Source organism: Rickettsia montanensis str. OSU 85-930, assembly GCF_000284175.1.
GTDB lineage: Bacteria > Pseudomonadota > Alphaproteobacteria > Rickettsiales > Rickettsiaceae > Rickettsia > Rickettsia rickettsii.
This window is the reverse complement of the sequence record NC_017043.1, coordinates 230,082-345,424: the sequence shown is the minus strand read 5'-3', so window position 1 is coordinate 345,424 and position 115,343 is coordinate 230,082. Positions and strand designations below refer to the sequence as shown.

Here is a 115,343-nt window from a genome sequence, read left to right as displayed (position 1 = left end):
GGATCGGCGTAGTTATTAAGACGCTTTGAAAGTTTTTGACCTGTAGCGTCTAAAATTACGCCGTGGCATATACAATTTAAAAACGGTGGGCGATCAAATAAAGCGGTAGATAGCACCATTAAAGTATAAAACCATCCGCGTGTTTGAGCTGAATACTCAACTATAAAATCAGCCGGGAAATGATCCTCAAACCACTTTTTATTTTCAAAAGGGTAATGGGCTTGCCCATATGGCATTGAACCGCTTTCAAACCAGCAATCAAACACGTCTTCTATTCTACGCATTGTTGATTTACCGGTTGGATCGTCGGGATTTGGTCTTGTCAGTTCATCGATAAACGGACGATGTAAATCAGTAACTTTAACACCAAAATCTTTCTCTAATTCCTCTATAGAGCCGTAAACGTCTATGCGTGGATATTTTGGATCATCGGACTTCCATACAGGCAGCGGCGTTCCCCAGAATCTATTACGGCTTATCGACCAATCACGAGCATTTTCAAGCCACTTACCAAATAAATTATCTTTAATATGGAAAGGTATCCAGTTAATTTGCTGATTTAACTCTACCATTCTATCTTTAAACTGCGTAACCTTTACGTACCATGACGGAACAGCCTTATATATAAGAGGCGTATCTGTTCGCCAGCAATGAGGATAATTATGAATATACTGCTCGGTTTTTAGCCAATTTCCTTGCTCTTTCAGTTTGATTATTATTTTGTCATTTGCATCAAATACTTGTAAGCCCTCTAAATCAGGAATTTCTTTAGTGAATTTACCGCTATTATCAACAGGACAAACAAGCTCAATACCTTTCGATTCACAAAGTATTTGGTCATCTTCACCAAAGCCTGGAGCCATATGTATGACTCCCGTGCCGTCACCCTCAACCACGAAATCGCCTGCAAATATCTTGAAGCTGTTTGGATGATTCTCGAAATAGTCGAATAAAGATTTATAGCTCAATCCTTGAAGTTCTGAGCCTTTAATTATCTCAAAATTTTCTTCACCACTAAGTCCTAATTCTTTAGCATATTTAAAGACGGAAGAAGCAGCTATTATATAACAAACATCATTTTTAGGGACTAATGCATAATCTATATCACTACCGACTGCTAAGGCTAAATTTGACGGCAATGTCCAAGGTGTCGTCGTCCAAGCGAGTATACGGTATTCTTTAAAAGATCCTGTGGTCGTAGCCACGGGATGACATAGTACAAAACTCACCGTTACAGCTTTATCGGCTCGCTCACGATAAGAATTATCAAGTCTTGTTTCAAAATTAGAAAGCGGTGTTTCGCATGCCCAAGAATAAGGCATTACCCGCATAGATTCATACAATAACCCCTTATTATATAACTCCTTAAATGCCCAAAGTACGGATTCCATAAAATTCTTATCCATAGTTTTATAAGAATTTTTAAAATCCACCCATCTTGCTTGACGAGTTACATATTCTTCCCAATCATTAGCATATTTCATTACCGAAGCTCTGCAATGTGCATTAAACTTCTCTATACCAAAATTAGCTATTGCAAGACGTCCTGAAATGCCAAGTTCTTTCTCTGATTGCATTTCAGCAGGAAGACCGTGACAGTCCCAGCCAAAGTGACGCTCGACTTTCTTACCTTTTACGGTTTGGTATCTAGCATATACGTCTTTAATAAAGCCGGTAAGCAAATGACCGTAATGCGGCAAACCGTTTGCAAAAGGCGGGCCGTCATAAAAAATAAATTCTGACTCTCCGTTCCTATCATCAATAGATTTTTGGAATATATTATTGTCTTGCCAAAATTTTAGTATCTCTCGCTCTAAGCCTGCAAAATCAGTATTCGAGCTAACTTCAGGATAATATTTAGTATTTGTCATTATTTTAGAAATTATTTTTAAAAATATCTTAATTATATGCAAGAGAGGTCATAATACAAGAATTTTTAAGGTATTTAAGAAAGTAATAAGGTGTATTACAGATTAAAAGATGATATAGAAATTTTGTCTAACTCAATTCATTTCACTATTAGTTACTACCTATCGTTTCAGCTCCATAAGCCGATAATATTTGTGCTTCGTATTCTAAATATTTCCACTCTTCATTTAAATATTTAAACATTACTTCAGCTCCAGTATATTTTGTTAAATCGCTAAGGTACTGTGCTTTAGCATCACTTTCTACTTTATTACTTAAATTCTTGAATCTCTTTATACTCAGGTACATTCTTATATTTAGTAACAGTACGGCTCTTTATCGTCTCTTTCTCTATCCGTGCTTTTTTATAAATTGGCTCATAGCCCTTAATTTGCCTTATACATACGTTATAATTTAGTAGTTGGATATATAAATTGGTTTTGCTAAAGAAATATCATCATAAGTTTTTAATTTTTTCTTAGGTGGATAAGTATATATTGGCTTCGGCTCTATTTGTTTAGTTTCTTCTATAAGCTCTTTTTCTAAATATTGTTGTTCTTCGGTATAGGCGATTTCTTTTAAACTTACATATTTCTTTTCTGTTTTATAAGAATAATATTTGTCATCATTTATCTTCTCTTGAAGATCTAAATTATTTTTATACGCTTTAGCAAGTTCAGAGAAAAGTATCTTCAATGTTTTTGAATTTTCACCGAAATAACTTATAGGGATAACTTGATTATTAACTAATGTTCTATCATGTTCTTTATTAGAACATTCTTTTTTAAATTGAGTTTTCATATTATGTGAATTAGCGAATCAAAACAATATTGCAACTTAATTGTAAGCTAGCCCAAGCTTTGTCTGCTGTATATATCGGATAATTTTTTCCTGTCCTTTTTCTTCCGCAAGTAAAGCCATCAAGGAAGCAGAATCAAGAATTATTGTTATGAGAAGACATTATTGGGTTACAAGTTAAAATTTAGAATTTTCTTTATTTGCTTCTTGATATTTCTGCTTTAAAAATTCATCAACAAATGATTCTGATTTAGAACCATGTTGTTTAAACAATGCTTGAGCTTCTTTTACAGCCTTATGACAAGTGATTAAATGTAATTCATTATTAACTTTATTTATTTTGATATGGAGTTAATATTACCCATTAAGCATATCTACGTAAACATTCTAACTATGGGGATATTTGAAGGGGCGAGTAATTTTTTCATCTGTGAGAAAGTTTTTACTATATTTTCTACGACAGTCTCAATAAATTTATCGGTTTCAATATAATTTTCCGATTCGTCTTGGATATAAAAAAGAATAGATGAAACATAAACCGAGAGCAATAAGCTTCTTTTGGTATAATAGTTAAAATTAAGAGATTTATCACCGGCATAACGCCAAATAGCATCACAACTACGGAATGCAACTTCAGTTCCTTGTATTGGGTTTAATGCAAAATAAGCGGCATTCTTACTATGAATAATAGGAAGTACGGTTTTGACCCTAATCTTTACGGCTAAAGATATTTTTTCTCTTATTTTTGATGGTTCTGCTATTATCTTTAAGCTTTCTAGCATAATATTATCTAAATACTCTTCCAAAAATCCTACTATTTCGGATAAACCTTCTGGAAAAACTATTAAGCTATAGCCTTTTGCAAAACCGCATTTTTCTTCTGCTGCTTCGAGTAGTTTATTATTCCATTCATTAAACGGTAATAATTCTAATAAAGATTGCACGAAGTTTATTTTTTTGATATGGTGTTCTTCTTGAATGCTCATATTTTTAACCTTGACATACAACTTAATTATAGGGTACAGTTCAATAAACCACAATATCTTTTAAGGAGAGTAATTTTAGTGATACTAGTAAATGTTCACGCCGGTAATTGTGATAATACGCTTAAGAATTTTAAGAAAAAGCTACAAAGAGAGCTTTATTTTCGTAAGATGAAAGAACAGCGTTATTATGAAACACCTTCAGCGAAGCGTGTTCGTAAAGCACAAGAAGCAGCGAGAAGACAGAGAAAATTTGCTCGTAAAAAAATGTTTGATGAATAAAATTTCAAACAATTTTCATACTAAATATAAAGCTAGAAATATTAATATTTCTAGCTTTTTTTATCGTCATCTAGTTGCTTGACCATGTGTTGTACGAACGTTCAAGATGTCATTCCTGCGAAAGCAGGAATTCAAAAAAATAGCCATACAAAATTACGTATTTGATGAAATCAATATAATAAAAAAACAAGTTTTTATATGTTTGACTGGATTCCCGCTTCCACGGGAATGACATAAAAACAATCAATGCAACAACACCCCGCTTTTGCAGAAATGACAATAAGGTACTTAAAACTTGAATATTTCCAATTAGCTTTTTTTTATGTTATAAAGAACTGTTATAGTCATATAAACAGTATCTATGCTTAGTTATCTTAAACAAAATTTACGTTCTTATTTTTCTAGTAGAGTACTAATTTTTACTTTAGCAACAGCAGCTATTATTTTTGCTTGTGCTACTTTTTATGTGATATCTTTAGAATCAAAGAATTTTAGTACGATTATTGGATTTTTATTAGTTGATTTAGCAATTTTTTTAATTTTAGGTATTTTACTAACTCAAAAATTTTTTACTAAAAATAATAATAACGATAGTTCTAAATTACAAAATCGTATTGTAATTGCCTTTAGTTTAGTTGCAGCTATTCCAACTATAATTGTTTCGGTATTTTCTGTTTATTTTTTTAATCTTAGTGTTCAAGCTTGGTTTGATAAGAAGATTTCTACGGTTCTTGATCAATCCGTGATAGTTGCAGAATCTTATATCGCCGAGCATAAATTACAGCTAAAAGAAACGGCTTTAGCCGTTGCTGAAGATTTAAGCGATATGTATTACGATTTAATTCACAATCCCGCTTTATTTACTAAAACACTTAATACTGAAGCAGAGATGCGTTCGCTTGATGAGGCTATAGTTTTAAACAAATCTACTAATACTATAGTAGCTAATAGTTATTTAAGTTTTTTATTATCATTTGCAACTATCCCTGCACATTTAATTAAAAAAGCGGATTTAGGTGAACCGGTGGAAGTAAAATCCGATCCAACCAAAATAAGGATGCTGATTAAATTAAAAGAGTATCATGATGTGTATTTATTAGTCGGTAGATTAGTAGATAATAAAATTATCGACCATGTAGATGCAACTAACGGAGCAGCTGCCGAGTATAATAGCCTTAAAAATGAAATAGATAATATACAGATTAAGTTCTCTATAATGTTTATCTTTATTGCCTTATTACTTCTTTTTGTAGCTATAAGTTTCGGGGTTATATTTACTGCTAAAATAGTAAAACCTATTAAAAAATTAGTTACTGCAACCGACAAAGTTAAAGGTGGCGATTTAACGGTACAAGTGCCTGAAAATGAAGTAGATAAAGACGAAATAGGCACGCTTTATGTGGCATTTAATAGAATGATTAAGCAGCTTTCTCGCCAGCAGCGTGATTTAGTTATAGCACAGAGGGCTATGGCTTGGTCGGATGTTGCAAAAAAAGTAGCCCATGAAATCAAGAATCCGTTAACTCCTATTTTACTTGCTTCTGAAAGATTGTTGAAGAAATTTAGCCCTGAAATTAAGGAAAGGGTAGAATTTGAAAATTATTTAAAAATGATTATTCGCCATACTAACGATATTAAAAATATAGTATCCGAATTTGTTCTTTTTGCACGTCTTCCTGCTCCTAAATTTACGAAGAGTGAATTAGTTTATTTAGTTAAACATATTGTTGAAGCACGTAAATTACTTAATGATAATATTTTGTATAAATTTGAGTCTAACGTAGAACAATTTGATTTTATGTGTGATGCTACCCAAATAAATCAAGTTATGATCAATTTGTTGAAAAACGCAGAAGAGTCAATAGAAGGGCGAGAATCCGGAAAAATAGAAGTTACTATAGATGCTAAAGACGATTTTATTAGCGTTGTTGTAACGGATAACGGTAAAGGATTCCCGCCTGAGCTAATAGGCAAAGCTACCGAAAGCTATGTTACGACCAGCAGTAAAGGTATGGGAGTAGGGCTTGCTATAGTTAAAAGAATAGTCGAAGAACATTGCGGCATTCTAGATATAGCAAACAGAGAAGAAGAGGGAGCAATAATCGATATAAAATTTGATTTAAAAGAATTGGATTTAAAGGCTAAGCGTTTGGAAATGTAGTATTTTACTAGAGGATGAAGGAAAATTTAGAATCAATTATTTATCACCTAATATGAACACAAATCATAAACAAAAAGCAAAGTTATGAATGTAGAAGTCACGGAGTTTTTAGCAAAAGAGCTTATTGCAGAACAATTCCCTAAATGGTTTCATTTACCTATCAAACCGGTTGAATTTAGTGGTCATGATAATAGAACCTTTCATTTAGGCGATGAAATGTTAATTAGATGACCAAGTGCAGCAAAATAATATAGGTGCGGTTTCAAAAGAACACAAATGGTTACCAATATTAGCACCTAACTTGTCATGTCATATCCCTAAGCCTTGAGCTTTAGGTAAACCTTCAAAAAATTATCCTTGGAATTGGTCAATATATAAATGGATTGAAGGAAAAAGTGCAAATAGCTTTGATACTAGTAGCTTAAATTTATCTCTAATTGCTTCTGATCTAGAAAAATTTCTAAATGAATTACATAAGATTGATATAATTGATGGACCTGTTCCAGGTACTCATAACTTTTGGCGTGGAGGTGATCTTGCAGTTTATGACCTTGAGACAAAAGTAGCAATTAAAAATTTAAAAGATTTGATTGATGCAGATAAAGTTCTATCTGTTTGGGAAAAAGCATTAAATTCTCAGTGGAATAAAAAACCTATATGGATTCATGGTGATTTTGTAAGTGGTAATATTATTATAATTATAAAAAATGGTAAGCTTAATGCAGTAATCGATTTGGAGGTATGGGTATTGGTGATCCTGCTTGTGATTTGGTAATAATTTGGACTTTTCTGCAAAATGAAGCAAGAGAAATTTTTAAAGAACAGCTAGCATTAGATGATGATACTTGGGCAAGAGCACGAGGTTGGGCTTTGTGGAAAGCTTTAATTGCTCCACTAGATGGTCTTGATGCTGTTAAGAATTTACAAATTATTCATGATATTTTATATAAGCATGAAAAATTATGATTGAGATAGCTATTTATAAATACTATATCAATGAGTAATAGACATTTGCGAAGTATATAATGAGCATGCCCGGCGACTAGATTTTAACTAAGTTTTGTAATGATTATAAACCGTTAAAGAAGGATCTAAACTAGATATATAGAACAAAAATAAAAAAAATAAAATAATTTCAAAATTGTAGTTGACATAGCTGATTATATTGCATATAACTACACCTATCCAAAGCGATAAATGAAAAAAAGTCGCAGCTGTTTTTAAAAGTCAATAATTAGATATAGATAGTGACAGTAAGCATGTACATATCACAAAAGTGATAATTAAACCTGTCAATTTTTAAAGTAAAACTGACAGAATTAAACTTGAGAGTTTGATCCTGGCTCAGAACGAACGCTATCGGTATGCTTAACACATGCAAGTCGAACGGACTAATTGGAGCTTGCTCCAATTAGTTAGTGGCAGACGGGTGAGTAACGCGTGGGAATCTACCCATCAGTACGGAATAACTTTTAGAAATAAAAGCTAATACCGTATATTCTCTACGGAGGAAAGGTTTATCGCTGATGGATGAGCCCGCGTCAGATTAGGTAGTTGGTGAGGTAATGGCTCACCAAGCCGACGATCTGTAGCTGGTCTGAGAGGATGATCAGCCACACTGGGACTGAGACACGGCCCAGACTCCTACGGGAGGCAGCAGTGGGGAATATTGGACAATGGGCGAAAGCCTGATCCAGCAATACCGAGTGAGTGATGAAGGCCTTAGGGTTGTAAAGCTCTTTTAGCAGGGAAGATAATGACGTTACTTGCAGAAAAAGCCCCGGCTAACTCCGTGCCAGCAGCCGCGGTAAGACGGAGGGGGCTAGCGTTGTTCGGAATTACTGGGCGTAAAGAGTGCGTAGGCGGTTTAGTAAGTTGGAAGTGAAAGCCCGGGGCTTAACCTCGGAATTGCTTTCAAAACTACTAATCTAGAGTGTAGTAGGGGATGATGGAATTCCTAGTGTAGAGGTGAAATTCTTAGATATTAGGAGGAACACCGGTGGCGAAGGCGGTCATCTGGGCTGCAACTGACGCTGATGCACGAAAGCGTGGGGAGCAAACAGGATTAGATACCCTGGTAGTCCACGCCGTAAACGATGAGTGCTAGATATCGGAAGATTCTCTTTCGGTTTCGCAGCTAACGCATTAAGCACTCCGCCTGGGGAGTACGGTCGCAAGATTAAAACTCAAAGGAATTGACGGGGGCTCGCACAAGCGGTGGAGCATGCGGTTTAATTCGATGTTACGCGAAAAACCTTACCAACCCTTGACATGGTGGTCGTGAATCGCAGAGATGCTTTTCTTCAGCTCGGCTGGACCACACACAGGTGTTGCATGGCTGTCGTCAGCTCGTGTCGTGAGATGTTGGGTTAAGTCCCGCAACGAGCGCAACCCTCATTCTTATTTGCCAGCGGGTAATGCCGGGAACTATAAGAAAACTGCCGGTGATAAGCCGGAGGAAGGTGGGGACGACGTCAAGTCATCATGGCCCTTACGGGTTGGGCTACACGCGTGCTACAATGGTGTTTACAGAGGGAAGCAAGACGGCGACGTGGAGCAAATCCCTAAAAGACATCTCAGTTCGGATTGTTCTCTGCAACTCGAGAGCATGAAGTTGGAATCGCTAGTAATCGCGGATCAGCATGCCGCGGTGAATACGTTCTCGGGCCTTGTACACACTGCCCGTCACGCCATGGGAGTTGGTTTTACCTGAAGGTGGTGAGCTAACGCAAGAGGCAGCCAACCACGGTAAAATTAGCGACTGGGGTGAAGTCGTAACAAGGTAGCCGTAGGGGAACCTGCGGCTGGATTACCTCCTTAAAGACTAAATTAGTATATTACTTGTACAAGTATAAGTAATTACTCAGTCCAAATATTTACTGTCACTATCTTTAACTAATTGTTTGCTTTTAAGACTATAATTTCTTTTCTTTTTTCAATTTCCTATATCTCTTCTCAAAAACAATACTGTTTTGTCTAAAGAATAAGTAATAAAACTTATTTGCTTATATACTCATTAGACTTATTGCATATACTCCTTTTAAAGGTAGTTTGTCCACAGAATCTAGTAATGCTTGACATATTTTATATTAACAATATCTTTTTATTAAAATTTTGGAGATATTTAGATTAACTTATGAAAATTGCTAAATTACAGGCAAAGATACTTTTTTCAGCATTAAATGAATGGAATAACGCCGGTTTACTTGATGATAATACGACTATATTACTTAAACACGATATAGAAATATTAAATTTTGGTTGGAAGAAATTAGCTAGATATTCTTTTGGGGTTTCTTTAATATGTATAGTTAATGCTATTTTGTCTGATCGTTATCTACGCGAATTATTAGAATATATTTTTAATGCCCCGCATCTGCTGAAATTTATTACCTTATCAACTTTATCGGGAATAATTTATTTTGTTGATTTTAAAAGGCAGCAACAAAAACCAGAGAAAATTTTTAGTAATGGGGCAGTATTATTTTGAGGGGTCTTAACCACTGTTTGTGCTATTTATCAACTAGAAAAAGCATTTGATTCAGGGAGTGGACATTTTTCCATTTTATTGCTTTTATCTTTATATTGTTTATACCATATTAGGATATTTCTCTAAATCAAATTTAATTTGGTGCGTTGCTTTAATTTCACTAGGTAGTTGGATGAGAGCAGAAACCGGGTATATGTCAGGATGGGGAGTATATTACTTAGGTATGAATTATCCATACTTACTGTAGTAGAAGGTGGAAGGCTTGCTTACATGAATATCCAAGCCGTCATTGCGAGCGACTAAAGGCTTTGTTGCATGGCTCGAAAAACCTACTCGATGTCATTCCCGCTTTCGCGGGAATGACATAAAACAAGCCATGCAACAAAGCAGCGACTGCAAGGAGCGTGGCAATCTATAAAAAATAGTAAAAAATCTGTAAATCAGAATTTTTTACTGGATTGCTTCGTCAATTGCTATGCAATTTCCTCGCAATGACGGCAAAACCAATCCACGCGAGTAATGCTAAGTCATTCAATAGACCTCTTCGGAAACTCTACTTCTAGAGGTAATTTGTACGTCGATCCGGTACTCGAATCCTCACGTACTCTTTTGTACGCTGCGGTTCTGCGTTCCGTGTCTCCTTCAAATTCCTCTCTATAAGCGAGTTTCCGAAGAGGTCTATTGAAATCTAAATATTTCTTAGAATTACTTTACTTAATTCATAATTCAAGTGTGAGAAGTTTATCTCTTCAAATCCTTTTCTCGGAATAATAATCATTGCAAATTTTATAACCTTAAAGTTAGAATCACTAACAATAATTCTAATGAGATGTCGTATACGCCTTTTAATTTTGTTGCGAACTACAGCTTTTTTATTTAGCTTTCTGCTAACTTTGATTCCTAAAAAGGTGTTATATTTTGATTCAAGGAAGATTTTTGGAAGTTTTTTGGCGATTACCAAAATAAAATATCTCTCATGGAGCTTCTTTCCAAGCTTATTTATAAGCTCAAATTCTTTTTGATTTTTTAAAGATGTAATAGACAATTTGATAAGTCAGATTATTTTAAGCAGATAATTTATGTCTACCTTTAGCACGACGTTTTCTTAAGATTGCTCTTCCAGTTGGAGTAGCCATTCTAGATCTAAAACCATGTCTTCTTTTTCTAACTAAATTACTAGGTTGAAATGTACGTTTCATAATATTTATACCGAACGAAAATAAAAATTAATTATTACAAATATGTCATCCCGTGGTCAAGCCACGGGATGACATTAAATACTTAAATATGTGCTTTTGCTTTTTCTACGATACTTACGAATCCGTCACTATTATTGACGGCAAGTTCTGCAAGTACTTTACGATCCATATCGATTTCTGCTTTTTTAAGAGCTCCCATAAATTGAGAGTAAACAAGCCCATGTTCTCTTACTGCTGCATTTATTCTTTGAATCCATAAGCCTCTAAAATCACGTTTACGATTTCTACGATCTCTATAAGCATATTGGAGGGCTTTTTCTACTTTTTCAATAGCTACTCTAAAACAGCTATTTGCTCTACCTCTATAGCCTTTGGCTAATTTAAGGATTTTTTTATGTCGATTTTTGGAAATTTTTCCTGATTTTGCACGTGTCATTGCTTTAGCTCCTAGTTAATTAATTTATACCGTACGGTAAAAAATATTTTTTAATATTATATCCGTCTTGAGGACAAAGTATTGTAGTTCCTCTAAGGTTACGAATTTGAGCTTTAGTACGACGACGCATAAAATGTTTTTTACCTGCTTGAGATGCAATGACCTTGCCGCTAGCAGTAAGTTTAAAACGTTTTTTTACGGCAGATTTTGTTTTTAACTTAGGCATATTGTTCCTTATAATTGGTATTTCTAGGTTTAAACGGTAAAACATTAGGCATACCAAAGCCATATTACCGATGAAACCTAGATAGTAGTTTTTTTTATTAGTTATTGCAAGATTTTTTTATAAAAATATATTATAATGTTTTTAATCAATCGATAATAATTTAAAAATGTTTGGACAAAATCCTAAAAGAAGCATATTAAACGGTGACGGTACTAAGTTAGAGGTACAGTCTATTTTTAAGACTATACAAGGGGAGGGCATTTTTGTAGGTTGTCCTGCGATCTTTATTAGGCTTGGAGGATGTAATCTTGCTTGTAATTTTTGTGATACAGAGTTTGAAGATTTTGATTTAGTAGATATAGATAAGATTTTGAATAAAGTAGAAAGCCTGGCATTAAATTCTAAAAATGAAAAATCGATTAATTTAGTAGTAATAACCGGCGGTGAGCCGATGCGTCAACCTATAGAGTTATTATGTCATAAGTTATTAGACCGAGATGTTAAAGTTCAAATAGAGACTAACGGTACGTTATATCGTTCTTTGCCGAAAGAAGTGTCTATAATTTGTTCGCCGAAGGCAGGTAAAACCGGTTATAGTAAAATAAGAGAAGATTTATTGCCTAAAATTAGTGCGGTGAAATTTATCGTTGCTAAAAATATTTTAGAATATAGTCTCATACCGGAAGTAGGGCAAACCTCTTATAATATACCGGTTTTTATTCAACCTATGGATCAAAACGACCAAAGACTTAATGGCGAAAATAAGGAGTTAGCAGTAAAATTAGCATTAGAAAGCGGTGCTAGATTATCTCTGCAAACTCATAAATTTTTAAATATCCCATAGATTTAGGTCGCCGTATGACCCCTTTTCATCACCTAATAATATTACTATTCCAACGTTACCATTGTCAGAATTAGAAGGGTAAAGCTCTTTAAAAATTTTAATTATATTTTCACCAGCTCCATCACTTTCAGAACGATATAATTTCCCTAAGGTAAGATAATTTTGTCAGCATCTATGTTGCTTTTTGATGTTGATGTTATCATAGATTCAATTGAACTTTCGGTACAGGATTGTTGGAGTTGTGCTACATAGTAATTACCTGCTTTTCATTGTCTAAATTAGAAACCTCCGCATTTTCTGCTTGTTCTCTAACATTTGCTTGGTAGCACATACGTAATATACTACTAAATCTAAGTGAATGTTGCATTCCGGTTCTTTAATTTTTAACAAGAGTATTGATGCATAAGAATCGTCATCTTCACTATCTTCACTCTCGCTGTCACTCCCAATATAGTCAGCGTCAGAAGAGTACATAATAGATTCAAGGAGAAAATCCTTATTATATCCTTGGCAGCAATTTCTTCTCCACAGTTTGAGGGATTTGCAATACGCTTAGGTTGTATCTGTTTCATAATTTCCTTACAAAATAATTTCGGTTAGAACTAAATTTCTTTATCCAATAATCCAATAAATTAAAGAATTTTAACTAAGGTAATGTATTACTCCTATATTCTAGTCAAAAATTAATTTACTTGAATTTTAATTGTACTTAAGTATGATAATGAAGATTTATAATAAGTTAATATGGAGTAATAATGAGTGAAATATTAGAACTTGAAGCAGAATCCCGCACGGAATTCGGTACGGGAGCAGCAAGAGCATTAAGAAGAGCAGGGCGTGTTCCGGCTATTATTTATGGAGCGGGTAAAACACCTGTTAGTATTTCTTTGGAAGAAAAGGAAATAACTAAATATTATAGAAAGCCGGCTTTTATCTCTCAGTTAATTCATTTAACAATTGATAAGAAAAAATATAAAGTATTGCCGAAGGCTGTAGAATTACATCCTGTTACGGATATAGTACGCCATGTTGATTTTGTCTTTTTAGAAGAGAAAACCCAAAAAATGGAAGTACCTGTAGTATATGAAGGAAAAGAAAGAGCTTTAGGCGTTAAAAGAGGTGGGTACTTTAATATAGTAAAAAGAAGAGTTACTTTATTATGTGATGTTAATAATATCCCAAGAAACGTAACTATAGATGTTACTAATATGCCTATTGCTACTTCGCTAAAATCGTCAAAGATAGAATTACCGAAAGGATGTAGTTTTGTTACAAAAAAAGAATTTGTCCTTGCAACTATTATAGGACGTAGAGGAGCAAAAAATTGAAGCTGAAGGGGAACAACAAACCGCTGAAGCAGGGAAGTAAGATAATTCTCACGATAAGGACTTGCTTAGATACTTAAATCGTTATTGCGATGATTCGTAGGCGTTGTTGTATGGCTCGTTTTATGCCATTCCTAGCTAGAAGCGGGAATTCGGTAATCTTTAATTGTTATAATGTGAGCTTGTAGCGGTATCCAGTCTTTGTTAATTTTTTTTCTGGATACCGTGGTCAAGCCACGGTATGACATCGAGTAGGTTTTTCGAGCCATGCAATAATGCTGAGCTAAGAATGACATTATTCTGTACTTCTTGCAAATCAATATTTCTTCAAAAATTTTCCATTACTATTTATTAGATAAATTATTATGATTCTTGTCATTGGTCTTGGTAATCCAGGAAAAGAGTATCAATATACGAGGCATAATGTCGGCTTTATTGTTATAGAGAAAATAGCAAACCAATATAATTCATCATTTAGTACAAAGAAAAAATTCAATTGTGAAATTGCTGAAACTATTAGTGATGGACAAAAGATAATTTTTATAAAGCCCACCACCTATATGAACTTGTCTGGTAAGTCAGTGATATCGGTGAAAACATATTATAATATCCACCCCGCAAAAATCTTTGTTATTCATGATGATATTGATTTAGAAACAGGTAGAATAAAATTTAAAACCGGTGACGGTAATGGCGGGCATAATGGTTTAAAGTCGATTGATGGGGTTATAGGTAATAATTATAACCGGATTAGGATTGGAGTCGGTAGACCGCAAAATAATCAGGATGTAGCAGATTACGTACTTAATAATTTCTCTAAACTGGAGTATGAAACAGTAATGCAAGCTATAGATAGAATCACTAGTAACTTTGGTTTAATATTAGAGAATAAGTTAGAAGAATTTAAGAATAAGATAGCTTGATATATTCAATGTTATTCCTACGACTTGATCGGCGTTGCTGCGTGGATACCAACTCGTCATTGCGAGGAAAAACTGTAAGTTTTGACGAAGCAATCTCAGGAATTCTATACTACTTCACGAGATTGTCACGTCGATGCTACGCATCTCCTCGCAATGACGGGAAAACGATATTAAAACTAAACAGCAAAGATTTATGATACAAAATTTTGAAATTGTTTATGCTGATGAAATGGATAGAACTCATAGCACTATAATTATTGAGGCTTTGAACAAAGATGCTAGAGAACAAAAGGGGTTAGTAGGAGATATTGAATCTTTTTCATTTTCCTGTTTAGATCAGGATAAAAATTTTGTTGTAGGAATTAGCGGTATGAGTTCTTGGGGGGATTTTATATTGATTCACTCTTTGTTAATGAAAATATAAGAAACTAAAATTATGGTACTGTACTAATGCAAAAGGCTGAGGATTTAGCACGTGAACGAGGCTGTAATTTTATTCATCTTGTTACTATGGGCTTCCAAGCAAAATCGTTTTATGAGAAACTGGGGTATAAAATTGAATTTGCTATGCACAGTTACGAAAAAGATTCTATAATGTATTATTTACGGAAAAATTTATGACACTAAAACTCGGAATTGTTGGGTTGCCGAATGTCGGTAAGTCGACGTTATTTAATGCCTTAACGGCAAGTCAGGCTGCAGATGCCGCTAATTATCCGTTTTGTACTATTGAGCCTAATAGCAGCAAAGTTTTAGTGCCTGATGAGCGTTTGCATAAACTAGCAAGCTTAGCTGGAAGCGGTAAAATTATTCCGTCTTATATTGAGTTTGTCGATATTGCAGGGCTTGTTAAAGGAGCAAGCAAAGGGGAAGGGCTAGGTAATAAGTTCTTATCTCATATCAGGGAAGTCGATGCAATACTGCACGTACTGCGTTGTTTTGAAGATGAGGATATAACGCACGTACATAACAAAGTCGATCCGCTGCATGACCTCGAGATTATTGAAACGGAATTAATACTTGCCGATATAGAATCGGTTGAAAAGCGTTTAGCTACAAGTGAAAAACGCTTGAAGTCAGGCGATAAAGCAATGGCAGAGCAGATAGAGCTGTTAAAAGAGGTTTATAAGGTATTAGGTGAGGATAAACCTGCAAGAGTGCTAAATGAAGCTTTAGGAGTTGATAATTTAAAACAATTGCAGTTAATTACCTCTAAGCCCGTTTTATATATATGTAACGTACTTGAAAAAGATGCAGCTATAGGTAATGAATTTACAAAATTAGTAGCGGAAAGAGCAAAGAAAGAAAATGCTAAAAGTGTCGTAATTTCTTCAAAAATAGAAGCTGAAATTGCTTTACTTGAAAGCATGAAAGAAAAGGAAGAGTTTTTAAAATTTATAGGTTTAGACGAAACAGGACTTAGTAAAGTCATTAAAGAGGGGTATAATCTTTTAAACCTTAAAAGCTTTTTTACTATAGGACCAAAGGAAGCCCATAGCTGGACTTTTAAAGACGGCACACTTGCACCAGTTGCTGCCGGTATTATTCATACCGATTTTGAAAAAGGTTTTATCAGAGCGGAAGTTATCGGCTATAAAGATTACATAAATCTCGGTAGTGAAGCAAAAGCCAAGGCAGTAGGTAAAATGCGTTTAGAGGGTAAAGAATATAAAATGCAGGATGGGGATATAGTACATTTTAGATTTAACGTTTAAATACGGTCTCTTGAAGTTCAAGATAGGCTTGATTATATAGTGCAGCAAATTTTGGCTGTTGCCAAGGATAAAATTGCCCTGATTATCTTGTATGGCTCGTATGCTAGAGGTGATTGGGTTAAAGATATGTATACGGAAGATCATATTACTTATAGTTATACAAGTGATTTTGACTTTTTAGTAGAAAAAAAGGTAAATTTAAGGAGCATGCTACTTTAAGGGTAGAATCTAAGATAGCAAAAAGGTTAGAACAAACAGGCTTAAGAAAAGCCGAGGTTTTTTCGCTAAAGCCTTGGATATCTATAATATGCGAATCTATAAGTGAGGTAAATGACAAGCTTGAAAAAGGGCGTTATTTTTATACCGATATTAAGAATGAAGGTATTCTCTTATATGATAGTGGCAAGTTGCAGCTTTCTCGAGCTAAAAATTTGCCTTGGAGTAAAGTACAAGAAATGGCTAAAGAAGATTATGAATACTGGTTTGGTAGAGGCAAGAGTTTTTTTATTAATTGTAAATACCCATTAGAAAGAGGTGATTTTAGTAAAAGTGCTTTTGAGCTGCATCGAGCCACTGAAAGTGTTTACAGTAGCATTTTATTAGTTTTTTCCCGTTACAAACCAAGTTACACGATATAAGAAAGTTAGGTGGATATTGTGCAAATTATAATGTTGAACTACTTAAAGTATTTCCGCAATCGTCTCCCGAACAAAAAGAATGTTTTGAATTACTAGAAAAAGCTTACGTTGATGTAAGATATGATAAAAATTATAGAATTAGCAGAGAGCAGTTACTTTACTTGATTGAGAGAGTAGAAAGATTAAAAATGATAACAGAAAAAATTTATTTGGAGCGGATTAATCGATAAAACTCGATGTAAAAAAATCATTTATGAAAATTATTGCGAAGATTCCGGCATGGATGCTTCTATGCTTATTTATTTTATCACCGACTACGGAAACAATTTATACTTCAGGATTACCGAGTTTAACCAAATATTTCGGCATTGACGGCGGTATCACTCAAATTACGTCTACATTATATTTTCTAGGGTTTGCTCTTGGTATATTATCACTCGGCAGATTATCGGATATTTACGGCAGGAGACCTATAGCTTTATTAGGGCTTTTTATTTATGTTGTATCTTCAATTATTAGCATTTTTGCAGTTAATATAGAAATGTTGATGATAGCTCGTTTTGTGCAAGCTTTCGGTGTAAGTGTAGGTTCTGTTATTGGGCAGGCTATGGCTAGAGACTCCTATCAAGGCTCAGAGTTATCATATGTCTATGCTAGCTTATCTCCGTGGCTGTTATTTATCCCTGCTCTAGGTTCATCTATAGGGGGCTATATTATAGAATATTCAAGCTGGCATTATGTTTTTGTATTTTTTAGCCTTACCGGTACTATATTATTAGCTTTATATTATAAAGTTTTACCTGAAACAAATTCTTATATAGCTTTTTCCCAAAGTAGTAAATATTTTGAGGTTTTGCAGGTAATTATTAAAGATAAAATTCTTTGGTTATATGCTTTTATCATCGGTGCATTTAATGGCATATATTACGGTTTTTTCATAGAAGCTCCTTTTATTTTTATTGATAAAATGAAAGTTTTGCCATCTTTTTACGGTAAATTAGCATTTTTATTATCTTTTGCCTCTATCTTTGGAGGCTTTTTAGGGGGGTATTTAATAAAAAAACGCCATGTACACGATAAAAAAGTTATGGGTTTAGGATTTATTTTTAGTTTGTGCGGTTGTATATTATTTGCGGTAAATGCTTTTATATTAAAAGTTATTTCAACGAGTCATAATCTTGCAATCGCTATGATATTTGCACCGATGATGATTCATATGGTTGGGCATAATCTACTTATCCCTATGATGCTTCGTTATGCACTGGAGGATTATGCTAAAGTAACAGGTACAGCAGGATCTATATTTGGTGCAATATACTACGTAGTTACCGCTGCTGTAACTTATTTGGTTTCTAAAATACACGGCGCAACGATAAGCAATTTTGCTTTATTATGCTTCGTTTTAAGTATTAGCTCTGCTATTTCGTTTTACTGTATTTGGATTTTATATAAGAAAAAGTCAAATATTCCTAACTAAAAACAGGTGTCGTCATTGTGAGCAGCTGTGGGCGTTGTTGTATGGCTCGAAGAAAGCGTTCGATGGAATCCAGGGTAAAGAGAGATAAATCGGGCGTTTAGTTTTAAAAGTCTAGCATATTTATACTTTTTTTTGACTGGATTCCCGCCTACGCGGGAATGACATTAAGAAAGTTAGAGATAACCTGGTACATCATCTGTATGCTCTTCACCCTCAAGAGTCATATCCTCTTTTAAGGCTTCCATACTACAGCTACTAAATACATCAAGGTTATTTTGCTCGGCTTGCCATTTTAAGCTCGCTTCTTTAAAACTAATAATACCGTCTTCAATTTCTGCTAATGTCAAATTTTTTATTTCGTGTAAAAAATTCTCTATATCTGCTTTTGCTTCTGGATTTTTTTCAATGAATGGATTAAGAAACTCCTTGATACCTGCTAATAATTCTTCTTTTCCAGGTTCCATATCTTTAGAATCTAGAGCTTGAGCTATCGGTGTATTAACTGCATCCTCGTTGTTTGCTATATCCTCTTCCTTTTCAAAACTTTTATCAAGTGCGTTATTAGAAGTATTAATATGGAATAACTCTTTATAAAAATCATTCATAACAATTTGGTCGTTAGGGTTATTTGCATTATAATTATTTATTATTTTATCAATAGCTTCTTTAAATTTTTCATTATATGGTGCATCTCTCAAGGTGGAGCTTTCATATATAGATTTTTTAGCAAATTCTTTTAGTGCTTGCAGATTTTCAGTACTAGAATTACTCATCTCAGCATGTTTTTCCGGAATATCAGTAGCTATTTCTATTAATTTATCACCCAAAATGCTTTGAGCGGTTATTTCACCAGCTTGTTGTGTTGCTGCTAATATTTTACTGGGCATATTATTTCTTAATAGTTCTATTATTCCTCCGCCGCAACAAACAGTTTGGTAATCATCATTATTTTCTTCTTTTAATGATAAGTACACAGCGTTGTCTATGTGATAGTTATTTTCTTTTAATAACTTCCATGTTTGTAAGGTTGGGTCATTAGCATATACTCCACCATCAATAATTTTATGTAATTTAGTATTGGTTATATTACTGAAACTGTGGCTGGGGAAATATCCAGGTGCTGCAGTGATGCCTTGTATTATATCTGAAAGGTAATAATCATTCTCTTCACTTTGTCTAGCCTCTATAGTAGAGAAGGTCATAAGAGGATTTTGTTTATTATTTAGATCATAACCTGTAACTACAACATCACCGATTAAATCCTTGAGGGTATAATCCTTACAATATTCTTTCAATAATTTTACTAATGGTTCAGGAGAAAATTTATGGCTGAATAAGCCATTAAAACTCCAAAATTTTCTAAAAGTTAATCCCGCCGGAAAAATATCGTGTGCCATTCCTTCAAACAGTTCTTGAGCTTGCTCTGCACTGAATAAAGGTTTTCCGGGATTATTAGGATCCGGTAAATTAAGCAAAATAGGAATAAGTCCTCCAACACTGGTCCCTCCAGTAAAATCGAATATCTCACAAGTAGGCTTACCGGTTATTTGCTCCATTATTTTTAATTTTTCTAAATGGATATTTCCTTTTACTCCACCGCCTTCAAATAGTGCTAAGCTAATCTTATTATTGTTCATATCTACCATAACTACCTTTCAAAAATACTGAGAGGGCAAAATACAATAAAAATTGACTTTTGTCAATAAATTTATCTATATAAACTGAACAAAATTTAACTTATAAAATACATTGTAGCTATTTCTACTATAAATAATAATGCTAAAATACGAAAACTTTGATAGTTTCTCTGATGAAGAGTTAAAAGAAAATTATACTTTACCTAAGTATCTTAATTTTTTACTTAAAAATATACTAGATATTAACTATATACATAACTCTGAAGATTTTAAACTTAAACTAGGTTTAGTATTACATAATTTAGCTGATAGATTTTTTAAATATTCTACTATTAGAAATATTTATAAAAAAATTAAATCTGAAATATTAGCTGTAGATAATGATTATTACGAAGAAAATTTTAATATTATCAAAACTGCTTTTAATAAACATAATTATTTAAAGATTATAACAAAGAAAATATAAGTGATAAGGATTATCAAAAGCTATTGCACTGTGTATTTAATCCAAATCACTCTATCCCTAAGATATTTGCTTTAGCAGACGGTATTACTGCTCAGCATGCAAAGAAAGTATTATTACAAGAATTGCAAAACAGTAATATCAACTTAAAAAAGTATAAGTAATAACCCATTAAATTTTACAATACATAATTCTAAAGGACTTTTAGCTTTTGCTGAAATGATTGGCAGGAATAATAAAAATCAGCTAAAGCACCGGATTTTAGAAGAAATAAATAGTGATTTATCTACTATATGTAAGATCTCAAATACTAAAGAAGAAACTTTTACAATTAATCATATAGTACATTATAAAACCGGTAATGTACAAACAGATGTATCTGGCTTAGGAAAGTATGATGAAATTTTATCTAAATTTGAGCCAGAACATGAATATAAAAATGCTATTATAAAACGTATATTTGAAGTTGTGCATGCTAAAGCATCGACACAAAATATAGAAGAATTACCGCGAAAACTAAATTACTTTGCAGAAAAGTTAACACATTTGTTATTTATGCTTGCAACGCATAGAAATAATGCAACCTTATTTACGGCTCCTATGTTTTTAGAACTTATTGATAAAAATAGTATATTTTTATCATATAAGAAGTTTTTTCCTATGTCTGCTGAGCATGCCGTTGCTCAAACAAGAGGTATACTGAAAAACTATAAATATGTGTTACCAAATTCCTGTCCAATAGATTATGACACTACAAATGTACAAAATGGTAATCTATTACTTATTAAAGAAGGTAATATATTAATAGAATGGCTTAGTAAAAAATTAAATAATTATAAACTAGCAAATTTTGACATCTTAGCTTCAATGTAATTTTACAAAAATATGGATAATGTAAAAAGTAATGATATAAAATCTTTTTTAGAAAAAGTTCATAAAATTTATTAGACCAAAATTTCGCTGCTTTAATTCTTAAAGTAAAAAATATAGGAGAACGCAATTTAAAGCTTACAAAAACTAAATTGCTTGAAAAAAAGGATTTTTCTCAAGATTTAAAGGATTTAATTGAAATAACCTACTTGGAATTTACTGAAAGCTTAAAAAATATTGAAGGATTTTTAGCTCAAAAACAAGCATCTCTCAAGAAAGAAATTAAAAAAATCCTACCTGAAATTCTACAAATTTTATGTGCTAAAACCAAATTTAATCAAACTATTTCTCCTACCTCGTCTCAAAAGAGATTAAAACTTTCCTTTTCTAAAAGAAAAGATATATATGATACAAATGATGATAATAATAATCAAACTTTGGAAACAACTGATATAGACAATATTATGGTCTTTTTGAGGTCCTAGAACTTGGTAGCTAAGAGTAAATGAATCAGGATTTAAAAATACATAAGGTAGCATTATATTGATCTTTACTACATAGATGACTGCCTGTAGCTTGTATACTCAAATGATTTGAAGAATTGTTTCTGCAAAACTTCGGAGGACTCGCATGCTCACCTATTAAGTATAGGCTGTGCGTACTCGCTCCGCGTTTTACATTCCAATTCTTCAAATCATTTGAGTACACCCTGTCTGCATCAACAAATTTTAATTGATAAAATAAGCTCTTTTCAGGAGCAATAAAATATTTTGTAATATTACTATTCTTAAAAATATATCTATATTCTTGATTAGCGTGGATTTGATAATCATAGTCGTGATAGTGAATTTGTAATTCCTCTTTATAGATTAATTCATTTAAACTTTTAAGTAAGAAATATGCTACCCCCTCACCGTAACCATAATTATCTATAATTCTGTTAATTCGGTATTTTCCGGAGAATCTTGAAAAAATTTCTTTTACTGAATCGTTTTTTGAGAGCATTTGATATATATCTATGTCATTCCCACGAAAGCGGGAATCCAGTAATTTAAAGGTTATACATAATAAGTTTGTACAATTAAAAGCTCGATTTATTTTGCTTTACCCTGGGTTCCCGCTTTCGCGGGAATGACATAGAGTCGGTTTTTTGGACCATGCAACAAAGTCAGCTTGACCACGGTATGACATTTAGTTCTGCAATATTTTCATTAGCAAATTAATCTCTTCGCGTAATTCTATATCGTGTTCCAGTAATTCTTCTACTTTCTTAATAGCATGCATAACCGTCGTGTGGTCTTTTTTACCGAATTTTTTACCGATATCTGCAAGACTTTTTGGCGTTAATGCTTTACTAAGATACATGGCTATTTGACGCGGTCTTGCAACTTCTCGTAATCTCCGTGATGAAGACATATCGGATAACTTAATATTATAACGGCTAGCTACCTTTTTCTGAATATCTTCAACGGTAATTATTCTTTCATTAGAACGCAGTAAATCCCGCAAAATATTTTGTGTGTTTTCGAGTGTAATTTCTTTTAAAGTAAAATTAGAATGAGCAATCACCTTATTTAAAGCTCCTTCAAGTTCTCTAACGTTTGAAACGATTTTAGATGCTAAAAAATCAATTACGTCTTTTGGTATTTTAACGTTCATCTGCTCAATCTTAGATTCTAGAATACCGAGTCGTAGCTCATAAGTAGTACTATGAACGTCGGCAACTAAGCCCCATCCAAGACGAGATTTTATCCGATCTTCAATATTATCTAAATCTGAAGGCGACCTATCACAAGAAATAACCATTTGACGGTTATTATCAATCAATGTATTAAAAGTATGGAAAAATTCTTCCTGCGTACTATCTTTACCGCAAATAAATTGAATATCATCAATCATTAACACGTCAACCGAACGAAATTTCTCTTTAAACGAGATTACTTCTTTGTTACGCAGAGCTTTAACAAACTGATACATAAATTTTTCTGCCGACATGTATATCACTTTGCGGCTTGGGTTATTCTGCTTGATATACCAACCGATTGCATGCATTAAATGAGTTTTACCAAGCCCTACGCCGCCATATAGAAAAAGCGGATTAGACTCAGAAACCGCACCTGATGATTCCGCAACCGCTCTTGCTGCTGCATAAGCTAGCTCATTTGGGGCTCCAACCACAAAATTATCGAAAGTAAAACGTACGTCAAGGGTTGAAAAGATATTTTCCGAATTAAGCTCACTGCTGCCGATATCGGCAAAAGTCTTAGTAGGTAATTCTATAACTGTTTGGGTTGTTCCAGGTAACTCTTTAGTAATTATTTCAATTGACTTAATGGTATTATTATAATGTTGAAATAGTTGCAATATGACCATGGAGTACTTGGATTTTATCCAATCTCTAACAAAGTTAGTAGGGGCACAAAGAATAACGGTATTTAATGAAGACTCTATAAAATTGACTTTACTAAACCAGCGATTATATAGAGTTTCACCGTAATGATTGTAAAGATCTTGAGCTACGTGACTCCAGACATTTACATAATTATCACCTTGATCCGTTAAAATTATTTGATTAGTACTCACTTAAAACTGCCACGGTAAGTTATTTTGTTTCCAGCCTTTATCTTGATTATTTCCTTCAAAGCCGTCACTAATATTATAACAATTTTTATAACCTATATTAGTTATAAAATTTGCTGCGATAAATGACCTATATCCTGAACGGCACAGAAAAAATATTATTGCATGAATTTTATCGTTGACGATAGATAAAAAATTATCTTCAAAATCTTTATTCAATTGCCAACTTAGAAAGATCACCTTATTTTTATTATCTAAATGAGGTATTCCCACTTGCTGCCACTCTTCTCTAGTTCTAACATCTACAAGAAAAGCATTATCATTTGAAATGAGCATATCATAAGCTTTTGTAGAACAGATATTTTGAACCGACATATTTACGCTTTCTTGCTGTTATTGATAATAAAAGTTAATAGAATTTTACCCATGTAGAATGGATTTATTAGAGTGCTGAATTATTAAAGCATTTTAAAATGATCTTGGTATCTGATAATCTTAATAATATTATTATAAAAAAATTTTGCAAGATGTTATAGATGAATAAATTAAATAAAAACTCTTTACAAAAGAAACTTTTTTACCGTAGTAAAAATCGCGGTTGCAGAGAAATGGATTATATACTCGGTAGCTTTGCCGAAAAGTACCTATCCTTAATGGACGAAAAAAAACTTGGAAGCTATTCTTTAATACTTGATCAAAATGATAATGATCTTTATAATTGGATTAATAATAAATCTTCTGCTCCTTCTTATCTAGATGCCAAAATAATTGATAAATTACGCAAAATAGCAAAAATATAAACTCCTGTAAAATGTTACAACAAAAATTTCCGGCGGCTGCCAAATCTTTCTTTGCAATTGATAATTTTACTAAGAATCTTAAGCAAGATTTCATCTTAAGTGCGAGTAATGAAGAGGAGGCGTTGCAATTATACAAGCAAGCTTTATTTTTTTCTTCTAATGAAAATATTTATTACTTTCCAAGCTATGATACCATCCCTTATGACCATACGTCACCAAATGCAAATATCTTATCTAGACGTGCAGAAACATTAACCAAGCTAACAACAAATAATGGTAATAGCAAGTTACTCATCACTCATACAGCGAACTTATTAAACAAATTACCACCGAAAGATTTTTTTTCTAAATATTTTTTGAAATTATCTCCTAAAATGAAATTTACTACGGATGAGCTTGTTATGTTTCTAGTAGAAAATAGTTTTACAAGAAATGCGAATAGCATCGATGCCGGGGAATTTGCGGTTAGAGGCGAAATCATTGATATAATATTGCCAGGTCCTAAAGCCTATAGAATTCATTTTAGCTGGGGTTATATTGAATCAATAAAAGAATTTGATATTGATACACAAATTTCGACTAAATTCTGCAGGGAGCTTATTATTAGTCCTGCAAATGAGATAGTTTTAAATAGTGAAACTATAGGTAATTTTAAGAATAATTACTTACGAAATTTTGGAGTTAATCATACTGATAATCCTTTATATGAGGCGGTAATATCTGGAAGAAAATTCACAGGATATGAACAATTACTCCCGTTATTTTACGATTCCTGCTCTAACTTAATAGATTATTTAAACGATCCTATTTTCATATTCGATAATTTGTCAAAACAAGCCATTTTAGAATTTGAACATAGTTATAACGATTTTTATTCGGTAAGGTCAGAGGTAAATAAACTTAAATTTAATAGTTTCTATCCCACCCTTTCACCGACTAGCTTATATTTTACCGCTTCTGAAATAACAGAATTACTAGAACGAAAAAATAATATACTACTTACTTTTGAAAACTCAGAGCAAGCTAGCTTAATTGAAAATATAGCTGCTACAAGTTTTATAGAAAAGAAAACGGTTTTCGATAAATTATTTGAGGTTATTAAAGCAAATTCTCATAAGAAAATTATTATAGGCTCAAGCGTTTTAAGTAGTTTTGAGCGAATCAAAAGCATAATTCAAAATTATGAATATAAATATAATGAGATAAATAAATTAGATGAGGCTAAGGCTTCAATAATAAATGTCGGGATAATTCCTTTAAATCAAAGCTTTTATACGAAAGAATATTTATTTATTACCGCTAGCGAATTATTAGAAGAAAGACCTAGCTCTACAAACACTAACAAAAGACTTAAAAATATCTTGCTGGAGCTTGATAATTTAGCTGAAGGTGAATTTGTTGTTCACAAAGATCATGGAATAGGGCAGTTTTTAAGGCTAGAAGCTTTAGAAATCAAAGGCAAACCACATGATTTTTTAAAGATTTTATATGCCGGCAATGATAAATTATATATACCAGTTGAAAGTATAGAGGTAATAAAAAAATACGGCAATGATAATGCGGAGCTTGATAAGCTTGGTAGCGTTTCATGGCAAAGAAGTAAGGCAAAGCTTAAAAAGCGTATAAAAGAGATAGCACTGCATTTAATACAAATAGCAGCTAAAAGGAAACTTAGTAGTAGTGCTCCCGTTGAATTTGACCTTGAAGAATATGATAAATTTTGTGCTAATTTTCCTTTCAGCGAAACGGAAGATCAATTAACCGCTATAAACGATATTAAAGAAGATCTAAGAAACGGTATGTTAATGGATAGGTTAATATGTGGTGATGTCGGGTTTGGTAAAACAGAGGTAGCAATGCGTGCCGTCTTTATGGTAGCAAAATCTCTAAATGAACATTTACCTCAAGTAGCCATAGTTGTACCGACAACTATTTTATGTAGTCAACATTTTTCAAGGTTCATAGAAAGGTTCAAAGGTTTTGGTTTAAATATCAAGCAATTATCTAGCGTTATTAGTTCTAAAGAAGCAAAAATTATAAGATCGGAGCTTGAAAGCGGTAAAATAAATATAATAATAGGCACTCATTCTTTATTACATAAAAATATAAAATTTTTTAATTTGAAATTGTTAATAATCGATGAAGAACAGCATTTCGGTGTCGGTCAAAAAGAATTTCTTAAATCGCTAAAATCCTCTTCCCATGTACTTGCAATGTCGGCAACACCGATTCCTCGAACGCTGCAAATGTCAATGACCGGTTTAAAAGAACTTAGCATTATTGCAACGCCGCCTCTAAACAGGCTGGAAGTTCGTACCTCGGTTATGCCGTTTGATCCCGTTATTATCAGAGATGCATTATTACGCGAACATTTTAGAGGCGGAAGAAGCTTTTATGTAGTTCCAAGAATTAAAGATATAGAGGATATCGAAAAACAATTAAAACAAATCGTGCCGGAATTAAGCTATAAAATAGCTCACGGAAAAATGGCTCCTAGTAAAATTGATGAGGTTATGAGCGAGTTTTATGCCGGCAAATTCGATATACTAGTCTCAACTACTATTATAGAATCAGGAATTGATATAGCCGAGGCAAATACCATGATCATACATAAGGCTGATATGCTGGGTCTTAGTCAGCTATATCAATTGCGTGGTCGAATAGGTCGAGGTAAAATGCGGGGTTATGCCTATCTAATGGTAGCAAGTCATAAAAAGATGACATCGCACTCCTTAAGACGCTTAGAGATAATACAAAATAGTTGTGCTTTGGGCTCAGGTTTTACTATTGCAAGCCATGATATGGATTTACGAGGTTTCGGTAATTTGATAGGTGAAGAACAATCAGGACAAATTAAAGAAGTAGGTACAGAACTCTATCAAGAAATGCTGGAAGAACAAATAGCTATTTTTAAAGATGAACCGATTGTTTCAGAACAACCCTTTATCCCGACTATTAATTTGGGATTATCCGTCTTTATTCCAGATAATTATGTAGCTGATGCAGCTCTTAAACTTGGACTATATAGAAGAATAGGTAATTTAAGTAATGAGATAGAAGTAGAGATATTTAAAGATGAGATGATTGATAGATTCGGTTTACTACCGATTGAATTTAATAATTTACTTGATATTGTAAAAATAAAACTATTATGCTTTAAGTTAAATATTGAAAATTTAGATTCAGGAGATAACGGATTTGTGATTAAATTTTATAAAAATGCCGATATGACTGATAAAATTTTAAAATTCGTTAGTACTTACTCTAATCAAGCAAAAATTAAACCAGATAATAAATTAGTATATATCAAGAAATTAGTAGATAAAAATATAATTGTTGAGGCAAATCAACTACTTTGGAATTTATCGGAGGTGTAGACTCGATGTCATTCCTGCTCCGTCATTGCAAGCAACCGTAGGCTGCGTGGCAATCTCATGAAGTAATAACAAATAACAAACTCCTGAGATTGCTTCGTCAATTGCTATGCAATTTCCTCGCAATGACGGTAACACGTTTTTAACATAATAAATATGTCCCATAACCTAAAGCAATTATTTCAACAACATAAAGTAAAAGGTTTGTCGATTAATTCTAAAACCGTTAAGGATAAAGACGTATTTTTTGCGATTAAAGGACGGAATACTGATGGAAATGCTTTTATTAAGGATGCTTTAAGCAAAGGTGCAGTATTAGTAATTACGGACAATAAAAAAAATATTGTTATAGATAAAGTAATTTACGTAAAAGATGTGCAGGCAGCTTTACATGAAGCCATAGAAATATTCTATCCTAAAAAACCAAAGAATCTAATAGCCGTAACCGGTACTAACGGTAAAAGCTCGGTAGTATCCTATATAGCTCAAACACATTCATTACTTGGGAAAAAAGCAGCATCTATAGGTACAATAGGGGTAGAAATATTTGGCTGCGATAATCTTATAAATGATGTACCGGAATTAACAACTTTAGACTATTTAAGCTTTAGAAAAATTGCTCATAATTTAGCTGAAAATGGTATAGAATATTTAGTTTTTGAAGCTTCTAGTCATGGTCTTGATCAAGCAAGACTTAGGGAAATAAAAGTAAATATCGCATGTTTTACTAGCTTTAGTCAGGATCATCTAGATTACCACCATACAAAAGAAAATTATTTATTAGCCAAACTGAAATTATTTATAAATCATTTATTACCGAACGGCATCGCAATATTAAATTCTGATATAGAAGAAATAGAGTTTGTTAAAGATTATCTACATAATCATAATATTAAATTTATAACCGTTGGGAAAAAAGGTGATTTAGAAATAACTAGAATTAACTGTTCTTTAAAAGGACAAAATATTAATTTTACATTTAATAATAGAGAATATAATTTTAATACCCCGATAATTGGTAGCTTTCAGGCTAGTAATTTATTAATTGCTGTTCTTAGCATGCATTATACTGGTTTTGCTTTTGATGATGTTATAGATTCTTTAGTAGAAGTTAAAGCAGTAAAAGGCAGAATGGAGAGAATAGATAACACTAATATCTTCGTTGATTATGCCCACACTCCGGATGCTCTTGAAAAAGCTTTAACGGAACTGAAAAATATTAAATTACATGATAGTAAGCTAAGCGTAGTTTTTGGCTGCGGCGGTAATCGTGATAAGGCAAAGAGAAGTCTTATGGGGCAAATGGCCGCAAAACGTGCCGATACCATCATAATTACAGATGATAATCCACGCAATGAAGACCCAAAGCTTATTAGAGCTGAAATCATAAGCGGTATAGAGAAAGCAGATTATACAGAAATAGCAAATAGAGAAGAGGCTATTAAATACGGTATAAATAATTTAAAACAAGATGATATCTTATTAGTTGCTGGCAAAGGTCATGAAAATTACCAAATTATAGGCGATAAGAAATTACCTTTTGATGATGCTGAAGTTGTGAGGAAGTGTGTAAAAGTTTGTCATCCCGTGGCTTGACCTATAGTACCGGACAGTTTAAAAAAAAAACCTTGATGTCATCCCCGCGGAAGCGGGGGTCCAGAAAAATAACTTCAATATTAATACAGAAGTTACATATTTGATAAAATAAACATATAAAAAGCTTGCTTTTTATATGTTTACTGGCTTCTCGCCTACGCGGGAATGACATCAAAAAGCCATACAACAACACATAAATAACAAAAACATATGATCTGGAACTCTAAAACTTTAAGTGCTGCTCTCGGTATAACAATTTCTAATTCTATAAATTGTAATGAAGTGCAATTTAATTCCAAAGACGTTAAAAAAGGTGATTTATTTATAGCACTTCAAGGTAATAGAGATGGTCACGATTATGTTCTAGATGCAATAGATAAAGGAGCAGCAGCCGTAATTATTAGTAAGCAAGTAGAGATCAATGATAAAGATAAAATTATCTTAGTCGATGATTGTTTTGAAGCTCTACAAAAAATGGCTTTATATAAACGAGAGAATTCAAAAGCTAAATTTATAGTTATAACAGGCAGCGTCGGTAAAACTTCTACCAAAGAAGCACTGAAAGTATTATTACAACATGATTTTCTAGTTTTTGCTAGCCGAGGTAACTTCAATAACAAACTCGGTATGCTTATTAATCTTGCTTCAATGGCTGATGATACGGAATATGCTATTTTTGAGCTTGGCATGAACCATAAAGGTGAAATAAGAGAGCTGGTTCAAATATTAAAGCCGAATATTGCCATGATTACTAATATTTCGGAGGCTCATTTAGAATTTTTTAACTCGCTTGAAGAGATAGCTGAAGCTAAATGTGAGATTTTTGCAAATTTTAGCAAAAATGATATTGCCGTTATTAATGCCGATACTAATTGCTATAACAAAATATTATCGATATTAAAAAACCTTTCTATCACCGATATACATAGCTTCGGTAGATCATCTAAAACTTCGGCAGAGTTAATTTTATATGAGAACCTAGGAGAGCAAGTCTACTTAAAGTATAAGATAAATAATAAAGTCTTAGATGTAACAATACCGTTTATTCCTCGGCATTTTACCGAAAATTATACCGGTGTACTTTTAATTATCGATATATTAGGTAAAGATATAGAGATAGCTGCAAATCACTTAGCAAATATTTCTCCTACTAAAGGAAGAGGGGAAATTATCAATATACAAAATTGTCGTGTAATTTGTGATTACTATAACGCAAGTCCGCAGTCAATGAAAGCTGCATTAGAATACTTAAAACAAGTACCTGCCGAGAATAAAACTGCTATAATAGGCGATATGCTAGAGCTAGGGGAAAATTCTAAACGATTACATGAGAAACTAGTGCAGTACATATTAGATGCCGCTTGCTCTAAGGTCTATTTAGTAGGAGTAAATACTAAATATATTGATGATTTACTACCTTCCAAAATAGCTAAAAAATACTTTAAAAATGTTGATGAATTAATGACGCATATTACAGATTTATTTGAAGGTAATGAGCTTATTCTAATAAAAGGGTCAAGAGGCGTAAAACTTGATAAGATTGTTGATTATTATAAATAAATACACTAGGATATTCTTAGTATTGTGTGGTTTGGTTGCCCGTCATTGCGCGGAAATCACGTAGTAATTGACGAAGCGATCTCACAGGATGTTTGACGAGATTGCTGCGCAGTCTATGACTGCTCGCAATGACGATTTGGTATCCATGCACAATGAATAACATCAAAATATACTTTTAAATTTAAATCTACAAATGTTATACAATCTTTTACTTCCTCATGTCCATAATTCACATATAGCTAATTTATTTCACTATATTACTTTTCGTAGCGGTCTTGCTATTATTATAACTCTAAGCCTTAGCTTTATCACGGGTCCGATATTAATAAAATTTCTGCGATCTCTTCAAAAAAACGGTCAGCCTATACGCTCAGACGGACCTGAATCGCATCAAACAAAAGTAGGTACTCCGACAATGGGGGGCATTATGATTATTTTGTCTAGTTGTCTTTCTACTTTATTACTTGCTGATTTAACTAATAAATATATTTGGATTACGTTATTTGGTTTTATTAGTTTCGGTATTATAGGATTTATGGATGATTATGCTAAGGTAACTAAAAATAATCATTACGGAGTAAGAGGAAAAAGTAAGCTTTTACTTCAAGGAATTATTAGCTTCATTATATGTGTTTTACTAGAATATCTAGATAAAAGTCCAAGTCATTTACTTAATGTACCGTTTTTTAAAAATTTAAGTTTGGATCTTGGTTATTTTTATATAGTTTTTGCTATGTTTGTTATAGTCGGCTCTTCTAATGCCGTGAATCTAACGGATGGGCTTGATGGTCTTGCTACCGTTCCTATTGCCTTTACTGCCGGTTCTTTTGCTTTAATAAGTTATTTAGTAGGAAATCTAATTTACTCGAACTACTTACAGCTAACCTATATACCGAATACTGGAGAGTTAACGGTGTTATGTGCGGGATTAGTCGGTAGCTGCCTTGGATTTTTATGGTTTAATGCACAACCGGCAGAAGTTTTTATGGGTGACACCGGTAGTCTAAGTCTTGGCGGTGTGCTTGGTATTATTAGCGTTATTACTAAGCATGAAATAGTTTTAGCTATAGTCGGCGGCTTGTTTGTTATTGAAACGACATCCGTAATTTTACAGGTATATTACTTCAAAGCTACTAAAGGAAAAAGAATATTTAAAATGGCACCGCTCCATCATCATTTTGAAAAACACGGCTGGGCAGAATCAAAAGTCGTAATAAGATTTTGGATTATTTCAGTTATATTTGCTCTTATAGGCTTATCATCCTTAAAATTACGTTAACTATATTCGTTCATCTATCTTTTTTTTATTTATCAAAAATACATTTGCTTTTGTACAAGAAATTTACTACAATGCTGACATTAATTTATAGTAGGTGTATGGCGTGACTAAAGAAATAGATATAAATAAATTATTAGCACAAGAAAATAATGCTTTAAATACTATATTAAGCCAAGTAAATGAATTATGTGAACAAAATAAGCAGTTGCAAGGTTTAATCGAAATACAAAATGAAACTAAAGCACTAGAAAAAGAATATAATAGATCGCTGCCTTGGTTTAAAAGATTTGTAAACACAGTTTCTAATGTAAAGTATATTTTTATAAAAAGTGAAGAACAGTTAACAAATGAAGCAATAAAGTATAATAATAAAATATTAAAAGATATTGATAATAAGATATATAATATAGCGGAAAAATCTGTATCTTTAAAGCAAGAATTACAAGAAGAAATCGAAAAAAATTTTAAGGATTTAACAAAGAAAGATTTATCTAAAGATCAAAGAGAAAGATTATCGGAAGTATTTTTTAGTTATAAGAGTAAACCTGAAAGATTCTCAGCTCTACATATGACAAATCCCTTACAATTCATTAATGCTGAAGAACTAGAGAAACAATATAATTCTTTAAATGCTACAAAACAAAACATTCAAAATTTAATATCCGAAAATTCTAATGTCAAAGAACTTAAAGAAATACAAAAACAGGTTGCTGAAATTAGGGAAGAAGTACCTTATACATTTTTTGAAAAATTAAATAATATTTGGCAAAATGTTAAAAATGTTTTTGTAAATAATAGTGAGCAGGTTTTAGCAAAAAACAAAGAGAGTAATACTAGAACAATTAGGAAGATTGATGAACAATTATATAAAACGAAGCATAAATTTGAGGAATTAATTGAAAATAAAGAAAGAAATATTAATGATATAATTGCAAAATTACCTGACAATGAGGAGTTACAAAAGATAGTAAGTAACCTTACAAATCACATGGCTTCAACAAAAGAACCAATATTAACAAATTCGTCCCTAGCTAAACCTTTGGAAAATAATATAACACCGCCTCCTCCTTTACCTGGAAATAACATTCCATCACCACCACCGCCGCCTCCTCCTTTACCTGGAAATAACATTCCATCACCACCACCGCCGCCTCCTCCTTTACCTGGAAATAACATTCCATCACCACCACCGCCGCCTCCTCCTTTACCTGGAAATAACATTCCATCACCACCACCGCCGCCTCCTCCTTTATCGGGAAATAACATTCCATCACCACCGCCGCCGCCTCCTCCTTTACCTGGAAATAACATTCCATCACCACCGCCGCCGCCTCCTCCTTTATCACAAAATAACATCCCACCTCCGCCACCCCCACCTATGGCTCCGGTTTCGGCTCAGACTGAGAAATTATCTAAGCCTGTGGAAGCTACTACGGTTAAAAAACCGGAAAATCAACCACGTCCTTCTATAGATACTTCTGATTTAATGAGAGAAATAGCAGGGCCAAAAAAACTAAGAAAAGTTGAAGAAACGGATGTTAAGGTACAAGATTCTAGAGATTTATTGCTGCAGTCCATAAGAGGTGAACACAAACTAAAAAAAGTTGAATTTGATCCTAATACAGGAAAACCGGTTGCACATTCTCATAGTAAGCCTGTTCAGAATGTTAACAAACTTAGTGGAGTTGCATCAATTTTAGCACGAAGAGTTGTTATGGAGATGAGTGATAGTAGTGGCAGTGAAAGCGATAGTGGTAACTGGAGTGATGTTGGTGTTAATAGGAATACAAAAACTCTAAAAACTAAAAGAGAACGACGAAAAATTCTAAATAATAGGAACTCACAAAAACCATCATTTGTTAAATAATAAATGTCATTCCCGCGGAAGCGGGAAGCCAGTAAAACCTATAAAAAACTTGTTTTTTTAGGTTTATTTTATCAATTAATGGTAATTTTATAGCAGTATTAAAGTTATTTTTTGGATTCCCGCTTCCGCGGGAATGACATAAAACACCATATAAATCTACCCTTTAAACTTCTTAGTTATTTCAACTATTCTTTTACCAAAGAAATTAGCAGTTTTTAAATCGCCTTGAGTAGGAGTAATATCAGGAGAAGATTTGTGGTTAGATTGAGTCATACGTCCTGACCAGCTATCTAAGCGGTTAATTTTATCGGGATCAGGCATCTCATGATCAGAAAAATTCGGAGCAGCTTCAGCTTGCCCGACCCAAATCATACAATGCTGCATAGCGAAGTGAAATAGCTGCTGAATACTGCATAAACTTATCACCTGAATAAGAAGCAGAATTAGTAAAAGCTGCAGCTATTTTATCTTTCCATTTTTGTTGTGCCCATCTAGTTGAGGTAGCTTCCATAAATATTTTAAACGATCCGGCTAAACTACCCATATAGGTTAGGACTCCAAAAATGATAGCATCTGCATTGTCTAATAAATCCCAATCGAGATTATCAGGTTTATCTTTATTTATTTGTATAATAGAAACATTTGCTCCTGCTTCTTTTACGCTCTTATTTAGTTCTTCAGCTACTTTTGCAGTATGACCGTATCCACTATAATATACGATAGCTACTTTAACTGTTTTATTCTCCATATTATAAATTAACTATAAACTCGGCTTCAGTTTTAGACCTTATTTCTTCAATAGTAACATCGTCAGCTTGTCTAACTAATATCATTTCATCTTTATCAATATCAAAAATTCCAAGATCGGTAATTACTCTGTTAACTACTTTTTTACCTGTTAACGGAAAGCTGCATTCTTTTAATAATTTAGCACTGCCATTTTTTGCGTTATGTTCCATTATAATAACTACTCTTTTGGTGTTAGCGACCAAATCCATAGCTCCTCCCATACCTTTAACCATTTTACCCGGAATAGTCCAGTTGGCAAGATCGCCTGTTTGTGAGACTTGCATAGCACCTAAAATAGTTAAATCGACATGCGAACCTCTAATCATACCAAATGAAAAGCTACTGTCGAAATAGCTGCTTTCAGGAATAGCAGTAATAGTTTGCTTACCGGCGTTAATTAAATCAGGATCTTCCTCTCCTGCGTAAGGAAATGGTCCCATACCAAGCATACCGTTCTCGCTTTGAAATATTACATTCACTCCTTGAGGTATATAATTTGCTACATGCGTAGGCATACCTATACCAAGATTGACATATAATCCGTCTTTAAGTTCCTCTGCGGTTATTTGATAAATTTCTTCTTTGCTCCAAGGCATCTCTTATTTTTCCCTGACAGTTAATTGCTCAATACGTTTCTCATATTTTTCACCTACTATTAATCGCTGTATGAAAATATTAGGTGTGTGAATATTGTTAGGGTCAAGCTCTCCCACCTCAACTATTTCCTCTACTTCACAAACTGTAACTTTAGCGGCACCTGCCATGACTGCATTAAAATTTCGTGCAGTTTTATTGTAAATCACGTTGCCGCTTTTATCGGCTTTAAAGCCTTTAATAATAGCAAGTTCAGCTTGAAGGGCAGTTTCCATTATATATTTTTTGCCGTTAAACTCCTTTGTTTCTTTACCTTCCTCTACAATTGTACCTATACCTGTTTTAGTATAAAAAGCCGGAATTCCCATACAAGCAGCCCTAATTCGTTCAGCTAAAGTTCCTTGTGGGTTGAGCTCAAGCTCTAAAACCTTATCAAGATATTGTTGCTCAAAAATCTTATTTTCTCCGACATACGAAGAAATCATTTTTTTTATTTGTTTAGTTTGAAGAAGAAGCCCAAGTCCGAAATTGTCAACACCGCAATTATTGCTTATAACTGTTAAATTTTGAACATTGCTTTTAAGAAGTGCATTTATTAAATTTTCAGGAATACCGCATAGACCGAATCCGCCCGACATTATAGTCATGCCGTCATAAAGAAGTCCTTCAAGAGCAGCTTCAGCCGAAGGATAGATTTTATTCATAAATTTTAAATTATTTAATATCTATTATTTAAGAAATTAGGAGGATTTTCAAAAGAAGTCAAGGACATACACAAGTTTGGTATATTAAAAAAATACTTTACAAGAAATTAAATTTAACCATTGCTGCTTGTTTTTTGTATTCATCAACAGTATTAGTAACTGCATCAAATATTGATGACTATATAACAATTCAAGAAAATTCTAAAAAAAATTATAGTTATGCAGTGACTTATGATAAAGATATGTCCTCAAAAGCGAGTAGCGATGCTGCTATGTCATTAATTGAAGGTTACCGTCAATTAGATGATGCTATGTTTGCCGATTCAGATAATATAGCTATGAAGATCTTAAGTTATATTACAAGATTTACTGCTACATCTTGGATTATGGTAGGTAATCATGAAATAGGAGGTCATGGAACAAGAGCAAAGAATTTGATTTAAAAGTAACAAAATATGAAGTAGATCCCTTTGAGGGTACAACATATTTTAAAACTAAAGATTTTAATTCCTTGCAAGTTCATAAGCAAATTGCTATAGATACAGGGGGAATGCAAGCAAGTTATTTGTTATCTGAAAATATTAAAGATAGATACATGGCAAGTAACAAAATTAATCCTACTTATGGTATAGGTTATTTATGGACAAGACTAGATCAAGCAAGTTATATTTTTAGTACTAAGTTTGATGGTAAAGATAAAAGCGGTAATGATATAAATGCATGTGTAAAAGCGATTAACTCCATATACGGTAAAAATTATATTACTAAAAATAAAATTCGTTCATATGCTTATTTGGATTTATTTTATCCGTTTTTATTCTATTCAGGATATTCATTTATAATGAATACTAACTTAAATGATATTCCGATGATTGAATTAGGACCGGTTAAATATTTACCGGCTACTAGAGCGATACTTGCTCCATACGGTTTAGAGCGTGGTTTAGTTAACCGTGTTGTTGTTGATAACAAATATATTCAAGTTAATATTAATATTAATTACGGCAAAAATCAAAAATTTAAGTCTTACGGTGTCGGAGTTAAAGCTAATAACTTAGTCAAAGTTGAATTTATTGGTTTAGGTTTAGAAGCGACATTTTGGAATCAGCCTAAAATGTTCACCGCTACCCCTTTAAAAGAAAGTTGTAAGCAAGGTGGACTTGGGGAGCCGTTAATTTTGAGCTTAGCTTAAATGAAACATTTAAGATAGTCGGCTCAGGCGGTTACAAAACAGCGGGATTTATAGAAGGTATGCCTTTAAAATCCTCAGCTATAGTTAGAGCAGGGTTAAAATTAGATTTATAAGAGAAGGCTTTGTTGCATGATTAATATGTCATTCCTGCGAAAGCAGAAATCCAGAAAAAAGCGCGATACATCGAACTTTTAATTTTAAAAACTTACTGTGTATGCACCGTTTAATTACTGGGTTCCTGCTTTTGCAAGAATGACATATTAATCATAATTTGTATATTTTGTTATTCTTCTTTTATTATAAAGTATATATATTTGTATATAAGATAATTATGACTATATATGCTAACTATTTTAGAAAAATTCTTATTCTCTTCTGTAAAAACGTTCATCAATATACGTGAAGATACCGTATCTGCTCTTAAAAGGCTTGGTATTAACAATATTCGTGATTTATTATTTTATCTACCTGTTTCATATCAAAATAAAATATTATCGCCTAATTTAACTGAAGTTAGAGACGGTGACATAATCCAAACAGAAATTGTAGTTGAGAGCATTAATTTACCAAAGAAAAGTAGTCAGCCTTTAAAAATTACAGCTAGCAATGATACTGGTTCTTTGTTATTAGTGTTTTTTCATAAACCCCCACCGTTTATTTTTAATAAGCTGCAAGTTGGTACTTCTCATATTATCAGTGGAAAGGTACAATTTTTTGATCATTACTTACAAATTTCGCATCCTGAATTTATTGTAAATCCTAAACTCGTAAAAGAAATAGAGCCGATTTATTCCCTGACATATTTACTTAGTAACAAGCAGTTGTATTCATATATCATAAAAGCAATAGAGATATTTGAAGAGAAGTGTAAGAGTATAGAAGATAAAGAAGTAAAAGATTATTTAGATATTATATTGCAGAATTTGCAAATGTTGCATGTTTTCCGTCATTGCGAGGAGGCATGCATGCCGCCGAAGCAATCCAGTAATGTAAAATTAATAAATTCTAGATTGCCGCAGCCCCTAAAGGGGCTTCGCAATGACGATTTATATACTAACGCCAAAAAACAACTAGCAGCTAAGGAGCTTATCGCTAATCAAATATCTCTTTTAAATGTACGTACGCAAATAAGTAAAAGACAAGGTAATATTTACCCTAAAGCTGTATCTATTCAAGCAAATATATTAAATGAACTAGGATTTGAGTTAACTTCTTATCAAAAGCAAGTCATAGAAGAAATAGAGTGTGATCAAAGCGATAAAATAGAAATGATGAGATTGTTGCAAGGCGATGTTGGCTCCGGTAAAACTTTGGTAGCTCTGCTGACGATGGTAAATGTGGTAGCCACTGGATTTCAAGCAACGCTTATGGTTCCAACTGATTTGCTTGCCAATCAGCATTATGAGTTTTTTGTTAAAGCTTTAAAAAATACTAATATAAGAGTCGGATTACTTACAGGTAAGATACTGGGGGCAGCTCGTAAAAATATTATGATACAACTTGACAACGATGAGATTGATATATTAGTCGGCACTCATGCTTTATTTCAAGAAAAAGTAAGTTTTAAGAAACTAGGTTATATAGTTATTGATGAGCAGCATAGATTTGGGGTGCAACAGCGTTTGAATTTAATAAATAAAGGAGTAAATCCCGATGTGTTAGTTATGACTGCAACGCCGATTCCTCGCAGTCTTGCACTTACTATGTTTGGTGATATGACTATCTCAAAGCTAATGGGTAAGCCGAAAAGTCGCTTACCTATCGCTACAAATACCATGTCCGTTAATAAGATAGAGCATATTATAGCAGCGATAAATAAGAAGCTTATTGCAGGTGAGCGGGTATATTGGATTTGTCCACTGATAGAGCAGGGAGAGAAAGAAACGCCGGAAGAGGATAGTTTATTGATGGATGTGATGAATCGTTTTAACTCTATCGACAATATCTATCAAGGTTATACCGGTATTATTCACGGTAAGATGAAGAACGAGCAGAAAGACCAAATAATGAAGCAATTTAAGGAAGGTGAAATTAAGATATTAGTTGCAACAACCGTTATTGAAGTCGGAATAGACATACCTGAAGCCACTTTGATCATTATTGAAAATGCTGAGCAATTTGGTCTCGCTCAACTTCATCAGCTTAGAGGTAGAGTAGGGCGGGGTAGCTTGCAGTCATATTGTATATTGTTATACAATCCTAAAAGGCTTAGAAAAGTTGCACGAGGTAGGTTTGAGATAATGAAACAAACTAATGATGGATTTTATATAGCTGAGCAGGATTTACAACTTCGAGGTAGTGGTGAGATTTTAGGAGTAAAACAAAGCGGCGAAATCGAATTTTTCTTCGCCGATTTAGCGGACGATTATGACCTACTTCTTAAAGCGCATAAATTTGCGGGAATAGGCTCAAAAGGTAATGTAAATTTTGTTAACTTTCAGATAAAGCTCTTCGCCAAATCTCAAGTAAGCGAGTTGGTTTAGTTTGAATATGCTATTTCCGCTTGGCATTGGCGTTGTTGCGTGGTTCGATTTTTACCGTCATTGCGAGAAGAATTACGCAGTAATTCGACGAAGCAATCTCGTGCCAAAGTCCTGAGATTGCCGTGCTCCTTTCAGTCGCTTGCAATGACGAAAAACCGCACCGTGCAAACAAGCTTTTTTATAAAATGAAAATCTAGAATACTATAAGTTAAAGCTAATCCTGTGTGATTTCAGCAAGTCTAGTAAACAGAGTGTCAATCATATCCCAGCCTTTTTTTTGAATAGTGAGTAAAGAAGAATCATTAATGTTTATTTGTTTTAATAAATCTATTCCTATTTGTTCATGTTCAGGATCAAGATGCATATGTGTTTTGAAATGTTTTGCTGCTTTATGATTAAAAAATATTGATCCTAGTTTTTCATAAAATATAGTAGCACAAGACTCTATTACTAAATGGACAAGGACGGCTCTTTCACTATCTCCAAGAGTCATCATTTTTAGCGTAAACCAAGAACCTAAGGCCTCAAAAATATAATCTGTAGTTTCTTCATTATTTTCTAGATTTTGGAATAATTCTATATTATGTCCAAATTCGTCGGTAAGATGCTCCCATGCAAGTTGTTGAAATTCTTTTGTTTCAGAAAACACTACTCTTGCTAATACCATTTTTTGAAATTCGTTTGACCAAACCCGAAAATGTTTAAGAAATTTATTTTTTCGTAGCGTACTATCTAACTTAATTTTAAATAGTTTGTGTTTTTTAAATTGCTCTTTATATTGTTCATTATCCAAAATTAAACGATCTATTATATTCATATATTTAATTATCAATTTATTTAAATATATTAATATTAACTAAATTACGCTGTCACTAATTATTAATGTTTATTTACCAATTTTTAAAACCATATGTGTATTTATAGATGAATATGAATTGTAAGATCATAATTTGTATGCAGTAAATATATAAAACATTGCGACTTATCCATTTTAGATTTATAGCTATTTTTTGTGAATAATCGCTTAGGATCATTAATATATAGGTAATTGTTAAGAAAGTGAGGTTTAAAATTAAGTCAGTATTTGAAAAATTAAACTCATTAAAGGAAATCGCAAGAGTAAAAAGAGTTGAATGCACGAAAGAAGCAAAAATTGCTATAAAACAGCAAAGTTTTAAGTTTGCCTGCTCATGTTTTGAAATAAATCCAAGTATCATTGTAGTAATTACAAGAGTCCCGTAATCAATCAAAGTCCAGCTAATATACCACAATAGTACCATTATAATTGCATGACAATAACCGCTATAGAAAAAGCGAGTTAAAGAATTACGAAAATAATAAATATACCACTGCCCTAAATAGATAGAGATTAGAATATTTGTAGTAAGAGACTGTTTAAATAGTACAATGGTATATATTTGTAATAAAACACCGAATATTATTATATGGGTTTTTGGTTTATCATGAAAATTATAACCGGCAAAAAAGCAAAATACTGGCATAGCTGTACGACCTATGATCCGCATAATCGTTAATTCAGGATATATACATAAACCTACATGATCAATGGTCATGGTTATAATAGCTAAGGTTTTTAGCAAATCCTGATAATTTGATTGGTGCTTATTTCTTGTTATTATCATAATTAACCGCTTTTAATAAATATGCCGTGCCGAAAAATGCTCCCATTCCAACTGCAATTGTACTACCTAGCATACAGACTTTAATCAGTAAATATTCCGAATAAAAATATTCTAAATAATAATGCTTTATTAAAGCAATTATAATAGACATTAATGTACAGCATAACAAAATTTTACCGCAGAAAAGTTTTATACCGGCTTCTATATGAAGCTTATTTTGTTTTGTAGTATAGCTATATAATAAACCTAGATTATACCAAGCTGCAATAGATGTACCGACTGCAATACCGATATGTTTCAAAGAATCCATTAATAATAGGTTCATGCCGGTATTAATTATCATTGAAAATAAGGTTATTTTGAGCGGTGTTTTAGTATCTCCGTTAGCATAAAAAATAGGGGTTAAAATTTTTGCCAAAATAAAAGCAGGAAGCCCAAGTGCAAACGCAGAAATAGCCTCAGCTGTATTTGTAGTATCTTGGCTCGTGAATACTCCTCTTTCATAAATTATATTAATAATCGGATGAGATAGAATTATAATACCGAATGTAGCAGGCAACGATAATAATAATCCCATTCTAATAGCATTATTCTGTATTTTTTTTGCAGCTACTATATCATTTGATTTATAGATTTTTGACAGCTCAGGTAGCAATATAGTAGAGAAGCTAGTACCTATTATTGATAGAGGAAATTGATATATCCGGTCGGCATAAGATAATATAGAAATAGCACCTTCAATAAAGCTAGCAATAGATTGGGATATGAAAAGGTTTAATTGCTGTACGCCGGAGCTAATGGTTGCCGGTCCCATATTAATCAAAAGCTTTTTTACATCGGGATCGCTTGGGTTAAAAATTATCGGAAAGTTTAAATCCGCTCTTTTCACACAGACAAACATAAAAGAAACTTGTAATATTCCGGCCATTATTAAAGATAAGCTAATTGAGATAGTAGATTCTATATAATGATCAAATGTTAAAGTAAAAATTATTACGCATATACTTAAAATAACCGGTGAAAAAGCAAATGCAGCGAATTTTTTTACAGAGTTTAATATTCCGCCAAGTAGAGCCGTTAATGAAACAAATATTAAATAAGGTATTGTAATTCGGCATAAAAATACCGTAAGCTCAAACTTTTCTTTTTTACCGTGAAATCCAGGAGCAATAAACAGCATTAATTGTGGCATGAAGATTTGCATTAATGCTATTATTACTATTAATGTCAGAAGTAAAAGGGTAAAAACCTCACCTGAAAAATTATTAGCGGCTTTCTTAGAAATAAGCATTTTTTCATTATAAATAGGAATGAATACGCTTGATAATGCTCCTTCTGCAAAAATTCTTCTAAATAGATTCGGTAGTTTAAAAGCAACATTAATGCTATCACCCATAGGCGTAGAGCCGAATAATGATGCGATAAACTGTTCACGCACTAAGCCAAATATGCGAGAAATTAATGTGAAAAAAGCTACTATGACTCCTGAACGAAATAATCGACTTCTTGCATAACTTGCTTCTAAAGGTAATTTGTGCATCAATCCGGTACTCGCATCCTCACGTACTAAAGTGTACGCTGTGGTGCTGCGTTCCGTGTTTCCTTCAAATTCCTCTTTATTAGCTACGTTATGCAAGAAGTCGGTCACTGTTTGTTTTTTATCTTATTTTTCTGAGATGTCATTCCCGCGGAGGCGGGAATCCAGTAAAACCTATAAAAACTTGTTTTTATAGGTTTATTTTGTTAATTAATATGTAATTGTTGAGATCGGGATTAAGGCTGCTTTTTCTGGAGTCTCGCCTCCGCGGGAATGACATCAAGCACCATGTAAGCAACGTCATGAATTCTTATCCCGAGCTGACCCTATCTATTCCTTCATTGATTAAAGCGTCTGCTTTTGATTTATTTTCCCATCCAGTCACTTTAACCCATTTACCTTTTTCTAAATCTTTATAATGCTCAAAGAAATGCACGATACGTTTCTTGAGCATGTCACATAAATCATCTAGCTCTTTAATGTGATCGAAAGTAATATCGAGCTTAGAAGTCGGTACTGCGATTATTTTCTCATCAAGCCCTGATTCGTCTTCCATCATCAATACGCCGACTGCTCGGCATTTTATAACCGACCCAGGCACTACCGGATGATGAGCTACGACAAGTACGTCTACCGGATCGCCGTCATTTGAAAGAGTATGAGGAATAAAACCGTAATTGCATGGATAGCTCATGGTAGTTTGCATAAAGCGATCAACAAACACTGCTCCTGATTCTTTGTCAAATTCGTATTTGATTGGACCGCTATTCATCGGAATTTCGATAATTACGTTTATTTCGTAATTATTTGCTTTTGCTTTGATTTTATCTATAAACATGTTTTTATTTATTTGGTTTAGTTATTTTTCGTCATTGCTAGGAGAATTACAACGTAATTCGACGAAGCAATCTCAGGCCTATTTTACTAGATTGCTACGTCGCTTCGCTCCTCGCAATGACGTTGTTATTTCGGAGGTCTGTAATTCTCATCATGCTTTGCAAGTAATTGTCTTGCTATAAATTTCCCGCTCGATAACTGCCCGATGGCAATAATGCCTTGTCCTTTACGAAATAGAGCCGGAAGGGCTCCTTGATATAATATCTCTAAATCCTTAATATTATCGGTAATAACAAAACTTATCTTATCATCAGCAATTTTATTTATTGAGTCTGTTTTAACAAGCCCACCGACTCTTAACTCTTTGCCTTGTTCTATTTCATTAATTTTTGACGGTGGCAAAAAAAATACTATATTTTTCTCTAAATTGTAAAGTATTATACTAATTCCTAAAAATGCTGAGCAGAAACAAATAATTATTGTTATTAATCTATTTCTTACTCTCTTTTGCATTAAAGTTCTGTTTATTTTTCAATGACTTGTAATTTAAAAAACTTACAATTAACAATATCGCTAAGGTTAAAAAGGTAAATAAATACGCTACCGGTATATAATTATTCATTTCTTAAAAATTCCATAATTTCCTTAGGTGAAGAATCTAAATAGAAATGTTTCAGATATTTTCCGTTTGCATCGATTAAATATGTAAAAGATGAATGATCAAGCATATAGTTCGGGTCGTCATCATCACCATGCACACGAGCATAGAAAACCTTGAATTTATCAGTTACATCTTTTATTTGCTGCTCGTTACCGGTAAGACCTATAAATTTCGGATGAAAATGTTTTAGATATTCTCTAATTGCTATAGGAGTATCACGTTTTGGGTCAATAGTAATAAAAACAGGCAGAATATCTATTTTATGTTTATTTAAAATTTCTACAATCTCCGTTATTTTATTTAGAGAGGTTGGGCATATATCAGGACAACTAGTAAATCCAAAGTAAATGAGGCTTAAGCTGCCTTTCAACTTATCACTATTAAATATCTCTCCATTTTGGTCTATTAGTTCAAAATCACCGCCGATTTTTACGTTATCTTCATAGATATTAACTTGACCGGCAAGCGGTTTTTCAGGCGTTCTTAAAGATAACAACAAATATAATGCTCCTACTCCTATTAATAAGCTAATGACGATAATTATTTTTATAACATTTGACTGTATTTTCATAAGATATTATCCATTTTTGCGTTATCATCCTAGCTGGTCCTGCTATATGGCTCTTATGTCATTCCTGCGAAAGCAGGAATCCAGAGAAAAGTGAAAATGTCATACCGTGGTTTGACTACGGTATCTTGTATCACAGGCCGTGTCCTGAGATCCCGCAATCAAGTTGTGGGATAACATTAGAGGTTACTGGATTCCCGCTTTCGTGGGAATGACATAAAAAGACCATACAACAAAGTCTACTCTTTTACACAAGCCCTAATTTTTTAGGTTTAAAATATTTTACCCAAATATCTATTAACAATTTAGTAATGATAATTGCCGAAAACATTGAAGATATAATCCCGATCGTTAATGCAACGGCAAAACCTTTTATTGCACCTACTCCAAATATATAAAGTAAAAAAGCAACGATTAAAGTAGTTAGGTTAGCATCAAGGATAGTGGCAAACGCAGATTCAAAACCGGTTCTAATAGCATAAAGATTAGAAACTCCTTTATGCAGTTCCTCTTTAATTCTTTCGTAAATCAATACATTAGCATCAACAGCCATACCCATAGTGAGTATTATTCCTGCAATTCCCGGCAGAGTTAAAGTAGCTTGGAAAAGTGAAAGTAAAGCTAAAATATATAACAATGCAAGGCTTAAGGCTATATTGGCAAATAAACCAAGCACACCGTAAGACCAAACCATAAATATACACACTGCTATAAATACTATAAGTCCTGCCTTTTTGCCCGACTCTATAGAATCAGCACCCAAATTTGGACCTATACTTCTCTCTTCAATAATTTTAAGTGGGGCAGGAAGCGAACCGGCTCGCAATAATAGTGCAAGCTCATTTGCCGACTCAACGGTAAAATTTCCTGTTATTATACCGTTTCCGCCCATAATCGCTCCGTTTATCGTTGGAGCACTTAGTAATTTATTGTCTAAAACTATAGCAAGGCGTTTACCGGTATTATTTTTGGTTATTTCACCAAATATTTTACTACCTAAATTGTTGAAAGAAAAAGCAACTACCGCTTGCGAATTTTGGTCAAAAGAAGCTGAAGCGGTTGTAAGCTGATCCCCACCCAAAACAACTTTTTTCTTTATAACGACATAATACTCCCCATGACTTTCGCTATCTCCCTTAACTAGCATTGAACCTACTGGAACATGTCCTTTTACCGCTTCTTCGATATTGGCATTTTCATCAACTAAATGAAAAGTTAGCTTTGCAGTTTTCCCTAATATATTCTTCAGGTAAGAGGGATTTTCTTCACCGGGAACTTGCAGTAATATATGCTTATCGCCTTGTTTCTGTATGGTCGGCTCTTTAGTGCCGGTACTATCAACTCTCATGCGAACGATCTCAATAGATTGGTCTACTACCTTATTAAGTAAGTCATTTAATCTAGATTCGCTGTAGCTAAGCTTTATTTTATTTTCATTTACTTCAGCGATAATTTCTGGATCGATTTTATTAATTATTTTCTTTAACGGCTTTAATTTCTCAGGCGATCTTACTTCTAATTGAATGCTATTTTGTCTAACTAACAGATTTTTATAGCCGATTTTATCCTCACGAAAATTTTTGCGTAAAGTGTCGGCAAGATGTTCCATTGAATCATTTAAGTAGGTGTCAAAATCAACATCGAGTAACAAATGGGCTCCTCCTCTAAGGTCAAGTCCTAGATTTACTGAATCATGAGGCAGAAACTTAGAGTTTATCTGCATGAAATTAGGTAAGGCACAAATAACCGCAAAAACCGTACATATAATTGAAAGAAAAATTTTCCACTTAGGAAGATTTTGCACCGCTTACCTTCTTATCTTTTTTGTTGTTTTCTTTTTTTACTGCTACTTCTTTTGTACGACTAGTTATATCGATAATAGCACTTTTTAAAGCTTTAATACGTACGTCTTTAGCTATTTCGATTTCAATATTATTGTCATTTTCACTTACTTTAGTCACAATACCGTAAATGCCGCTATTTGTTAGAACTTCTTCGCCTTTTTTAACTTCACTTACTAACTTCTCTCTTTCTTTGCGTCGTGTTTCTTGTGGACGTAATAATAAGAAGTAAAATACAGCAAAAATTAAAACCATCGGTATTAAGCTTGTTAACCCCGATTGTAAAGAATTTGTTTCTACAGGTACTACCTCAGTTTCCTGTATTTCTATAGTGTCGTTATTATTTGCCTGATTATCTTGCGTATTTGCTGACATATGTAATTTCCTAATTGTTGCAATAGTCTTTCTGTATAACCTCTTTCTAAAAGTAATTTGTATACCTTTGATACTTCAAGACTTGATACGTCAAATGTTGGGCTTTGCCTTTGCTCACGTAGTTTTTTACGCTCCGCAGGCTCACCACTTATTGGGCTTCCAACTTTTGAAGTATCTGCGGTATACATCAATCCGGTACTCGCATCTCACGTACCTTTTTGTACGCTGTGGTGCTGCGTGCCGTGTTTCCTTAAAATTTCTCTTTATAAGATAGATGGGTTATGCACTAAGTCTAAATAAAATAAAAATAGCTACCTAATAGCTTTAATGCAAGGGTAAAATAATAATATAAAATATATTTAAATGTATTTTATACTAATATAAGTTATCACAAAACCAATAAATGGCTATTTTTATGACAGCTATAACTACTAGAATTTCTAATGAACTAGATATTATAGTTTCTAATGTTGCTAAGGAAATCGATAGACCAAAAGGATATATTATACGTAAAGCAATAGAAAGTTATTTATATAGAAGAAAAAGCAGACTTATTAGTTGCTTTGTCTCGTATAGAAAAAGGAGAAGAAGTAATTTCATTAGAAGATATTAAGAAAAAATATGGTTTGGAAGATTGAATTTATGATAAACTTACTGATGTCATTTGCAAAAGGGCGTTGTTGCTTAGCTCGAAAAACACGCTCTATGTCATTCCCGCCTACGCGGGAATGACATAAAACGGAAAAAATCACTGGAGCGGGTGAAGGGATTCGAACCCTCGACTTCGACCTTGGCAAGGTAGCGCTCTACCCCTGAGCTACACCCGCTTAAATAAAATAACGGCGTTTTAATGTAAAAAGTTTAAGGGGATCAAAATTAATTACATATAAAACGCCTTAGTGCTTTTTAATCTAAGCGAATCTGAATATAAGTAATTATAAGATAAATTGCAAGTATTAAATTAGAAATTTATTGGCATTGCTAAATAAAGATAGATTATTTAATAAATTAACGCCATTGCAAGGAAATTACAAAGTATATTGACTAAGCAATCTAGTTAAAAATTCTGTAAACTAGAATTTTTTATTATTATTTTTTTAGATTGATACGCTCCTTTCAGTCGCTCAGCTCATTACGACACCTGTCTTGAGTTAGCAATGCTATAAAATCTAATTTTGTTAAATTGACTTTTATTTTTATATAAAACAGTATAGTTCTTTATTAATTTTAACTAATCTGTAAAAAAGTATGTAAAGTTACGCAAAAGAGCAAAAAAGTTTAGCTCGTAATCAAAAAGAAGCAATAGGGCTACTATCGATAGGTACGTTTCTTGAATATTTTGATCTCATGCTCTATGTACACATGGCGGTACTACTTAACGAGCTATTTTTTCCTGAAGCCGATGCACGAGCTGCTTCTCTATATTCTGCCATTGCATATTGTGCAACATATGTATTTAGACCTATCGGTGCTTTAATATTCGGTTGGATAGGAGATACTATAGGTTGTAAGGCAACGGTCATTATTACAACTTTTTTAATATCGCTTTGTTGTCTTATAATGGCTAATTATAAAAACTTATGCCGAAATTGGTATTACGGCGACTTTTGTAGTAACTGCGTGTCGTATCGCCCAGGGGATGTCGTCCTCTATAGGGGAGGTAGTAGGTGCCAAGCTTTATCTAACCGAAATGACAAAAATTCCTCAACGTTATTGGGTGGTGGCTTCGCTTGTTGTTTTTGTAACTTTAGGTGTAACAGTAGCATTAGTGGTAGGAACACTTGTTACTTCTTTTGGACTTGATTGGCGTATTGCATTTTGGTTTGGAGCAGCTATTGCTACAGTTGGTGCTGTTGTAAGGACAAATCTTAGGAAGACTCCAGATTTCATTGATGCAAAAAGACGAATAAAGAAAACTGTAGCACAAGCGGGGATAGATAATAATCTGCTAAAATCAAGCCCTATTTGGAGTGAAAAAATTAATAAACCAACAGCAATAGCTTTCTTTTTTATACATTGTGGAGCCCCGTTATGGTTTTATATTGTTTATATTTATTGCGGTAATATGCTAAAAACTCATTTAATTACAGTGCTGCTCAAGTAATTCATCAAAATTTTATTGTTTGTGGTACAGAATTAATAAGTACAATAATTGTTACTTATTTGGTTTGTAAAATACATCCTTTAAAAGTCCTTAAAGTAAGATTAATAATATTTTCTATTGTAGCCATTATGTCTCCTATCTTACTAAATAATATTTCAAATACTATAGAATTACTTTTATTCCAATTATTTATTGTAGTAGTATTTGCCCCTACTACTTTTCCGGCAGGTGCAGTGTTTTATGCAAGATTTCCAGTATTAAAACGTTTTACATGCGGCAGTTTTATATTTGCTTTATCACGAACTTTAATGTTTGCAGTTTCTTCTTTTGGAACAATTTACTTGATAGATTATTTTAATCACTGGGGATTATTATTCTTGATTATTCCAATTCTAATTGGTTATACATTTGGAGTAAATCATTTTATAAAGTTAGAGGAGGAAGCAGAGAGTTATTATTAGAAAAAGCTTTTTGTCTTTCAAGTTTAATATTAAAAACTTTTAGGCATAACTCAGCAAATTCTTGTTCTAGTTTATAATTTATATTAGCAGCGACCAAAAGAAAATTTATTAAAGTCGCATCAATAATTTTTCTAGCTTTCTCAGGTGATTTAACTCCCAAAGTTTACACATTATGAATTCAGTCAAATAATTTTATTAATGTCGTATTGTATCTTTTCTCTTTAATTAATAAGTTTAGACTTTTTCCGCTACTTATCTTCCCGTAAGATTTAATTCTAGTTAGACCTTCTACGTGTTTTGCTACTTCCGGTCCAAAAATTTCGGTAATTGCTTCTTCAGTTAATTCAGTGTCTTCAATAGTATCATGAAGTAAAGCGGCTTGCAGCCTAATAATGTTATAAAGCTTAGGTGCTTATTCAGCTACAAATTCAGCAAGCATAATTGTTACCTCAATCTGGTGCGAATAATAAGGATCGCCTGATTGACGCATTTGAGAACCGTGTTACGTGCATAGTAGATTCGAGGATATCTATAGGATTTTCTACTTTGGTATTTAAATATTCGAGTTTATCAAGTAATTTTTTACTATAAACACAAATTTCAAACTTTTCTTTCCAAGAGCTTATATCTTCTATAGAAGTTATTTCTTATTGCATTATAATTTGTGGGCTATTAATTAAAAAATTAGGCATTGCCTAGAAAAAGTTGATAATTTGAAAAGTTTACGTCATTGCCACGCTCTTTGCAATCGCTTAGCTCATGACGATATCAACCGTTTCGAGGAAATGCCAAAAATTGCAGTAATAAATAGCTGCAGATTAGGTTCTGTGAAGGAAAATTAAATTAATCTATTTTTGCTATTTTTTGCTGTAAATCATAAGATTTTTTTGAAATAGGAACAACTATTATTGCAAAAATCTTATTAATTTTCGCTAAAAAATATCTGAAAATATAAATAATTTAATTTTCCTTCACAGAACCTAAAGATTATTGTTATATTATTTTAAATATTAACCATAAAGTCAAAATATAACTATGTCAAACCGTAATAGTTTAGAAGTACAAGAGTACGCACAAGCTAGCTCCTTAAATAATACTAATCTAACTGCATCACAGGGTGAATTAATACTAACTGTTGCAAATTTATTGTTCAAAGAGTCAAATATTAATAATAATCAGAATATACAAAGAGATAATAATATATCTTATGAGAATAATATTACCGACTTTGAAAATCAGGATACAAGTTGTGGTATATGTAAATGTCTTGGAGCTATAGCTACTGTTTGCTGCAATGTGTATGTATTTTTATTTGAATAAACACCAAATTTTACACTAAAAAAATATGAGCAAGGCTTAAGAAAGTTAGGAAACCTAGAGCATCGGTTATGGTTGTTAGAAATACACCGGAGCCTGTAGCGGGGTCTATATCAAAATAATGCAGTATTATAGGAATAGCAGAGCCGAATAATCCGGCTACTAAAACATTTAAAATAACTGCAATAGCAAAAATAACGCTAAGATTTAAGTCAAGCAACATCACAAAGCTAAGTCCTGCTCCGATAATTGCAAGTACAAAACCGTTAAAAGCCGATACGGCTATTTCTTTTAATATAACTTTATTGACATTATTATAATGAATATCTTTATTAGCAAGGGCTCTAACCGTAACGGTCATGGCTTGTGTTCCGGCATTTCCGCCCATTGAAGCTACAATAGGCATAGTGGCTGCAAGCGTTACAAGTTTTGCAATAGTATCGTTAAAATGGTTAATAATAAGTGAGGTCATGCAGGCAGTGATTAGATTAACAAAGAGCCAAGGAAAACGATGTTTAACGGTATAAAATACGTTGAAGAAAGTATCTTGAGTGTGTACCCCGCTTAATGATAATATATCTTTTTCGGCTTGTTCTTCGATAATATAAATTATATTATCGATTGATACGCTACCTACTAACTTACCGCTTTTATTTACTACCGGTACAATAGTTAAAGCATATTGTCTAAAAATGAAGCTTAGTTCATTTAAGTCGGTAAAAGCATCTGCAAGCTTAAAATCTTTGCTCATCAAATCTTTTATCAATTCATTTTTTTTGCCTTTAATTAGCGTGCTAAGAGAAATAATACCGATAGGGCGTAATTTATTATCCGTAACGATTGCCGCATAAAAGTCATTCTTTACGTTCTTGATAAAATTTAATGATTCCTCGACCGTCCATCCTTCTTGAAGATTAATAAAATCTCGCTCAATTACCCTACCTACCGTATTTTCGGGATATGTACAACCTACGGTAATTTGGTGTTTTTTTTCTTTAGTGAGATTACTTAGGATAAGGTCTTTTATATCATTGTCTAGATCGATTACTACTTCAATAGCATCTTCTATAACTAGCTTATTGATTAATTCTGCAGATTTTTTTATGCCTAAAGTTTCTATTATTAAAGGTTTACTATAAGCATTTAATGATACTAACGTTTCAGGCTTAATTTCATCCTGTAATAAAGGAATAATTATTTTATATGTTTTATTGTTAAGATTATCTAAGAAATCTGCTAAATCGGCATAATGAAGCTTGGCCAGCCTGCTTGCAGCAGCATCATAATTGTGATCTTCGATCAGATCGTTAATTTGATCAAAAATTTCAGCAAATTGATCGTGATGATCTGGTACGATGCTTTTAAATATATTGAAATTAGGCATAGCCTATTGACCTAATAGTTTATTATAGACTTATTATAATTATTTAAAGCTGGTTAGCTAGGCTTGGCACAGAATTGTGTACAATTTGCTAATCAATATAAATCACAGAGTACAAATAAGCAATAGTTTTTATTTCAACTCCTTTTCATTTATCAGGAGTATACAATTAGCACAAACATTTGCTAACAAGAAGAACTTAGGAGTAAATATAAAACCTGAAGTGTCGAAACAGACAAAAATTTGACTTTGTGAAAAACCGGCGAATGGTGCGGTCGAGAAGACTTGAACTTCCAATCTTTTTACAGAACAGCACCCTCAATGCTGCGCGTCTACCAATTTCGCCACGACCGCTTAAGTTTTACTCTATAGCAGATTATGAGTAAAATATCAATAGAGTTCTTTTGATGTCATTTCCGCCTTTTTATGTCATTCCCGCGGAAGCGGGAATGACATAAAATAGCCATGCGACAACACCTTTAGTCATTCGCAATGACGGCAAAACTATTCAAGATAAATCAACAACAAAACTAGGTGTAATCGACTGCTTAACAGCAGCTTTCATTAAACTATCTAGTTTTTCATCAATATTATCAAAATCAATATGATATTCTCTAGAATTTCCGGTTAACACTAGAGCAGAGTCTATACCAAGGCGATTTGCTGCAAGTATATCGGTATAAACAGTGTCCCCAATCATTAACATGCGATTCTTAGGGGTATTATTACATTCTTTTAAAATTTTGCTATATATTTCTTCATATGGCTTACCGCTATAAATTACTTTTCCGCCAAGCTGCTTTATTTTTTCGGCATAATAGCCGCTACAATATCTATAAACGCCGTGCTGATTTATTCCGAGGTCAGGATTAGCACAAATATTGACCATTTTACGTTGTACAACAATTTTAAATAATTCATCGAATTCGTTTAAATCTAAATTTTCGTTTTCGTCTCTGTAAATAGTCATTAAGCAAATATTAGCTTTGTTAATATCATCAGTGATAGGACATTGAATTCTGTTTATTATATCATTTTCTAAATGTCCTAAATGATATATTACTGGTTTTTCTATACCGAACCGCTCTTTACTTTCTAGTATCATTTCTACTGCTATTTCGCCTGAGCTAATGATCATTTCCGGTTCTGCATTTAATCCCCAAGATTTAATTGTTTGATGCAGTGAAAAAATATTTCGTGGAGCATTAGTGACAAAATACACTTTTTTTCGTTCAATAATCTTATTGATATTTTGTACGACGCCTGGATAGGTACGTCCCCCTTCAATTATTACCCCCCAAAGATCGAATAAAAACACGTCATAATCATTAATTACGTCGAAAATATTTTTTAACTTTAATATATTCATTGTTATCTCGCTAATTTTAAATCAAGAAACTTTACTATTTTAATAAGTTACGTTATAGTCATTTTTATTGTTTCCAGCAACAAGTAATAGAGCCAAATAATATTATATGTATAATATGTCGGAAATTGAAGAAAAATTTAACGAATCATCATACGGTGCTGATTCCATAAAGGTCTTAAAAGGTCTTGAAGCCGTAAGAAAAAGACCGGGAATGTATATCGGGGATGTTGGAGACGGGTCGGGTCTACATCATATGATTTATGAAGTAGTCGACAACGCTATCGACGAGTCGCTTGCCGGTTATTGTGATCTAGTACAAGTAACATTAAATAAAAACGGTTCAGTAACCGTATCCGATAACGGGCGAGGTATACCCGTTGAAATTCATGAAGAAGAAGGAATATCGGCAGCTGAAGTTATTATGACGCAACTTCACGCCGGTGGTAAGTTTGACCAGAACGCTTATAAGGTTGCAGGCGGTCTACACGGTGTTGGTGTATCAGTTGTAAATGCTCTTTCTGAATGGCTTGAGCTGCGTATTTGGCGTAATAATAAGGAATATTTGATTAGATTTAATAACGGTATAACGGAAGCTCCGCTTGCGGTTGTCAAAGAAAATATTGATAAAAAAGGTACGGAAGTTACTTTTTTTCCGTCTGTAGAAACGTTTACTAATATAGAATTTGATTTCGGCACTATAGAGCATCGTCTTCGTGAGCTTGCTTTTTTAAATTCAGGCGTAAAGATTTTACTCGTCGATAATCGCTTTGAAGAAGTTAAAGAAGTAGAGTTTTATTATACGGGTGGTATAGAAGCTTATGTAAAATATATAGACAGAGCGAAGCACGCTATCCATCCATGTATAGTAGTTAATACGGAGAATGCTGAGTCCGGTATGAGCCTTGAGCTTGCGATGCATTGGAACGATTCTTATCATGAAAATATTTTATGCTTTACTAATAATATTAGGCAGCGTGATGGCGGAACTCATCTTAGTGCCTTCAAATCAGCGATAACACGTGTTATTACCTCGTATCTTGATACTACGGGTCTTAATAAAAAAGCTAAAAATGACTTTAGCGGTGAAGATACTAGGGAAGGGCTATGTTGTGTGCTTTCCGTTAAAGTTCCTGATCCTAAATTTTCTTCTCAAACAAAAGATAAGCTAGTAAGCTCCGAAGTACGACCGGTTGTTGAGAATGCTGTTTATACAAAGGTTCTTGAGTGGTTTGAAGAGCATCCAGCAGAAGCTAAGGCAATTATAGCTAAGATTATGGAAGCTGCGAATGCTCGTGAAGCTGCTAGAAAAGCCAGGGAACTCACTCGAAGAAAATCAGCTTTAGAAGTCTCGAATTTACCAGGTAAACTTGCAGATTGCCATGCAAAAGATCCTGCTATTTCAGAATTGTTTATTGTTGAGGGGGACTCTGCGGGCGGTACTGCAAAGCAGGGTAGGGATAGCAAAATTCAGGCTATATTGCCTTTGCGTGGTAAAATTTTGAACGTTGAACGTGCAAGATTTGATAAAATGCTCGGTTCGGACCAAATCGGTACGTTAATTACAGCTCTTGGAATTAGTGTTGAACGAGAATTTTCCTTAGAAAAGCTTAGATACCATAAAGTTATTATTATGACCGATGCTGATGTTGACGGCTCGCACATTAGAACTTTATTACTCACGTTTTTCTACCGTCATATGCCTGAGCTAATAAATAAAGGCTATCTATATATAGCTCAGCCACCGCTTTATAAAGTAAAGAAAGGAGCAGCCGAGTTTTATTTAAAGAATGAGCAAGTGCTGCAAGATTATTTGATCAAATCAACTATTAATGATGCAACCTTAATTCTAGACGGTAAAGAGCAGTTAGTGGGTGATAATTTAGAAGAGCTAATTAATAAAGTAGTTAAGTTTAACGGCTTGCTTGACCATGCTAGCAAAAAATTTAATCGCTCAATTACCGAAATTCTTGCGATTAATGACTTACTTAATAACAAAATATTTGAGCCTGAAAGTGATTTAAGACTTAAAAAAGCTTTAGATGTTTTAAATAGCTTAGAAGATTCGCCTGATAAGACTAATTTGGAAGTTTTAAAACATGCAAATAAAATAGAGTTCTTCCGCTTTAGTAGGGGGTTAAAAGAAAGTAAAATATTATTGAAAGAGCAGTTAGAATCATTTGAGTTTGTACAAATATCAAAGCTTGCTTTAACGATTTTTGATATATTTAGTAAGCAATTAAAGCTTATAGTGAAAAGTCAGGAATTCGATATTTTAACACCGAGTCAGTTGTTAAATACCATTATAGAATGCGGAAAAAGAGGTATAAATATTCAGCGTTTTAAGGGTCTTGGTGAGATGAATTCCGACCAGCTATGGGAAACTACTCTTGACCCTACAAAAAGAACTTTGCTTCAGGTAAGAGTTGCAGAAATTGATGAAGCAGAAGGCATTTTCTCTACTTTAATGGGTGACGTTGTTGAACCTCGCAGGTTATTTATCCAAGCAAATGCGTTGAATGTCGTGAATTTGGATGTGTAGTATAATTGGTGTCATACCGTGGCTTGACCACGGTATCCAGAAAATAACTAAAAATACTAATAATATTAGTATTTTTAACTGGACCCCGCGATCAAGTCGCGGAATGACAATTTAATCAGCTTCTCCTCGCAATGACGTTACAATTTTATCAAAATAATTTATGCACAAATTAATTATTCACGGTGGTAAATCTCTTAAAGGTAGTATTAATATTAGCGGTGCTAAAAATGCCGTGCTACCTATTATGGCAGCGTCTATTCTTACCGATAAACTGCATATTACTAATGTTCCAAAGTTAACGGATGTTAGTACTATGAAAGATTTGCTCCGAAGTCACGGGGCAGATATTGAAATAATAGAACATCAAGATGAATTTGAGCTTATAATTAATACCAAAAATATAAATAACTTTACTGCAGATTATGAAATAGTCCGTAAAATGAGAGCATCGATTTGGGTGCTTGGTCCTTTGCTTACCAAATATGGTAAAGCAAAAGTATCGCTTCCGGGTGGTTGTGCTATTGGAGCAAGGCAAGTAGATTTGCATATTGCTGTATTAAAAGCTATGGGCGCTACGATTGAAATAGCAGACGGTTATATTAACGCTTCAAGTAAAGGACGCTTAAAAGGTACTCATTTTGTTTTTGATAAAGTTTCCGTAGGTGCTACGATTAATGCAATACTTGCAGCTGTTTTAGCAGAGGGGGAAACTGTGCTTTTTAATTGCGGTCGAGAGCCGGAAATAGTTGATTTATGTAATTGTCTTATCACAATGGGAGCCGATATTGCAGGTATCGGCACTAGCGAAATAACAATTAAAGGCAAGGATTCTTTAAATAAAGCGAGCTATAAAGTACTTTCTGATCGTATTGAAGCCGGTACTTATATGTTTGCGGCAGCTATTACTAAAGGTGATGTAAAAATTTGTGGGATTGATTACCATATTGTAGAAAATATAGCTTTAAAACTTATCGAAACGGGTATAAAAGTCGTGCCGATCAATAACGGAGTTCAAGTAACTTATGAAGGGAAGTTAAATTCAGTTGATTTAGAAACTAATCCCTATCCTGGCTTTGCTACTGATTTGCAAGCACAATTTATGAGTCTTATGACGCTTAGTAGCGGTGTTTCAATGATCACCGAGAATATTTTTGAAAATCGTTTCATGCATGTCCCTGAATTATGTAGAATGGGAGCAGATATAGTAGTACGAAGTAATAAGGCGGTTGTTCGAGGTGTAGAAATGTTAAAAGGCGCAGAAGTTATGGCAAGTGATCTTAGAGCTTCGGTATCGCTAATACTTGCCGGTCTTAGTACTAATAGCAAAACCGTATTACACCGAATATATCATTTAGATCGTGGCTTCCAAGATTTAGAAAAAAAATTAAGTAATTGCGGTGCAGATATAAAAAGGGTATAATATACTCGATCAACTTCAAAAATTGGCTACGTCGTTCTACAAGAGCTGTGGTACTCACGTATTAAGTATACGCTGCGTTCCTCGCCTTGTGAACTCCTTGCTCTTTTTGAAGTTGATCTTCGTATACTCGTTTCCTATTTATTTGTAGTATACTATTTTTAACGGAGAAAAATTATGGCAAGAATTACAGCAGAAGATTGTAATAAAATTATACCGGATAGGTTTCGGCTTGTTGTCCTAGCAACAAGATATGCTAAATTATTAAATTATAAAGTAGCAACTAATCAAATCAAAAAAGAAAAGCGTGATAAGCCGCCTGTTATCTCATTACGTAGAATTGCTGCTGGAAAAGTATCGGTAGCTCAGTTAGAACAAGATTTAATAAATAGTCTGCGTACAAGAACTATGATAGAGCCGTTTGTTAATCAAGATGAATCAGAAGATGTAGAAGAAAAATTTGAGTATTTACCTGAAGTTTATATCGGGGAAGATTATTCTGATTTAGATGATCAAGTCTTTACTGATGAGAGTGGTGAAGATTATGAAACCGATAAGTAAATGCTTATTGGTGTTGGTACTGATATAGTACAAATTCCTAGAATCGAAAAGATATTACATTTATATCCGGAACTTTTTGCTAAAAGAATTCTAACTTCAAAGGAATTAAAACAGCTTGCTTTGTTGGGGGAAATAAACCATGCTGCTTTTTTAGCCAAGCGTTTCGCTGCTAAAGAGGCTATTAGTAAAGCCTTTGGAGCCGGTATAGGTCAAGGTATAAATTTTAAAGATATTACTATACTAAATAATGATTTAGGTAAGCCTATAGTAGGAGTTAGCTCAAACTATACAAACAAACTCTCTCCTTTTAATATTCACCTTTCTCTTACTGATGATTATCCTGTATGCGTAGCATTTGCTGTGATTGAGAGTAGTTATAATGTTATCCTTGGGTAGAGGCGTTACTGTGTGAACCCTATGTCATTCCCGCGGAGGCATTATTGCGTGGATACCCAAACCGTCATTGCGAGGAGCGAAGCGACGTGGCAATCTCATGCAGTAATAACAAACTCCTGAGATTGTGCTTCGTCAAAACTTACAGTTTTTCCTCGTAATGACGACTTGGTATGCGGGGAATGCCCGCTCTCGCAATGGCAAAATATAAATTACGATCCGGCTTTGCTATCTGCTTTAGGTAAAATGATTTTTAAATCAGCTTTAGCTTCTAAATCAGAAATATATTGTTTTAGTACTTCTGCAGCTAATATATTATCAATAGTTACTTTTGCTTCTTCTTTTGTTGGAATAGGCACAGGTTTTTTCTCAAGCACTTTGATAACATGCCAACCGAAATCGGTTTTTACAGGAGTTGAAACTTCATTTACCTTTAAAGCAAAAGCTTTCTTTTCAAATTCCGGTACTAACTGCCCAGGTTGATTTAGTAGAATGTAACCGATAACGCCGCCGTTTGAAGCTGAAGCTTTATCAAGGGATAACTCTTCTGCAAGCTTAGTAAAGTTTCCGCCTTTGCTTAATTTGGTTTTTATATCATTAGCTTCTTTTTGAGATTTAACTAAAATATGAGCAACTTTTATTTGTTCTTTACCTTTAAGATTACCGACATATTTATTATATTCGTCATCAAACATCTTATCTGTAATGTTAGATTTTATGTAGTTTGCTAGTAATTCTTGTTGAGCTAATTGATTTTTTGCATTTTCAAGTTTTTCTTGGAATGCTTTAGAAGAAGTAATATTTAACTTAGCAACTTCTTCTTTTAACAAAAGATTATTAACATAAATTTTTATTAATTTTTCCTGATCTTGTGGTGGAAAATCATCAAAATTTTTGATTGTTTCACCTGATTGAAGATTAAGCTGAGGCTTAAATTCTTTCATAATTTGCGATTCTTTTACTTCACCGCCTTTATAGGTAGCAACTACCTTGTCTTTATCAGCAAAAGCAATACCGGAAAGCATGCTAACTGATAAAAATATAACAGATAACTTTTTCATTTATGACTCATAATTGTGTTAAATATAAGCTTAAATTTTATAAAAATAATATATAACCGTCAACAGCTATTTGAGAATATTTTATTTATTAATAATAATTTATAAATATTTGTAGTAAAAAAATGCATTTCAATAAAAAATTATTCATTTAAATAAAATTATAACATTTGATAATTTTATAAAATATACCTATATTTAAGTACTAAAAATATCATAAGGACTTTAATGCTTTCTATTTTAAAAAAACTTTTCGGTACTGCAAATGATCGTACTGTAAAAAAACTATTTTCCGAAATTACAAAAATTAACTCGCTTGAACCTGCTATACAAAAATTATCAGATGAGGAGTTGAAGAATAAAACTGTGGAGTTTAAAGAAAAGCTTAAAAACGGAGCTACTTTAGACGATATAGTATATGAGGCGTTTGCGGTAGTTAGGGAAGCAGCTAGAAGAGTTTGCGGTATGCGTCATTTTGACGTTCAGCTTATGGGCGGCCTGATATTACATCGAGGCATGATTACCGAAATGCGTACCGGTGAGGGTAAGACCTTAGTTGCAACGCTTCCTGCTTACTTAAATGCTTTAACCGGAAAAGGTGTACATGTTGTAACCGTAAATGATTATCTAGCAAGCCGTGATTCTGCTTCCATGGGTAAAATTTACAATTTTTTAGGTTTATCGGTTGGATGTATTGTTAGTGGTATGCCTGATGCGGTAAAACGAGCCGCCTATAACGCCGATATTACTCATGCAACAAATAATGAACTCGGTTTCGATTATTTAAGGGATAATATGAAGTATAGCTTACAGGAGCGGGTACTTCGTCCTTTTAATTTTGCTATCATCGATGAGGTTGATTCGATTTTGATAGATGAAGCAAGAACTCCGCTCGTTATCTCGGGTCCGGTTAATGATAATTCAGAATTATACGGTAAAATTGATAAAATAGTACGTCTGCTTAATGCAAGTGATTTTGAAAAAGACGAAAAATTAAAAACTATCAATTTAACGGAAACCGGTATTACACATATAGAATCGCTTTTAAGTAAAGAAAATATTATAAAACCGGATACCGGTTTATATGATTTTGAGAATTTAACTTTAGTACATTATGTTAACCAAGCCTTAAGAGCTCATAATATGTTTACTGTTAATGTAGATTATTTGGTGCGTGAAGGTAAAGTAATGATTATTGATGAGTTTACCGGTCGTGTAATGGAAGGGCGTAGATATTCGGAAGGGTTACATCAAGCATTAGAAGCAAAAGAAAATGTGAAAATTCAAAATGCGAACCAAACTTTAGCATCTATTACTTTCCAAAATTATTTTCGTAATTATCCTAAATTATCGGGTATGACCGGTACGGCTATGACCGAAGCACCGGAACTAAAAGATATATATAATCTCGATGTGGTCGCAGTCCCAACCCATAATAAAGTTACAAGGCTTGACCTTGATGACGAAATTTACGGCAGTAAAAAAGAAAAATATGATGCTATCTTAAAGCTAATTAAGGATTGTTACGATCGTGGACAGCCTATACTTGTTGGTACGATAAGCATAGAAAAGTCAGAAGAACTTTCAAGCGTTTTAAATAAAGAAAAAATCCCTCATAAAGTATTAAACGCCAAATTTCATGAGCAGGAAGCTTTTATTATTGCTCAAGCAGGTAGGTTTAAGGCAGTAACGATTGCAACTAATATGGCAGGGCGCGGTACTGATATTATGCTTGGCGGTAATCCTGAAATGTTAATAGAACAGCTGGATAAAGAACATAATTATGAAACTAAAATAGCTGAAATAAAAGCTCAAATTGCCAAAGAAAAGAAGCAGGTTATTGAAGCAGGCGGTTTATTTGTGATAGGTACGGAAAGGCATGAAAGCCGTAGGATAGATAATCAGCTAAGAGGAAGATCAGGTAGACAAGGTGATCCTGGTAAAACTAAGTTTTTCCTATCGCTTGATGACGATTTAATGCGTATTTTTGCATCAGATCGTATATCAGGAGTCCTTAGAACGCTTGGATTGAAAGACGGAGAGGCTATCCACCATCCGATGATTAGTCGTTCACTTGAGAAAGCGCAGCAAAAAGTGGAAGGACATAACTACGAAATGCGTAAAAATTTATTACGTTTTGATGATGTAATGAATGACCAACGTAAGATAATATACGAGCAACGTACTGAAATTATTAAATCTAAAGATAGTCACGGTTTCTTAAATAGTACTACTGAGGAACTTGCCAAAAAGATAGTATTAACTTTCATGCCGGTAGGATCTTATAGAGAAGATTGGGATATAGAGAATTTAAGCGTAGAATTACATCGTGTTTTTTCTATAAAATTTGATCATAATGTAGTAAGTAAAAATGATGTAACGGAAGAAGAAATCACGAAGACCATTATACAAATGGCTCATGATATATATAAGTCAAAAGAAGAAGCCTATAGTAGCGAGTTAATGCATAATGCCGTGAAATATATTTTACTAACTACCCTTGATCAAGTTTGGAAAGATCATTTATATAGCTTAGATCATTTAAGACAAGGCATATCTCTTCGAGCTTATGCCCAAAAAGACCCTCTTAGTGAGTATAAAAGAGAAGCATTTAACTTATTCGAGCAGATGCTTAATAATTTAAAAGAATTATTTATTCAAACCGTATATCATTTCCATATTGACTTAAAACATGTTCAAAAAGAAGATGTTTCGCTTGAGTATAAAAAACTTCAGAAAAATATACGTGAGAGTCGGGAAGATCCGGCATTTAGTAAATATAACGCAGGAAGTAGCATTGAGACTGACCTTAAACCAGTCGTATCACGCATTGACCCAAAAGATAGAAACCCTAACGATCCTACTAGTTGGGGTAGGGTATCTCGTAATGAGCTATGTCCGTGCGGTTCAGGCAAGAAATATAAATATTGTCATGGTGCAAATGAATAGATGAAAACCACTTTACCTCAGCGTCCTCTCAAAATCCAAGCTAGGCTTAATTTTATAGTGCAGCAAATTCTAGATATTGCACAAGATAAAATCGCTATGATTATCTTGTATGGCTCTTTTGCAAGAGGTGATTGGGTGCGTGATCTACCTAACGGTTACCATAGCGATACCGATATTTTGATAATTCTGAAGAAAGGTAAATATAAAGGATATACTGCTTTAAGATTAAAAGATACAATATATACCAAATTAAAAAAGACAGGAGTAGTAAAGCCTCAAATTATCCCATATGGCTCACGAATATCAATAATTCTTGAATCAATAGATGAAGTAAACAGGCAGTTAGAAAATTTTTATACGGATATAAAAAAAGAAGGCATTCTTTTATATGATAGCAAGGAATTTACACTTAGCGAAGCTAAAGATTTCCCTTGGAGCGAGATGAAAGAAATTGCTAAAGGTTACTATGAAGAATGGTTTAGAAGTGGATGCGGGTTTTTTATTGATTGCAAATATCCATTTGAAAGAAGCGAATTAAACAAAAGTGCTTTTTATCTTCATTAAGCTACGGGGGGTTTTTACAGTAGCATCTTGTTAGTTTTTTCCAATTACAAACCTAAATTGCATGATATAGAAGAATTAGGGAGTATGGCAAAAAATTATAATAGTGAGCTATTGCAAGTATTTCCTATAGCAACCCCTGAGCAAAAAGAATGTTTTGAGTTACTTCAAAAAGCTTATGTTGACGCAAGATATGATAAAAACTATAAAATTACAAAAGAACAGCTGCTTTATTTAATCGATAGAGTAGACAAGTTGAAAGAAATCACCGAAAGAATCTGCATGGCAAGGATTAATCAGTAGGAGTTCTCAGTATTGTCTGCGTGACTTCCTAATCGTCATTGCGAGGAAATTACGTAAACTTTTTAAATTATCAACTTTTTCTAGGCAATGTCTATTTATCGACACGGTAGTTATTGACAAGTTTAGGAAAAAGTTTTATATTCTTCACAAGTTTAAGAAAAAGTTAATAGTATATGTCTAAAGCAAAAACAGCTTCCAAAAATAACCCGACTTCTAGGGAACAGGCTAAAGAATATTTTCATAACGGTCAGAAAATCAAACCGGTCAAACTTATTGCTGCTCAAAAGTCTTTTCTAGCTGCCGAATATGAATCTTCCGGAGATTTAGTCGTAGGGAGCAATGGTCAGCCATTACCTTGGGGATTAGTTAAAAGCTTATCTTAATATTTTCACTTCCAAAAACCCCGCCAATAAATAATCGGGGGCATAGCTCAGGGGTAGAGCATCTGCTTTGCACGCAGAGGGTCAAGGGTTCGATTCCCTTTGCCTCCACCACTTCCGATAAGGATTTCAAGGCTTTTTGAAATTTAGTAGAAACTTTGAATGTTCCTTTTGTTTTAATTTTCACTCCATGTCTTGCTAAAAAAATATTCTGTACCTACTATTGGTTATGGGAAGTATTTACAACAGCAGAATCTAGGCAAAAAAAAATAATCTACATACTCAAAAGCTTAGGTTACTATTTACTTGAGAAAGAAATACACGAAGCTTTGCTAGAACTCAGTAATTATAGCAGTGAAGAGAATAATAAATTATTAAATACAACTTATTTTCTTATAAATTAACAAAAAAATCAGGACATAATATGAGTGGTACAACAAAAAATATAAATATATAAATGCAAAGGGAGCAGCAAGTATAAGCTCATTCATTTTCTTACGAAATTTTGCGGTAGTTATTTTACCGGTCTTATACTGATCTATTATTCTGTTAGGTTTTTCTTCTTCTTTTGCCATAGTAGCAATATCCGGTATACTTAGTCTGCATTATAATATTAAGAAATCATATTTAGGGTAAAATAATGAGTTTAAAATCCGCTTGGCTAGATACGCCTCTTGGTTCTATGCTGGCAATTAGTGATGAAAAATTGCTTTATTTGTTAGAGTTTGTTGATAGAAGAGGTTTGGAGCATGAAATTGAGAGGCTAAGGATTAAGACAGAATCTGCTATTATTCCTGGAAGCACTGAATCGATTTTAATGATTGAAGATGATCTTCAATTGTACTTTAACGGTAAAAATTTAATACGCCTATATAGCTTTTAGGAAGCCCATTTCAAAAAATGGTTTGGCAAGAATTAATTAATATACCTTACGGTGAAACACGAAGAAATCAGGCTAAAGCTTTGGGCAAACCTACTTCTTATAGAGCTGTTGCAAATGCTAACGGTATGAATCAGTTAGCAATCATTGTTCCTTGTCATCGCATTATTAATAGCAATGGCGAACTTGGAGGATATGGCGGGGGATTACATCGTAAAAAATGGCTTATTGAACATGAGAGAAAATTTACAACAAATTAGAAATATTTTACTTGAGAATGCTACTATTCCTGTAGAACGTAGAACGCTATTCTTGAAAACTAGAGAAGGCGAGTATGGAGAGCATGAACGATTTATTGGCGTTACCGTGCCGACTTTACGTACAATAGCTAAAAGTTATTATAATTTGTATATGGAGGATTTAAGCCGACTTATTACTTCAGAATTTAATGAAGCGAGATTTTTAGCGTTAGCTATTTTGATTATGCAATATCAGACAGCACAAGATAAAGAGTTTTTGTATAATTTTTATTTAAACAATATAAAACACGTAAATAATTGGAATTTAGTGGATGCATCAGCTCATCATATATCGGAGCTTATTTATGGGATAAAGAAAAGGATTATCTCTTTACACTAACAAAATCGGAAATTCTGTGGGGAAGACGAATAGCTATAGTTGCTACTTGGTATTTTATCAAAAATAATACATTAGGTACGACTTTTGAAATAGCAAAATTACTCTTAAACGATAAACATGATTTAATGCATAAAGCAGTAGGTTGGATGCTACAGGAAAAAAAGATGAAAAACAATTAATAGATTTTTTGGATCGCTATACTTTACAAATGCCAAGAACCGCAGTTCGTTATGCTATAGAGAGGTTACCACAAGAATTGTACAAAAAATATCTTTTAAAAAACTAGATTTATATTTAATCTATGCTAATATTTCATTTTAATTTATTAAGGGTATTATTATGCTAAAAACATTACTAATTAGTTTTATAACTTTAATTTGCGCAGTAAGCTATGCTGATAACCAAACAGCTCAAAATCCTAATTCTACAAATTCTTCTTCTGATCAGCCTGATGATTTACTTGCAGAGGCAGCCGTTCACTTTGCACAGCCTTGGGCAAGACCTACAACAAATGTGCAAGGTAAAGTTAGCAATTCTGCTATGTATTTTACATTAATAAATAGTAGAAGTAAGAGTTATAATTTAGTGAATATATCTTCAGATAAGATAGGTGGAATAGAAATTCATCAAACAATTAATGATCAAGGGGTTAGTAAAATGGTAAAAGTTGATTATCCATTTTCAATTGCCGGTAATATCAATGTTGATTTTAAGCCCGGCGGCATGCATATTATGCTTTATGACCCAAAAGTAGATTTAAATGTAGGAGATGAGTTTAAAATAACCTTTTTCTTTGATGACAATACACGAAAAATAGTGAATGTTAAAGTCGCAAATGACAATCCGTATAATAAAACGGGGAATTGAAGGTTATTGTTGCATGGTTCACTCTTCTATGTCATGCCCGCAAAGGCGGGAATTCAGTAAAACCTATAAAAAACTTGTTTTTTTAGGTTTAATGTGTAATTTTTATATCAATATTAAGGTTATTTTTTCTGGATTCCGGCTTTTAGCTAAGAATGACATAGGGAACTATACACATGATCCTAGAAATTACTGGAAGTGAGTTAATTAAATCTAAACTTATAGATGCTCCTGAACGTTCAGGGGTTTATCGAATGTTTGACGTTAACAAGCAAGTTATCTATGTCGGTAAAGCTAAAAATTTAAAGAAACGCCTTACTAATTACATTAAAAGCGATTTAGATAATAAGACGCTTCGGATGATTGCAAATACTTGTTTTTTAGAGTATAGCATCACTAATTCCGAAGTTGAAGCACTACTTTTAGAAGCACAGTTAATCAAGAAATTTCAGCCGAAATTTAATATTCTTCTTAAGGACTACAAGTCTTTTCCTTTCATTAAGTTACGTTTAGATCATGATTTCCCGCAATTACTAAAATATCGAGGTAAAACTCTAAGTGACGGGAAGTTTTTTGGTCCTTTTGCCTCGAGTGCGGAAGTTAATACTACTTTGACCGAACTACAAAAAATTTTTAAATTACGTTCCTGTACGGATAATTACTTTAATTCACGTACTCGCCCTTGCTTACAATATGAAATAAAACGTTGTTATGCTCCTTGCGTCGGTAAAATAAACAAGGAAGACTATAGAGACTTAGTAACTCAGGTTAAAGAGTTCTTACAAGGTCGTACTAAAGAACTCCAAGAGAACCTATCTAGAAAGATGGAAGAGCTAAGTAGTCAGATGCGTTTTGAAGAGGCGGCAGAAATTAGAGATCGCATTAAAGCACTTAGTTATGTGCAGCTTAAGGCAGGGGTTTCAGATGTCGTTAAAGACGCAGATATAATCGCTATTGTGGAAAAGAACGGGCATTATTGCGTGGAAGTGTTTTTATATAGGGCAGGGCAAGCATGCGGTAATATTCCTTATTTTCCTACTTCTATTGAAAATAGTACTAAAGAAGAAGTATTAGAATATTTTTTATTACAATTTTACCAAAAACAACACGTGTCTGCGGAAATTATAATTAATCATGAAATTAATGATAAAGAGAATGTGATAGAGGCGATTAAGAAAATCAACAATATACTTCAGCTTAATATTACAGTACCTAATAAAGGTGGTAAGGCTAAATTAGTTCAAAATGCCGAGACAAATGCTTTATTTTCTCTAGAGCAGTATTTGAAGAAATTTGCAAAAAATCAAGAGATTATGTTTGAAATTAAAGAGCTATTTGGTCTTTCTGAAGTTCCTGAAAGAATTGAGATTTATGATAATAGCCATATTCAAGGTAAGTTTGCGGTTGGAGTGATGGTAGTTGCTGGTAAAGTCGGTTTTGATAAAAAAGAATATCGGGTTTTTAATGTCAATGCTCCCTCTCTCGTATGTCATCCCCGCGAAAGCGGGGATCCAAAAAGGTTAATGGATTCCCGTTTTCGCGGGAATGGCATAAAGAACTGCTGGGGTGACATAAAAGGTGACGATTATGAGATGCTCCGGCAAGTCCTAACAAGGCGGCTTACAAGGTTAAGGCGAGAGCCGCATAAATTGCCAAGTTTAATGATTATAGACGGTGGCAAAGGGCATTTAGGCGTCGTTAAAGAGGTGATGGATAAATTTGGAATGAATATTCCTTTTGTTTGTATGTCAAAAGGAGTAGATAGAAATGCCGGTCTTGAACAGTTCTATGTGATAGGTAAGGAAGTATTTACTCTAGATAAGAATTTACCGGTTATGAAATATTTACAAATCTTGCGAGATGAGGCACATAATTTTGCCATAAAGAATCATAGACTAGGTAGATCACGTGCTATAAAAATATCAAGCCTTGACGATATAGAGGGCGTAGGTGAAACTCGTAAAAAAGCATTACTGCATTATTTCGGTTCGTATAAAGCAGTATGCGACGCAACCATAGATGAGCTTGCTAAAGTAAATGGTATTAACAAGTCACTTGCTGAGATGATTTTTAATGTTTTGCACAGAAAAAACTAATATTATAACTCATGAAAAACCTAGTTGTATGAGTCGCGATGTCATTTCCGCGGAGGCGGGAATTCAGTCACTAAAAAGTCTAGACATACTAAATTTTAAAAATTAAAAGCTCGATTTATCCTACTTGTCACTGAATTCCCGCTTCCGCAGGAATGACATCGAGTAGGTTTCTGGATTCATGCAATAAGGCTAGCTTTTTATATCCTCAATAGGGTCTTTAAGTTCTTGGCATGTTTCGCCTATTAATTTAGGTTCATCATTCTGAGATAAATCATTAATATTAATTAAATTTAGTTAAGTCAGGATAATATGGAGTCATTGTACCATGAATAGAATAATTTAAAGCTCCTGTCATTAAAGAGTTAACAGCATCATTTTTTTGCTTAGTAGAGTAATACATATTACGCATATTTTCTGAATACGTAGCTATATCAGCTAAAGTGCTGCCATTAACGTCATCACGTGAATTAAGCTTAAATTTTATTCTCCCATTCTCGTCTTCAATCTTCAATAGGAATTATTATGCTATATTTTCCTTCAATGCTATTTTGCTTAGATATAAAATCCTCATAATTCAATTATTAACCTTGAGTTAATATATTAAATTATTTAAAGCTTCAAGTAAATATATAATATATTTTATATGACTTTCCTCGTAATGACATTAGAATACCACCATCCTAGAATAAATATCACAAGACTCACCATCGTCCCTGTAAACACTCCTCTAAGGTTGAAATATTGCAACGACAAAGAATAATATTCCCATGTTAAGAAGGTAGCTGCTCCGCCAAGTGATGATAAGACCATTATAGTTTTAGATGTTCTGATACCAAAAAGCGTTGTTATTAACGGTACTAATATTACCGGTCCCCAGAAACCAGTGAAGAATACTACTAAGTCAATTACATGACTAAATTTTAAAGCTACAATTATTGCAAAACTTCCTATTATAACGTTAATAATTCGAGCAATTAATAATAATTTTTGCTGATTTTTAACCTTAAAAATAGGATTGATTATATCTTTAACAATAGCTATAGAAGTAACGTTTAAATCAGAATCAGCAGTAGACATAACGGCAGCTAAGAGTCCGCTCATTACTATCCCTTGAATTAAAGTCGGGATGATTTGGTTGATTAAATAAGGTAATACTAAATTCGACAGTTGGTTTGGATAAAGCTTATAAGCAATTAAACCATTTAAAGTAATGCAAATCAAGAAGAAAAAATATATAGCGGATTTTGCATATATTGCTTTAGTTGTTTGCGTAGGATTTTTATTAATTAAAGTTCTTTGAATAAATGTAGGATATAGATTCATGACGCTAAAGCTTAAAGCTGCTGCAATTGTATAAGAAAGTAGGTCGCTCTGATCAAAATTTGCATTTTCCGTAGGTAGGTTATTAATAAAATCTACAAAACCGATTTTATTTAAACTGATAAAAGTTATGGTTGGTATAGCGATTATCATCGCCAAAAATTGTAGTAAATTAGTAAAAACAATAGATTGTAAACCGCCTATTGTAGTATATATAAGTACTATACTATAACTTAAAATTACCCCATTTACATAATTTATTTCTAAGATATATTGAAAAATATAGCCGCTTACGCTTATTTGAGCAGCCAAAAACCCCACTGAAACGATAACCGAACTAACCCCTCCGATAAAACGACCTATATTACCGTAATATGTACTCAGGATATCGCCGATGCTTTCAGCTCCGTAATGTTTGGCAATTAAAGGTACTATATAGATTGCAATTAATATATCTATAGGTATTGTAAGTATAAGAGCGTAAGCATAATATTCATGCCCCAAAAAAGCCTTTTCCATAATGCCGAAAGTGGTGGCTCCTCCGACAGAACTTGCAAATATCGTAGCTATTAATAACAGCTTACTATTTTGCGCTTTACTTTCAACATTTGCATAGTTCTTAAAACTACTATGTTTAGCTCGGTAATATATACCAATAAGTAGAATAGATATTAGGTATATGAATACGATAATATTATCAATAGGTAAATTAAACATAAATTAGATTTTAAAGTTCAAACTTAGCATTTGTTCATAATATATATTTAGTCAAGAATGCTAGATTTATAATTATGTGTCATAATCTGTTCCAAGAAGTTTAGCATCCGGTGTCCAATATCTTGGTTAGGATCATATTTATATATTTTACCGTGGGGTTTAATTTTTTTTCAGTAGTTTTTTTCTTTAGGGGATAGTTAGCGTTTGATTGAGTTGTAGTTTTTATATTTTTACAATATTTATGTATTTTAAAAATACCTATTTTAAGTTGCGGCATAATTAACCTTTATTTATGTAAAAAATAAAATCATTATTAATATTAATCAATAATTATTTCAAATAAAACATAATTTTTTAAATTAACCTATATTAAAATAGTTCTATAAGTCATTATTGAGTATGTTTAAGAAACCTATTCATGTACTTCACCAGCTAATTCAAGTCCCAACTCTTCAGGATTTTCATCAGCAACCACAACAATTTTAGATATTCTTGAACCAGTATAGAAATTTGTAGTATCATTTAATTTTTCTATATCTTTAGTGGTAACAAGAGAATTATCTATTGTGCTAGAATTATTATTTTGAGACGCTATTGCAAGGCTTAAAAAAGCTTTTAATTCAGGTTTATCATCGGGTACTAATTCTATTAGTTTTTTGTCTCGATGATCTGCTCCATATATTATTAGTAATTTAACCATTTCTGTATAGCCTTCATGAATAACTAATTGAAGAGGTGTATATCCATCTAAATCTTTTAACTCTGTTGAAGCTCCTTTTTCTAGTAAAAATTCAGCTATATCATAAAGTTTGCAGTAAATAGCCTTATGTAGAACTGTATGATTAAACGAATCTTGAATATTGATATCATTACCTTGATCTAAAGCCTTTTTTATAAGATGTTTTAGTTGAGCGGTTTGAAAAAACTTGGATTAGTAAAAAGAATATGCTCCGTAAGTGATGTGAAACTGTTCGAATAGTTTATCTAGTGTAATGTAGCCGGAGTCTTGTGCAGAAGATGAAGATATCAGTGGTACTGCTTGAATGGCCGATAAACTAATGCTAGGGATAAAATTGGAAGAAGAAATAGGAGTTAGGGTTTCGTCTGCTCTAGTAAGGTAACATCCAGACACCATCCCTGTATCATAAGAAGATGTTTGTTTTGTTATTAGAGTAGCCATGTTCGTTTCTATTTCTCTAACTTTAGCCATAAAATTACTATAATCATTTACCTTAAATTAATATATTAAATAATATGAATTTTCAAGGTGAAAATCACTTTAAAAAAATCCATAAAATCATTGGATTAAGCTTTGTTGTGTGGTTCGATGTCATTCCTGTATGGCGTTGTTGTGTGGATCAATTCCCCCTCTGTCCCCGCGACTTGATCGCGGAATCCATTCTAAAATACTAATAATATTAGTATTTTAAATTATTTTTTTGGATACCGTGGTCAAGCCACGGTATGACATCTTAATAATTTAACTCATCCTTGTTAAAAACCCTTGACTCCTTGATATTCCTATAATATCCTATAATTTTCCATTAAATCCCAAATTAGCCCAAATTATACCAATGAATGTATTTTTATCTAAGTATGTAAATGGTGTTGATAAAAAGAATAGGGTGTCGGTGCCGGCGAATTACCGTGCGGTACTAGGGAAAGAATTATTTAACGGTGTAATTGCTTATCCGTCGATTAGGAATAATTGTATAGAGGTGTGCGGTATTTCGCATATCGAGAAATTAAGGCAGATGATAGAGACGCTTGATCCTTATTCTGAGGAGCGTGATGCGTTTGAGACTATGATATTCGGGGAAGCTGTACAACTTTCCTTTGATGGGGAGGGAAGAGTTATATTGCCGCAATCTTTAATGAAGCATGCAGGAATCGAAGAGCAAGCATGTTTTGTAGGTAAAGGGGTGATTTTTGAGATTTGGCAGCCGCAGAATTTTGAGCAATATTTAAATGCCGCTCAAAAAATTGCTCATGAAAAGCGGTTAACTCTAAGGAATGCTCATTAATGATACAATCTCACGTGCCTGTAATGCTAAATGAAATGTTAGAGGCCTTAAGCCCAAAAGACGGTGAGTCTTATTTAGATTGTACGTTTGGAGCAGGAGGATATAGCAAAGCAATATTAGAAAGTTGTAACTGTTATGTCACAGCCTTGGATCGTGATCCAAACGTGATTAAAAGAGCCGAAGAAATTCAGCAAAATTACGGTGAGAGGTTTGATTTTGTAGAAACGAATTTTGCGGATAGTTTTGCAAAGATTAAGGAAAAAAAATTTGATGGGATAGTGCTGGATTTAGGCGTTTCATCAATGCAGTTAGATATAGCAGATAGAGGATTTTCGTTTTTGCATGACGGACCACTCGATATGCGTATGAGCGGGCAAGGGCTTAGTGCCGAGGAGTTTGTAAATATGGCAGAGGAAAAAGAGCTAGCTGACGTAATTTACAAATACGGAGATGAGAGCTTTTCACGGAGAATTGCTAAGAGAATTGTAGAATATAGAAAAACGGCGAGAATTGATAGTACAGGCAAGTTAGCCGAGATTGTTAGAAGTAGTACAGGATTTAGAAAAGGCAAAATTGATCCTGCAACTAAAACCTTTCAAGCCATTAGGATTTATGTAAACGATGAGCTTGGGGAGTTAGAGCAGTTTTTAGTGAATGTAAAAAATATATTAAAGAAAGACGGACGTTTAGTTGTGGTGTCTTTTCACTCTTTAGAGGATAGGATAGTTAAGAATTTCTTTAAAGAAAATTCGGAAAAGCCGGTAGTAAGATCAAAATATGCTAAAGACGACATGACGATTGATCCAAATAAATGGCTTAAGATTATTACTAACAAAGCTCTAGTACCGTCAGATAAAGAAGTAGGGCTAAATATTAGAGCGAGATCGGCAAAACTTCGAGCAGCAAAAGCGATATATGAGTAATTAATTATGAGTATAAGAAAGCTTCACTATTTAACATTATTGATAACAATTATAGCAATATGTAGTTTGTTTAGCATAAAGGAGCGAGTCTCAACTCTTGATTATCAATTAAGTAGCGTTGTAAAACAGATAAATAGTGAGAATAATAATATTCATATTTTAAAAGCAGAGCAAGCTTATCTACTTTTGCCGGCTAGATTGGAAAAACTTGCGGCGGCTTATTTAAAATTAGAAACAGTTAAATCTTATCAAATGATAAAAGATCCGTTAGGGCCAAATATCGATCAAAATATTAAATTTAACCATAATATTAGTATTTCCAAGAGTAGTAAATGGCGTTACAAAAGAATTACAAATAATAAGTATATACAGACTGTTTCGAGTAGAGTGAAGGATACTCGATGAACTTCAAAAATTGGCTACGTCATCCTACAAGTACTGCGGTACTCACGTATTAAGTATATGCTCCGTTCCTCGTCTTGTGGATTCCTTGCTCTTTTTGAAGTTGATCTTCGTATCTTGGTAGGATTGTTGCATGGCTTGGAAAAAGCGTTCGATGTCATTCCCGCGTAGGCGGGGATCTAGGGTAAAGCGAGATAAATCGAGCTTTTCAAAAAATCTTGATTTTAAAGATTTTTTACTTTTCAAATCAAATTTTGAAAAGGTTTTAAAGTACTGGATTCCCGCTTTCGCGGGAATGACATAAGGATTGCGGAAATATTAGTGTTTGAAACACCATAAATAACATATGAAACAAATTTTGGAAAAATGGAAACCTGCAATTAAAAGTCTAATAATTTGGAATGTTTGTAGTAAAAATACAAAAATCCGATTATTAATGGTTATTTGTGGCTTTTCTTTTCTTTTTTGTACTTTATCTTACAGATTGATAATCGTTGCTACGAATGTTTACGATAAAAATATTAATTCCTTTAAAAAAAATCATCAATTTAGAAAAGAAATAGTTGATCGAAACGGTAATTTATTAGCAGTGAACCTACCTTCTGCCTCATTATTTGCTAATCCACAAATAGTACTTGATCCTGAAACTTCCGTAAAAAAGCTAGCAGAAATTCTACCTGATATTAATAAAGCTAAATTACTTGCAGAACTTAAGTCAAATAAAAGCTTTATATGGGTAAAAAGGGATTTACTACCTAGTCAGCAAGAAAAGATAACTAGCCTTGGGTTACTTGGTTTTGAATTTGAAGAAGAGCAGAAACGAATTTATACCTTTTCTAATTTATTGTCGCATGTTGTCGGTTATGTAGGTAGAGACTCGGTAGGGCTTAGTGGCTTAGAGCTCGCTTATGATAAGTATTTAACTAATTCTGATTATGAATTAAACGAACCAAAGAATCAGAAAGAACCGCTTCAATTATCTATTGATATCAGATTACAAAGTATTTTAAGTGAGGAGATTGATAAAACTTTAAAGCAATTTAAGGCCATAGGAGCAGTAGGCATTATTGCTGATCCAAATAATGGCGAGATTTTAGCATTAGTAAATAAGCCTGATTTCGATCCGCATTATCCGAGTTTAGCCAAACCGGAAGAGCTGTTTAATATAGCAAGTCTCGGCATTTACGAAATGGGTTCGGTGTTTAAGGCATTAACTATGGCAGTCGGCTTTGATACCGGTGCAATAAATATGAATGATGCTTATGATATAAGCTATATGAAAGTAGGAGGATTCCAGCTTAAGGATTATACGCCAAGGCAAGGATGGCATAGTGTACCTGAGATTTTTCTATATTCTTCAAATATTGGCACAAGTCAAATTATGCTTGAAATCGGTAAAAGCAATTTTAAAAAATACCTAAAGAAATTAGGTCTATTAGATCAGTTACAAATAGAATTACCTGAACGAGGTACTCCGTTATTTCCTTCCGAGAAAAGATGGAATGAGTTAACGAGTGTTACTATGTCGTACGGCTACGGCATTTCGATTAGCCCTTTGCATTTTGTTAGAGCAATGTTACCGGTTGTTAACGGCGGTACTTTATATGATCTTACTTTATTAAAAAGAAAGGATGAAAAAGTAATAGGTACAAAAGTTTTTAGTGAAAATACCTCTACCCAAATGAAGAAATTATTTAGATCGGTAGTAAAAGAAGGTAACGGTAAAAGAGCAGAGGTCAAAGGCTATCTTATCGGCGGTAAGACCGGTACGGCAGAAAAACTTTCACAAGGGGCGGGGGGAAAAAAGAAATATCTAAAAAATAGTAGAGCGTCATCGTTTTTAGGTATGCTGCCTGCATCTAACCCGCAATATATTATTTTTATTAGATTTGATGAGCCGAAACCGACTAAAGAAAGCTTTGGCTTTGCAACCGCAAGCTGGACGGCTGCCCCTACTGCCGGTAGAGTATTTGAACGTATGATATCTTTATATGGTTTAGAACCGATAGAACAAAGTGAGGAAGAAAGTTAAAATATTACCTAAAATAATTATAGATTTTGTCATTGCGAGCAGGCATTGTTGCGTAGATCGGTAAAATCTACTTGATTTCATTCCCACCTATGCGGGAATGACATAAAACGATCTGTGCAACAAAAAGCCTAAATTTTCTGGCAATGACGCATTTATAAGCTAAAAAGGAGGTTTTTATGTCAAAAAATAAAAATATAACAGGTAAACCTAGTGGCTTAAGTCTTTTGATCCTACGACAACAATAAATAATATTATATCAAAACAACTATTTATATCCACAAGTTCCGAGGCACAAGAAGAATTAGAGCTTAGCGGTAATGATAAAAGACCTAACCCTAGTTGTTGTGAGTTATTGTAGAATCCATATTCATTTTTTAAAATTGTACAAAATAGAAAATTAATTTATATTTTGCATACGGTTGATATGGTCGTTGGGTGGCTTCGATTTTTCTATTGTCACCCCGTGGCTTGACCACGGGGGCCAGTAAAAATGACCGCACAAAATGTTGTTTATATAGATCCCGCGATCAAGTCGTGGGATGACAACCTAATTGCCGATCAAGCCACGGCATGACACAGTACAAAACTATATAATAAAGAACTATTTATGTTAAAGATAAAACAGGAAATATATAAAAATAGCTTACAAATAATATTAAAATTGCTGTTTGCTTTGCTATGTTTTTTTATAATATTATTTCCGTTAGTGAGTTATAAAATAAATATTCAAAGCAGAATCTTTCCGGCGATGGAAATTATATTTATTTATTATTTTATGTCGTTATATTCCTTAAATATTTTTAGCATATTTTTTCTCGGTCTATTTATAGATCAAATAAGCGGTATGCCTATCGGTACAAATTCGCTAGTTTTTTTATCGGCATATACGATTTATAAATTATCTTCAAAATATTTTGTAGCTAAAAACTATTTAATAAATTTCATTATTTTTTGCGTTTATTGTTTATTTATATTGAATTTTAAATATTTACTAATAACAATCAAGAAGCTAGAAGCAGACGGATATTTAATAATTTTCTTTCAATTTTTAACAACTATATTTTCTTATAATATAATTCGTCTTGTACTTGACTCTCCTATGAATTACTTTAAAAAGTATGCTAAATAAGAAAATACTACATGGTGAGTTAATTTCACGAAGAGCCTTTATAATCGGATTAGGTAAACTCGGATTTTTATCGTTGCTTGGAATAAGAATGTTTTATTTACAGCTTATTAAAAGCGAAGAATATAAGACTTTATCGGATAAGAATCGTATTAATTTCGTTGTACTTCTACCGACTAGGGGAAGAATTTACGATTTAGACGGCAATATTTTAGCTACTAATAAACCATGTTATCAGCTAGTAATAGATAGGAGCATTAATAATAATTACAGGGATGAATTAGAAATAATTAGTAATATTCTAAATTTATCTCCGGAAAAATATAATTATATTAAGCAAAAAATTAAAAAATCTAGTCGCCACACTCCTTTAATAATATTTGATCAGCTTGATTGGCAGCAAGTATCAATGATTGAAGAACAAAAGCATAAACTCGCTTCAATATTTATTGATATAGGTTATTTAAGGTTTTATCCTTTTTCAAGCGTTACTTCTCATTTAATCGGTTATCTTGGTCAAATAAATGAGCAAGAGAAGCAGGAATTAAATATACATAGTTTAAGCGATTTTAATATCGGTAAATCCGGTATTGAAAAATATTACGATAACAAACTACGGGGAGAATTTGGTTATAAAAAAGTTGAAGTAAACGCTTACGGTAAGCAGGTAAGAGAAATAGCAGGAACCCCTACTAAATCGGGTGAAGATATGCATTTAAATATCGATGCGTCTCTTCAGCAAAATATCCAGCAATATTTAAATCCTAAAGGTTCTTCGGCAATAGTTATGGATACTAAAACCGGAAATGTACTAATTTGTGCTTCCACCCCGGGTTTTGAATCAAATCATTTCAGTAAATTATCGGAAAATTATTGGCAAAGTTTAACGAGTGATCCTTATAAGCCTTTAATTAATAAGGTAATACAAAATTCTTATCCTCCAGGCTCGGTTTTTAAAATAATTACCGTACTTGCAGCCCTTGAAGTAGGCATTAATCCTAATAAAACCGTTTTTTGTGACGGTAGCTCTGCTCTTGGTACTAATAGCTTTAGATGTTGGAATCATAGCGGACACGGAACGTTAGATATGATGTCTGCTTTAAAGCATTCTTGTAATATTTATATGTATGAATTAGCAAGAATAGTAGGTCCGGATAAAATTCTTGAAGTTGCAAGAGAATTTGGCCTCGGCTCAAAAACCGGTATTGATTTAGCTCCTGAAAGTAGCGGGTTTGTACCGTCAAAAGAGTGGAAAAAGAAAAAATTAAAGCTTCCTTGGTCAATAGGAGATAGTTTTAATTTAGCAATCGGACAGGGGTTTCTAGGGGTAACGCCGATGCAGCTTGCAAGGTTTATTACGGCTATTGCAAGTAACGGTAAACTGTATACGCCTAGAATATTAAAAAATGACCCGGAATTTTATAATGTCAATATTAAGCCCGAAAATATCACAATAATCCAAGAAAGTTTGTATAATACCGTTAATGTTGCGGGAGGTACGGCGTATTATAATAGAATTTTAGGCAAAAATAGGCAGCTCGCTGGTAAAACCGGTACTTCGCAGGTGCAAGGCAAACTAAATGCTAAAGATGATTTAAGCCGTAAATCTATTGCTTGGGAAAGGCGTAATCATGCCTTGTTCTTAGGCTTCGCTCCTTATCACGATCCTAGTTATTCCGTTACTGTCTTTATTGATCATGGCGGAGGCGGTAGTAAAGCCGCCGCCCCTGTAGCTCGTAAAATTATGTCGGACGTGTTGGATAAGTATTTATAGCTTTTTTCAGTTTTTAGTTTGTGCTATTATGTGTCGTAATGTGTTATTAATTAAAGATAGGTCACAAGATGGCAAGACTGAATTTAACTATTCCGGACGAACTAAATAATAGTTTAGCATAGTCAGCAACAAACTTAGACAGATATAGTACGTAAAGCAATTGAATATTATCTACAGGAAATACAAGAAGATGCAGAAGATGCTAAAATTGCTTTGCAAAGAATTAATGCCCCTGATTTTAAAACTTACACTACTGACGAAGTTAGGGAATGGTTAAAAAAGAAAAATGTTTAAAGTTATATGAGAAAATAAGGCACGTGAGAATTAGCTGAATTGTGCGGTATCCAGAAAACAGCTAAAAATACTAATAATATTAGTATTTTTAACTAGACCCCGTGATCAAGGAACTAGGTGACAATAGCAAAACTGATCCACGTGGGTAATGCTAGCTTTATATAATTATATCTTAACTCATATCAAAAAATACTTTATTTTAGTTAGTAGTTTGTGTTATTAATAACTAGGCTTTGCGTGCGGAAAATTAAATTAATCTATTTTTTGTTGTAAATTATAAGATTTTTTTGAAATAGGAATAACTATTATTGCAAAAATCTTATTAGTTTTCTTTTACAAAACCTAGGAATTATTATAGAGGTATATATGTCTAAGAAAAAGCAGGATGATCAAATAATAAAAGAATTAGAAGAAAGACTAGCAAAACTTAAAGGCACTCCTCCATCACTTGAAGAATTAGAAGAAAGGTTTGCAAAGCTCCAAGATAGACCTTATATCCCCACAAAAAAATCCGGTAATGAAGTAGACGATCTAATTGAGCAGCTGCAATCTGAGCTTAAACTAGAACAAAAAAGTAAAAGCCTTAATGATCAAAAAGACCAAGCAATACGTGATAGGCTAGATAAATTAAGAGAAGACAGCCCTATAACGCAAAAAAAGACACCTATAGATCTTTCTTTTAATGATACTAAATCAATAATTACCGATACTATAGATGTTCAAGCAGATATAGCTAGTTCATATGCTAATCGCTCTACCGAGTTAGAGGAGAAAAAAGCATTACTCTATTTAGCTAATAATCTAACTGAAGCGAGAGATATTATTAGGGATATACCCCCTATATCTAAAGAATATGCACCTAAACTATTAGATGTTATTGCTAGTGGGTTAGGTAAAATTTATGAAGGAATAAAGAAAATAGCTTCGCCTGCAGTTAATATTATAAAAGAAATAGGTAGTAGTCTTGTTAATTCGATTAAATCACTTCCTCAAAAATCTTCCAAGCAACAAATAAAATTAAAGAAGTTATATAGAACATATGTTGATTTGAAAGGAATAAAGCCAAAGATAAAAGAAGAGTTTCTTAAAAAACATTATGAACGAATTGATCAGCTACAAACTCCTAAGGAAATATTTGTAGAAACTGCCAAAATTACTAAATCTATAATGATAGCCGGAAAACAAAAGATAAATAATCTTAAACAACAACAAGTTATTAATAGAATGCAGCAGCAAAGTCCTACTGCTTTTATAAATAATAATTCATTTACACCGTCTAATACTCCTACTAATAAAGCAAGGTCGTCAAAGAGTAACCAAAGGTAAATGCTATGTCATTCCTGCGAAAGCAGGGATCTAGAAAAATAACCCTTAATATTGGACAAAATTATACCTTTAACAAAGCTTATTTTGTTAAAGGTATAAATAAGCATATAAAAAATTTTTTATATGTTTTACTGGATTCCCGCTTTCGCGGGAATGACATAAAGAGCATTTACTGATCCACGCAACAATGCCACGCGGGGATGACATACTGAATGTTCGTATAAGGACCAAGGTATTTAAAAATTATTCTACTCTTTTCATTCCGTTTGTCTTAGCTTTATCAAACGAAGTATCTTTAATTGCTGCTTCGGTAAAATCGGCATTTGTTAGGTCGGAGTTATTAAAGCCTGCCTGATTAATTTTAGCTGATTTAAATATACTATCTGTTAATATTGAGTTTGAAAAATCTGTTTTAGTAAGTATTGCTGCAGAAAAATTAGCCTCTTTTAAAATAGAATTTTTTATTACCGTATTTGTTAGGTTAGCATTTTTAAAGATACTATTTGAAAAATCTACTCTATCAAATATTAAGTTGCTCAAGTCACAATTTGTTAAGTTCATATTTGCTAAGTGAGTTATTTTTTGCAAATCTTTTACCGAATTTATTACTATATTATTTGGTAGAATTTTGCTCGAATTATCACTATTTAAAATAATATTATTAGAAACATTAGTATTAATAAAACCGGAATACGCTTGGTCGTTAATATTATTTATTTGCGAATTAGAAAGGACAGAGTTAATAACCGCAGTATTTGTTAGATTGGAATTTATTAGAGCTACTTGGTTTAAATTGCCTAAAGTAATTTTAACATCTGAAAAATTTACGTTTTGTATTAAAGATTTAGAAAAATTTACATTATTAAATTGTCCGTTAGTTATATTTGAGTTTATTATTTCACTGCTGTTTAAGTCAGTATTAATCACTATAAATTGTTTAAAATCATTATTGCTAAAAATATTATTAGTATAGCTAATATTATCTAAAGTAATATTTGAGCCTTTAGTTTTATTAATCCTTACAAAATTAGCATTACTATTTTTTATTGATAAATTATTAAATTTATTATCGTTTAGACTCATATTATTTAATATAGCATTATCGATTTTAAAATGATTTAAAACTGAACTACTAATTGTACTATTTTGTAAATCACATTTAGTAAGGCTAATATTTTGTAATGTTGAATCTTGAAAGGAAGCGTATGAAAAGAAAGAGTTATTACTTTGTACGTTATTAAAATTTACTTCATTAAAAATACTTTGTGTGAAGTTAGAATCCTTAATTATTACTGCTGTTAATTTAGTTTGACTTAGGTCGCTAGATTCAAAATAATTATTAGTAAAATTGGTATTATTTATTACACTTTTTTCTAAATCTGTACCGTAAAATATTGAATTTGTTATATTAGTATTTTTAAAGCTATTATTCTTTAGGTTAGCTTTTTGAAAATTAACACCGTCGATAGTATTATTGCTCCATGATACATGACTAAATTTAGAATTTTCAAAGTTGACATTTATTATAGTAGTTTTATTAAAAGCAGTATCGCTAAAATTTGATTGAACAAAATTTGTATTTTGTAATGTTATATTGTGAAAAATTGAACCTTGAAAGTCAGAATTATATCCGGAAATATTTTTTATTACCGAATCTGCAAAATTACTTTCTTGAATTATAGCATTTGTAAGTATTGCTTTTTCTAAATTGCTACCTGCAAAATCAGCACGTAATATTTCGCAGGAAGTCAAATCTATTCCTGATAAATCTTCATTTATTAGCTTTACTCCTATTAATTTTACTCCTTTTAAATTTGAACCGAACTTCTCTTTAAGGTTTACTTTAAGGTTTTTAGAATTTTGCGATATTATATAATTCCGAATTACCGTGCTTTGGCTATCCGTAAGTAATCCGTTCGCATCACGAGTAGATTCGGAGCAGCTGCTTAATAACAAATAAATAGTAATGATTGATATGACTTTAAGCATTTGCTTCCTCATATTCTTCTTCATTTATTCTATTTGTAGAAGGTATATGTAAGCTTAATAATTTTAATTTACGATGCAAAGCCGATCTTTCCATACCGACAAATGAGGATGTTTTTGAAATATTATTATTAAAACGACTCATTTGTGCCGATAGATATTGACGCTCAAAAACTTCTCTAGCTTCTCTAAGCGGCATAGATAACATATCAAATCTATCTTCAAGTTTTGTAAGATTAGCACTATTTGCTAATATTTCAGAAGGTATCATATAAGGTTTAATAATTTCATTATTACCTGTAGTTAAAGGATTCATAATTAAAGTCCATTCAACAACGTTACGTAATTGTCTAATATTGCCCGGCCATTCATAGGATTGAAGAGCAGCGATAGTTTCATCGGCAAAGCTACGTTCTTTTAAACCTGAAAATTTTGAAAGTTGCTTAACAAAATATTTAACGAGTAGCGGTATATCTTCTTTTCTTTCATATAATGAAGGTACTTTTAGAGAGGATACATTAAGGCGATAATATAGGTCTTCTAGGAATTTGCCGTTATTAATTTCATCTTGGATATTTTTAGAAGTACCGGTGATAATTTTTATATCAACTTTAATATTTTTTCCGCAAGGTTTTGTAATGGTTTGATCTTTAAGGAATTTTAATAATTTTACTTGGATAGGAATAGGAATATTACTGACCTCATCTATATATAAAGTACCGTTATTGGCAAATTCTAAGATAGTAGGGCGTTTATTATTTGCCTGCTTTTCCGATTCGCCGAATAATTCTTGATTGATTTTTTCCGTAGTCATACAGGTAGGGCTGAAAATAATGAACGGATTATTAACCCTTTTAGATTGTTTATGAATTAATCTTGCTGCAAGTTCTTTACCGCTACCGACTTTACCGTGAATCATTATACGACTGCTAGAGCTAGCTGCCTTTTCTATTTCCATTTTATATTTTAAAGTTACCGAACATCCGCCTACTAATTCAGTTTTATCTATAACCTTTGATTTTAAATCTATATTTTCGCGTTTTAACTTTGTTACTTCACAAGCTCTTGTAAGTAAAATAACTAATTTATCATTGTTAAACGGTTTTTCTATATAATCGTAAGCACCCATTTTTATAGCATTTACTGCTGTTTCTATAGTACCGTGACCGCTAATAATTATTACCGGCATTAAAGGATAGCGTTTTTTAATTATCTCTAAAATCCCAAGCCCGTCAATTTCGCTTCCTTGAAGCCAAATATCAAGTATAACTGCAGAGACCGGTTTTTCGGAAAGTATTTTAAGGGCTTGAGTACTATTAGCGGCAACCTGAGGGTTAAAACCTTCATCTTTCAAATTTGCAGCAATGAGGTTTCGTATACTCTCTTCATCGTCTACTATTAAAACATCTAGTTGTGACATTACAATTTACCTTAAAAATATTAATACTAGGTTCTTGCGTACGATTTCTAATTGATTTACTATTTTACGATATTTTTTAGCGAAAATTAATAAGATTTTTGAAAGAATTAGTTATTCATATTTCAAAAAAAATCTTATAATTTGCAGCAAAAAATAGCCAAAATTAAATCTTTTTAGAAATCGTACGTAAGAACCTAAATATATACGTTAATGCCGAATGTAAAAGAAAGCAACATTTTTTTTATAACATTTTTGTCACAATAGCTATTTATAATGTAAAGGTTGGCTAAGATTACATAATATTAAAATTATTTAATTAATTTTATTTGCAGTTTATAGTGTTATAAATGATTATATATAATGAGAGGGGTAGGATATCCAAGTCGTCATTGCGAGCGACCGTAGGGAGCGTGGCAATCTCATGAAATAATAACAAGCTCCTGAGATTGCTTCGTCAATTACTTCGTAATTTCCTCGCAATGACGACGACGATTGTGTATCCAACAGTAAAACCGATTTTAAAAATTATGCTTAACATCTTTTTAATTATTATTTCATTATTTATTTGCTTAATAACCTACCTATTTATCAGCAAAACGGATATTTTTACAAATTTATTGATTTTAAATAGCTTCACAACTTTAGCGAGTTTATTTATTTGTTGTTTAGGTTTATACTCAGGTAATAGTTCATATTTGGATATAGCAATTATTTATTTTCTTTTAAGCTTTGTAGCAACAAACGGATATTTAAAATATTTCATAAATGAATCGAATGAAAACAAAACAGATTGATAGACATCTTTCCAAATTCGCTTATAGAGAGGAATTTGTAGGAGACACGAAACGCAGCATCGCAGCGTACACAAGCGTACGTGAGGATGCGAGTATCGGATCGACGCACGAATTATCTCTAGAAGTAGAATTTAGGAAGATATCTAATACGGTAATTTTAGGATGCGGTCTTAGCGGCATGCTAACGGCGCTTTCTTTTGCACAAAAGGGTATAAAAACTACTATATTCGAGAGTCAATCGGTAAAAAGCCCAGAGTTTTTTAAAGATATAAGAACTACTGCTTTAACGCCGCATTCTAAAAATTTCTTATTCTCTATTGATATATGGGAAGAGCTTGAGCAGTTTGTAGCAGAAATGCAAGACATATATGTAGTAGATAATAAGGCTTCAGAGATATTAGACTTACGAAATGACGCTGACGTTGTACTTGGATATGTGGTTAAGAATAGCGACTTTAAAAAAATGCTATTGTCAAAAATAACTAATAATCCGTTGATAACATTAATTGATAATAATCAATATCAAGAGGTTATAAGCCATAATGACTACTCGATTATAAAATTTGATGATAAACAAATTAAGTGTAATTTATTAATTATATGTGACGGAGCAAATTCAAAAGTGAGGTCTCATTACTTTGCTAATGAAATTGAGAAACCTTATCAAACTGCTCTTACATTTAATATTAAGCATGAAAAGCCGCATGAAAATTGTGCTGTGGAGCATTTCCTACCGCTTGGTCCTTTTGCTTTGCTGCCTTTAAAAGATCAATATGTTTCATCCGTAATATGGTCAACTTCTTCTGATCAGGCTGCTTTAATTGTTAATTTGCCTGTAGAAGAAGTTAGATTTTTAACTCAAAGAAATGCCGGTAATTCCCTAGGTAAAATTACTATTGATAGTGAGATTAGTAGCTTTCCACTAAAAGCCCGTATAGCAAATAGATATTTTCATAACCGTATAGTGCTTATTGCCGACACTGCCCACACAGTACATCCGCTCGCCGGACAAGGGTTTAATCAGGGCATAAAGGATATAGAGATTTTGAGTATGATAGTTAGTAATAATGGCACATTACAAGAATATCAAAAGCTAAGGCAAGAGGATAATTTTATTATGTATAAGCTGACTGATGAGTTAAATAATATTTTTTCAAATTATTCCAAAAATTTAAGATGTTTAAGACAAATAGGATTTAAGGTAATAAATAATTTTAAACCTGTAAAGAACTTGATTACTAGCTATGCGATGGGGAAGAGGTGAGTGTTCTTTTGTATCATTTCTAGCTAGTTCTGATGTCATTCCCGCGAAAGTGGGAATCCAGTAATCAAGAATCGATAAAAGCATTGTTTGTTTATACTTTTTAAAAGATGGATTCCCGCTTTCGCGGGAATGACATAGAACATAATTTTATGAGATATGCATGAGTAAAGAAAATTTAAGCAGTAAGTCATCTATTAATACTCCTGAAGAAGGAATAAAAAATGCAGCAGAAGATAATAAGCTTAAATCTTCAATAAATACCCCTGAAAGAGTAGAACTTTTAGAAGCAGCACAAACAAAAGCTTCTGAGCCTCCACAGGAACGGCAATCGTAAAATAAGCCAGCAGGAAAAAGAACGCTGCAAGAGGATACGGCACTTATACGGTACTAGAGTTGCTCGTGCCGGAATCGCTGCAAGTGGAGTAGCAATCGAGGTGGTACAGGAGGGCAGTAAAGTTATAGCTAGTCCTACTCATATTAGTAGAAGGAGTAATTAACGTTGGAGAAAAAGTAGCAAAAGCTTATGATCCGCTTGATAAATTTCAGCAAGGTGCAAAAATTAAAGAAAAAGGTCCCCCAAGTCCCGGTTTAGCCGATAAGGCATTAAATAAAATCAGGACACTACCCAGTGGTGAAACTGCAGCAAATGTTCTAGAGAAAACATATAAAACATTAGGTAGTAAGGCAGTAAGACGTGCGGCTAGAATTGGTGGTGTCGCAGTATCGTTAGTACTTAATCCCACTCTCGTCGGGGTTGGGCTTGCTGCACTTTCTTTATCAGCCGTTGCTTACAATGTTGGAAAAGAAGCTTTAGAAGTAAAAGAAGATAAGCGTTTAGATAGCATTAAAGCTAATTGTGTGAAGCAAGCAGGAGGAGCTAATGTAATAGGTGAAGGAAATGCTAATTTAGTGCGTATGGAGCGAAAAAAAAGATAAAATAAATCAAATAAATAGTTTAAAAATGTCAATAGGAAATTATGAAGATAGGAAAGACTTGCTTGAAAAAGAAAGGCAAGCAAAAATAGATACCCAAGCATTAGAAGGATTTTTAACTATACCCCCTAAAATTGATCAATTAAGTGAAGGGCAGCTAAGAGAGCATTTTAATGTAACTAGAGCAAAGGTTGCAGCGAGACCTGAATTTGTTCCTCCTGCTGAAAAAACTAATTTTGCAAAAGTTAAATCGGCAGTAAAAGCAGGAGTCGGTTATTTTGTTGAATCGCAATTTGGTGATTTAAAAGAAATATGCGGTAAAAAAGAAGAAACATCTCAATCTTTTATAACTCCAAATGTTAGCAATAAAGTAAAACCTGAGCAAAACAAAGCTCATGAGCAAGCACAACATATGCAAGAGGATTTGTCACACGGCAAGGGGGTTCGTTATGGTGCTAGCTCACCATCATCACAATCAACGAGGATTTTAATACCGAATGCTTCTAAACACCATGAATATTCAATGTTAATAAAGACTTATAATTATCTTATAGATTATATCTTGCTGCAGAGATGTTTAAGCGGTGCGGAAATACTAGGGGGAGCGGTGAATTTTGTAGCGATTGTTGGAAGAAGCTAGAGTTTATAGCAAGACCATATTGTAGTATATGTGGACAAAGATTTAGTATAAAAATCTTAGATAACTGCATTTGTGGAAATTGTTATAGCAACAAACCTAATTATGAGTTTGCTCGCAGCTTATTTAAGTTTAATGAGCATAGCAAAAAAATAGTTCATCAGTTTAAATATCAAGATAAGACGATATTTGCTAAGACCTTTGTAAGCTTTTATATAATAGATATAGCGAGGATATAAAAGATATTGATTTAATCATACCTGTACCTATGAATAGATTTAAGAGGTTACTACGAATGTATAATCCTGCTCATATTTTAGCTATGGAAATTGCAAAAGTTACCGATAAAATGTTAAAAGCTGATATTTTAACTAAAGCAAAATGGACCAAGTCTCAGACTTTTCTCTCACGAAAACAACACAAAAATAATATAAAGGGTAGTATCAAATTTAACACAAAGTATAATATTGTAAGTAAAAAAATCTTATTAGTCGATGATGTCGTTACCACTGCTGTTACTATAAATGAATGTGCTAAAATTTTACGGCAAGTGGGGGTGGTGTCGGTAAAAGTCTTAAGTGTTGCTATGACATAACGTCATTGCAAGGGGACGTGGTTGTGTGTATCGAAAAACACACTCGATGTCACCCCGTGGCTTGACCACGGGATCCAAAAAATAATAAAAAATTTTAGTATTTTTAACTGGACCCCATGGTCAAGCCACGGGGTGACACAGAAGTTAACTTATGCAAAATGAAATAAAAAAAGTTTGTGTTATCGGTGCGGGAGTAATGGGTTCAGGGATTGCAGCGTTAATTGCTAATTCCTCTCATAAAGTAGTGCTGCTTGATATTATCGCTAAAGATTCCGATGATCCTAATAAAATAGTTAAAACCGCTAAAGAAAATTTGCATAAACAAAAACCTCCACCTTTATCTTTTCCTGATAAAGCAAATTTCATTACCATCGGTAATTTAGAATATGATTTAGATTTAATTAAAGAATGTGATTTAGTTATTGAAGTTATTGTTGAGAAGTTAGAAATCAAACACCAATTATATAATAAAATTATTCCTTATCTTAAAGGAGATGCAATTATTGCTTCTAATACCTCTACATTACTGCTTAAAAGACTAAAAGAGAATTTACCAGATAATATTAAATCTAGATTCGTTATTACGCATTTCTTCAATCCGCCAAGATATATGGAACTGCTTGAGTTAATTATAGACCCTAAGATAAATGCTGAAGTAAGATAAAGGCTGAAGTAATAGAAAGAGTATCAGAGTTCTTAACGAAAACGCTTGGTAAAATTATAGTAAAATGTAATGATACGCCTGGTTTTATTGCTAATAGAGTAGGGTGTTTTTTATTTGAATTAGTAGCCCGTAAAGCGATAAGTCAGAATCTTGATGTTGCTACTATAGATAAAATATTTACTACATGTTTGGGGTTGCCGAGTACCGGAATTTTCGGTTTATATGATCTAATCGGGCATGATGTAATGAAGTTAATTTCAAGTTCATTACTTGCCTTTCTTTCTGCAAATGATGCTTATCATAAAATATATGTAAAGACCCCTGTTCTTGATAAGATGATAGAGAAGCAGTTAATTGGACATAAAGGTGACGGTGGATTTTATCGTTTATCGGTATCAAATGGCAAAAAGATTAAAGAAGTTATCAATATAAATGACTTATCATATAGTCCTGTTCAAAAAGTAGATATTTCATTTAATAATCTTGATGAGCTTCTTGTAAGTGATTCGGTTTACGGTAAATTTTTTACTGAAATTATCACGGAATTTTATGTTTATTTAGCAAGTCTAGTTCCGTCGGTTACGGATAATATTTATGATATCGATGCTGCTATGAAGCTTGGTTACAGCTGGAAATACGGTCCATTTGAATTATTGACTATAGCGGCTAAAAACGGTTGGAATGCGGTAATTAAAAATGCTGATTTAATGCATATCCCACTTCCGCAATATTTAGCCAATAAAGAATATCAAAAAATCGATAAACAAAAATTTAATTCTCACAAAGATATTTTACAAGAAAGTCAGATAGTATTAGAGAATAGCTTGGCAAAATTAATACTTTATTAAGATGCTTTGATTTTTGTTATTACTACAAAAATGAATTGTTTAAATCATGAGGTGTTTTATTTACTACAAGAAGCAGCAAGTAAAGCCGAAAATGACGGTAAAAATCTTTATATTTATCCGCAAGGAAATAATTTTTCTGCCGGTGCTGATTTAAAACTTCTCCTTTCTTATATTGAAGATAAGAATTTTCACGATCTAGAGAATTTACTAAAGCTGGGACAACAAACCATGCTCCACTTAAAATATTCCTCTGTACATGTTATTAGCTGTAGTCTTGGTGTGGTACTTGGAGGTGGATGTGAGCTGTTATTACACTCAAGCTTTATTATAGGAAATCAAGAACTTAACGCAGGGCTTGTAGAACTTGGTGTTGGTTTAATACCCGGGTGGGGCGGTGTTACCGAAATGTTTGCTCGAAGTAATGGTAATAAAACTAAACTAATTAGAAATATCAGCAATATTATAGAGCAGAATAAAACAAGTTCAGCCGATTACTTTAAAGCAGATTATGATGTAGAGAATATGCACGTAAATATGAACAAGCATTATATTTTAGAGGAAGCTTTAAAATTAAACCTACCTAAAAAGATAGTACCGATTCCGCATAAAATTACTTTGCCTAAAATAAATTTAGCAACAGCAATAGATACATCAAAATATAACGATCTACAAAATAAGGTACTTAGCAAATTCAAGATATTATTGATACACATAATGAAACGAATGAAGAAGAGCTACTTGCCTATGAGCAGGAAATATTTTTAGAACTTGCAAAAGATCCAAAAACTATAGAGAAGCTGAAAGTAATTGTGGGATAAACTCCTACTATGTCATTTTTGCGGGGCATTGGCGTTGTTGCATGGATCTATGTCATTCCTGCGAAAGTAGGAATCCAGAAAAAGTAGTCTTAATATTGACAAAATAAACCTAAAAAAACAAGTTTTTTGTGGGTTTTACTGGATTCCCGCTTTCGCAGGAATGACATAGAGAGCATTTACCGGTCCACGCAACAATGCTTCACGGGAATGACATAAAAACCGTGCGGGTAACGTTACTCCACAATCATATTGCCTATAACACCACGATAGTAAGTTTGAGGGTCGTACATAGCTTCACTGTAAATAGCAGGAGTAGAGAATATGCCCTTATTAACTGCTTTGATTTTATACTGATACGTCATTTTTTGATCAGAAATAGTACCGAAAATCATAACTCTATCATCACGATTATTTATATATATCGGTTTCCATATCATTACTTCCTGCGTGCGTTCTAATATATTTACGTGGTTGTTATCCGGTAAAAGCTCGAAGCCTGCCGGTAATAAATCAAGTAGCACCATACTGCTCAAGGTTTTATTACTACCTGAACGCATGGTGATTTCCACCGTAATATTATCACCTAATTTTACTTTGCTAACCTCTTTATTATTTTCATCGAGATATTTTTTTGTTATTTCTATGCCTTTAATTATCTCTTTATTTTCTGTTAATTGCTTATCATAGCCTGAAGTTAAAAGCTGATAGAAAAAGCCGTTACTTGAGGATGTTAAGTCGATATTCTTATTTTCTACCGACAGCTCAGCAATCATCACTTTATCGCCTGTTAAAGTAACTTCTTTATCTGTAGAGGTTACTTTAATAGTAGCCTCATCTACATTATTTATTTTATCGGCATAGGCAAGACTTGCCATAATTGCATAGCTTGCGGATAGACTATTATAGTTATCTTTAGCAAAAAAAGCGATATCCTGTACAATTTTTGGGTCAAAGTCTTTTAACCGTTCCGGAAAATGCATAGAAATTAAGTATAAATATTGACTATATTTTATTAGAGGATTGTAATACTGATAGTCTGTTTTTGATATAGGTTTATTTAGAGTAAATCTGTCTAATAATTTCTCCGCTTCTTCATTCATTTGCAGCATTTTATAGCTAGCTGCTAAATAAACGCTAGTCAAATCATCTTGCCATGTATTTTTATGGTACTCGTCTAAATATTTTAAAATATTTGCAATATAGCTTGTAGTAATAACGCTGTTTTGCGTCAGGATATAAACCGCATATGCCTTTTCTCTTGCTTCATCTAAGGAGTTTATTGATTTGTTAGCCATATTCTCTAAATAGTAAATACCTTGATTAAATGTATCACTTGGAACGGCTAAATATCTAGTTGCTCCCTCGCTTAAGAAATGCATAGCATAAACGGAAATAAATGGATCGGAATCGTCATTAAAATTGTTCCAATATCTAAATCCACCGTCATAATTTTGACGTTCCGATAAAGTTTGGAATATTTTTGATAATGATTCATCCATTTTTTTACGATCAGTTTTAAGAATCTGAACTAGTTCTTGTTCATTATATAATAAAATATTGGCAAAATTTTGGCTTATTAATTGCTCAGTGCAACCATCAGGATAATTATCTAGGAAATCTTTAAAGCCAGAAATAATAGCTAGCGGTGATTTAGAAGCGGAAATTTGCAGTTTAGCAAATTCAGGATATAAATCCCGTAAGATTTTTAAATTAGCCTTGTTGTCTGTAATAAAGCCTGTATCAACTGTTGTAATGCTCGGACTAGCAGGGCGAACGCTCGTAGTAGTAGTTAATTCGGAGCTATGTACTACTGCCATAGATATTATATCCGGCTTTAGGTGATTTATAGAAGCCACAACCTTTAAATCTGCCGAACCGAGTTTATCAGTCGCTTTTAATTTAACATTAATAGTAGCTTCCTTATTTTCGTCTACCGGTATCTCTTTAGGATAATCTAATATTTTAAGTCCTTCACTTGTTTCAATATTTAGAAAAACCTGAGCATTTCCTGAATCTTTTAGGTTATTAAATATTGTTACCGGTACTGTAAATTCATCATTCGGAGCTACAAATAAAGGTAAATTTGGATTGATAATAAGATCGGATTGGACTAATAAATCAGCTTTGGAAGTTCCTATAGCGTCAAGGCTTGAGGCTACCCCTATAACTCTTAAAGTGCCGTTAAAATAGCTTGGTATATCAAATGTAACTTCTCTCTCATCAAGATCCGCTTCTAAAATTCCTGACCAAAATGCTACGGGAGGTTGGCTTTTTCTTTTAAACGGATTAAGGTTTCGAGAGACATTTATAAAACCGTCTCCGGCAGGAGCCGTCATATAAGCTTTCATTAATAAAGGACGCTCAGGTAATATTAAATCCATGATTTGTGATGTTCGGACTTCCAAGGCTTTATCGTTAATAAAGTAATTAAGCGGGTCGGGAGTCTGATAACCGGCAAATGATAATATCCCTGCATCAACAGCAAATATTATTATTTTACTGGGATTTGTAGTACGGTAACGAATTGCTAGCTTTTCTCCCGATTTGATTTTTGCAGGAAGTGTTAATTCAATATCTTGTTTATGTTTATAAATGCCCGCAGTAAACGGTACTACTGCATAGCTAAACGGTGACATAAAGATTTCCGTAGCTTCTATGTCTCTTATAAATTGTACATTTACATATCCTTTACCCTCAAAGCCGTCAGGAATTTTTATTTCTTGAATGCTATTATTTTCATCAGCTTTAAACCATTCAAAATTATGTACTTTATCGGTCTCGATAGTAATTAACCCATAACCTGTATAAGGAGTTATAATATTTAAAAGAATAGTATCGCCGGCTTTATAATCATCTTTATCAAGTTTAACTTTTAAATTTGCTTTGTCTGTTAAATTAGCCGTAACATTTCCTTCACCTATTACCGAAAATTCAGCTTGGGCAAAGATTGTATCTTCTTTATCGGTTAAGTAAATAACGTAATCGCCTACTTCTTTAGTAGGCACTTTATAAATATAACTTTCGTTTGCTGTGATATTAACTTTGTCAGAAGATATATTAGTCTCAATAGGTACTGAACTGTAAGAATAATTACCGTTACTATCTGCTACTAAGTTGTTTACATAATTAATCTTTTTTAAGTTAAGAGTTAAATTAGGTGCAGCTACTTTTTCTGCTTTATTTGATATGGCTATGAATTCTATTGCCGAGCTTGTTTTTTTCTTAATATATTTTAGATCGCTATCGCTTCTAAATCCTATAATATAAGGCAGAGGTGAAACTATAAGCGATTTGCTTGCGTTTACGCTTCTTCCTGAATCAGGCTCAAATCCTTCTGCTGAAAATGTTAGATTAAAAGTAGCGTTATAATATTTCTCGAGGTTAAGGTCAAAGTTTGCTGTACCTTTAGAGTCGGTAGTAATATCTCCTAAACTTTCGTTAAAAAACTCTTTATTTCCTTTGCTACTATAAAATTTATATTCTTTAAAGCTAGGTACGAAAAACTCGGTAGGTCTAATATCAATAAAGCCGCTGACTTTTCTATTTTCTGCAGGAGTGCCGTAAAGATTTATGAGATTAACGGTTGCTTTAAGATCTTTTGGATTCATCCATAGCTCATCTTGTGAGTTATTGAAGTTTATGTTTATTTTCATGTGGTCAGGCTGAAAATCACCAACCCTGACAGACACGCTATTAAGATAGTTATTGCTGCCTTTATCTCCTACTAAATATAAGCTTATATTGTATAAGCCGGTTAAGGAATCATCAAGCGTTGAGAATAAATATTCGCCGAATCCTTCTGCATCTAGAGCTATTTTGCTTTTATCTATTACTTTTCCTCTAGGGTTAGTTACTTGTATTTCTAAAGGTAAGCCGTTAAATTTTCCTTGCCAGTCGGTTTGTTTGAGCATAATACCTATGTGACCTTGCTCGCTTGGTCTATAGATGCCACGATCGGAAAATAAATAAGCTTTTAACCCTTGATCAGAACTAACGGCTCCTGCTACATCAAACCGAGAATAATTAACTTGTCTATCAATCCTACTATACGGCATAAATGAAAAATCATCCTTAGTAGTTAATATATAAGCCACTGGAGTTTTTTCTTTTGTCAAATCATTTATATTTGATAAAACGGCATGTCCTTTACTATCGGTTTTGCTGCTTACTAACACCTCACCGTTAAGTCCTATAATATCTGCTTTTACGCCGCCAGCCGGTTTACCGTTACTGATATAAGAAACAAAGATATGATGCGTTCCGGTTTTATCGGTTTTTACTATAAAACCAAGATCGGTAACTAAAATTAATCTTTTATCTTGAGATATAATGTTATTATTGTCTTTAGCATAAACTTTTGCTAGAAATAACCCCTTAGAATAGCTACCTGCTTCTTCTAAATTAAAATATTTACTGAAATCTAAATCGGTATAATGAGGTAAATTTAAATTTTGAGAGTTAACTATTACTTCCTCTTGAAATACCTCGGAAATATTATACTCATTAAAGGTATATTCATTTATAAAAGTCGGATTTTGGAAAATATTATATCTATTTGTTTGGCTGATTAAATGATTAACTTCTTGCTGATTAATCTTATCGATTTCTAAATATAATTTATCTATGCCAAGTGAATATACTGGAAGCTTTTTTTCGCCGGCTAGTGAAAGAATAGAACCGTCGGACATTAGCTTAACTTCTTTAGGGTTACCCGGTATTTGTACGATTTGAAAATAATCTGAGCCGAGTGTTAAATTATCCGATGTTTTAACACCTTGATTTACTTTAACAAGCAAAGCTCTTGAGGCAAACGTATCTACTTTAAAACTATGCATAGTAGTAATGCTTGGGACGGAAGATAAAAGCTCAAAATTTATTTTTTCACTCGATTTAAGAATATCATCGGTTATTTCTTTCGGATTTTGCCATTTATAGTTTTTTTTGCCTGCAACTCCTAAGAAAGACGGCTTATCCTTCGGTAATAAAAATAATTCCAAATGTTTTTTTATTTCCTCACCCGAAACCGGTGTATTTGTGGTAATTATAATTATCTGTTCCGGTTTTAGTTTATCATCTTTAACAATTGTAGCAGTACTATTGGTGATTTTTAAATATGAGGATAGACTTGGAATTAATACATTTTCTTTATAAGAATATCTTATGTTATTTGGCGTCTTATTATTTTGATCTTCTACATTTTTATATGTGAAAACTTCTCCGCCATGTAGAGGTTTAACGCCGTCTTTTATAATTACGGAAACTGTATCTTCTTTATCTGTAAGCGGTGGTATATTAGTAATAATCGTAGCTTCCGTATTATTGGTATTGAATTTGATAGAAAACGGTAATTTTTCTTTAGTTGAAGATTTTATAAACTCTATTCTTTCCTCTAGAGTTTTAGGATCGATAGGATAGTTAAAAGCTATTTTAGTTTGAACGAATTTTTTGGAAATATCGATATTATCCTGTAGATAATTCATTTCTTTAATAATAGGAAGTAGCGGTAAAGTCGTGAAACTTATATTATTACTTTTTAAACCGATAAAATTAGGGAATATATAATCTTCGATAGTAATCTTATAAGTTTGATGAGCTGCAAAATTGTTTTCTGGAGTAAAATTTATGTTATACCACCAGCCAAATCGCCATTCTCCTTTAATATCAGGTGAAATAGATATGTAATCATTTATTTTTTTTCCGTTAAGCCCTAGCTCTCTTTGTGGCTTTGTACACCATTCTTTAATTCTAGAGTCGCAAAGGTCAATATTTAACGCATTTTGTCCTGCTAACAAATTTTCGTTAGTTAATTTAAAATATAAAGGTATTTTTTCGTTAAAGCTTGCAGCAATTAGTTGTAAATTTATTAAACATACGAAAATAGTAAATACAAATTTGCGGAAGATATTTTTCATATCTATAGCTTATTATTTATGATAACTTCAATTATATATAAATAAAATTAAGTAAAGCAATGAATAAGGATATTTTTTTTCAATATTTAACAAAATTTTTTTTGTTATTTGGACAAGAATATTGTTATGCGATTATCATAATACTCGGATTTACTATATTTAGGAGGCAACTATTTGCACAAGCTATTTGTGTATTACTTTTCACTACAATTTTAAATATATTGTTAAAATATACATTTGAAATACCTTTGAATCCTGCTCTAAATATTAAAGGTTTTGCTTTCCCTAGCGGTCATATGAGCAGCGGCGTAGTATTTTACGGTTGGTTTTTTGCAAATATTAGATATTCCTTATTAAGAATAATAATAGTAGTGATTTTAACCGGTATGGGATTTTCGCTGATTTATAAGGGCTATCATTATCCGGTTGATATTATTGCATCTATAACAATTGGAATAATGGTTATTGCTGTTATATATAGCGTAACCAAAGAAGAGATTATTCAAAAATACCCTTATATTATGTTTGGAGCGTTTTTATGGCTATTAACCGTACCGATGGTAGCCTATCTTAAAATTATTGACGTGAGTTGTCTTGCTTGGGTATGGACTGTATTTTGGGGATTACTCGGTTTTACTATTTCTGGGGGACTGTTTTATAAATATTTTGATTTTCCTCAATCAAAATTAAATCGTTTTATTAATTTAGCTATAATTGTCGCTTTAGTAGCTTTGATTGAATATATTAATTATTTATTCAAACAATATTTGGGATATAAGTTTTATTTAACTTGGTTCTTAATAGGTTTTAGTTTTCCATTATCGTTGAGGTTATGCCATATTCATATAAGATCAACGTATTAGTATATGAAGTAGGTTAAGTTGCACTTCACTTCTTTATTTATCGTATAAAGCGAAGTTTCCTATTGACTTTTATATAAAACAGTATAAGTTTCTTTACAATTTAATTTTTTATAAAGAATTTATGCTCGGCTATGAGAAAGCACAAAGCAGCTTAAATCGTAATCAAAAAGAAGCAATAGGTTTATTATATGTTGGTACATTTTTTGAATATTTTGACCTTATGCTTTATGTACATATGGCAGTAGTATTCAATGAATTGTTTTTTCCAAAGGCTGATCCAAAAGTAGCTTTTATTTATTCTGCATCTGCTTTTTGTTCAACATATTTATTAAGACCTTTTGGAACTTTAATATTTGGTTGGATAGGAGACATTATAGGACGTAAAACAACAATTATTACTACCACCTTTTTAATGTCTATATCTTGTTAATTATGGCTACTTTGCCCTCATATGAAGCAATAGGAATTAAAGCTGTATGGCTAGTAACAGCTTGTCGAGTTATTCAAGGAATGGTTTCTATGGATGAAATAGTAGGTGCGGAATTATATTTAGCAGAAACTATACAGCTACCTGCAAGATACATGGCGGTATCTATTATCGGAGTTTTTGGAGCATTAGGAGCAAAATTTGCTCTAGGAATAGTAGCCTTAGTTACCTCTTATAGTTTAAACTGGCGTTTAGCATTTTTTGTGGTGCTATTGTTGCTTTTATTGGTTCTATAGCTAGAACAAATTTAAGAGAAACTCCTGAATTTGCCGATGCTAGAAGAAGAATTAAAAAGACTTTTGATAAAGCTAAAATTGATATTAAAATCTAGTCCAGCTTTATAACAAAAGGTTAGCAGAAAAAATACAATTGCTTATTTTTTAATTGAATGTACAGGACCTTTAGGTTTTGTATTATTTATATCTATTGCGGGAGTATTTTAAAAGATAAATTTAATTTTACTGATTCTCAAGTAATACAGCAAAATTTGGGAGTTGGCAATAAAGGAGCAGCAATTATTAGTGAGTTGTTTCATTCAAAACTACCGTTAAAATCCTTAGATATAGGACAAATTAATATTACTGCAGAAGGGATAGACGTTATCGCAAATAATATTAGCAGTGCAAAATTAATGTCGTTAAATTTAGGGTATAATAACCTTAGAAACGAGGGAGTCATAAAATTACTTCATGCTTTAATGGCTAATCAATATATTAAAGAATTAATATTAAATGAAACAAGAATCTCCGAAAAAAGTGCAGAGGTAATTGGAGGTTTTTAACCTCAACATCTATTGATGCTTTAGATTTAAAACAAATAACTTAGGGGATAAAAATATATAGCATCTGCTTTAAAATTAAATCCATGGTTAAAAGCTCTAAATCTTAATAACAATAATTTAACCCAATAATAATATAAAAGAACTTACTACTGCATTAACCGAAAATAAAGCGTTAGAAACTTTAATAAGCAATAATATTGAAATAGGAGATCTAAGTTTTGAAGCAATAGCGAACATGTACAAAAAAAATAATTCTCTAAAAAAATTAGCTTTTATGAACATTAAATTAGGAGATCTAGGAGCCGCCTATCTTGCTACAGTATTTTTTTATCACAAAGATCACCTACAACATATAAAGGAATTAGATCTAAGAGATAATAACATAACCAATTTGGGTGCGGAAAGCTTAAAAAGCATTCCAGGTAACATGACGATTTTAGTAGACGGTAATGATATTGATAATTCAATATTTGAGAAAAGTGTTGAGGCTTTAGGAGAAAATAATTAAAATTATAAAGTAATATTTATATGGCAAATCTAACAAATGCACAGAAAGAAAGGTTAACAGTAGAGTTTGTTAAATATGTAGATAGCCAGACAGTAGAGGATATCATAAGAGATAAAAAATCGAGAGAGGCTTTATTAAAAAGTATTATATTAAACGAATCTATATCTGCCTTAAAAATCCTTACTGAACACTATAAGAAAATACACAAAAATAATAGTGAAGCCCTTGATGAAAGTTTTGAAAAATTAGCAGTTCTAGCGGTTTTAGCAGGTAAAACAGAAAAGATTATTCCAAAAGAACTTGTTCCTTATAATGGCATTGCATGTTGGATTTGCCGACGAGAATCCTACCCACGGGCTGTTAAATGACAACAACAACTTTTAGTAGCGTTCAACGAATTACATAATTCTAGTGTGAACACAAATAAAGTTGAACAAATTGAGACACATACCACAAAAGTTTTTAAATATTTACAAGATTATGCTACTTACACAGCTTTACCTACAGAAGAGCAAAAAAATTTTCTACAACAACAAAATCTATCTACTCAACGAAAAGCGCTACTTCTAGATGCTGCACAATATTATTATAAAAATAATAGTGACCATAAGGATATATTACCACGCATTTTGCAAGAGCTAGAAAAATATCCGAATAATAATCAATAAACGCAAACATAGTGTCAGTGAGAATGAAGAGTTAACGCTAAGTGATAGCGAAGATGAGGCACTTAATAGCAGTGTTAAGAAGCAGTTAAGTAAAAAACTTGAAGTAAGCAACTTTGATGAGGTGATGCCCATACTTTTTGATCTAGTCAAAAACTTGAAATTTAGTAATCTTACTCGCGTCGAAAAAGAAAACCTTACGAATTTATTATTACAAGAAGAGCTAAATGTAAATGGAAAATATAATTGAACTGAGCGTTTAGCGGCTGTAAATGATAATAAAGAGTTACTGAATAAGTTTGATAGGGAAGCGGTAATTACGGCAAATATAGATTTTAAAGCAATTGATACAAATTACAAGATGCTCTTTTATATAAGATAGCTAAAGAAATTAAGATTATCAGTTTAGAAGGTAAAAATCTAGAACACTTAAAAGAGATACACCGCTTTATAATGAGAATCGTGAACAATATATAACGGGCGTAATTAATGAGATTCGTGGTAAAGGATATAATGTAATTGCAAGTGTCGGCTCTAGTCATCTGGTTAATTTAGAGAAAAACTTAGAAAACAGTAAAAAACATGATATAGGATTTAGTCACATACCTAGAAAAATACTACAGAAAGCTTTAAATATTGGAAGTGCCATTCCAACAAGAATGGTTAACATAAGAGCAAGCACTAAAGGTAATAGTATGGTACAACGGAAAGCTTTAAACGATCAGTCAAAAAGAAATATCTCAATTGGGAGATAACTCTATATAGAAGAAAAATCTTTATTTCCCAGGAATAAATGTGTTTCTTTCTTGCTTAAATCTCACTTGGTAAAGCTAAATCCACCTCGCTCAAAATATAGCCCGTTCCAGCTTACGGCATTTAACTAAGCCTTTAAGTTCTTTATCCTTTACATAGGTAATTGTGTTTAAGAAGTCAAGATAAGAGCTAACTTTTTGGCTTTTCCTTTTTCTACGAGTCTTTTATAAAAAGGTTTAACTACAGAATTATATCTTACAGACGTAACAGCTGCCATATATAATGCTGCCCGCATCGTTTTTCTACCACCTTTAGTTTTTGCTAACCTAACACTTAAACCTTAAAAGCTTGATTTTATGCCGCGTCCGCCGTTTGATTCATTCATAAAAGTGAAAGAAATTGAAGAATGGTGCACCCGAGAGGAGTCGAACCCCTAACCTTATGATCCGTAGTCATATACTCTATCCAATTGAGCTACGGGTGCTAAGTTTGAAGTACTTATTTCTAAGCCTTATTTCTTGTTGCTAACATACGGAGAAGCATATATAAGAGCATAGCATTTGTCAAGAAACATAGAGTGTTCTTATGTTTCTCTGAACAATAAAGTATAAAAAATTACAATTAATAGTTGAATTATCATATTATATAGTGTATATGGAGGTTCATAAATTGATATGAGAAAAAAATGAATTAAATAAAATTAATCATAATTTACTTACTTTGGATTGATATGACTGCACAAGCAGACAATATATCGGAAAGTGCTAAAAATTTAGCGGTAATTAACTCTTTAAATGTTGAGGAAAAGTGGCAGAAAGGTAATGTAATAAATTGTAAGTCGGGAGAAACTTTATCAGAAGAAACAGAAAAATATAACTCTCCTAAGTTAAAGTGTTTGACTCATTGTAGTTGTTTTGCGTATGCTGCTAGTGCAGCCTTGGGGCTTCCAAATCAGTCTCTACTGCCTCATCCTGAAAGCGCTAAAGAATTTATACCTACTTTATCAAATAAGCAAGCTGAGTGGCTTGAAACAGACGGAATAAAGAACGGATGGAATTTTGTTAAAGCAGGAAATCGTGATGATAATTTTATTCAAGCACAAAAATTTGCTAATCAAGGATATTTTGTTGTATCCGTATATAAAAATGCTAATCCAAAAAGAGCAGGGCATATTGCCGTTGTAGTACCAAGTAGTAAGGATATAGAGAAAATAAAAAATGAAGGACCGGACACGGCTCAAGCCGGTAATATTAATTTTTCCTGTAGCTCCTTGAAAAAGGGTTTTAGGAATAAAAAAGATGCATTTAAAAACAACGAAATAAAATATAACAGATATTAGTAAGGTAACCGGACAGTTTTTATTCGATGTCATTCCCGTGGGGCATTGCCTGTGTGGATCAATTTCCTGTTGTCATACCGTGGCTTGACCACGGGATCCATAAATATGATAAAAAAAATACTAGTATTTTTAACTGGACCCAGCAGAGGTACAGGCTACGGGGTGACAATGGTGGAATCGATCTACGCAGGCAATATCTTCCTGCAGCAGCGGGAACCCTCAGTGTTTTAAGTTATTTTTTTGGGTACCGTGGTCAAACCACGGTATGACACAGTGGATTTTACTGATTCACGCAACAATATCTTGCGGGAATGACGCCGATTTATACAACAACATCCCTGGTTTGCAGGAATGACATAATCAGCTTTTTTAGTTATTGGCTATTTTAGAGATTTATGCAACAGCATCTACCCATGAACTTTCTATGCTACCGGCTAGCTCCACTTGAGGAGTTTCGCTGTAGCTTGGTAAGTTATCATACACAAGATGAGCTAAGCCGGCTATTCCGTTTACTATCCCTGCTGTATTTTCATAAGCAAATTTTGCTGCTTCTATTCCTGTATAAGTCGTATTAAGTACTTTATAACCGTAACCGGCTGCTGTAGCAGCAGACGTTGCACAACCTACAGCAGCTTCTGTAGCATTTGCAAAATACTCAAATGTTGCTTCAGACACTTTTACTCCTGCATATGTAGTCGAATTATTTACTACTTTTTCAGGTGACATGTTATTAGAAACTGTATTTAAATAGATAGCTAAACATAATTTTTCCCCTTTAAAAATTTTGATTAAATTTAATTTTTACCTAAAAAAGTAATAATCAATTAATATATTCTAACTGAATATTATTAATGCGTTATTGATAGTTCCTTTTTTGTCTTAAGTGCATTACGCACTAATAGACTGTCGCATGTTAAGAGAGAATATTAATTATTTCTTAAAAAATTAATAAATTTTTTACTACAATACCTAACAACCATATTCTATCATTGACCGTCTATCTCATATGTGGTTATGTCTATACTATTCTAAAAAATATTATATGTAATGATGTTATTTAAAATAAATCCTGAATGGATATTGAATTTTAGAAGTGAAATGTTAACTAGCTGGTTTAAAATATTTCCCTTTTTCGCTAGTGATTATTTTTACATTACAATTATTGCGGTTGCTTACTGGTTAAATCCAAGAAAGAGATTATTTTTGGATTTAGGCTGGCTTATATCATTTGCAACACTATTGAATGTTATTATTAAAAAGGCTTTTTCTATTCCTCGTCCGCCTAGTACATTACATATGTTACCTATTAATGATGGATCATTTGGTTTCCCTAGTGGAGATGTACAGGTGGCTACTGTTTTCTTTATGATAATATTTTTATCATTTAATTCAAAAACGTTAAAAATAATATCTATCGCAATGATTATCAATATTATGCTTTCACGCCTATATCTTGGAGTACATAGTATATATGATGTTATAGGCGGTATGATTTTTGGAGTGTTAATTGTTTTAGTTTATAGAAGTAATTTTATGCAAGCACAAATAAGTAGATGGGAAGATAGTGCTAAATATTATTATTGTATATTGGTTTTTGTGATAGGTATATGTTTCTTTTTATGGAAAGACAGTCCTTTTCCCTTACTGCTTTTATTACCAATAGGAACTTTATTGGGTTATGGTATCGTATATATTTGTTTTAAATATAATTCTGATTTGATCTTAAATAATGCTCAGAAAACTATAGGTATAATTATTAGTTTCATTCTGTTATTCTTTTTTTATAAAACTTTTCCTATAATAAAAAATTCAACAATATTATTTAATTTTACACTTTTGCTTAAATTTGCTTTATTACCTGTTTTGATTTATATTTTACTTCCTGTGATGCAAAGAGAACTAAAAAATAGATTAAATTAAATTTCTTTCACAAAATCCAATGTACAGATTTACAACTATTCGCATGATAATCTAATATATCAAGTATTGATAAAGTACTTACATTCTTTATAATAAATATAACATTGAAAATGGTTGTATTATGAGTATCAAACTAGATTCTTACGAACAAGATATTGAAGATAATTTTGAAAAGCAGCAAAAAATTGATGATAGAAGTGAAATAGCTTTGCTTCAAAAATTTGCAAAAGCACATCTTAGTAAAAAAAGATCTGTTACTATTAGGATTGCAGAACATGACATAGAAGCAATAAAAATTAAAGCTTCTAAGCATGGTTTGCCTTATCAGACCTATCTTAATATGCTAATTCATTCAGACGCTACTAAACTCTAAATATTATGACCAAGTATAGATATAATCATGAAAAGAACGTTAAGTTATTGCATGAGCGTGGTATAGGCTTTGAAGAAATAATACAGTCGATTGCTGACGGTAATTTATTAAATATTAAATTACATCATAATCAAGAGAAATATAAAGGTCAAAAAATTTTATATGTTCGAATGATTGCACAAGTATATGCAGTACTTTATATAAAAGGTGATAAAGATGCTATTTTCCTTAACACTTTATTTCCTAGCAGAAAAGCAAAAAAGGAATTTTTAAAAAATAAGAAATAATATATGTGTTTTATAGAAGAATTTATAAATAAAGGATATTTCCATCAATGTACCGATTTGGATCGGTTAACTGCTATAACGAAAGAAACAAAAATAGCTGCGTATATAGGTTTTGACTGTACTGCTACATCACTCCACATCGGTAGTTTAATGCAGATAATGATTCTGCGATTGCTTCAGCAGCACGGGCATAAGCCTATTGTAATTATCGGTGGCGGTACGAGTAAAATCGGTGATCCTACTTGGAAAGACGAAGTGCGCAAAATTTTAAGCAAAGAAGATATAGCTAAAAATGCCGAAGGTATTAAAAAATCTTTGTCGAAGTTTATCAAATTCGGTGACGGTAAAAGTGATGCTATTATGCTGGATAACGCAGAGTGGTTAGATTCGTTCAATTATCTAGATTTTCTACGGGATTTCGGTAGCTATTTCTCGGTAAACCGTATGCTGACTATGGATTCGGTAAAACTAAGGCTTGAGCGTGAGCAGCATTTAAGCTTCTTAGAATTTAACTATATGTTATTGCAAGCCTATGATTTTTACTATTTAAGCAAGCATTACAATTGCAGCTTGCAACTTGGCGGTAGTGATCAGTGGGGCAATATCGTAATGGGAGCGGATTTAATTCGTAAAATAAGCGGCCAAGAAGTATTCGGTATGACGACACCGCTACTTACGACTAGCTCCGGTGCTAAGATGGGCAAGACTGCTGCGGGAGCGGTATGGCTTAATGAAGATTTGCTAAGCCCGTATGATTATTACCAATATTGGCGTAACTGCGAAGATGCCGACATAGTTAGATTTGCCAAATTATATAGCGAGTTCACTCAAGAAGAGCTTAATAGGTTTGAGAGTTTAGCGGCAGAAGATATTAATGCAGCTAAAAAACAGCTTGCTTATGAGCTAACTAAGCTTTGTCACTCGGAGCAGGCAGCAAAATCAGCTCTAGAAACTGCAGTAAAGATATTTGAAGAAGGACAAATCGATGAGAATTTACCTACCGTTGTTTTAGAGCAGGAAGTATTACAAGCAGGTATTAGTGCATATGAATTATTTCATGAAGCAGGGCTTGCTACTTCTAAATCGGAAGCACGCAAGCTTATAAGAGGGAATGGTGCTAAGATAAATGATAGATTAGTCGAAGATGAAAATATGATAATTAACACTAATTTCTTACTTGATAAAAATGTTATAAAGCTCTCTGCCGGTAAGAAAAGACATATATTGGTTAGGGTTTGAATATTTTTCTAGATTACCATGTTCCCTTCAGTTGCAGCATTATTGTATGGCTCAAATATATTATGTCTAATTGAAACTGCAACTTTCAATTAGACAAATTGTATATTTTCTATCTCATGAGCCCTTATAACATAAGTTAAATTCAAATTTAAACAGTAATGACTAAAATAAGGCTTGATGAATATTTGTTGCAAAAAGGTTTTGTAACAGATATTACCATAGCACGAAGCTTGATTATCCAAGGTAAAGTACATAATAAGCATGAGCAGTTAATTAAGCCTGGGATACAGGTTAATATAAATGACACCGACATTAAGGTAAAGCTACCGAAGCATAATTATGTTTCAAGAGGGGCATTAAAATTAATTGCCGCTTTGGATTATTTTAAAATTGATCCCGAAAATTTAGTTTGTATTGATATCGGTAGTAGCACCGGCGGTTTTACGGAAGTGTTACTTGAGCGTAAAGCAAAATTAATTTTTGCCGTAGATGTCGGTTATGGCGAACTTCATCCTAAATTACGCGACAATCCACACATTAAGGTGCTTGAGAAGACTAATGCACGATATTTAACCGATAAACAAATAATAACGAAGCCTGATTTAATTGTTTGCGATGCCAGCTTTATTAGTTTAACTGCTATATTACCGACTGCACTAAATTTAGTTAAAGAAGATTGCATGCTTATTGCTTTAATAAAACCGCAGTTTGAGGTCGAAAAGCATGAAGTAGAGCAGGGAGGAATTATTAAAAATCCTCTCTTACATCAAAAAGTATGCGATAAAATCAAAGATTGGCTTGAGAAAGAGCATAATTTTAAAATATTCGGTATAATAGCAAGTCCAATACTAGGAGCTAAGGGGAATCAAGAGTTTTTAATATGCGGAAAAAGAAAAACGGTTATTTTTCTATAGTTTATCCTTAATTTGAATTGTTTTAGTAATCATTGCATCTTCTAATGTATAATGATTCAATGTTTTTATAAATGCTTCACTTGCTTCTTTAATAAAATGTTTAAATTGGCATGAATTTGTAATTCTGCAGCTATTAGTATTTTTGTTGAAACATTCTACTATATCCATATTAGGTTCTAATTTTTCTATTATATCTCCCAACTTCGTGGAAGAAGGGCTAAATGCTAGCTTAATTCCTTTTCCTTTACTACTATTAATATATCCTAATTGTGCTAATCTATGAATCACTTTTATCAAATGATTAAAAGAAATATTATAGTACTCTGATATCTCTTTTACGCTACAAATTCTTTCCGGTTTTGAAGCAAGATATATAAGGCTACGTAATCCGTAGTCGGTAAAACTTGTTAACTGCATAAAAATTTTATTTATATTGAATCGGATATAGAAAACAATAAAGATCTTGTTCTTATCAGCGGCGGGTCGGGAGAAAGCCATTCTATTTCTAGAATTAATAGTATAACAAATGAAGAAAATGTTAAGCTTCCCGCCATTATGCACATTATTCACTCTACTAGAAATAAAAACAGTGATACATTTCAATTAGATGCAGCTGTAAAAAAATTAACTGATATTGCAGCAATATGCGATACTGAAATTCACTATGATAAATTTTATACTCAAGATAGTTATAATAATATTAATGAGAACGATAATATACATTATCATACCGGTAGAATAGCTGAAGAATTTTTATTAGGCCTTTTAAAAGGTGAAACTGATGAAATTTGTGGTCCTCATTCTTTTAACGATCATGTGCAGCATATATTAGAAGCGAAAATGGGGGTTATGTATACTCGTAGAAGCATTTTGTTCATCAGGAGGAGACTATGATCCATCTCTAAGTGGACAAGAGGGATTATCGAGTATTTGCCCATTTATGAATATGTAGTTTTACAAAAATATAAAGTTAAATATTGCTTATATATTCTAATTAGTGTATTTTCGTTACGGATAAGCATTATAAAAATTATAGATAGGTGGGTTTATCCCACCTTTTTTGTTATAAATATCAAATATGCAAACTATTGAACAACAAATAACAAACGTAATAGAAGAATCCTTGACGGATATGGGGTTTGAGTTAGTTCTTGTTAAGTTTAAAGGTGTTAACCCTAAAGTAGTCGAGATATTGATTGATAGCTTAAACGGCGAAAAAATATCTGTGGAAGATTGTACTAAAGCAAGTAGGACTATCTCCGCTATTCTAGATGTTGAAGATTTAATAGAAGCTGCATATTCTTTAGAGGTAGCATCAAGCGGTCTTGAACGTCCGTTAGTAAAGTTTGAAAATTATAATAGATTTTTAGAAAGAGAAGTTAAAATCAAACTTAAAGAATTATTGAATGGCAAAACTCGTTATCAGGGTAAAATAATTAAAGCCGAAAATAATAAAATATATTTAAAATGTGAAGAACAAGAAGTACTAATTGATTATGATTTAATTAAAAATGCTAATCTAGTTTTAACTGAAGAAGTATTTAAAAAATTGCTAAAGCAATAAGAGATAATGTATGTCTAATATAGGTAATGTAGAAATTTTACAAATTATAGATTCTGTAGCCCGTGAGAAAGGAATATCAAAAGAAATTTTGATTTCAACGGTTGAACAAGCGGTACAAGCAGCAGGACGAAAAAAATACGGTAATGAATATAATATTAAAGCTCAGATAAATAGGAAAACCGGTGAGATAAATCTTTTAAGGATATTAAAAATAGTAGAAGATGTAGAAGATTACTTAACACAAATCTCACTTGAAGAAGCTTTAATAAAGAATCCGGAAGCTAAAATTGGTGATGAGATATATGAATATTTACCGCCGATTGATCATGCTAGAGTATCGGCTCAAGCTGCAAAACAAGTTATAACTCAACGTGTTATAGAAGCTGAACGTGAAAAACAATATCATGACTTTAAAGATAGAAAAGGCGAAATTATAAACGGGATAGTTAAGAGAATAGAATACGGTGATATAATAGTTGACTTGAGTCGTGCTGAAGCAATAATAAAAAAAGATCAATTAATTAAGGGTGAGAATTTTAAACCTAATGATCGTATAAAAGCATATGTGCAGGATGTAAGGCAAGAAACAAAAGGACCGCAGATTTTCTTGTCTAGAGCAGATAACCAGATGCTAGTTAAACTATTTAAGCTAGAAGTACCTGAAATTCTTGAAGCTATTATTCAAGTAAAATCAGTAGCACGTGATCCCGGTTCAAAAGCAAAAATAGCGGTATTTGCTTCGGATAGTAGTATAGATCCCGTAGGCTCATGCGTAGGTATTAGAGGTAATAGAGTAAAAGCCGTAACAAATGAATTAAACGGAGAGAAAATTGATATAGTATTATGGAGTAATGATCTTGCACAGTTTATAGTTAATGCTCTTGCACCGCTTGCACCTGGGGAAATCACAAAAATTTTGATTGATGAGGATAGGCATAAGGTAGAAGTAGTGGTTTCGCAAGAAAGTCAAAGTATTGCAATAGGTAGAAGAGGGCAGAATGTTCGTTTAGCTTCTCAGCTTACAGGTTGGAATATCGATATAATGACCGAAGAGCAAGAATCAAAAAGAAGAAATGAAGAGTTCTTAACTTCTACGGAATTATTTATGGAAGCTTTAGATGTTGAAGAAGTTATAGGTCAGCTTTTATCGGTAACGGGATTTAATTCAGTAGAACAAATTGCTAGTAGTGAGATTAGTACTTTAACAAGAATCGAAGGCTTTGAGGAGGAACTTGCCGTAGAGATTAAAAATCGAGCTATTAATTACGTTGACCTTAAGAATGAAAAGATTCTCAAAAAGCTAGAGGATCTAGGAGTTGAGCAAGAATTAATAGATATATTAGAATTATCGCTTGAATTAATATTAAAATTTGCCGAATATGGTATAAAGACCATAGAAGATTTAGGAGAGATGAGCGTAAATGAATTTAAAAATTTAGCTCCAAATTCTAATATAACGGACGAAAATATTAAATTGCTGATTAAAACTGCTAGACAGCATGGTGAATTGAAGGATAGTTAGTGGGTTGAATGTAGGGTGTATGTCATTCCTGCGAAAGCAGGCATCCAGAATAAATAGCTTAGTAATTATGGTGTCCTTGATAAAATAAACCTATAAAAACAAGTTTTTTTATAGATTTTAGTGGATTCCCGCTTTCGTGGGAATGACATAAACGAGCCATGCGAGCAACGCCGCTTTTAGCTAGGAATGACATAATCAAGTAGTAGACGGAAAAAACAGAAACACAAAGGTTTTAAATATGACGGATAACCAGGAAATCAAACCCAAAAAGTTGACACTTGGCAATTCAAAATTATCGCTTAATAAATCTTTTGACTCTCTTACAGGAGCTCAAAGCTTTGTTAATGCTAAATCTAGAACGCTAGTAGAAGTTAGAAAAAGCTCTACCAGTAGTGCTACTACCCTTTCATTAAATAAAGAAAGGAATAGCTTAGATCAAACTGTTATTGATGCTAATAAGGAAGAATTTAACAGACGTTTATCTATTCTTAAAAAAGCTGCTGAGCAATCTAAATTAAATGACCCTTCAAAAATAAGCACTTTAAGTAAACTTGCAAGTATTAACCAGTCTGCTAACTCAAAAATGGAACCGCTAGAAACTGATAAAGAAGTTAAACAAAAACAGCAAAATACCGAAGAAAATAAAGTAGAAGTTAGTGCTAAAATCGTTCAAGATGATGAAGATATACCGTCACAAATACCTAAAAAGAAAGAAGCAACTTTTGTAAAGTCTCCTTTAGTAGGAATGCGAACACGTTACGGTATAGAATCAGAGAAAGAATTAGATAAAACAGCAGATAGTAAAATAGTTGCACCAAAAATTAAGCTAGAAGAGCCAAAAAAATTCAAAAAAGCCGATCTTTTCAATATGCTTAGCGACGACGAAAGCGGCAGCGGTAGAACTAGAAGTCTTGCTTCTATAAAAAGAGCTAGAGAAAAAGAAAAGCGTAAATTAGTATCACAAGCACCTGAGAAAGTATATAGAGAAGTGACGATCCCGGAGGTTATAGGAGTCGGCGATCTTGCAAATGCTATGTCTGAAAGAGTGGCTGATGTAATTAAAGAATTAATGAAACTCGGTATTCTTGCAAATGCTAGCCAAACAATAGATGCCGATACTGCAGAACTAGTTGCAACAAATTTAGGGCATACGGTAAAAAGAGTCCAAGAGTCAGATGTTGAAAATGTTTTAATTAGTGATGATAAGGTTGAGGATTTAAGAACGCGTGCTCCGGTTGTGACGGTAATGGGTCATGTCGATCATGGTAAAACCTCATTGCTTGACGCTCTTAAGTCTACAGATATTGCTGCAGGTGAGCTAGGCGGAATTACACAACATATTGGGGCTTACAGAGTAACTCTTGCAGACGGTAGAGCAATTACTTTTATTGATACTCCGGGGCATGAAGCTTTTTCGGAAATGCGGTCAAGAGGTGCTAAAGTAACGGATATAGTTATTATAGTGGTAGCAGCAGATGATGGAATCAAAACGCAAACGGTTGAGGCAATTAATCATGCGAAAGCAGCTGGTGTTCCTATAATTGTAGCTATTAATAAGATTGATAAGCCTGATATTGATATTGAGCGTGTAAAGAACGAATTATATGTCCACGAAATTATCGGCGAAGAGGCAGGTGGTGACGTTATGGTTATTCCTATCTCGGCACTAAAGAAAATTAACTTAGATAAACTTGAAGAAGCAATTTTATTAATTGCAGAAATGCAGGATTTAAAGGCAAATCCTTTCGGTTCAGCTGCCGGTGTTGTAATCGAGTCAAAAATTGAACAAGGAAGAGGAACGCTAACCACTATATTAGTTCAGCGAGGTACTTTAAGAAACAGTGATATTATAATAGCTGGTACTTCTTACGGTAAAGTTAAAAAGATGACTAATGATAAGGGACTAGAAATAGTAGAAGCAACTCCGTCTGTTCCTGTAGAAATTCAGGGTTTAAATGAAGTGCCTTTTGCCGGCGATAAATTTAACATAGTACAAAGTGAGAAACAAGCAAAAGATATAGCCGAATATAGAATGCGTCTTGCTAAAGAAAAAAAAATATCTATTGCACCGCGTTCAAGTTTAGAAGATTTGTTTTTAAAAGCTTCCGGTAATAGTAAAATTAAGGAATTACCTTTAATTGTTAAAGGTGATGTTCAAGGTTCGGTTGAAGCTATTTCAGGTAGCTTATTAAAATTATCGAGTGATGAGATAAAGCTTCGTATACTTCATAGCGGCGTAGGTCCGATAACGGAATCCGATGTATCTCTTGCACATGCTTCTTCGGCTATTATTGTCGGCTTTAACGTTAGAGCAGGGGCAAATGCCTTAACTGCCGCAGAAAAAGAAAAAGTCGATATTCGATATTATAGCATAATATATCATTTAATTGATGATATAAAAGCCATTATGAGCGGTATGCTTGATCCGATCATTAGAGAGCAGTATATCGGAAGTGCAGAAATTAGACAAATATTTAATATTACCAAAGTCGGCAAAATCGCCGGTAGCTATGTAACTAAAGGGATTATTAAGAAAGGAGCGGGCGTACGCTTATTACGTGATAATGTAGTCATTCATGAAGGAAAACTCAAAACTTTAAAACGCTTTAAAGACGAAGTTAAAGAAGTTAGAGAAGGATATGAGTGTGGTATAGCATTTGAAAATTACGAAGATATTAGAGAAGGAGACACAGTTGAAGTTTTTGAGCTAATTCAAGAACAAAGACAATTATAATATACTCGTTGAACTTCAAAAATTGGCTACATTATCATACAAGTACTGCGGCGTTGTTGCATGGATACTACTAAATCGTCATTGCGAGTAGTCGTAGACTGCATGGCAATCTCATGAAATCATAACCAAACTCCTAAGATTGCTTTGTCAATTACTTTGTAATTTCCTCGCAATGACGAAAAGTTAGAACCACGCAACAACGCCCTGCTTTCGCGGGCATGACATTTAGTAGAATATCCCTTTTTGATAGATTAATCAATTTTAAGTAAAATATAATAAAAAGTTAATAATTATTAGCCTTGATCTTGACCTCCTCATAATTTTTATTATAATGCAAAGCTGATTATTATAATCAGCAATGAGGAAGAATTATGGTAATAACATCAATTTTTAATAATTTACAAAATTTAATCTCACATAATACTGCTCAAAAGTCAGCCTCCTATCTTGCTAATGATGAATTTGAGTTTATAACTTCTCCAGAGCAAACTACTAATCAAGAAGAAAATACTGATTTTTTAGCAGCGTTAGATAATTCAATTAAGCAGTATGACAAAAAAAGTGCAAGATGTAATAAAAAAATAGTAGAAGCTCAAGCTAAATATCCTTTTTTGAATTCTAAAATAATCTTCCAAGAAGCAGTAAAAGGTCAGCCAGATACTCTAGGCATCTCTCAAATCAGATTTACAGATATTTTAAATGAGCTTGATGGTAGTGAAAAAGTAACTAACACACCTAAAAGTAAAGGTTTGTTCAGTAAATTTAGTTCATCATTAAAAACAGTTTATGATTTTGGAGTAAAGAGTTTTAATATAAAAAATACATCTAGTATTCTTTTTTCTAAAGTTGCTAAAACTTTTAATTTTGTGAGTAATAAAGTTTTTTCTTATTTAAATAATAACACTGAAGAAACATTTAATCTCTTAGATCAACTTGAAACTCTTTCTGATAATGAGTTAGTAGAAGAAATTTTAAACACGTCTGAAAATGAATTAGATGAAGTTTTTGAAAAGATGACATATAAAAAATTGGTGGAATTAATTAATAATATTTCCGATGAACAAGCACAAAAATTAGTTAGTTATATTTTGCCGGAGCATTTTGAAAAATTAATGAAATTTATTCCATTAGATAAATTAAATACATATATAGATACTACCATTTCTTTAGAAGAAATTACCGAGCAGGAACTAAAAAAATTATCAGATGAGGATATTTCTGATGAACAGCTTGAAAATATAATTATTTTAGCAGGAGAAGAAAAACTTGCAGAAAATTTTGATATTATTCCAAATAAAAATTTAGTAAGAATCATGAGTAATATTTCAAATGATAAGCTAGCAACAATAATTTCTCACGCCTCAGATGAAAGTTTAGTAAGAATCATTGATATTATTGACTCGGATAATCATGATTTATCGAAATCATTAGTTGGGCAAATAATAGCCTTAATACACGACAAGAAGTGTGTAAAGCAAGAATCAGGTGCAGTATCTGATAGTGATTCCGGATTCTCTGATTGTGAAGATGAAATAGAAGTATCAGACAATCAAGTAGAACACTCTAATAGTGGTTTTACTATAAGTTATCAGGTGGAATTATCTTATAATTATTTTGGAGTCTTTAATTATGAAGATGATGTAGTATACGTATAATAAAGCTCTTATGTTATTGCGTTAATTACAGAAATCCAGTAAATGGATTCCTACTTTTAACTAGGAATGGCATAATTGACTGCGATTTTAGCATCAGGAGGGCGTATGTATAGTGGCTCGATGGAGCTATTTAATTTTATATCGCTTGACAATCTACTAGCAATATATCTACAGGTAACCCAAGCTTTAACTCGTGCAAAACGTGGCAAGGTTATTATATTCGGCAAATGCATAATTTGGTGATATATAAATTCAAGTCCGCTACCGCAACAAACTATATTCACTTTCTCATTTGTAAGCAGTTTTATAGCATACTCGAAATCTATCAATAACGGCTCTTCTATTTTTCCTGATTTATGAAAAACTTGCATATAAAGCTGTGAGCGATAAGCGTTTAAAAAGACATATATTTTATCATAATCTTTAACTTGAGTTATGGCTCTAAAATAAGCATATTCAAAATTGCTAACCGCTACTGCTTTAATATTCTCCTTGGAAAATAATATACCTTTAGCACTAGCAAGTCCTATTCTAATGCCGGTAAAGCTACCGGGTCCGTTAGTTACCGCTAAATAATCTAAATCATCATATGAACATTTAGCTGATTTCATCACGTCTTCTATCATCGGCATTAGATTTTCTGCTTGCATAGAAGGACGTAATTCTTCTATACATGCAAGGATATTCTCATTTTTGGATATTGCTACCGATGCAGTATTATTGGCTGTGTCAAATGCTAGTATTTTCATAGATTATTATTTGAATAAGTCACTATGTGTACCGGTATGTAGTACCGGGAAATTTTTGAAAAGCCCTTATGTCATTCCTGCGAAAGCGGGAATGACATGGAATAAAATAGTAGAGGTTTGCAGAATCATATTAAATTAAGCTTTTTATACATTTCTTTATACGAAGAATATTTATTAATATTTAAACTTTTTGCTGATTCTTCTAATATTTTTATTGATTCTGCATTTAATTCTTTTTCCTGTTCTATTTTATA

Annotated in this window: 111 protein-coding genes, 4 tRNA genes, 1 rRNA gene and 14 pseudogenes (2 of these 130 cut by a window edge); 84 read left to right on the top strand and 46 right to left on the bottom strand. The window is 32.8% G+C overall.

What is annotated here, in order from left to right:
* From ileS to MCI_RS01860, 4 genes are all read right to left on the bottom strand, one after another.
* Window positions 1-1,871, bottom strand: the 5' portion of a protein-coding gene (gene ileS / locus MCI_RS01875) for an isoleucine--tRNA ligase (RefSeq protein WP_014409428.1). The gene continues 1,408 nt to the left of window position 1, outside the view; 1,871 of the gene's 3,279 nt are visible here — the first part of the coding sequence; it begins with the start codon at window positions 1,869-1,871; its stop codon lies off the left edge, out of view.
* A gap of 148 nt (window positions 1,872-2,019) precedes the next feature.
* On the bottom strand, window positions 2,020-2,217 hold the full coding sequence (locus tag MCI_RS01870) for a hypothetical protein (RefSeq protein WP_041404099.1): 198 nt from the start codon (window positions 2,215-2,217) through the stop codon (window positions 2,020-2,022).
* 105 nt (window positions 2,218-2,322) lie between these two features.
* Complete coding sequence (locus MCI_RS09480) at window positions 2,323-2,709, bottom strand: hypothetical protein (protein ID WP_232202693.1); 387 nt, start codon at window positions 2,707-2,709, stop codon at window positions 2,323-2,325.
* A 371-nt stretch (window positions 2,710-3,080) separates the two neighbouring features.
* Window positions 3,081-3,692, bottom strand: a complete 612-nt coding sequence (locus tag MCI_RS01860) for a COQ9 family protein (RefSeq protein ID WP_014409427.1) — start codon at window positions 3,690-3,692, stop codon at window positions 3,081-3,083.
* Between the two features lie 78 nt (window positions 3,693-3,770).
* Between MCI_RS01860 and rpsU the strand changes: the two genes are divergently transcribed.
* The 8 genes and pseudogenes from rpsU to MCI_RS09465 all read left to right on the top strand — a co-directional run.
* Complete coding sequence (gene rpsU / locus MCI_RS01855; protein WP_012148483.1) at window positions 3,771-3,971, top strand: 30S ribosomal protein S21; 201 nt, start codon at window positions 3,771-3,773, stop codon at window positions 3,969-3,971.
* A gap of 361 nt (window positions 3,972-4,332) precedes the next feature.
* The gene (locus tag MCI_RS01850) at window positions 4,333-6,132 is read left to right on the top strand and encodes a sensor histidine kinase NtrY-like (protein WP_014409426.1); all 1,800 of its coding nucleotides are present in this window, start codon (window positions 4,333-4,335) and stop codon (window positions 6,130-6,132) included.
* Between the two features lie 84 nt (window positions 6,133-6,216).
* Window positions 6,217-6,363 carry a hypothetical protein gene (locus MCI_RS08855; RefSeq protein ID WP_014409425.1) on the top strand — a complete coding sequence of 49 codons (147 nt, stop codon included), beginning with the start codon at window positions 6,217-6,219 and terminating at the stop codon, window positions 6,361-6,363.
* A gap of 139 nt (window positions 6,364-6,502) precedes the next feature.
* Window positions 6,503-6,907 carry a phosphotransferase gene (locus tag MCI_RS09475; RefSeq protein ID WP_332248937.1) on the top strand — a complete coding sequence of 135 codons (405 nt, stop codon included), beginning with the start codon at window positions 6,503-6,505 and terminating at the stop codon, window positions 6,905-6,907.
* Entirely contained in the window at window positions 6,874-7,098 is a 225-nt protein-coding gene (locus MCI_RS09470; RefSeq protein ID WP_232202692.1) for a hypothetical protein, read from the top strand. Before MCI_RS09475 ends, MCI_RS09470 begins: the two co-directional genes overlap by 34 nt.
* A 355-nt stretch (window positions 7,099-7,453) precedes the next feature.
* Window positions 7,454-8,952: ribosomal RNA gene (locus MCI_RS01835) — 16S ribosomal RNA — on the top strand.
* A 316-nt stretch (window positions 8,953-9,268) separates the two neighbouring features.
* Window positions 9,269-9,622 (top strand): hypothetical protein, encoded by a 354-nt coding sequence (locus MCI_RS01830; protein WP_014409424.1) that lies wholly within the window; start codon window positions 9,269-9,271, stop codon window positions 9,620-9,622.
* Between the two features lie 393 nt (window positions 9,623-10,015).
* Window positions 10,016-10,127, top strand: a pseudogene (locus tag MCI_RS09465) (lytic transglycosylase domain-containing protein); the annotation flags it as partial.
* Between the two features lie 22 nt (window positions 10,128-10,149).
* Here MCI_RS09465 and MCI_RS10460 read toward each other — a convergent pair.
* The 5 genes and pseudogenes from MCI_RS10460 to rpmI all read right to left on the bottom strand — a co-directional run.
* A pseudogene (locus MCI_RS10460) lies at window positions 10,150-10,305 on the bottom strand (palindromic element RPE1 domain-containing protein); the annotation flags it as partial.
* 5 nt (window positions 10,306-10,310) lie between these two features.
* On the bottom strand, window positions 10,311-10,667 hold the full coding sequence (gene rnpA / locus MCI_RS01825) for a ribonuclease P protein component (RefSeq protein WP_014409423.1): 357 nt from the start codon (window positions 10,665-10,667) through the stop codon (window positions 10,311-10,313).
* Between the two features lie 19 nt (window positions 10,668-10,686).
* Window positions 10,687-10,821 carry a 50S ribosomal protein L34 gene (gene rpmH, locus MCI_RS01820; RefSeq protein WP_011270688.1) on the bottom strand — a complete coding sequence of 45 codons (135 nt, stop codon included), beginning with the start codon at window positions 10,819-10,821 and terminating at the stop codon, window positions 10,687-10,689.
* 82 nt (window positions 10,822-10,903) lie between these two features.
* Window positions 10,904-11,257: a 50S ribosomal protein L20 gene (rplT, locus tag MCI_RS01815; RefSeq protein ID WP_014409422.1), complete on the bottom strand. Its 354-nt coding sequence runs from the start codon at window positions 11,255-11,257 to the stop codon at window positions 10,904-10,906.
* Between the two features lie 19 nt (window positions 11,258-11,276).
* A complete protein-coding gene (gene rpmI, locus MCI_RS01810; protein WP_004997924.1) occupies window positions 11,277-11,483 on the bottom strand; it encodes a 50S ribosomal protein L35 in 207 nt (68 codons plus the stop codon).
* A 166-nt stretch (window positions 11,484-11,649) separates the two neighbouring features.
* Here rpmI and MCI_RS01805 point away from each other — a divergent pair, with 166 nt between their 5' ends.
* Entirely contained in the window at window positions 11,650-12,327 is a 678-nt protein-coding gene (locus tag MCI_RS01805) for a 7-carboxy-7-deazaguanine synthase QueE (RefSeq protein WP_014409421.1), read from the top strand.
* A gap of 244 nt (window positions 12,328-12,571) precedes the next feature.
* Here MCI_RS01805 and MCI_RS10210 read toward each other — a convergent pair whose 3' ends face one another.
* Window positions 12,572-12,694, bottom strand: a complete 123-nt coding sequence (locus tag MCI_RS10210) for a hypothetical protein (protein ID WP_014409420.1) — start codon at window positions 12,692-12,694, stop codon at window positions 12,572-12,574.
* Between the two features lie 388 nt (window positions 12,695-13,082).
* On the opposite strand from MCI_RS10210, the pseudogene MCI_RS01795 reads away from it, so the two are divergent.
* The 8 genes and pseudogenes from MCI_RS01795 to MCI_RS01765 all read left to right on the top strand — a co-directional run bounded on the left by MCI_RS01795 (window position 13,083) and on the right by MCI_RS01765 (window position 18,405).
* Window positions 13,083-13,695: pseudogene (locus MCI_RS01795) on the top strand (50S ribosomal protein L25/general stress protein Ctc).
* Window positions 13,696-14,017: 322 nt separating this feature from the next.
* On the top strand, window positions 14,018-14,575 hold the full coding sequence (pth, locus tag MCI_RS01790) for an aminoacyl-tRNA hydrolase (RefSeq protein ID WP_014409417.1): 558 nt from the start codon (window positions 14,018-14,020) through the stop codon (window positions 14,573-14,575).
* A 193-nt stretch (window positions 14,576-14,768) separates the two neighbouring features.
* Window positions 14,769-14,999 (top strand): hypothetical protein, encoded by a 231-nt coding sequence (locus MCI_RS01785; RefSeq protein WP_014409416.1) that lies wholly within the window; start codon window positions 14,769-14,771, stop codon window positions 14,997-14,999.
* Window positions 15,000-15,025: 26 nt separating this feature from the next.
* Window positions 15,026-15,196, top strand: a complete 171-nt coding sequence (locus MCI_RS01780; protein ID WP_014409415.1) for a GNAT family N-acetyltransferase — start codon at window positions 15,026-15,028, stop codon at window positions 15,194-15,196.
* On the top strand, window positions 15,193-16,290 hold the full coding sequence (ychF, locus tag MCI_RS01775) for a redox-regulated ATPase YchF (protein ID WP_014409414.1): 1,098 nt from the start codon (window positions 15,193-15,195) through the stop codon (window positions 16,288-16,290). Before MCI_RS01780 ends, ychF begins: the two co-directional genes overlap by 4 nt.
* 51 nt (window positions 16,291-16,341) lie before the next feature.
* Window positions 16,342-16,509 carry a hypothetical protein gene (locus MCI_RS10455; RefSeq protein ID WP_014409413.1) on the top strand — a complete coding sequence of 56 codons (168 nt, stop codon included), beginning with the start codon at window positions 16,342-16,344 and terminating at the stop codon, window positions 16,507-16,509.
* 379 nt (window positions 16,510-16,888) lie between these two features.
* A complete protein-coding gene (locus tag MCI_RS09455) occupies window positions 16,889-17,158 on the top strand; it encodes a HEPN domain-containing protein (RefSeq protein WP_332248936.1) in 270 nt (89 codons plus the stop codon).
* Window positions 17,159-17,181: 23 nt separating this feature from the next.
* Window positions 17,182-18,405, top strand: coding sequence for a Bcr/CflA family efflux MFS transporter (locus tag MCI_RS01765; RefSeq protein WP_014409411.1), 1,224 nt, complete (start codon window positions 17,182-17,184; stop codon window positions 18,403-18,405).
* A gap of 173 nt (window positions 18,406-18,578) precedes the next feature.
* Here the strand turns inward: MCI_RS01765 and MCI_RS01760 are convergent, their stop codons facing one another.
* Window positions 18,579-20,051 (bottom strand): patatin-like phospholipase family protein, encoded by a 1,473-nt coding sequence (locus tag MCI_RS01760; protein WP_014409410.1) that lies wholly within the window; start codon window positions 20,049-20,051, stop codon window positions 18,579-18,581.
* A gap of 130 nt (window positions 20,052-20,181) precedes the next feature.
* Here MCI_RS01760 and MCI_RS01755 point away from each other — a divergent pair, with 130 nt between their 5' ends.
* From MCI_RS01755 to MCI_RS09445, 3 genes are all read left to right on the top strand, one after another.
* Window positions 20,182-20,508, top strand: a complete 327-nt coding sequence (locus MCI_RS01755; protein WP_014409409.1) for a hypothetical protein — start codon at window positions 20,182-20,184, stop codon at window positions 20,506-20,508.
* 216 nt (window positions 20,509-20,724) lie between these two features.
* Window positions 20,725-21,378 (top strand): hypothetical protein, encoded by a 654-nt coding sequence (locus tag MCI_RS09450; protein WP_232202691.1) that lies wholly within the window; start codon window positions 20,725-20,727, stop codon window positions 21,376-21,378.
* Window positions 21,379-21,527: 149 nt separating this feature from the next.
* Entirely contained in the window at window positions 21,528-21,860 is a 333-nt protein-coding gene (locus tag MCI_RS09445; RefSeq protein ID WP_232202690.1) for a hypothetical protein, read from the top strand.
* A gap of 25 nt (window positions 21,861-21,885) precedes the next feature.
* On the opposite strand, the gene MCI_RS09440 is transcribed toward MCI_RS09445, so the two are convergent.
* The 3 genes from MCI_RS09440 to MCI_RS01720 form a co-directional block, all read right to left on the bottom strand.
* A complete protein-coding gene (locus MCI_RS09440; RefSeq protein ID WP_014409408.1) occupies window positions 21,886-22,380 on the bottom strand; it encodes a DUF6314 family protein in 495 nt (164 codons plus the stop codon).
* Window positions 22,381-22,566: 186 nt separating this feature from the next.
* Window positions 22,567-23,958: a chromosomal replication initiator protein DnaA gene (gene dnaA / locus MCI_RS01725; protein WP_014409407.1), complete on the bottom strand. Its 1,392-nt coding sequence runs from the start codon at window positions 23,956-23,958 to the stop codon at window positions 22,567-22,569.
* Complete coding sequence (locus tag MCI_RS01720; protein WP_004997961.1) at window positions 23,959-24,330, bottom strand: rhodanese-like domain-containing protein; 372 nt, start codon at window positions 24,328-24,330, stop codon at window positions 23,959-23,961.
* 161 nt (window positions 24,331-24,491) lie between these two features.
* Here MCI_RS01720 and MCI_RS01715 point away from each other — a divergent pair, with 161 nt between their 5' ends.
* The 6 genes from MCI_RS01715 to MCI_RS01690 all read left to right on the top strand — a co-directional run bounded on the left by MCI_RS01715 (window position 24,492) and on the right by MCI_RS01690 (window position 34,431).
* On the top strand, window positions 24,492-24,755 hold the full coding sequence (locus MCI_RS01715; protein WP_014409406.1) for a succinate dehydrogenase assembly factor 2: 264 nt from the start codon (window positions 24,492-24,494) through the stop codon (window positions 24,753-24,755).
* 11 nt (window positions 24,756-24,766) lie between these two features.
* Complete coding sequence (gene mfd, locus MCI_RS01710) at window positions 24,767-28,132, top strand: transcription-repair coupling factor (RefSeq protein WP_014409405.1); 3,366 nt, start codon at window positions 24,767-24,769, stop codon at window positions 28,130-28,132.
* Between the two features lie 153 nt (window positions 28,133-28,285).
* On the top strand, window positions 28,286-29,725 hold the full coding sequence (locus tag MCI_RS01705) for a UDP-N-acetylmuramoyl-L-alanyl-D-glutamate--2,6-diaminopimelate ligase (protein ID WP_014409404.1): 1,440 nt from the start codon (window positions 28,286-28,288) through the stop codon (window positions 29,723-29,725).
* 210 nt (window positions 29,726-29,935) lie between these two features.
* Window positions 29,936-31,285, top strand: coding sequence for a UDP-N-acetylmuramoyl-tripeptide--D-alanyl-D-alanine ligase (locus MCI_RS01700; RefSeq protein ID WP_014409403.1), 1,350 nt, complete (start codon window positions 29,936-29,938; stop codon window positions 31,283-31,285).
* 193 nt (window positions 31,286-31,478) lie between these two features.
* Complete coding sequence (mraY, locus tag MCI_RS01695) at window positions 31,479-32,564, top strand: phospho-N-acetylmuramoyl-pentapeptide-transferase (RefSeq protein ID WP_014409402.1); 1,086 nt, start codon at window positions 31,479-31,481, stop codon at window positions 32,562-32,564.
* A gap of 103 nt (window positions 32,565-32,667) precedes the next feature.
* Complete coding sequence (locus MCI_RS01690) at window positions 32,668-34,431, top strand: hypothetical protein (RefSeq protein ID WP_014409401.1); 1,764 nt, start codon at window positions 32,668-32,670, stop codon at window positions 34,429-34,431.
* 156 nt (window positions 34,432-34,587) lie between these two features.
* On the opposite strand, the gene MCI_RS09435 is transcribed toward MCI_RS01690, so the two are convergent.
* The 4 genes from MCI_RS09435 to MCI_RS01670 are packed head-to-tail and all read right to left on the bottom strand — an operon-like array spanning window position 34,588 to window position 36,518.
* Window positions 34,588-34,803, bottom strand: coding sequence for a hypothetical protein (locus tag MCI_RS09435; protein ID WP_014409400.1), 216 nt, complete (start codon window positions 34,801-34,803; stop codon window positions 34,588-34,590).
* Window positions 34,781-35,179: a flavodoxin family protein gene (locus MCI_RS07315; RefSeq protein WP_014409399.1), complete on the bottom strand. Its 399-nt coding sequence runs from the start codon at window positions 35,177-35,179 to the stop codon at window positions 34,781-34,783. Before MCI_RS07315 ends, MCI_RS09435 begins: the two co-directional genes overlap by 23 nt.
* A 1-nt stretch (window position 35,180) precedes the next feature.
* On the bottom strand, window positions 35,181-35,816 hold the full coding sequence (locus tag MCI_RS01675; RefSeq protein ID WP_014409398.1) for a 3-oxoacid CoA-transferase subunit B: 636 nt from the start codon (window positions 35,814-35,816) through the stop codon (window positions 35,181-35,183).
* A 3-nt stretch (window positions 35,817-35,819) separates the two neighbouring features.
* A complete protein-coding gene (locus MCI_RS01670) occupies window positions 35,820-36,518 on the bottom strand; it encodes a CoA transferase subunit A (protein WP_014409397.1) in 699 nt (232 codons plus the stop codon).
* A 134-nt stretch (window positions 36,519-36,652) separates the two neighbouring features.
* Between MCI_RS01670 and MCI_RS08845 the strand changes: the two genes are divergently transcribed.
* The 3 genes from MCI_RS08845 (at window position 36,653) to MCI_RS01655 (ending at window position 40,193) form a co-directional block, all read left to right on the top strand.
* Window positions 36,653-36,961 carry a hypothetical protein gene (locus tag MCI_RS08845; RefSeq protein WP_041404098.1) on the top strand — a complete coding sequence of 103 codons (309 nt, stop codon included), beginning with the start codon at window positions 36,653-36,655 and terminating at the stop codon, window positions 36,959-36,961.
* A 68-nt stretch (window positions 36,962-37,029) separates the two neighbouring features.
* The gene (locus MCI_RS08840; protein WP_232202689.1) at window positions 37,030-37,710 is read left to right on the top strand and encodes a hypothetical protein; all 681 of its coding nucleotides are present in this window, start codon (window positions 37,030-37,032) and stop codon (window positions 37,708-37,710) included.
* A 341-nt stretch (window positions 37,711-38,051) separates the two neighbouring features.
* Complete coding sequence (locus MCI_RS01655; RefSeq protein WP_014409396.1) at window positions 38,052-40,193, top strand: ATP-dependent DNA helicase RecG; 2,142 nt, start codon at window positions 38,052-38,054, stop codon at window positions 40,191-40,193.
* A gap of 214 nt (window positions 40,194-40,407) precedes the next feature.
* On the opposite strand, the gene MCI_RS01650 is transcribed toward MCI_RS01655, so the two are convergent.
* The 9 genes from MCI_RS01650 to MCI_RS10620 all read right to left on the bottom strand — a co-directional run bounded on the left by MCI_RS01650 (window position 40,408) and on the right by MCI_RS10620 (window position 47,846).
* A complete protein-coding gene (locus MCI_RS01650; protein ID WP_014409395.1) occupies window positions 40,408-41,010 on the bottom strand; it encodes a hypothetical protein in 603 nt (200 codons plus the stop codon).
* 73 nt (window positions 41,011-41,083) lie between these two features.
* A complete protein-coding gene (locus MCI_RS01645; protein ID WP_014409394.1) occupies window positions 41,084-41,836 on the bottom strand; it encodes a TraX family protein in 753 nt (250 codons plus the stop codon).
* Window positions 41,817-43,376 carry a murein biosynthesis integral membrane protein MurJ gene (murJ, locus tag MCI_RS01640; RefSeq protein ID WP_410526315.1) on the bottom strand — a complete coding sequence of 520 codons (1,560 nt, stop codon included), beginning with the start codon at window positions 43,374-43,376 and terminating at the stop codon, window positions 41,817-41,819. The genes MCI_RS01645 and murJ overlap by 20 nt, the downstream gene beginning before the upstream one ends.
* Window positions 43,377-43,683: 307 nt before the next feature.
* The gene (ppa, locus tag MCI_RS01635; protein WP_014409392.1) at window positions 43,684-44,211 is read right to left on the bottom strand and encodes an inorganic diphosphatase; all 528 of its coding nucleotides are present in this window, start codon (window positions 44,209-44,211) and stop codon (window positions 43,684-43,686) included.
* 125 nt (window positions 44,212-44,336) lie between these two features.
* Window positions 44,337-44,723, bottom strand: a complete 387-nt coding sequence (ccmE, locus tag MCI_RS01630; RefSeq protein WP_014409391.1) for a cytochrome c maturation protein CcmE — start codon at window positions 44,721-44,723, stop codon at window positions 44,337-44,339.
* Between the two features lie 101 nt (window positions 44,724-44,824).
* A complete protein-coding gene (locus tag MCI_RS01625) occupies window positions 44,825-45,442 on the bottom strand; it encodes an SCO family protein (RefSeq protein WP_014409390.1) in 618 nt (205 codons plus the stop codon).
* A gap of 244 nt (window positions 45,443-45,686) precedes the next feature.
* Complete coding sequence (gene secD, locus MCI_RS01620) at window positions 45,687-47,243, bottom strand: protein translocase subunit SecD (RefSeq protein WP_014409389.1); 1,557 nt, start codon at window positions 47,241-47,243, stop codon at window positions 45,687-45,689.
* Window positions 47,227-47,655, bottom strand: coding sequence for a preprotein translocase subunit YajC (yajC, locus tag MCI_RS01615; RefSeq protein WP_014392334.1), 429 nt, complete (start codon window positions 47,653-47,655; stop codon window positions 47,227-47,229). Before yajC ends, secD begins: the two co-directional genes overlap by 17 nt.
* Complete coding sequence (locus MCI_RS10620; RefSeq protein WP_083837075.1) at window positions 47,607-47,846, bottom strand: hypothetical protein; 240 nt, start codon at window positions 47,844-47,846, stop codon at window positions 47,607-47,609. The genes yajC and MCI_RS10620 overlap by 49 nt, the downstream gene beginning before the upstream one ends.
* 212 nt (window positions 47,847-48,058) lie before the next feature.
* On the opposite strand from MCI_RS10620, the pseudogene MCI_RS01610 reads away from it, so the two are divergent.
* Window positions 48,059-48,293 (top strand): annotated as a pseudogene (locus tag MCI_RS01610) (antitoxin of toxin-antitoxin stability system).
* Window positions 48,294-48,407: 114 nt separating this feature from the next.
* Here MCI_RS01610 and MCI_RS01605 read toward each other — a convergent pair.
* Window positions 48,408-48,482, bottom strand: a tRNA-Gly gene (locus MCI_RS01605).
* Window positions 48,483-49,002: 520 nt separating this feature from the next.
* Between MCI_RS01605 and MCI_RS09430 the strand changes: the two are divergent.
* The 3 genes and pseudogenes from MCI_RS09430 to MCI_RS09420 all read left to right on the top strand — a co-directional run.
* Window positions 49,003-49,173: pseudogene (locus tag MCI_RS09430) on the top strand (proline/betaine transporter); the annotation flags it as partial.
* A 121-nt stretch (window positions 49,174-49,294) separates the two neighbouring features.
* Entirely contained in the window at window positions 49,295-49,759 is a 465-nt protein-coding gene (locus MCI_RS09425) for an MFS transporter (protein ID WP_014409385.1), read from the top strand.
* A gap of 116 nt (window positions 49,760-49,875) precedes the next feature.
* Window positions 49,876-50,220: a hypothetical protein gene (locus tag MCI_RS09420; protein WP_041404163.1), complete on the top strand. Its 345-nt coding sequence runs from the start codon at window positions 49,876-49,878 to the stop codon at window positions 50,218-50,220.
* On the opposite strand, the pseudogene MCI_RS09415 reads toward MCI_RS09420, so the two are convergent.
* Window positions 50,183-50,855, bottom strand: a pseudogene (locus MCI_RS09415) (HD domain-containing protein). The gene MCI_RS09420 and the pseudogene MCI_RS09415 overlap by 38 nt on opposite strands.
* Before the next feature lie 400 nt (window positions 50,856-51,255).
* Here MCI_RS09415 and MCI_RS01580 point away from each other — a divergent pair.
* Entirely contained in the window at window positions 51,256-51,540 is a 285-nt protein-coding gene (locus tag MCI_RS01580) for a hypothetical protein (protein WP_014409382.1), read from the top strand.
* A gap of 10 nt (window positions 51,541-51,550) precedes the next feature.
* Here the strand turns inward: MCI_RS01580 and mgtE are convergent, their stop codons facing one another.
* The 3 genes from mgtE to MCI_RS01565 form a co-directional block, all read right to left on the bottom strand.
* A complete protein-coding gene (gene mgtE / locus MCI_RS01575) occupies window positions 51,551-52,921 on the bottom strand; it encodes a magnesium transporter (RefSeq protein WP_014409381.1) in 1,371 nt (456 codons plus the stop codon).
* Window positions 52,922-53,185: 264 nt separating this feature from the next.
* A tRNA-Leu gene (locus tag MCI_RS01570) sits at window positions 53,186-53,272 on the bottom strand.
* Window positions 53,273-53,426: 154 nt separating this feature from the next.
* Window positions 53,427-54,287 carry a TIGR01459 family HAD-type hydrolase gene (locus tag MCI_RS01565; RefSeq protein ID WP_014409380.1) on the bottom strand — a complete coding sequence of 287 codons (861 nt, stop codon included), beginning with the start codon at window positions 54,285-54,287 and terminating at the stop codon, window positions 53,427-53,429.
* Window positions 54,288-54,402: 115 nt separating this feature from the next.
* Between MCI_RS01565 and gyrB the strand changes: the two genes are divergently transcribed.
* The 4 genes from gyrB to acpS all read left to right on the top strand — a co-directional run bounded on the left by gyrB (window position 54,403) and on the right by acpS (window position 59,200).
* Entirely contained in the window at window positions 54,403-56,826 is a 2,424-nt protein-coding gene (gene gyrB, locus MCI_RS01560; protein WP_014409379.1) for a DNA topoisomerase (ATP-hydrolyzing) subunit B, read from the top strand.
* Window positions 56,827-56,986: 160 nt separating this feature from the next.
* Window positions 56,987-58,246: a UDP-N-acetylglucosamine 1-carboxyvinyltransferase gene (gene murA, locus MCI_RS01555; RefSeq protein ID WP_014409378.1), complete on the top strand. Its 1,260-nt coding sequence runs from the start codon at window positions 56,987-56,989 to the stop codon at window positions 58,244-58,246.
* 174 nt (window positions 58,247-58,420) lie between these two features.
* Window positions 58,421-58,804 (top strand): DNA-directed RNA polymerase subunit omega, encoded by a 384-nt coding sequence (gene rpoZ / locus MCI_RS01550; protein ID WP_014409377.1) that lies wholly within the window; start codon window positions 58,421-58,423, stop codon window positions 58,802-58,804.
* On the top strand, window positions 58,805-59,200 hold the full coding sequence (gene acpS, locus MCI_RS01545; protein ID WP_014409376.1) for a holo-ACP synthase: 396 nt from the start codon (window positions 58,805-58,807) through the stop codon (window positions 59,198-59,200). It begins immediately after the preceding gene.
* A 209-nt stretch (window positions 59,201-59,409) separates the two neighbouring features.
* On the opposite strand, the gene MCI_RS01540 is transcribed toward acpS, so the two are convergent.
* Complete coding sequence (locus tag MCI_RS01540; RefSeq protein ID WP_014409375.1) at window positions 59,410-60,258, bottom strand: peptidylprolyl isomerase; 849 nt, start codon at window positions 60,256-60,258, stop codon at window positions 59,410-59,412.
* Between the two features lie 225 nt (window positions 60,259-60,483).
* Here MCI_RS01540 and secA point away from each other — a divergent pair, with 225 nt between their 5' ends.
* The 10 genes and pseudogenes from secA to uvrC all read left to right on the top strand — a co-directional run bounded on the left by secA (window position 60,484) and on the right by uvrC (window position 68,927).
* Window positions 60,484-63,204, top strand: coding sequence for a preprotein translocase subunit SecA (secA, locus tag MCI_RS01535; protein WP_014409374.1), 2,721 nt, complete (start codon window positions 60,484-60,486; stop codon window positions 63,202-63,204).
* Complete coding sequence (locus tag MCI_RS01530) at window positions 63,205-63,768, top strand: nucleotidyltransferase domain-containing protein (RefSeq protein WP_232202688.1); 564 nt, start codon at window positions 63,205-63,207, stop codon at window positions 63,766-63,768.
* An 84-nt stretch (window positions 63,769-63,852) separates the two neighbouring features.
* On the top strand, window positions 63,853-64,068 hold the full coding sequence (locus MCI_RS09410; protein WP_041404162.1) for a HEPN domain-containing protein: 216 nt from the start codon (window positions 63,853-63,855) through the stop codon (window positions 64,066-64,068).
* A 173-nt stretch (window positions 64,069-64,241) separates the two neighbouring features.
* Window positions 64,242-64,451 (top strand): hypothetical protein, encoded by a 210-nt coding sequence (locus MCI_RS01520; RefSeq protein WP_004998070.1) that lies wholly within the window; start codon window positions 64,242-64,244, stop codon window positions 64,449-64,451.
* Window positions 64,452-64,487: 36 nt separating this feature from the next.
* Window positions 64,488-64,562: transfer RNA gene (locus MCI_RS01515), tRNA-Ala, on the top strand.
* Between the two features lie 44 nt (window positions 64,563-64,606).
* Entirely contained in the window at window positions 64,607-64,852 is a 246-nt protein-coding gene (locus tag MCI_RS01510; RefSeq protein ID WP_041404097.1) for a hypothetical protein, read from the top strand.
* 236 nt (window positions 64,853-65,088) lie between these two features.
* Window positions 65,089-65,588 (top strand): annotated as a pseudogene (locus MCI_RS01500) (methylated-DNA--[protein]-cysteine S-methyltransferase).
* A pseudogene (locus tag MCI_RS10615) lies at window positions 65,563-66,253 on the top strand (DNA alkylation repair protein). Before MCI_RS01500 ends, MCI_RS10615 begins: the two co-directional pseudogenes overlap by 26 nt.
* Window positions 66,254-66,306: 53 nt before the next feature.
* Complete coding sequence (locus tag MCI_RS01485) at window positions 66,307-66,834, top strand: copper chaperone PCu(A)C (RefSeq protein ID WP_014409372.1); 528 nt, start codon at window positions 66,307-66,309, stop codon at window positions 66,832-66,834.
* A gap of 173 nt (window positions 66,835-67,007) precedes the next feature.
* Window positions 67,008-68,927, top strand: a complete 1,920-nt coding sequence (gene uvrC / locus MCI_RS01480) for an excinuclease ABC subunit UvrC (protein ID WP_014409371.1) — start codon at window positions 67,008-67,010, stop codon at window positions 68,925-68,927.
* 189 nt (window positions 68,928-69,116) lie between these two features.
* Here uvrC and MCI_RS01475 read toward each other — a convergent pair.
* The 4 genes and pseudogenes from MCI_RS01475 to MCI_RS09390 form a co-directional block, all read right to left on the bottom strand.
* Window positions 69,117-69,336 (bottom strand): annotated as a pseudogene (locus tag MCI_RS01475) (hypothetical protein).
* Window positions 69,337-69,566: 230 nt separating this feature from the next.
* The gene (locus MCI_RS01470; RefSeq protein ID WP_014409369.1) at window positions 69,567-70,964 is read right to left on the bottom strand and encodes a sodium:solute symporter; all 1,398 of its coding nucleotides are present in this window, start codon (window positions 70,962-70,964) and stop codon (window positions 69,567-69,569) included.
* Window positions 70,965-71,376: 412 nt separating this feature from the next.
* Entirely contained in the window at window positions 71,377-71,664 is a 288-nt protein-coding gene (locus MCI_RS09395) for a hypothetical protein (protein WP_014409367.1), read from the bottom strand.
* 3 nt (window positions 71,665-71,667) lie between these two features.
* Window positions 71,668-71,823: pseudogene (locus MCI_RS09390) on the bottom strand (ankyrin repeat domain-containing protein); the annotation flags it as partial.
* A 715-nt stretch (window positions 71,824-72,538) separates the two neighbouring features.
* Here MCI_RS09390 and mraZ point away from each other — a divergent pair.
* The 8 genes and pseudogenes from mraZ to MCI_RS01430 all read left to right on the top strand — a co-directional run bounded on the left by mraZ (window position 72,539) and on the right by MCI_RS01430 (window position 80,865).
* Complete coding sequence (gene mraZ / locus MCI_RS01460) at window positions 72,539-72,988, top strand: division/cell wall cluster transcriptional repressor MraZ (protein WP_014409365.1); 450 nt, start codon at window positions 72,539-72,541, stop codon at window positions 72,986-72,988.
* Window positions 72,988-73,911: a 16S rRNA (cytosine(1402)-N(4))-methyltransferase RsmH gene (gene rsmH / locus MCI_RS01455; protein WP_014409364.1), complete on the top strand. Its 924-nt coding sequence runs from the start codon at window positions 72,988-72,990 to the stop codon at window positions 73,909-73,911. The genes mraZ and rsmH overlap by 1 nt, the downstream gene beginning before the upstream one ends.
* A 6-nt stretch (window positions 73,912-73,917) precedes the next feature.
* The gene (locus MCI_RS01450; RefSeq protein ID WP_004998104.1) at window positions 73,918-74,316 is read left to right on the top strand and encodes a hypothetical protein; all 399 of its coding nucleotides are present in this window, start codon (window positions 73,918-73,920) and stop codon (window positions 74,314-74,316) included.
* 343 nt (window positions 74,317-74,659) lie between these two features.
* The gene (locus tag MCI_RS01445) at window positions 74,660-76,345 is read left to right on the top strand and encodes a peptidoglycan D,D-transpeptidase FtsI family protein (RefSeq protein ID WP_014409363.1); all 1,686 of its coding nucleotides are present in this window, start codon (window positions 74,660-74,662) and stop codon (window positions 76,343-76,345) included.
* Window positions 76,346-76,521: 176 nt separating this feature from the next.
* Window positions 76,522-76,703 (top strand): annotated as a pseudogene (locus MCI_RS10450) (hypothetical protein).
* A 249-nt stretch (window positions 76,704-76,952) separates the two neighbouring features.
* On the top strand, window positions 76,953-77,474 hold the full coding sequence (locus MCI_RS01440) for a hypothetical protein (protein WP_010977460.1): 522 nt from the start codon (window positions 76,953-76,955) through the stop codon (window positions 77,472-77,474).
* Window positions 77,464-79,245: a penicillin-binding protein 2 gene (gene mrdA / locus MCI_RS01435; RefSeq protein WP_014409362.1), complete on the top strand. Its 1,782-nt coding sequence runs from the start codon at window positions 77,464-77,466 to the stop codon at window positions 79,243-79,245. The genes MCI_RS01440 and mrdA overlap by 11 nt, the downstream gene beginning before the upstream one ends.
* A 660-nt stretch (window positions 79,246-79,905) precedes the next feature.
* Window positions 79,906-80,865, top strand: a complete 960-nt coding sequence (locus MCI_RS01430; RefSeq protein WP_014409361.1) for a hypothetical protein — start codon at window positions 79,906-79,908, stop codon at window positions 80,863-80,865.
* Window positions 80,866-81,108: 243 nt separating this feature from the next.
* On the opposite strand, the gene MCI_RS01425 is transcribed toward MCI_RS01430, so the two are convergent.
* Window positions 81,109-82,854 carry a pentapeptide repeat-containing protein gene (locus MCI_RS01425; RefSeq protein WP_041404096.1) on the bottom strand — a complete coding sequence of 582 codons (1,746 nt, stop codon included), beginning with the start codon at window positions 82,852-82,854 and terminating at the stop codon, window positions 81,109-81,111.
* Complete coding sequence (locus tag MCI_RS01420; protein ID WP_014409359.1) at window positions 82,847-84,271, bottom strand: sigma-54-dependent transcriptional regulator; 1,425 nt, start codon at window positions 84,269-84,271, stop codon at window positions 82,847-82,849. The genes MCI_RS01425 and MCI_RS01420 overlap by 8 nt, the downstream gene beginning before the upstream one ends.
* A gap of 527 nt (window positions 84,272-84,798) precedes the next feature.
* Between MCI_RS01420 and MCI_RS01415 the strand changes: the two genes are divergently transcribed.
* The 10 genes and pseudogenes from MCI_RS01415 (at window position 84,799) to MCI_RS09375 (ending at window position 90,771) form a co-directional block, all read left to right on the top strand.
* Window positions 84,799-85,065 (top strand): monovalent cation/H+ antiporter complex subunit F, encoded by a 267-nt coding sequence (locus MCI_RS01415; RefSeq protein ID WP_014409358.1) that lies wholly within the window; start codon window positions 84,799-84,801, stop codon window positions 85,063-85,065.
* On the top strand, window positions 85,046-86,329 hold the full coding sequence (gene ubiH / locus MCI_RS01410) for a 2-octaprenyl-6-methoxyphenyl hydroxylase (RefSeq protein ID WP_014409357.1): 1,284 nt from the start codon (window positions 85,046-85,048) through the stop codon (window positions 86,327-86,329). Before MCI_RS01415 ends, ubiH begins: the two co-directional genes overlap by 20 nt.
* A gap of 160 nt (window positions 86,330-86,489) precedes the next feature.
* Window positions 86,490-86,663 carry a hypothetical protein gene (locus tag MCI_RS01405; protein ID WP_014409356.1) on the top strand — a complete coding sequence of 58 codons (174 nt, stop codon included), beginning with the start codon at window positions 86,490-86,492 and terminating at the stop codon, window positions 86,661-86,663.
* Between the two features lie 224 nt (window positions 86,664-86,887).
* Window positions 86,888-87,178, top strand: a pseudogene (locus MCI_RS10445) (hypothetical protein); the annotation flags it as partial.
* Window positions 87,179-87,290: 112 nt separating this feature from the next.
* The gene (locus MCI_RS09385; protein ID WP_014409354.1) at window positions 87,291-87,902 is read left to right on the top strand and encodes a hypothetical protein; all 612 of its coding nucleotides are present in this window, start codon (window positions 87,291-87,293) and stop codon (window positions 87,900-87,902) included.
* A complete protein-coding gene (locus MCI_RS09380; protein WP_014409353.1) occupies window positions 87,836-88,138 on the top strand; it encodes a double zinc ribbon domain-containing protein in 303 nt (100 codons plus the stop codon). The genes MCI_RS09385 and MCI_RS09380 overlap by 67 nt, the downstream gene beginning before the upstream one ends.
* Window positions 88,139-88,194: 56 nt before the next feature.
* A pseudogene (locus MCI_RS01390) lies at window positions 88,195-88,559 on the top strand (ComF family protein).
* Between the two features lie 86 nt (window positions 88,560-88,645).
* Window positions 88,646-89,158, top strand: a complete 513-nt coding sequence (locus MCI_RS06950; protein ID WP_050982533.1) for a 3-hydroxyacyl-CoA dehydrogenase family protein — start codon at window positions 88,646-88,648, stop codon at window positions 89,156-89,158.
* Entirely contained in the window at window positions 89,155-90,006 is an 852-nt protein-coding gene (locus MCI_RS06945; protein ID WP_083837069.1) for a 3-hydroxyacyl-CoA dehydrogenase family protein, read from the top strand. Before MCI_RS06950 ends, MCI_RS06945 begins: the two co-directional genes overlap by 4 nt.
* Window positions 90,007-90,036: 30 nt before the next feature.
* Entirely contained in the window at window positions 90,037-90,771 is a 735-nt protein-coding gene (locus tag MCI_RS09375) for an enoyl-CoA hydratase/isomerase family protein (protein ID WP_156794958.1), read from the top strand.
* Between the two features lie 286 nt (window positions 90,772-91,057).
* Here the strand turns inward: MCI_RS09375 and MCI_RS01380 are convergent, their stop codons facing one another.
* Window positions 91,058-96,736, bottom strand: a complete 5,679-nt coding sequence (locus MCI_RS01380) for an alpha-2-macroglobulin family protein (RefSeq protein ID WP_014409351.1) — start codon at window positions 96,734-96,736, stop codon at window positions 91,058-91,060.
* A gap of 59 nt (window positions 96,737-96,795) precedes the next feature.
* On the opposite strand from MCI_RS01380, the gene MCI_RS01375 reads away from it, so the two are divergent.
* The 7 genes and pseudogenes from MCI_RS01375 (at window position 96,796) to MCI_RS08340 (ending at window position 100,043) form a co-directional block, all read left to right on the top strand.
* Window positions 96,796-97,599, top strand: a complete 804-nt coding sequence (locus MCI_RS01375) for a phosphatase PAP2 family protein (protein ID WP_014409350.1) — start codon at window positions 96,796-96,798, stop codon at window positions 97,597-97,599.
* Between the two features lie 121 nt (window positions 97,600-97,720).
* Entirely contained in the window at window positions 97,721-98,029 is a 309-nt protein-coding gene (locus MCI_RS09370; protein ID WP_232202685.1) for an MFS transporter, read from the top strand.
* Window positions 98,030-98,031: 2 nt separating this feature from the next.
* Entirely contained in the window at window positions 98,032-98,322 is a 291-nt protein-coding gene (locus MCI_RS09365) for a proline/betaine transporter (protein ID WP_232202684.1), read from the top strand.
* A 257-nt stretch (window positions 98,323-98,579) separates the two neighbouring features.
* Window positions 98,580-98,867 (top strand): annotated as a pseudogene (locus tag MCI_RS01360) (hypothetical protein); the annotation flags it as partial.
* A 235-nt stretch (window positions 98,868-99,102) separates the two neighbouring features.
* Window positions 99,103-99,375 carry a hypothetical protein gene (locus MCI_RS01350; RefSeq protein WP_014409347.1) on the top strand — a complete coding sequence of 91 codons (273 nt, stop codon included), beginning with the start codon at window positions 99,103-99,105 and terminating at the stop codon, window positions 99,373-99,375.
* A gap of 20 nt (window positions 99,376-99,395) precedes the next feature.
* Complete coding sequence (locus tag MCI_RS01345; RefSeq protein ID WP_014409346.1) at window positions 99,396-99,743, top strand: hypothetical protein; 348 nt, start codon at window positions 99,396-99,398, stop codon at window positions 99,741-99,743.
* A 45-nt stretch (window positions 99,744-99,788) separates the two neighbouring features.
* On the top strand, window positions 99,789-100,043 hold the full coding sequence (locus tag MCI_RS08340) for a hypothetical protein (RefSeq protein WP_014409345.1): 255 nt from the start codon (window positions 99,789-99,791) through the stop codon (window positions 100,041-100,043).
* Between the two features lie 919 nt (window positions 100,044-100,962).
* Here the strand turns inward: MCI_RS08340 and MCI_RS10610 are convergent.
* Both MCI_RS10610 and MCI_RS01325 read right to left on the bottom strand, forming a co-directional pair.
* Window positions 100,963-101,070: a hypothetical protein gene (locus MCI_RS10610; protein ID WP_410526314.1), complete on the bottom strand. Its 108-nt coding sequence runs from the start codon at window positions 101,068-101,070 to the stop codon at window positions 100,963-100,965.
* Window positions 101,071-101,200: 130 nt separating this feature from the next.
* Window positions 101,201-101,277, bottom strand: a tRNA-Arg gene (locus tag MCI_RS01325).
* A gap of 246 nt (window positions 101,278-101,523) precedes the next feature.
* On the opposite strand from MCI_RS01325, the gene MCI_RS01320 reads away from it, so the two are divergent.
* Window positions 101,524-102,132 carry a hypothetical protein gene (locus MCI_RS01320; protein ID WP_014409343.1) on the top strand — a complete coding sequence of 203 codons (609 nt, stop codon included), beginning with the start codon at window positions 101,524-101,526 and terminating at the stop codon, window positions 102,130-102,132.
* Window positions 102,133-102,525: 393 nt separating this feature from the next.
* On the opposite strand, the gene MCI_RS01310 is transcribed toward MCI_RS01320, so the two are convergent.
* Window positions 102,526-102,807, bottom strand: coding sequence for a hypothetical protein (locus MCI_RS01310; RefSeq protein ID WP_041404156.1), 282 nt, complete (start codon window positions 102,805-102,807; stop codon window positions 102,526-102,528).
* Between the two features lie 372 nt (window positions 102,808-103,179).
* On the opposite strand from MCI_RS01310, the gene MCI_RS01305 reads away from it, so the two are divergent.
* The 5 genes from MCI_RS01305 (at window position 103,180) to MCI_RS01285 (ending at window position 106,865) form a co-directional block, all read left to right on the top strand.
* Window positions 103,180-104,052 (top strand): phosphatase PAP2 family protein, encoded by an 873-nt coding sequence (locus MCI_RS01305; protein ID WP_232202682.1) that lies wholly within the window; start codon window positions 103,180-103,182, stop codon window positions 104,050-104,052.
* 121 nt (window positions 104,053-104,173) lie between these two features.
* Window positions 104,174-104,425, top strand: a complete 252-nt coding sequence (locus tag MCI_RS01300; RefSeq protein WP_014365670.1) for a CopG family antitoxin — start codon at window positions 104,174-104,176, stop codon at window positions 104,423-104,425.
* A gap of 5 nt (window positions 104,426-104,430) precedes the next feature.
* Window positions 104,431-104,712: a hypothetical protein gene (locus MCI_RS01295; protein ID WP_014409339.1), complete on the top strand. Its 282-nt coding sequence runs from the start codon at window positions 104,431-104,433 to the stop codon at window positions 104,710-104,712.
* Window positions 104,713-104,715: 3 nt separating this feature from the next.
* Window positions 104,716-105,951: a tyrosine--tRNA ligase gene (gene tyrS, locus MCI_RS01290; protein ID WP_014409338.1), complete on the top strand. Its 1,236-nt coding sequence runs from the start codon at window positions 104,716-104,718 to the stop codon at window positions 105,949-105,951.
* A 158-nt stretch (window positions 105,952-106,109) separates the two neighbouring features.
* A complete protein-coding gene (locus MCI_RS01285; protein ID WP_014409337.1) occupies window positions 106,110-106,865 on the top strand; it encodes a TlyA family RNA methyltransferase in 756 nt (251 codons plus the stop codon).
* On the opposite strand, the gene MCI_RS01280 is transcribed toward MCI_RS01285, so the two are convergent.
* The gene (locus MCI_RS01280) at window positions 106,860-107,282 is read right to left on the bottom strand and encodes an Rrf2 family transcriptional regulator (RefSeq protein WP_014409336.1); all 423 of its coding nucleotides are present in this window, start codon (window positions 107,280-107,282) and stop codon (window positions 106,860-106,862) included. The genes MCI_RS01285 and MCI_RS01280 overlap by 6 nt on opposite strands.
* A 138-nt stretch (window positions 107,283-107,420) precedes the next feature.
* Here MCI_RS01280 and MCI_RS01275 point away from each other — a divergent pair, with 138 nt between their 5' ends.
* The 5 genes from MCI_RS01275 (at window position 107,421) to MCI_RS01255 (ending at window position 114,340) form a co-directional block, all read left to right on the top strand.
* Complete coding sequence (locus tag MCI_RS01275; protein ID WP_014409335.1) at window positions 107,421-107,759, top strand: hypothetical protein; 339 nt, start codon at window positions 107,421-107,423, stop codon at window positions 107,757-107,759.
* Window positions 107,760-107,943: 184 nt separating this feature from the next.
* On the top strand, window positions 107,944-108,429 hold the full coding sequence (gene rimP, locus MCI_RS01270; RefSeq protein WP_014014463.1) for a ribosome maturation factor RimP: 486 nt from the start codon (window positions 107,944-107,946) through the stop codon (window positions 108,427-108,429).
* A 10-nt stretch (window positions 108,430-108,439) separates the two neighbouring features.
* Window positions 108,440-109,951, top strand: a complete 1,512-nt coding sequence (nusA, locus tag MCI_RS01265; RefSeq protein ID WP_014409334.1) for a transcription termination factor NusA — start codon at window positions 108,440-108,442, stop codon at window positions 109,949-109,951.
* Between the two features lie 238 nt (window positions 109,952-110,189).
* Window positions 110,190-112,685, top strand: a complete 2,496-nt coding sequence (gene infB, locus MCI_RS01260) for a translation initiation factor IF-2 (protein WP_014409333.1) — start codon at window positions 110,190-110,192, stop codon at window positions 112,683-112,685.
* A gap of 371 nt (window positions 112,686-113,056) precedes the next feature.
* On the top strand, window positions 113,057-114,340 hold the full coding sequence (locus MCI_RS01255) for a hypothetical protein (protein WP_014409332.1): 1,284 nt from the start codon (window positions 113,057-113,059) through the stop codon (window positions 114,338-114,340).
* Window positions 114,341-114,396: 56 nt separating this feature from the next.
* On the opposite strand, the gene tsaB is transcribed toward MCI_RS01255, so the two are convergent.
* Together tsaB and MCI_RS01245 are read right to left on the bottom strand one after the other, a co-directional pair.
* Window positions 114,397-115,089 (bottom strand): tRNA (adenosine(37)-N6)-threonylcarbamoyltransferase complex dimerization subunit type 1 TsaB, encoded by a 693-nt coding sequence (gene tsaB / locus MCI_RS01250; RefSeq protein WP_014409331.1) that lies wholly within the window; start codon window positions 115,087-115,089, stop codon window positions 114,397-114,399.
* A 125-nt stretch (window positions 115,090-115,214) separates the two neighbouring features.
* Window positions 115,215-115,343, bottom strand: the 3' portion of a protein-coding gene (locus tag MCI_RS01245; RefSeq protein ID WP_014409330.1) for a hypothetical protein. The gene runs 108 nt beyond the window's last position; 129 of the gene's 237 nt are visible here — the last part of the coding sequence; the start codon falls outside the window, past its right edge; its stop codon occupies window positions 115,215-115,217.

Excerpts from the sequence above, each read along its gene's own strand:
- MCI_RS01285 (WP_014409337.1), top strand. The coding sequence starts at position 106,110 with ATGACTAAAATAAGGCTTGATGAATATTTGTTGCAAAAAGGTTTTGTA.
- MCI_RS09425 (WP_014409385.1), top strand. The coding sequence starts at position 49,295 with ATGTCGTCCTCTATAGGGGAGGTAGTAGGTGCCAAGCTTTATCTAACC.
- mgtE (WP_014409381.1), bottom strand. The coding sequence starts at position 52,921 with ATGCCTAATTTCAATATATTTAAAAGCATCGTACCAGATCATCACGAT.
- MCI_RS01255 (WP_014409332.1), top strand. The coding sequence starts at position 113,057 with ATGGTAATAACATCAATTTTTAATAATTTACAAAATTTAATCTCACAT.
- MCI_RS01350 (WP_014409347.1), top strand. The coding sequence starts at position 99,103 with ATGTACAAAAAAAATAATTCTCTAAAAAAATTAGCTTTTATGAACATT.
- tyrS (WP_014409338.1), top strand. The coding sequence starts at position 104,716 with ATGTGTTTTATAGAAGAATTTATAAATAAAGGATATTTCCATCAATGT.
- MCI_RS01715 (WP_014409406.1), top strand. The coding sequence starts at position 24,492 with ATGAATAAATTAAATAAAAACTCTTTACAAAAGAAACTTTTTTACCGT.
- murJ (WP_410526315.1), bottom strand. The coding sequence starts at position 43,376 with ATGCACAAATTACCTTTAGAAGCAAGTTATGCAAGAAGTCGATTATTT.
- mrdA (WP_014409362.1), top strand. The coding sequence starts at position 77,464 with ATGCTAAATAAGAAAATACTACATGGTGAGTTAATTTCACGAAGAGCC.
- MCI_RS01675 (WP_014409398.1), bottom strand. The coding sequence starts at position 35,816 with ATGCCTTGGAGCAAAGAAGAAATTTATCAAATAACCGCAGAGGAACTT.
- ubiH (WP_014409357.1), top strand. The coding sequence starts at position 85,046 with ATGAAAACAAAACAGATTGATAGACATCTTTCCAAATTCGCTTATAGA.
- uvrC (WP_014409371.1), top strand. The coding sequence starts at position 67,008 with ATGATCCTAGAAATTACTGGAAGTGAGTTAATTAAATCTAAACTTATA.
- MCI_RS09480 (WP_232202693.1), bottom strand. The coding sequence starts at position 2,709 with ATGAAAACTCAATTTAAAAAAGAATGTTCTAATAAAGAACATGATAGA.
- MCI_RS01375 (WP_014409350.1), top strand. The coding sequence starts at position 96,796 with ATGAATAAGGATATTTTTTTTCAATATTTAACAAAATTTTTTTTGTTA.
- MCI_RS01275 (WP_014409335.1), top strand. The coding sequence starts at position 107,421 with ATGCACATTATTCACTCTACTAGAAATAAAAACAGTGATACATTTCAA.
- MCI_RS07315 (WP_014409399.1), bottom strand. The coding sequence starts at position 35,179 with ATGGAGAATAAAACAGTTAAAGTAGCTATCGTATATTATAGTGGATAC.
- MCI_RS01445 (WP_014409363.1), top strand. The coding sequence starts at position 74,660 with ATGAAACAAATTTTGGAAAAATGGAAACCTGCAATTAAAAGTCTAATA.
- nusA (WP_014409334.1), top strand. The coding sequence starts at position 108,440 with ATGTCTAATATAGGTAATGTAGAAATTTTACAAATTATAGATTCTGTA.
- MCI_RS01765 (WP_014409411.1), top strand. The coding sequence starts at position 17,182 with ATGAAAATTATTGCGAAGATTCCGGCATGGATGCTTCTATGCTTATTT.
- MCI_RS01415 (WP_014409358.1), top strand. The coding sequence starts at position 84,799 with ATGCTTAACATCTTTTTAATTATTATTTCATTATTTATTTGCTTAATA.
- MCI_RS01705 (WP_014409404.1), top strand. The coding sequence starts at position 28,286 with ATGTCCCATAACCTAAAGCAATTATTTCAACAACATAAAGTAAAAGGT.
- MCI_RS01540 (WP_014409375.1), bottom strand. The coding sequence starts at position 60,258 with ATGAAAAAGTTATCTGTTATATTTTTATCAGTTAGCATGCTTTCCGGT.
- MCI_RS01760 (WP_014409410.1), bottom strand. The coding sequence starts at position 20,051 with ATGGTAGATATGAACAATAATAAGATTAGCTTAGCACTATTTGAAGGC.
- secA (WP_014409374.1), top strand. The coding sequence starts at position 60,484 with ATGCTTTCTATTTTAAAAAAACTTTTCGGTACTGCAAATGATCGTACT.
- MCI_RS01450 (WP_004998104.1), top strand. The coding sequence starts at position 73,918 with ATGAGTATAAGAAAGCTTCACTATTTAACATTATTGATAACAATTATA.
- MCI_RS09410 (WP_041404162.1), top strand. The coding sequence starts at position 63,853 with ATGGCAAAAAATTATAATAGTGAGCTATTGCAAGTATTTCCTATAGCA.
- MCI_RS09470 (WP_232202692.1), top strand. The coding sequence starts at position 6,874 with ATGGGTATTGGTGATCCTGCTTGTGATTTGGTAATAATTTGGACTTTT.
- rplT (WP_014409422.1), bottom strand. The coding sequence starts at position 11,257 with ATGACACGTGCAAAATCAGGAAAAATTTCCAAAAATCGACATAAAAAA.
- yajC (WP_014392334.1), bottom strand. The coding sequence starts at position 47,655 with ATGTCAGCAAATACGCAAGATAATCAGGCAAATAATAACGACACTATA.
- MCI_RS01305 (WP_232202682.1), top strand. The coding sequence starts at position 103,180 with ATGATGTTATTTAAAATAAATCCTGAATGGATATTGAATTTTAGAAGT.
- MCI_RS01300 (WP_014365670.1), top strand. The coding sequence starts at position 104,174 with ATGAGTATCAAACTAGATTCTTACGAACAAGATATTGAAGATAATTTT.
- MCI_RS01485 (WP_014409372.1), top strand. The coding sequence starts at position 66,307 with ATGCTAAAAACATTACTAATTAGTTTTATAACTTTAATTTGCGCAGTA.
- MCI_RS01470 (WP_014409369.1), bottom strand. The coding sequence starts at position 70,964 with ATGTTTAATTTACCTATTGATAATATTATCGTATTCATATACCTAATA.
- MCI_RS01625 (WP_014409390.1), bottom strand. The coding sequence starts at position 45,442 with ATGAAAATACAGTCAAATGTTATAAAAATAATTATCGTCATTAGCTTA.
- MCI_RS01580 (WP_014409382.1), top strand. The coding sequence starts at position 51,256 with ATGTCAAACCGTAATAGTTTAGAAGTACAAGAGTACGCACAAGCTAGC.
- MCI_RS09450 (WP_232202691.1), top strand. The coding sequence starts at position 20,725 with ATGATTGGCAGGAATAATAAAAATCAGCTAAAGCACCGGATTTTAGAA.
- MCI_RS01430 (WP_014409361.1), top strand. The coding sequence starts at position 79,906 with ATGTCTAAGAAAAAGCAGGATGATCAAATAATAAAAGAATTAGAAGAA.
- MCI_RS09365 (WP_232202684.1), top strand. The coding sequence starts at position 98,032 with ATGGCTACTTTGCCCTCATATGAAGCAATAGGAATTAAAGCTGTATGG.
- MCI_RS01780 (WP_014409415.1), top strand. The coding sequence starts at position 15,026 with ATGCAAAAGGCTGAGGATTTAGCACGTGAACGAGGCTGTAATTTTATT.
- tsaB (WP_014409331.1), bottom strand. The coding sequence starts at position 115,089 with ATGAAAATACTAGCATTTGACACAGCCAATAATACTGCATCGGTAGCA.
- MCI_RS01565 (WP_014409380.1), bottom strand. The coding sequence starts at position 54,287 with ATGAATATATTAAAGTTAAAAAATATTTTCGACGTAATTAATGATTAT.
- MCI_RS01295 (WP_014409339.1), top strand. The coding sequence starts at position 104,431 with ATGACCAAGTATAGATATAATCATGAAAAGAACGTTAAGTTATTGCAT.
- MCI_RS09440 (WP_014409408.1), bottom strand. The coding sequence starts at position 22,380 with ATGCTCTCAAAAAACGATTCAGTAAAAGAAATTTTTTCAAGATTCTCC.
- MCI_RS09395 (WP_014409367.1), bottom strand. The coding sequence starts at position 71,664 with ATGGTTAAATTACTAATAATATATGGAGCAGATCATCGAGACAAAAAA.
- gyrB (WP_014409379.1), top strand. The coding sequence starts at position 54,403 with ATGTCGGAAATTGAAGAAAAATTTAACGAATCATCATACGGTGCTGAT.
- MCI_RS01700 (WP_014409403.1), top strand. The coding sequence starts at position 29,936 with ATGATCTGGAACTCTAAAACTTTAAGTGCTGCTCTCGGTATAACAATT.
- MCI_RS09370 (WP_232202685.1), top strand. The coding sequence starts at position 97,721 with ATGCTCGGCTATGAGAAAGCACAAAGCAGCTTAAATCGTAATCAAAAA.
- MCI_RS01755 (WP_014409409.1), top strand. The coding sequence starts at position 20,182 with ATGCTAAAATACGAAAACTTTGATAGTTTCTCTGATGAAGAGTTAAAA.
- MCI_RS01345 (WP_014409346.1), top strand. The coding sequence starts at position 99,396 with ATGGCAAATCTAACAAATGCACAGAAAGAAAGGTTAACAGTAGAGTTT.
- MCI_RS01645 (WP_014409394.1), bottom strand. The coding sequence starts at position 41,836 with ATGATAATAACAAGAAATAAGCACCAATCAAATTATCAGGATTTGCTA.
- MCI_RS01720 (WP_004997961.1), bottom strand. The coding sequence starts at position 24,330 with ATGTCGGTTCAAAATATCTGTTCTACAAAAGCTTATGATATGCTCATT.
- MCI_RS01520 (WP_004998070.1), top strand. The coding sequence starts at position 64,242 with ATGTCTAAAGCAAAAACAGCTTCCAAAAATAACCCGACTTCTAGGGAA.
- murA (WP_014409378.1), top strand. The coding sequence starts at position 56,987 with ATGCACAAATTAATTATTCACGGTGGTAAATCTCTTAAAGGTAGTATT.
- rpmH (WP_011270688.1), bottom strand. The coding sequence starts at position 10,821 with ATGAAACGTACATTTCAACCTAGTAATTTAGTTAGAAAAAGAAGACAT.
- rpoZ (WP_014409377.1), top strand. The coding sequence starts at position 58,421 with ATGGCAAGAATTACAGCAGAAGATTGTAATAAAATTATACCGGATAGG.
- rsmH (WP_014409364.1), top strand. The coding sequence starts at position 72,988 with ATGATACAATCTCACGTGCCTGTAATGCTAAATGAAATGTTAGAGGCC.
- MCI_RS09375 (WP_156794958.1), top strand. The coding sequence starts at position 90,037 with ATGAATTGTTTAAATCATGAGGTGTTTTATTTACTACAAGAAGCAGCA.
- MCI_RS01530 (WP_232202688.1), top strand. The coding sequence starts at position 63,205 with ATGAAAACCACTTTACCTCAGCGTCCTCTCAAAATCCAAGCTAGGCTT.
- MCI_RS06950 (WP_050982533.1), top strand. The coding sequence starts at position 88,646 with ATGCAAAATGAAATAAAAAAAGTTTGTGTTATCGGTGCGGGAGTAATG.
- MCI_RS01420 (WP_014409359.1), bottom strand. The coding sequence starts at position 84,271 with ATGTCACAACTAGATGTTTTAATAGTAGACGATGAAGAGAGTATACGA.
- acpS (WP_014409376.1), top strand. The coding sequence starts at position 58,805 with ATGCTTATTGGTGTTGGTACTGATATAGTACAAATTCCTAGAATCGAA.
- MCI_RS01655 (WP_014409396.1), top strand. The coding sequence starts at position 38,052 with ATGCTAACTATTTTAGAAAAATTCTTATTCTCTTCTGTAAAAACGTTC.
- rimP (WP_014014463.1), top strand. The coding sequence starts at position 107,944 with ATGCAAACTATTGAACAACAAATAACAAACGTAATAGAAGAATCCTTG.
- MCI_RS01425 (WP_041404096.1), bottom strand. The coding sequence starts at position 82,854 with ATGCTTAAAGTCATATCAATCATTACTATTTATTTGTTATTAAGCAGC.
- mfd (WP_014409405.1), top strand. The coding sequence starts at position 24,767 with ATGTTACAACAAAAATTTCCGGCGGCTGCCAAATCTTTCTTTGCAATT.
- MCI_RS01280 (WP_014409336.1), bottom strand. The coding sequence starts at position 107,282 with ATGCAGTTAACAAGTTTTACCGACTACGGATTACGTAGCCTTATATAT.
- mraZ (WP_014409365.1), top strand. The coding sequence starts at position 72,539 with ATGAATGTATTTTTATCTAAGTATGTAAATGGTGTTGATAAAAAGAAT.
- MCI_RS01860 (WP_014409427.1), bottom strand. The coding sequence starts at position 3,692 with ATGAGCATTCAAGAAGAACACCATATCAAAAAAATAAACTTCGTGCAA.
- ppa (WP_014409392.1), bottom strand. The coding sequence starts at position 44,211 with ATGTTTATAGATAAAATCAAAGCAAAAGCAAATAATTACGAAATAAAC.
- MCI_RS01320 (WP_014409343.1), top strand. The coding sequence starts at position 101,524 with ATGACTGCACAAGCAGACAATATATCGGAAAGTGCTAAAAATTTAGCG.
- MCI_RS09435 (WP_014409400.1), bottom strand. The coding sequence starts at position 34,803 with ATGATTTGGGTCGGGCAAGCTGAAGCTGCTCCGAATTTTTCTGATCAT.
- MCI_RS01380 (WP_014409351.1), bottom strand. The coding sequence starts at position 96,736 with ATGAAAAATATCTTCCGCAAATTTGTATTTACTATTTTCGTATGTTTA.
- MCI_RS01805 (WP_014409421.1), top strand. The coding sequence starts at position 11,650 with ATGTTTGGACAAAATCCTAAAAGAAGCATATTAAACGGTGACGGTACT.
- MCI_RS01650 (WP_014409395.1), bottom strand. The coding sequence starts at position 41,010 with ATGAATATAATAGATCGTTTAATTTTGGATAATGAACAATATAAAGAG.
- MCI_RS01830 (WP_014409424.1), top strand. The coding sequence starts at position 9,269 with ATGAAAATTGCTAAATTACAGGCAAAGATACTTTTTTCAGCATTAAAT.
- MCI_RS08855 (WP_014409425.1), top strand. The coding sequence starts at position 6,217 with ATGAATGTAGAAGTCACGGAGTTTTTAGCAAAAGAGCTTATTGCAGAA.
- pth (WP_014409417.1), top strand. The coding sequence starts at position 14,018 with ATGATTCTTGTCATTGGTCTTGGTAATCCAGGAAAAGAGTATCAATAT.
- MCI_RS01440 (WP_010977460.1), top strand. The coding sequence starts at position 76,953 with ATGTTAAAGATAAAACAGGAAATATATAAAAATAGCTTACAAATAATA.
- rpmI (WP_004997924.1), bottom strand. The coding sequence starts at position 11,483 with ATGCCTAAGTTAAAAACAAAATCTGCCGTAAAAAAACGTTTTAAACTT.
- infB (WP_014409333.1), top strand. The coding sequence starts at position 110,190 with ATGACGGATAACCAGGAAATCAAACCCAAAAAGTTGACACTTGGCAAT.
- MCI_RS09385 (WP_014409354.1), top strand. The coding sequence starts at position 87,291 with ATGTCAATAGGAAATTATGAAGATAGGAAAGACTTGCTTGAAAAAGAA.
- MCI_RS09380 (WP_014409353.1), top strand. The coding sequence starts at position 87,836 with ATGTTTAAGCGGTGCGGAAATACTAGGGGGAGCGGTGAATTTTGTAGC.
- MCI_RS01870 (WP_041404099.1), bottom strand. The coding sequence starts at position 2,217 with ATGTACCTGAGTATAAAGAGATTCAAGAATTTAAGTAATAAAGTAGAA.
- ccmE (WP_014409391.1), bottom strand. The coding sequence starts at position 44,723 with ATGCAAAAGAGAGTAAGAAATAGATTAATAACAATAATTATTTGTTTC.
- MCI_RS10610 (WP_410526314.1), bottom strand. The coding sequence starts at position 101,070 with ATGGCAGCTGTTACGTCTGTAAGATATAATTCTGTAGTTAAACCTTTT.
- mraY (WP_014409402.1), top strand. The coding sequence starts at position 31,479 with ATGTTATACAATCTTTTACTTCCTCATGTCCATAATTCACATATAGCT.
- MCI_RS01850 (WP_014409426.1), top strand. The coding sequence starts at position 4,333 with ATGCTTAGTTATCTTAAACAAAATTTACGTTCTTATTTTTCTAGTAGA.
- ychF (WP_014409414.1), top strand. The coding sequence starts at position 15,193 with ATGACACTAAAACTCGGAATTGTTGGGTTGCCGAATGTCGGTAAGTCG.
- MCI_RS01670 (WP_014409397.1), bottom strand. The coding sequence starts at position 36,518 with ATGAATAAAATCTATCCTTCGGCTGAAGCTGCTCTTGAAGGACTTCTT.
- MCI_RS01405 (WP_014409356.1), top strand. The coding sequence starts at position 86,490 with ATGAGTAAAGAAAATTTAAGCAGTAAGTCATCTATTAATACTCCTGAA.
- MCI_RS01785 (WP_014409416.1), top strand. The coding sequence starts at position 14,769 with ATGATACAAAATTTTGAAATTGTTTATGCTGATGAAATGGATAGAACT.
- MCI_RS10210 (WP_014409420.1), bottom strand. The coding sequence starts at position 12,694 with ATGCAACATTCACTTAGATTTAGTAGTATATTACGTATGTGCTACCAA.